The sequence below is a fragment of the Cupriavidus sp. D384 genome, from assembly GCF_001652915.1.
Taxonomy (GTDB): Bacteria; Pseudomonadota; Gammaproteobacteria; order Burkholderiales; family Burkholderiaceae; genus Cupriavidus.
Map to the genome: position 1 here is coordinate 57,063 of NZ_BBQI01000059.1, position 114,811 is coordinate 171,873.

Sequence of the window (114,811 nt, forward strand, 5' to 3'; positions counted from 1 at the left end):
GCTGCAGAACCAACCTACTACGGATCTCCTATGGCTACTCGCAGACACTTGGCGGAACGCATCCGAGAGGAACGCGAAATCCGCCAGTTTCTTCACCCCAGAACGTTCCGAAAGAAACATCAGACCCTCATATCGCTCCTCCGACAATCACCACGGCGGGTGGTCGTCCGCAGGCAACTAACCTTATTGCCGCTTCGAGAGCGGCAGGCGCGGGCAGCCAAGACTGCGGAGATCGGTCTTCCAGACGACCACCGCGCAAACGATAGGTAGTGGACTGACGATGCCTCAGCTTTTGCCTTCCCGGCTCAGACCTGGCGTCCAGCCCGGATTGAATTGCAGGTACATCTTCCCGTGCAGATTCCGAATCAGCGATGAGCGTCGGAGAAGGTGCAAGTCTGCTTGTCCACAGGATGCCCGAGCACTACCTGTTGCGTACGTGAAAACTACTTGGAGAGACTACTTGCCGCGAACAGGGAAGCGCAAATTCTCTTTTTCTAACAACAAGTTAGATCTCTTCGTGCCCGCTGCAGTATCGGTGTTTCAGCGAACTCGTATCGGCGTTTCAGCGTGTTCTTATCGGTGTTTCAGCGTGAATAACTATTGCCCCCTGTGCCCATCGCCTTGCTGGACAAGGCGATGGGCAATTTGAGGCCGATATCGGCGTTTCAGCGTGGATAAGCCATCCTATCCACTAACTTGTCCCCGCAATAATTGACCGTTCCTCATGCCAAGTCTGGCCAGCTCATGACCGCCAGCGGCGGCAACAGAAGCCGACTGCCCATCCTGGCGGACGAGTCCGAGCTTTACTTCACTGACATGGGGTGGACTAGGGAGCAATCGGAGCCCGTCTCGTTCGGGTACAACGCGCGCAGAAGGATACAGCGTGCGCACCTCGCGTAAGCAGCGATGGAACGCCTCTCGAAAGTGCGCCATCCCTTGAGCGGTAGGCGGGTAGCCTGCGCCGAACTGGAAACGCAAGGATATCCAAGGAATCAGCACCGGCCGGCGCAGGATAAACATGCGCCAGGTCAACCACAGGTAAAGGTCGATCGCCAGCGGGGACCGTAACACACGCAGCACTCGAAGATCGAATGGAACAGCATGGTCCATGCACTCGCGAAAAAAAGCTTCCGACACTATGACCTTGCTTTGCCACAGTGACCGTTCGTGCGGCCTCTTAGGATCCCAGAGCAACATGCCCTTATCGGACAGCACCAAGTTTTCGTACTCGTAGCCCTGACCGTGATGTGGCGTTACCCTGATCATTGTGCCGAACAGCTTGGTGGCCTGCCGTTTAAGTCGCGAGATATCGCCGCGCTCACCTCCGTTTGTTGATAGCCCGAGCTTGCCTGCAAATTCCGCCAGGCTTTTACCCAGGTTCAACTCGCGCGAGCGGGTCCTCTTGACCTCTCGTGTCACCCATGCCGCAATAGTTCGAGGTAACTTGCCGTAAGGCAAGCCAACGTCGGGAGCAACAATCATAGTGATGGATGCTAGGCCGTTGTCGCGCTGGAAATGCGCACCATCTACTTTCTTGTGCGGCAACGATGCCCAGATCATGGCTCGCGCCATACACCCGACCTCTTTGGCCTCCTCGGCGTCTTGGGCTTGTATCGCAATCGCCGCGGCAATTAGGCGCTCAATTTTGTTTCCCGAACGGATCTCTATCGAGTCAGCGGCAGGCTGCTGTTTAATAGTTCCCAACGGTTGGGCGAGATGGAGCACGGGCAGGTGATCCGATTGAACGTCATTCGCTGAGCGCCGCATTTGCTTGCGCAAGTGCAAGTCGTCGATCATTGGCCCGCCCCCACAATCACTTTCGCTGGGCGGCTTGCCGCACCCCCCTGTAGTCGCTGCTTGGCGACTTGTTCAGCCTTCGTGGGCCTTCCCCTACGTCGAGTCTCAACACCGCAAATAGCGGCCTGAAGAGATGTGGAACCACCGTCGACATGATCGGCCAGCCATTGCTCAACGTCCTCAGCACGCCATAGCAGCCGTTTGGTCCCAGGAAGCCGGCAGATGGGTGGAAGAGATCGCGGATTGCGCGTAGCGTCGCTACGAACGCTCGCTACGGACTTGTGGAGGCATTGCGCCAGTTGGTCGACCGTCAGAAGGACGGCCGGCGTTGCGACAGAAGACTGTCTCATTTCGATAACCCAGTAAGCCGGCTAGGGTCATCAAGTAGTTGCGCCGTTGAGCTACTCGGTGATTGACCAGGGCGACACCGGGGCCCGGCCTTGTGTGTGTGAAATCACGGTGTCGAGGCGAGCCCGCAGTGCGAACGGGGCTCTCTAGTCATCGAACCAACTGCGCAGGGCGCAGTTGGCCGGTAGTTGACCTGGGCACACCAAAGCCCGGCCTTGTGGGTGTGAAGTCACGGTGTCAGGTACAAACGCCCGCGTAGCAGGCGAGCAAAGTCTAGCAGCAGTGTTGCGCAGTGTCATGCATGTCAGTAGGTGTGGCACGTTGGTCGAATGCCACAAATCTGCCACACCGGATGTGCAAATACCCGCATCCCAAAGCAAAACAACGCACTACATCGCTAGACATAGTGCGTTGTTTTACAAGGAAAATCCTGGTGGACCGAAGGAGGATCGAACTCCCGACCTCTGCATTGCGAACGCAGCGCTCTCCCAGCTGAGCTATCGGCCCATCGCGACTGATTGTAGCCGAATCCCGAGCGGCCTTTCAATCGCATCGATCCAACACTTTGGCCTCGATTCAGGCGGCTGCCATGCCTGGATTTCCGTCCATGCCGCGCACCGTTGGCAGGTTCAGTGGGCGGGCGCTGACTTCCTTGCTGGCGCGCAGCCACTGGGCCATCACGTCCCAGATCGGGGCGCCGCCGGTCTGGCGGGCTTCCTCCGAAACGGGGGCCCAGCCGGCCACCTTGTAGGTCTTGCCGGCATCCACGGGCTGGCCGCCCAGGCGCATGTCGGTGATGCGCTTGCCGATCGGCTGGTTCGGGTCGATCGTGTATTGCAGCCCGCCCACGCGCACCATATCGCCGCCCTGCTGGTAGTACGGGTCGGGGTTGAACAGGTTGTCGGCCACGTCTTCCAGGATGGTTTTGATCGTCTCGCCGGTCATCGGCGTCACGGTGGTGTACGGGTACGTGATGGCCGTCTGGTCCATCAGCGCTTCCATCGTGATGTTCTCCCCCGGCAGCAGCGTGGTGCCCCAGCGGAAACCTGGCGAAAATGCGATCTGGGCGTCCTGCACGGCCATCAGGCCATCCAGGATCAGCTGGTCGAAGGTGCCATTGAAGTTGCCGCGCCGGTACAGCAGGCCGCGGTTCACGGCCAGCACTTCGCCGAGCTTGCTCTCGTAGGGCGCACGCACCTTCTGGATCAGCGCGTTCATCTTCGGATCGGCCGGCAGGTAGTTGGCGAAGACCGGCAGCAGCTTGTACCGGAAGTCGGTCACCTTGCCGTTGCGCACGTCGAAGTCCAGCACGCCCAGAAACTTGCCGTTCGACCCCGCATTGGTCACCAGCGTGACGCCGCCAGGGTTCTTCACCGGCACCGGCGCCGGCATGCCGTCGTGGGTATGGCCGCCCAGGATGGCATCGAGCCCGCGCACGCGCGACGCCAGCTTCAGGTCGACATCCATGCCGTTGTGCGACAGCAGTACCACCACCTTCGCACCCTTGCCGCGCACTTCTTCGATCACCTGCTGCAGGTTCTCTTCCTGGATGCCGAAGGTCCAGTCGGGCACCAGGTAACGGGGGTTGGCGATGGGCGTGTACGGGAACGCCTGGCCGATGATGGCCACCGGCACACCATTCATCTCGCGAATCACGTAAGGATCGAAGACCGGGTCGCCGAAGTCGTTGGTCTTCACGTTCTGGGCCAGGAACGACACCTTGCCCTTGAAGTCGTTGTCGACGATCTGCTTGACGCGATCCGCGCCAAGCGTCATCTCCCAGTGCGGCGTCATCACGTCGACGCCAAGCTGCAGCGCGGCATCGACCATGTCCTGCCCCCTGGTCCACAGCGCCGTGGCAGACCCTTGCCAGGTGTCGCCGCCGTCCAGCAGCAGCGCGCCGGGGCGGGTGGCCTTCATGCGCTGGATCAGCGTCGACAGATGGGCAAACCCGCCCACCTTGCCGTAGCGGCGCGCCGCTTCCGTGAAATCGAGGTATGTGAAGGCGTGCGCGGTGGCGCTGCCGGGCGCGATGCCGTACTGGCGCAGGAATGCGTCGCCCACCAGATGCGGCGGCTTGCCGGCCCACTCGGCCACGCCCAGGTTCACGTTCGGCTCGCGGAAATGCACCGGCCTCAACTGCGCGTGGCAATCGGTAAAGTGCAGCAGGTGGACGTTGCCGAAGCGCGGCACGTCATAAAGCTGCGCGGCGGCCTGGGCCGCCTGGGCGTCGCCGCCGGGGAATGTCATGCCTCCGGCACCGGCCACGGCCAGCACCTGCAGGAACTCGCGTCGGTTCATGCTGTTATCCGTTTGATCCGCAGCGCCCGGCTACGGCTTGCCGTAGCGCGCCAGCGCGGCCACGTCGTCGTCGATCATCTCGCCGACTTCCTTCTGCACCACACGCCCCTGCGCATCAAGCACGTACAGCTCGGGCAGGCCCTTGCGGGCACCGAAGGCACGGCGCAGCGCATCGGAATCCATCGCCGCCGGGAATGTATAGCCGCGCTGTTTCAGGTACGCCACGGCGTCCTGCGGCTGCTTGTCGATGCTGATGGTCAGCACCTGCAGCCTGGTGCCGCGCGTCTTGTCGTAGAGCGCCTGCAGGCGCGGATTCTGCAGCGCGCAGAACGGGCACCACGACGCCCAGAGCTCGATCACCACCGGCTTGCCCGCCCATTGCGAGGCAGGCACCGTGTGGCCGTCGAGCAGTTTTACGTCAGGCAGGTGGATGGTGTCACCCACCTCTGCGCCATGGGCGAGTGCGCCGGCCATGCCGAGCACGGCCAGCAGCCACATCGTCGCCACGCGCCGTGCCCGCATCACGCAGCCCTTACTGGTTGACCGGCGATGCCGGGTCCAGCAGCAGGGCCATCACGTCGCGGATCTGCTGTTCGGTCAGGATGCCCTTGTGGCCGAAACGCGGCATGTTCGAGCACGCGCTGTACGCGTTCGAATCCCAGATCTTGCCCCACGTGTAGCGCACCACGTCCGGCGAGTTGCCACGCAGCTTTCCGTAGTTGTAGAGCGACGGGCCGATATTGCCGAACGAGATCTCGGCCTTGGTCAGCTGGTGGCAGGCGTAGCAGTTGGCACCGTTGGGCGCGCCCACCTGGTCCGAAAACTGCATGCCGCGGCCGTTCTGGGCGATCTTCTCGCCTTCCTTCCAGTCGCCGATGAAGTTGTTGTCGGCCGGGTACTTCACCTGCTTCAGTTCCGCCGCCTCCACCTTCTTCGCCACGGCGGCCGGCACGTGCAGGCGATCCGGGTACTGGCTGCAGGCCTTCTGCGTGGCGTCCTGGTTGATCACGCCCTCGACCGTGGCCGGCCCCTTCGACGTGAACGACGATTCGATCATCTGGCGCACGTCGGCGTCGGAAACCTTCACCGGCTTGTCGGCCTTGGTGCCCTTGGCGGCGGTCTGCGCATGCGCGCCCGAGGCGGCCAGCAGCACCAGCGCGGCGGCGGCCATCGTATGGAGTGTCTTCATGTTGTTCTGCTCCGTGCTCAGCGCTTCATGTTCGGGCCGTCGTACGTGCCGCCGTTGGCGTTCTTCGCCAGGAACATCGTCAGGGCGGTGATCACGTCGGAGCCGTAGGCCGGTTCGGGGAATCGCTGCTGGCGCAGGCAGTCGTACAGGCGGTGCTGCATCGTGCGGACCTCGCCCTGCGACACGCGGTACGCCGGCCACGTGGTGTACGCAGCCTGGGCACCCTTCTGGGTCATCAGGTTCGGCAGGTCCTGCAGGCGGATGCGCTGGCCGTCCACGGCGTGGCAGGTGGCGCAGGCAAAGTCATAGGCGCCGGCACGGTAGAAGAACATCTTCTGGCCCAGGGCGTAGACGCGTTTTTCCTCGGGGTGCGTCAGCTGGACGTTCATCTTCACGCCGCGCGATTCGCCGGTCAGGAAGGCGGCCAGGCGCTCGATGTCCGACGGCTTGCCCTGCGATGCAAAGTGGTTCTTCGTGGCCTCTTCCTGCGTCAGGCCCTGCAGCGTCACGCGGCAGTACGCCAGGCGCTGCTCCAGGTCCATCACCTTGTTGGTGTCCTTGAAGTAGCGCGGCAGCTCGGCGTAGGCGCCCTTGGTCACGCCGGGGCCCTTGCCCAGGTCGCATTGCTCAAGCGACGCGTTCTTCGGGCCGGCAGGCTTCTTCCACAATTCTTCGCCGGCGGCTTCCCACAGCTCGGCGGGATTGCCTTCGGCCAGCATCTGGCGGTACTTGGCGATTTCCTCGGCGGTGTTGTCCTGCGCCAGCGCGGGGCCGGACAGCGTCGCGGTGACGGCGGCCGCCACGGCGCCCAGCGCCACCAGCGCGGGGGCCACGGTGCGGCGCAGACGGCGGATGTTGCGCACGGTAACCATTGGGGGATTCTCCTCGCCATCGCGCCGCATGGCTGGCGGACGGACGGCCTTCTTGTGCGGGTCCGGCGGCTCGTTGCCGGACGGCTTGTCAGTGAACCCGGGCGGCCCGCGACGATCCGCAGCGCCTGCCCCGATCCATCACGGCTTGATGTAGGCGTAGCCTTCGTCGAACTGCAGGCGCGCGATTTCCACCACGCCCGCCGGCACCACCTTGGCGTCCATCAGCAGGCTTTGCTCGGAAATCCGGCGCGCCGTCAGCGTGTTGCGGCAGGCGCGAAACTCCACGCCCGACGACGTCAGCGCCGCCACGGCGGCCTCGAACGTGTTGCCGCGCGCATCCTTGGCGCCTTCCACCAGGAAGTCCACGCCATAGCCGAACGCCACGACCACGATCCTGGTGTCGGGCGCGCCGTTCAGGTGGTTGCGCAGGTTCGACATGGCGCGCACGGCCTGGTCGATACCGTCAGACAGCTGGTACACGACCTTGACGCGGCCCTTGCCCGACGAAGCCGCCGGGGCCTGCTGGGCTCCGGCCTTGGCCGACAGCCCGATGGCGGCCAGGGCCGCCGTGGCACGAATGAATGCTCGACGCATGCTGCTTCTCCTTCGCCCGTATCAGGCCAGTTTCAGGCCATCAGGCGATGGTGGCTTCGTCGGTGCGCTTGTCGCCGCGGTTGTCGACCCAGGTCACCGTGACCTTGTCGCCCTTGGCGCCGCCCTTGAACTTGAAGTTCAGGAACGGGTCCTTGGACACGGCCGCGCCGAACTGCGCGTGGAACACTTCCTTGCCCTTGCACGATGCCACCACGGTCTGGATATGCCAGGCCGGAATGGTCTTGCCGGCCGAATCCTTGCGCTGGCCGGTTTCCATGTCGTGCTTCATCAGAATTTTGACGTCTACGACGCCGCCGTTTTCAGTGGCGCGAACGCGCATCGGGTCTGCCATATGCTTCTCCTGTCAGCAGTTATCTGGAAATCTGGTCTTGAACGGTGCAACGGTCCAGCGGCGTTCAGCCGCCGCAACCGCCCAGCGTGACCTTGATTTCCTTCGATGCCACGTACCACTTGCCGCCGGCCTTGACCGCGGCATGGACGACCGACGTCTGGCCCATCTTCACGCGCGTGGATACGAACGGCTCGGTGCCGGCCGGGATCGTGAAATCGGCCGCCAGCGTGTTCGGGTTCTTTTCCACCAGGATCGCGATCTGCTCGGTGTCCGGGATGTTGCTGGTCACCGCCACCGGCACCACGGCGCCGTTCTCGGCGATGTCCGGGGCGTTGAAGGTGATGGCGCTGCTCTTCTCGGTGCCGCTGCCGCCCAGGGCCTTGATCACGTCAGCGACGCTCTTGCCGTCAAAGGCGGTCTTGTTCCATTCCGCGGCCTGTGCCTCGCTGATCAGGCCAGTGGCGGCCATCAGCGACAGTACGGCGGTCATCCGCAGTACATCTCGTCGTTTTGCGTTCATCTTGCTGTGTTCCGTACTACCCGGTTTCCTGTCGACCCCTGCCGTGCCGGTGCGTCGCCGGCCCATGCATGCATTATGCGAATACGTTAAACGTGGCGGGCTGCCGGAACTGCCAGCCGCCCGCCCAGGCGAGAGCCTGGATTACTTGGCCGGTGCGCCGGCCAGAACCCACTCCACCACGGTCTTGATATCGGCGTCGCTCACGGCGGCGTTGGCCGGCATCGGCACCGGGCCCCAGACGCCCGAACCGCCGTTCTTCACCTTGGCCGACAACTTGGTCAGGGCGTCCTTGTCGCCCTTGTACTTGGCGGCCACGTCCTTGAAGGCCGGGCCAACCAGCTTCTTGTCCACCTGATGGCAGCCCATGCAGGCGTTCTTGTTGGCGATGGCCTGGGCCTTGGCGGCGTCGACGGCGGCGTGCGCGGACGCGGCGGCGGCCAGCAGCGCGGCGGCGATGACAAACTGCTTCATGTGTTGTGCTCCAAACTGTATGAGAGCCGTGGGGACGGCAAATGCCCGCGCTCGGATTGCTCCACGGCGCGGCGCGCGCTGGCCGCCGTTGGGGCGGGCTTCTCAGGAGCGCCCTGCGGTGATCGTTGAGGGCTCCCGGGCATATGCGGCCAGTCCGCTATTTTGCCTGAAGTCAAGGCGCGTATACGGATGCGACAGTGATAACCATATGCGCAAAACGGGTGGGAAATGTCGCCCTATTGCGGGTTAACCCGTGGACTGGCTGGCGTTTGCGCCACAGTTGGCCGCTATCGGCGTGCCAGTGCCCGGCCCGGCCAGAGCCGGTTGCCGAATACGTTCAGCAGCAGGCCGGCCATGACCACCACGGCGCCGGTCCATTGCGCGGCCGCCAGGTCCTCGCCCAGCAGCAGGTGGGCCGACAGCAGGCCCACCACCGGTACCAGCAGCGTCAGCGGCGCCACCTTGCTGGCCGGGTAGCGCGTCAGCAGGCGGCCCCACATCGTGTAGCCGAACAGTGTGGCGGCAAAGGCCAGGTAGGCGACAGCGAATATGGCGTTGCCCGAGACATGGGTCAGCGCATCGGCGATGCGGGCCGGCCCTTCGAACCAGAGCGACAGCAGCGCAAACGGCACGATGGGAATCAGCGCGCCCCACACCACCAGCCCCAGCAGGTCTACCGGGCCGATCTTCTTGCTGACGATATTGCCCGTGGCCCAGCACAGTGCCGCGCACAGCGTCAGCAGGAAGCCCGCCACCGTCATGCCGCCGGGGCCGTGTGCGGCGGCGCTGCCGATCAGTGCCAGCCCGCCGGCGGCAATCGCCATGCCGGCCAGGTTGTGCCAGCGCACCGGCTCGCCAAGCCACAGCGCGGCAATGGCCACGGTGAAGAACACCTGCGACTGCAGCACCAGCGACGCCAGCCCTGCCGGCATGCCCACGGCCATGGCATAGAACAGGAACGCGAACTGCCCCAGGCTGATCGACGCGCCATAGGCCACCAGCATGCGCAACGGAATGCGCGGGCGCGGAATGAAGAAGATGGCCGGGAACACCACCAGGCTGAAGCGCAGCGTGCCCAGCAGCATCGGGGGCACCCCGGACAGGCCTACCTTGATGACGACGAAATTGACACCCCAGACCACGATGATGGCGAGGGCGAGCAGACGGTCTTTGGCTTGCATGATCGTTGAGAGAAGGCCGCGTCCTGGTTGTGGCCAGACGGGGGGCATGGACGTTCGGCACGGCTAGCGTAGCAGCCTGCGCCGGCTACGCATTGCACGATCCTGCGGTTTTTGATTGTGGCTCTCGCGCCACACCGCACGGGTGGGCCCCGGCTACCCCAGCATGTCGGCCCAGATGCTGTGGGCCCAGGCCAGGCCGTACTGGCCTTCCAGCGCGCTCGGCGCCTCGGACAGCCCGCCGGACCCTGGCACCGTCAGCATCGTCCGCTCGGCGGGATCGTAGCGATGCACGCTGGCGATGTGGACGGCCTCGGTCGACGACGTAAAGCTGTAGCAGGTATTGGTATAGAGCGGCGACGGATCGGGGGCCCGTCCGGCCAGCAACTGCAGGATGGCGGCGGCGGCCACCTTGCCGTGCTGGTTTGCCATGGTGCCGGACTTGGGCATCAGCGGCGCAATCTGGACGGCATCGCCCAGCACATGTACGTCCGGCGCCACCCGCGACGCCATCGTCAGGAAATCCACCTCGCACCAGCGGCCGTTGGCCGTGGCAAGTCCGGCAGCAACCGCAATGGCGCCGGCCCGTTGCGGCGGCAGCGGGTTCACCACGTCCGCGCGCTCGTCATCCTGCACATCGAAGCGGATGGTACGGGTGGCCGGGTCGATGCCCACCGTCTCGTGCTGGGGCCGGTACTCGATCATGCCCGCATAGCGGGTCTGCCAGACCTGGCGGAACAGCGCGCCCTTCGATGTGATATCGGGATTGGCGTCGAATACCAGCACCTTGCTGCGCGGCTTGTGCTGCTTCAGGTAGTCGGCCACCAGGCACGCGCGCTCGTACGGCCCAGGCGGGCAGCGGTATGGCGCCAGCGGAATCGTGATGGCAAACGTGCCGCCGTCGCGCATGGCGGCCAGTTGCCGCCGCAGGATATCGGTCTGCGGGCCAGCCTTCCACGCATGGACGATCTGGTCGCCACCGGGCGCCGACAGCCCATCGATTGCGCCAGTCTGCATTTCCACGCCCGGCGACAGCACCAGCCGGTCATAGGGCAGCGTCGCGCCGCCGGCCAGCCGCACCGTGCGTTTGCCGAGGTCGATGGTTGTGGCCGTATCGCGCACGTGCTTCACGCCGTGGCGCCTGACCAGAGCATCGTAGGGCACGGTGATATCGGCCATCTGGCGGTATCCGGCCACCACCAGGTTCGACAGTGGGCACGAGACGAAGGCAGCGTCGGGCTCCACCAGGGTCACGTCCACGGCGCCGCGGCTCCAGGTGCGCAGGTAGCGCGCGGCGGTGGCACCGCCGTAGCCGCCGCCGATGACCACAACCTTCGCCGGGGCGGCGGCACGTGCCTGGCGCGCGGTCAGTCCGCCCAGCGCCGTCGCGGCTAGCGCCGCCTTCAGTACGGATCGTCGGTGCATCGGACTATTTCTGGTCCGCGAACCACGCGGAGATGGCGATGATCTCGGTGTCGCTGTAGCCCTTGGCGATCTGCGGCATCACGGTGCCGGGACGCTTGCCATTCTTGAAGTTGAGCATCAGCTCGACCAGCTCGGCTTGCGGGCGGCCAGCCAGCCGGGGCACCTGGCTATCGGCCGGCGGCTTGCCGTCGGGGCCATGGCAGACAGCGCACGATGACGCCTGGTTGCGCGCCTGCTCGGTGCGCGACCGCTGTACTTCGATCGTCATCTTGCCGGCGTCGGCGGGACCGGTGGTCATGGGTGCCGAGGGTGCCGAGGGTGCCGATGCAGGCGACGGCGCCGCTGCCGGCGTCTGCGCCAGCAGCGGCGCGGCACACAGCCCGGCCGCGACACCGGCCATCCAACGCAGGGAGATCGGGAGTCGCGACAGGGTTTTCATGGCACTTTCCTTAGTTAAATCAGGGGAGATTGCGTCCCGGCGGCAGCGCCACCGGCGACGACACCGGCGCGGCCACGGGGCTGGTCGTGGCACCCGAGGTGCCCATCGATGCCGGCGCATCCGACGTGACCGGCGCGTTCGGCTGGCTGCCCGGTACGGCCTGCACCGGCGCAGGCGTACCCACGGCGTCACTGCCCGCGTTGCCGTTCTGCGACGAGGCGGCCTGGTCCAGGCGTGCCCGCTCGGCCTCGCTCACGTAGTCGAACACCTTGACCACCTTCTGTACGCCACTGGCATTGCGGGCCACGTCGGTGGCCTTGTCGCCTTCAGCCGTGGTGACCACGCCCATCAGGTACACGACACTCTTCTCTGTGGTGACCTTGATCGAATTGGCCGGTACCCCGTCCGCCGTGACCAGGAAGGTTTTCACCTTGCTGGTCAGGTAGGTATCGTTGCTGCGGGTCATGAAGTCCGGCGAAGCCGTGATTTCCAGTTCGTTGACCACGTCACGCGTATTCGACAGCCCACGCACGTACTGCTCGATCTGCTGCTTGATCTGGGCATTCGCGGCTTCGCCGGTCAGCAGCACCTTGCGGTTGAACACGGTGGTGCTCACGCGCGCCTGGCTGTCGCTGTAGCGCTGGCTCAGCGTGCTATCGATCTCCACCTGCAGGCCACGGTCGATGGCCTGCGTGCCGGTCGGACGGCGATCGGTGGCCATCACCACGCCGGTGCCCACGGCGCCGGCCAGTACAGGGAAGCAACCGGCGAGCTGGGTGGCCGACACCAGCAGTGCGGCCACGGTAACGGCCGTACGGGCCAGGCGGGCGGGAGAGGTCTTCTTTTGGGTGGTCACGTTCGTCATGCGGTTCTTGGGTTCTGGGTGGATGCCGAAAGGATGCGTGAAACAGGTTGCGGTTTCAGGCTTTCGCCGTGCCTGTGGATAAGGCTGTGGAAGACGTGGCGAATCCTGTGCATAGGTTGTGGGCAGCGTTGTGGATATCCGGGGATAACTTTTTCCGTTCCAGGCTGTCGGGGCTTCATGCTTCGCCCAGCAGCGCTTCGTCGATGCCATCGCAAAGGCAGTGCAGTGTCAGCAGATGCACTTCCTGGATGCGGGCAGTGCGGTCGCTGGGCGCGCACAGGTGGATATCGAATTCGTCGAGCAGCGTGGCAATCCGGCCGCCGCCCTTGCCGGTCAGCGCCACCACGCCCATGTCGCGCTGGTGGGCGGCCTGGATGGCGGCCACCACGTTGGCCGAATCGCCAGACGTGGACAGTGCCAGCAGGATGTCGCCGGGCTGGCCCAGCGCTTCCACCTGCTTCGAGAACACCACCGAGAAGTCGTAGTCGTTGCCGATGGCGGTCAGGATCGAACTGTCGGTGGTCAGGGCGATGGCGGCCAGCCCCGGCCGCTCGCGCTCGAAGCGGCCGATCAGTTCGGCGGCAAAGTGCTGGGCGTCGGCAGCCGACCCGCCGTTGCCGCACGCCAGGATCTTGTTGCCGCTGGTCAGCGCCGTCACCATCCGCTCCACGGCGGCGTCGATATGCGGCGCCATCAGCGTCGCGGCCAGCCGCTTGGTGTCGGCACTGTCCAGGAAATGCTGCTCGATACTTTCAATACTCATGGTCTGGTGACATCTGCACTATCCCGCGCATTATGACGCAGCGCCCGCGCCACTGTTCCCCTCGGCCGACGTAAGATCGAACGCGCCGGGCATCCAGTCGATCCGGCCGGCATCCATGGCCACCACGTCCACGCGGCATGGCGGCACGCCGTCCAGCGCGGACAGGTAGTGCGCCGCCGCATGCAGCACGCGCCGCTGCTTGGCCGGCGTGATGCTCTGCGCCGCCCCGCCAAACCCGCGGTTGCGGCGCTGCCGGACCTCCACGAACACCAGCGTACCGTCGGCGGCACGCATGATCAGGTCGATCTCGCCGCCTTTGCAGCGATAATTGCGGACGACCGGCGCAAGCCCCTGCCGCTGAAGATAGGCCAGCGCGCGGTCTTCGGCCAGCGCGCCGCGTTGCGTCGTCGTGCGCACGCTGGCTTGCGTGGTGGATTTGAATGAGTGATTCAATGGAAGTTCTCAAGCATGAGTGACTGGACCCAGCTGGCCGCCGGCCAGACGTACCCTGCCGGCACGCTTTACGTGGTGGCCACGCCCATTGGCAACGTGGCCGACCTGTCGCTGCGCGCGCTGCACGTGCTCGGCCTGGCCGACGCCATCGCCTGCGAGGACACGCGCAACACCGGCCAGCTGCTGTCGCGCGTGGGGCTGCAGCGGCCGCTGGTGGCCGTCCACGAGCACAATGAACGCGAGGCCGCCGTGCGCATCGTCGAACGGCTGTCGGCCGGCGAGCGCATTGCCTATGTATCGGATGCCGGCACGCCCGGCATTTCCGACCCCGGCGCGCGGCTCGTGGAAGCCGTCCGCGAGGCCGGCCTGAACGTGGTGCCCCTGCCGGGGCCGAGCGCGGCCGTGACAGCGCTGTCCGTGGCTGGCGACATGCTCGAAGCCGGCGAAGGCCGCTTCACGTTCGTCGGATTCCTGCCCGGCAAGCCCAAGGCCCGCCAGGACGCCATTGCCGGCCTGGCGACGCTCGATCACGCATGGGTGTTCTACGAGGCCCCGCACCGCATCGCCGAAACCCTGGCCGCACTGGCAGCCGGCGTGCCCGGCACGCGCCGGCTGCTGATCGGGCGCGAACTGACCAAGCTGTTTGAAGAAACCCCGGTGCTGACGGTGGCCGAGGCGCCCGCCTGGCTGGCTGCCGAAACGACGCGCGGCAAGGGTGAATTCGTACTGGTGGTGGAAGGGGCTGGCCGCACCGAAGGCGGCGACGCCGATGCGCCCGACGCCGAGGCCCAGCGCGTGCTGAAGCTGTTGCTGGCGGAACTGCCAGCCAAGCGCGCCGCCAAGCTGGCCGCGGCCATTACCGGCGCCAGGACCGATGCGCTGTACAAGCTGGCGCTGGCGCAGCGCGCGGACGGGGCGGAAGACGGGGACGCCTGAAAGACAAAAAGGCACGATCCGGATGATCGTGCCTTTTGAGAATTTTCTTACTTGCGAGGGAAGCTGCGGGCGGGAGGACGGGAGCGCGAGAATCAGGTTCCGGCCGGTCCGCATTGCCTTACTTGTGCTTGTGCTTGACGGTGGTCTTGCCGGGCCTGGCCTTGGCCTTCGACTTCGCCGGCACCAGCGTGCTGGCGGTATCGGGCACCTCGTCGGCGCCGCTGCCGTCACCGGCTTCCATGCCACCTGCTTCCAGGTTCGGACCCAGTGCCGCCACTTCGGTGCGCGACAGCCGGCGGATTTCCACCTGCGTGGCGCCGTGGTCGACAAAGCTCAGCCGCTTGGCGGCCGCATAGGACAGGTCGAGAATCCGGTTGCCGTGGTAGGGGCCACGGTCGTTGATCCGGACCACGGCCACCTTGTTGTTGCGCAGGTTGCGCACCAGTACCCAGCTGTCGAGCGGCAGCGACGGGTGCGCCGCCGTCATGGCGCGCATGTCGAAGCGTTCGCCGTTGGCCGTCTTGCGGCCATGAAAGCCCTTGCCGTACCACGATGCCATGCCGCGCTGCTCGAACGTACCCATGTCAGCGCGCAGGCCGTCGATCGACGGTTGCGACGGGGCGTTGTCGTCCTGCCAGCCGAACAGGTTCCAGTTGCCGCGATCGTCGGCCTTCGCATTGGCGTTGGGCCGCGCGGTCTTGGCCGCTTTCGTGGAAAGCGCGCCAGTGGTGTCCGTAGCGTTGTCGGTGTCGCCGCCCGGCGGCGTCGCGCACGCAGCCAGCACCAGCGCCGATACGATGATCGCGCACTGACGCAGGAAGCGGCTGGACCCGGGCGCTGCCTCGCGCACGGACCCCGGACGGAAAAGGGGGAGACTGAACATGGCGCGCAGTCTAACACCGGTCGTTTCAAGCTAGTGCCTTGATTTTGTTACGAAATCTGTTACAACGCCGTGTAATTCCCCGCAATCCACCGCCTGGCAAGGGATTGCGCCGATTGCCGTGGCGTGAAATCCGGGTGCGCACAAAGTAACTTTCAGACGATTCTCGGGCTCGATTCAAACGTTGCACGATCTGTCGGGGTCGTCGTCGGCGGCTACAATGGACCACCCTCCGGGCGACCCTTACCCCCACGAAAGCACCTGCCAGAACTGGCTGATAGATCATAAAAATGAAAGTCATTCTGATCCCTGTGACGCCCTTCCAGCAGAACTGCTCGCTGCTGATCGATGAAGCCACGCAGCGCGCCGCCGTCTGCGATCCAGGTGGCGATCTGAGCCGCATCACCGAGGCCATCAACGAACAGGGGGTGACGCTGGAGAAGATCTTCCTGACCCATGGTCACGTGGATCACTGTGCGGGCGCCGCCGCGCTGGCGCGTCAGTACGGCGTCCCGATCGAGGGCCCGCAGGAGGACGAGCGTTTCTGGATCGAACAGCTGCCCGAGCAGACGCGCCGCTTCGGCTTTGGACAGGCGGAAGTCTTCGAGCCCGATCGCTGGCTGCAGAACGACGACACGGTCACCTTCGGCAACGAAACGCTGGAGGTCTACCACTGCCCGGGCCATACGCCGGGCCACGTGGTGTTCTTCTCCCGTGCAAACCGGCTGGCCATCGTCGGCGACGTGCTGTTTGCCGGATCGATCGGCCGTACCGACTTCCCGCGCGGCAATCATGCCGACCTGGTCCGCTCCATCCGCACGCGGCTCTGGCCGCTGGGCAACGACGTGACCTTTGTTCCCGGGCACGGCCCGGCGTCGACGTTCGGCGAGGAACGCCGCAACAACCCGTTTGTGGCCGACCACCTGATCGACGCGGCCTGACGTATGGCAAAGAAGCAGCCGCCCGACACACGCCCTGAGATCTACGTCAGTACCGACGTCGAGGCCGACGGCCCGATTCCGGGGCCGCATTCGATGCTGTCGTTCGCATCGGCCGCGATGCTGGCGGACAAGACCGTCATCGGCACGTTCTCGGCCAACCTGGAAACCCTGCCCGGCGCGGCCGGCCACCCGGTGCAGATGCAGTGGTGGAAGACCCAGCCCGATGCCTGGGCGGCCTGCCGGCGCGACCTGGAACGCCCGGAGGACGTGCTGCCACGCTACGTGGAGTGGGTAGAGAAACTGCCGGGCAAGCCGGTCTTCATCGCCTTTCCGGCCGGGTTCGATTTCACCTGGATGTTCTGGTACATGATGCGTTTTGCCGGCCGGTCGCCGTTTGGCTGGGCTGCGCTGGACATCAAGACGCTGGGCTTCGCGCTGACGGGCCGGCCGTACCGGAAGTCGGTCAAGGCCGCCTTTCCGGAACACTGGCACGATCCGTTGCCGCATACCCACGTGGCGCTGGACGACGCCCTGGAGCAAGGCGCCTTGTTCTGCAACATGCTCGCAGAACTGCGCACGCGAGAAGCGCGTCTGGCGGCGCATGCATCATCGCCTGATGCGTTGCCTGAAGAGGGTGCCAGCGAAAGCGATGCCTCACATCCATCGAGGGGTCCAGGCAAATCGGTGCGCTAGCCCACAAGCACCGGCGGCCATTGGCGGCCGGCAGTGGCGACAAGGGCACCACATTTGCGCGGCGTCTCCTATATTGGAAGCGTGCGATGGCCCGATGGGGCCACGAGAGCGGCCGTCCCCGATGCGCGGCGGCATGCCGAGGAGGTGTGACCATGCGTTTCCATCCAGATCTTCATCTCAAGGACCTGTCAGGCAGGCTGCATTGGCCGCATCGCTCCCACGCGCGCACCAACGTCGTTTCGCATTTCCATTCCTCGACGGAAGATGCCGAAGTCGCCAAGGCGCTGATCTATGTGAGCGCGGTCACCGCGATCGTGCTGCTGTTCGTACTGGCAGGCATCAGTTTCGGTCAGGAGGCCATGCACTGGCTGGGTGTTGAATAACGACGACTCGCCTGAAGCGAATCGCCAACTGACCGGCCGGCCTCCCTTGGGGAGGCCGGTTCTATTTTGTGCGCCGCAACAACGGGCGGCTCACTTCAGCAGCGGCGACACGTTCTCGGGCGGGCGGCCAATCGCGGCGCGGCGATTGCGCACGACTACCGGACGCTGCAGCAGGATGGGGTTGTCGGCCACCGCCGCCAGCAGTTCGGCGTCGGTCAGGCCCGAATCGGCCAGGTCCAGTTCCTTGTAGACGGCCTCGCCGTCGCGGATCATCTCGCGCACCGGCACGCCCAGCATCGTATGCAACTGGCGCAGCGTGGACAGCGTGGGGGGCGCCTTCAGGTATTCGACGATCTCCACCGGTTCGCCCAGGCGCTGCGCCGCCGTCTCCACCAGTGCCAGCGTTTCGCGGGACTTGGAGCAACGGGGGTTGTGGTAGATCGTGATCATGGCGGCTCCTTCTGCCTGCTTTCGGTGCGTTCGAATATCCCGCACTATACAGCCGTGCCGCGCGCACGCACCACGCTGGCGCGGTAACGTACGGGATGTGGCGGGCATGCATCGTGCATGGGCATGACCACCCGTCTTTCAGGGCCCGCCGGCACCCCGCCGGGGCTGCCCTGCACTATTCAGAGAAACCGTGTCCGCCCTGCCCGAAGCCACTGCCATTCCCGTCCGCAAGCCGTTCAGCCTGCGCGATGCCACGCCCGCCGACGTGCCCGCGATCCACGCCATCTACGCGCACCATGTGCAGCACGGCCGCGCCTCGTTCGAGGAGGTCGCGCCCACGGCCGACGACATGCGGCTGCGTTTTGCCGAGGTCTTGCGCAAGGGCCTGCCCTACATCGTGGCCGAGCGCAATGGCGAGATCCTGGGCTACGCCTATGCGTCCAGCTACCGCGCCCGCAGTGCCTACCGGTTCGCCATCGAGGACTCGATCTATATCGACCATCGCCATACCGGCGAAGGCCTGGGCCGCGCGTTGCTGGCCGAGCTGATCGCGCGCTGCGAGACCGGCCCGTGGCGCCAGATGGTGGCCGTGGTGGCGCTGACGTCCAGCGGCGAAGGGGCGGGATCGGTGGCCGTGCATGAACGGCTGGGGTTTCGCACGGTCGGCCGGCTGGAATCGGTGGGCCTCAAGCACGGCCAGTGGATCGACACCTTGCTGATGCAGCGCCCGCTCGGCGCGGGCGACGCGACGCTGCCCGACCCCGACGCGCTGCGCTAGCCGCCAGGCCACCCCTACGCCAGCAGCGCCGGCACGGCCGTGGCGCACCACGACTGCAGCTTGTCGAAGGCGCGCGCCACATGCTCGGGGCCGCGCGACGTGCTTTCCATGCGCAGGATCTCCACGCGCTTCAGCCCGATGGTTTCCAGTACATAGATCAGGTACGGGCTGAAGAAGTCGCGCTGGCTCGCGGCGTCGTCCGAGAACCGGCCCCCGCACGAGACCACGGCCAGCACCGAGCGATCGCGCAGCAGGCCCTGCTTGCCTTGCGGCGTGCGGGCGAACGTGCGGTCTGACCGGACGACGAGATCGATCCAGGTCTTCAGCGATGCCGGCACCGTGAAGTTGTGCATCGGCGAGGTGATCAGCACCATGTCGGCCGCCTGCAACTCGGCGATCAGCGTTTCCGAGAGCGCCAGCGCGGCCGGATCGGCGTCGGTGCGCCCGGCGGCCACCGCCATGTTGGCGTCGGTAAAGGCGGCGTCGATGGGGGGCAGCGGCTGGGCGGCCAGGTCGCGCTCGATCACGGTCAGTTCGCCATGGAGGGCGGCCAGTTCCGCACGCACGAGCTGACCCGCGCGGCGGCTGGTGGAGGCGTCGCCACGGGGGCTGACGTTCAGGTGAAGCAGGGTTGCCATGTTTCGCTCAGGGTGAGTCGGATCAGTCGATCGGGAAGTAGAAGCGCAGGGCCCGCGCCAGCAGGCCGTTGCGGTAGTAGAAGCGATGCCCCAGCACATTGGTGAGCGGGGTATCAAGCACAAGCTGGGTACACCCGGCCGCCTCGGTCTCGGCCTTGAGCCAGTCCATCAGCTGCCGGCCATACCCACCGCTGCGCGCGTTGGCGTCGGTGACCAGATCATCCACATACATATGGTGACCGACGATCAGGTTGTCGGCGAAGCGGTAGCCGGCCAGCGCCACCAGCCTGCCGTCGTCCCACAGGCCGGCCAGGTGGTAGCCGTCGCCGGTCTGGCGGCGCCAGCGCGTAACCAGCTCGGCGGCATCGGCCAGGTGCGGGCGCAGCTGGTGCATCAGCGGAAAGGCGTCGGCCACCTCGGCGGGCGTTTCCAGGCGGCGGATCCGGATTTGCCCGGCGATGTCTCCTGCGCCAGTCGCGCTCATGCCTGGCTCCGGCTGGCTTCGGCCGGTGGCGGCGGGAAGTGCAGCCCGACGGCGATACGGTTCCAGGCATTGATCGAGGCAATGGTCGCAGCCAGGAACACCAGTTCCTTCTCGTCGAACACGGCCTGCGCCCGGGCCAGCGCGGCATCGCGGGCCGACGGATCGGTCAGCTGCGTCAGCGCTTCGGCCCAGCCCAGCGCGGCCATTTCCCGTTCGGCATAGATCCCGGCGTCGCGCCAGCCGGCCAGCAGGTCGAACTTGCGCGGGTCGATGTCCAGCTTGCGCGCGATGTTCAGATGGAACTGCAGGCAAAAGGCACAGCCGTTGATCTGCGAGACGCGCAGCTTGACCAGTTCGGTCAGCGCCTTGTCCATGCCGGACGCGGTCACCGCCTTGCTGACGCCACCCAGCGACGCGTACACATCGGGCGCGGTCTGCGTGAAAGCCTGGAAATCCATGTCGAACTCCTTCAGGTAAGATGTCAGAGTTCGAAGATTAATGTAAGAGCACTGACATCATGGCAAAGACCCTGTCGCGCAAAGGGAAAAACGACGGCAAGAACGCAGGGAAGACTCCGGCGAAACAGGACAGCAAGGCGGCCGATGCCGTGGCGATTCCGGCACCGGGTGAAGGCAAGCGTGGCGAAAGCGGTTACCTGGCCTACCTGCTGCGGCAGGCCAGCGCGGCAAACCGGTTGCATATGGAGCGCGCGCTGGCCGATCTCGGCGTCACCCTGCCCCAGTTTTTCGTACTGACGATGCTCGGGGCTTATCCCGGCATCTCGGGCGCCGATGTCGCGCGGCTGGCGCTGCTGACGCCGCAGACCGTCAGCGTCATCATGGGCAACCTGGAGAAGATGGGGGCAATCGTGCGCCAGCCGCATCCGGTGCATGGGCGCATCCAGACCATCGCGCTGTCCGAGACCGGCAAGGCGCTGCTGGCGCAGTGCAAGGTACGCGCGAGCGAGGTCGACCGGCAGTTGCGTGCGGGGCTGACACCCGACGAGGAAGCCGTGGTGCGGCGCTGGCTGGTGAGCCTGGCCGTGCCCGGCGAAAATCTGGCCGAATAGCCACGCACGGCACGCGTCCAAAAAAATGGCCCGCCGGCAAACGCCGACGGGCCATCATCACAACAAGGGGGTGCTACAGGGTTCTGCGAGGTTGCCGAGGCCGATGGCTCAGCCCATCAGGTCGGACAGCGCCAGCGCCACCACCTTGGTGGCGCGGTTCAGGTCGTTCAGGCGCAGGTTCTCGTCGGAGTTGTGGCCGCGGGCCTCCATCAGCGTGCGCGGGCCGGCGCCGTACAGCACGGTGGGGATGCCACGGCTCGTGTAGTGGCGCGCATCCGTGTAGAGCGGCACGCCCTGCACCGGGATCTCCACGCCGAACACCGATTCCGCGCGGGTCTTCAGTGCGCCGATCAGCTTGTCCACGCCGGGCAGTTCCGACAGCGGCTCGGCCAGGATGATGCGCTCGACCTTGACCTCGATACCCGGACGGTCCTTGGCGGCCTTCTCCACCACGGCGCGCAGCTCGCCTTCGGCGTCGAAGCCGATCTCTTCCGGAATCATGCGGCGGTCCACGCGGAACGTGACCAGGTCAGGCACCACGTTGGTGTTGATGCCGCCTTTGATCAGGCCGACGTTCAGCGTGGCGGTGTCGATGCCCGGCACCTTGCTCTTGCGCGTCGCCAGCTCGGCGCGCAGGCCGTACACCGCGTGCAGGATATGCGTGGCGGCTTCGATGGCGTCGACGCCGGTGTGCGGCATGGCGGCGTGGCCCTGCTTGCCCTTGACGGTCACTTCCACATGCAGGCAGCCGTTATGCGCCGACGTGATGCCGTACGAGAAGCCGGCCGAGATTGCGTAGTCGGGCTTGGTCAGGCCTTCGTCGAGCAGGAACTTCGGGCCGATGTCGCCGCCGGTTTCCTCGTCGTACGTGAATTGCAGTTCCACGGTGCCGTTGATCTTGGCGCCCTGCTTCTCGGCTTCCTGCAGCGCCAGCACGGCGTAGGCGTAGGTAGCGAAGTCCGACTTCGACACCGCCACGCCGCGGCCGTACATGACCGGGCCGTGCTCGCTGTCGGCAATCTCGCCGCCGTACGGGTCCTTGGTCCAGCCCAGGCCCGGAGGCACCACGTCGCCGTGCGCGTTCATGGCGATGGTGGGGCCGCCGCTGCCGAACGTCTTGCGCACCAGCAGGTTCGTGGCGCTGATCATGCCGGCCGCCTTGACCAGTTCTTCAGGCACCTTGTGCGCCTCCACCTTGAAGCCCAGTCCTTCCAGCAGTTCCTTGGCGCGCTTGCCGTGGGCCTCGCAGTCGCCGGCGGGGTTGTCCGAGGGCACCTTGACCAGTTCGGCCAGGAACGCTTCCTGCTGCGGGCGGTGCTGGTCGATGTACTGGGTCAGCGTGGATTCGATGGGATTCATGTTGTCTCGTGCGGTCATCTCTGTATCTCGGAGTTTTCTGGTTGCCGGGTGGGCTTATTGAGGACGGTGGAAGTGTTCGACGAAGTCCGCGAACACGCGCGCCGCGGTCTGGGCGTCTTCGGCCGTCATGGTCTCGGTGGGATGGTGGCTGATGCCGCCGTTGCCGCAGCGAACGAACAGCATGGCCACATCGGCGATGGCGGCAATGGCCATGGCGTCATGGCCGGCACCGGAGGGCAGGTGACGCACGGGTACGTTCTGGCGCTCCACGGCGGCGGCCCATTGCGACTGCAGCCACGGCGCGCACGGCACGCTGGCCGCCTCGTGCGTCTTGCGGATCTGCACGCGCACGTTGCGGCGCGCGCAGACACGTTCGATTTCGGCCAGCACGTCGTTGACGGCGGCCTCGCGCTCGGCGTCGATGCCGGCACGGATATCAATGGAAAACGTCGCGCGGCCCGGCACCACGTTGGTGGCGCCATTGGGCACGTTGAACTGGCCCACCGTGCCAACCAGGCCCGGCTTGCCGCCGCAGCGCTTCTCGATGAACAGGCCGATCTCGGCGCCGGCCATCGCGGCGTCGCGGCGCATGTCCATCGGCACCGTGCCGGCGTGTCCGGCCAGGCCTTCGAGTTCGACGATAAAGCGCGTGGCGCCCGAGATCGCGGTGACCACGCCCACGGGCAGGCCTTCGTTCAGCAGCACCGGGCCCTGTTCGATATGCACCTCGATAAAGGCCAGCACCTTGCTGCGGTCGTGTTTGGCGGCCGGCAGCTGGGCGGCGTCGAAGCCGGCGGCGCGCATGACTTCGCGCATGGTCTTGCCGGAATCGTCGACGTTGTCGAGCACGTTGTTGTCGAACGTGCCGGCGATGGCGCGGCTGCCCAGCAGCGTGGCCTTGAAGCGCACGCCCTCTTCCTCGGCAAACCCGACCACCTCCAGCGCAAACGGAAAGCGCTTGCCCTGGCGGTTCCACTCGGCCACGCAGGCAATCGGCAGGATCACGCCCAGGTTGCCGTCGAAGCGGCCGGCGTCGCGCACGGTGTCGAAGTGCGAGCCGGTCAGCAATGCAGGGGCATTCGGTTCGGTGCCTTCGTAGCGGCCGATCACGTTGCCAGCGGCATCGCGGCGCACGGTCATGCCGGCCGCCTGCATCCACTCGGTCAGTTGCGCGGCCGCGCCGTGGTGGGCGTCGGTCAGGTACGTGCGCGTGAGCAGCCCGGGCTGGTCGGTATGAACGGCCAGGCTGTCGGCCCAGGCCATGATGCGGGTGCCGGTGTCAGCGGACAACGGCGTAGGGGTTGCTGCCATGTGCGTGTCTCTCCTGCTGGTGGTGCCTGAGCCGGTCCGGGGATGCCTGGCAAACCTGCCAGTCCGGGCGGGCGCCCGGGGCCGTGCTCTCTATTCTGTGCGATTCATAGTAGCACAGTGAATTCAAAAATTGCATACAAAAATGATATGCACTATATTGGCCTCCACGCACCGACAATCCGCCGCGGACAATCCGGTCCGGACAAGTGGATTGCGTGGATTCCGCCTCAACAGGGGGGCTTTCCGCGTGGGGCAAGGCAGGCGGGCAGTTTGGCCGCCTGCCTTTCCGGAAGGTGCATCCAGCCCGGCGTCGGCAGGCATGTGACGGCGGACACCCCTGAACCAGATCAGGGCAGGCCGATGGCAACCGATGCGCCACGGACCCGCCCGGCACGGAGACAACAATGCAGCATGCCGTACCCACGCAGCGCGCCGCTGGCCGCCTGCACACGCGCTTCACCCGTTCGTTGTTTGGCCAGGTACTGATTGCCCTGGCGCTCGGCACCCTTCTGGGGCTCGCCTTTCCCGAATTCGCAGCCAAGCTCAAGCCGCTGGGCGACGGTTTCATCAAGCTGATCAAGATGCTGATTGGGCCGGTGGTGTTCTGCGTGGTGGTGGCAGGCATCTGCGGCGCCGGCGAACTCAAGAAGGTGGGCCGCGTGGGCATCAAGGCGGTGGTCTACTTCGAAGTCGTGACGACCATCGCGCTGGCGCTGGGCATCGTGCTGGCCTATGTGTTCCAGCCGGGCACGGGCATGAACGTGAATCCGCGCAGCCTTGATATCTCGGCCATGGCGGCGTACATCGAGTCGGCCGACAAGGTAAAGAGCACCGGCATGGTGGACTTCCTGATGAAGCTGATCCCGAACACGATCATGGGCGCGTTCACCAGCGGCGACGTGCTGCAGGTGCTGGTGGTATCGGTGCTGTTCGGCTGCGCGCTGTCGATGGTGGGCGAACCGGGCAAGCCGCTGGTGCGGATGATCGACAACTTCTCGGCCACGCTGTTCAAGATGATGGGCTTCATCATCAAGCTGGCGCCGCTGGGGGTGCTGGGCGCCGTGGCGTTCACGGTGGGCAAGTACGGCATCGGGTCGCTCAAGCAGCTTGGCTTCCTGGTGATCCTGTTCTACGGCGCCGTGGCGATCTTCGTGCTGGGCGTGCTGGGGCTGATCCTGCGCCTGTGCGGCTTCTCGGTGCTGAAGCTGATCCGCTACCTGCGCGCCGAACTGCTGGTGGTGCTGGGCACGGCGTCGTCGGACAGCGTGCTGCCGCAGGTCATGAAGAAGCTCGAATACATGGGCATCAAGAAGTCGGTGGTGGGCCTGGTGATTCCCACCGGCTACTCGTTCAACCTTGACGCGTTCTCGATCTACCTGACGCTGGCGGCCGTGTTTATCGCCCAGGCGACCAATACGCCGCTGGCGCTGGGCGACCTGCTCGGCATCCTGGCCGTGGCGCTGGTCACGTCGAAGGGGGCGCACGGCATTCCGGGCTCGGCCATCGTGATCCTGGCGGCCACGCTGTCGGCCCACCCGGCCATTCCCGCCATCGGCCTGGTGCTGGTACTGTCGGTGGACTGGTTTATCGGCATCGCCCGCGCCGTCGGCAACCTGATCGGCAACTGCGTGGCGACGGTCGTGGTGGCGGCCTGGGAGCGCGATATCGACCGCGAACGCGCCCACGGCGTGCTCAACGGCACCATCCCGGTTGGCGAACTGGACGAAGGCCTGTCGGCCGTGGTGGACGACGTCCGGGAAGTCCCGGTGCCGGCGCCGCTGCCCGGGGTGGCCTCGGGGCGCTAGAATCACGCCATCCCAGTCAACGCGCAGGTCCGGCAAGAGACGCGCACACCATGCCCGAGCATATCGATCCAGACATGACCGCCGAGGCGATTGCCGACGATATCGTCGCGGCCATCGTCTCGCACCGGCTGCCGCCAGGCACCAAGCTGCGCGAGGAAGCGCTGGCCAGCGTCTACCGCGTCAGCCGTACCAAGGTGCGCGCGGCGCTGCTGATGCTGTCCAAGGACAAGGTCATCCAGATCGTGCCGGACAAGGGCGCGTTCGTCGCCAAGCCCAGCGCCGAAGAAGCGCGCGAGGTCTTTGCCGTGCGGCGCATCCTGGAAGCCGCCTTGGCGCGCGAGTTCGTGGCCCGCGCCACGCCGGCCGACTACAAGCGCATCGAGAAGCATCTGGTGGCCGAGCGCAAGTCCCTGGCCGGCAACGATGCGCAGACGCGGACGCGCCTGCTGGGCGACTTCCATATCGTGCTGGCCGAAGTGGCGGGCAACAACGTGCTGACCGAAATCATGCGCGAGCTGTCGATGCGCAGCGCGGTCATCACCATGCTGTACCAGAGCCGGCGCGATGCCACGTGTTCGTCGGACGAGCACCGTGCGTTTATCGAGGCGGCCAAGGCGGGCGACGCCGAGCGCGCCGTCGCGCTGATGGTGGAACACCTGAATCACGTCGAAAGCGCGCTGCATTTCGAGGAAGTAGCGGCCGCCGCGCGCGGCAAGGATCTGGTTGCCGCGTTGCTGGCCTGAGACAGGCTCGCCGCAGTGCAATCGGATTGATCGCCATCAAGGACGAGGACGAGGTGGGAGGCGCATCATTCCTCTCGCCATGAAGTTGCGGGGGCGCACTTCATGAGCTCTCCCCGTCCTTCGCAAGAAGGGCTGCCCGCAGACCGCAATGGCTGCGGGCTTTTTCTTTTGGGCCTTCCCGTTCCGTCTACCGGTTGTTTCGGTGCCGTCCGCCTGATTTCCTGCCCTGCCCCTCTCCCTTTCCCGTTCCTTTTCCCTGTAGCTGTCCCTGCCCTCAGGCCGACTGCCGCAGCGCGGCGTCCGTCCAGCTGCTGCCGCGTTCGGTCCAGTAGCCCGGCTTGGCGAACGCCTGCTTCAGGTGTTCGATAAAGAAGCGGATCTTGGCCGGCACTGGCCGCTGCTGCGGGTACACGGCAAGGATGTCGTAGTCGGGCAGCGCGAATTCATCGAGCACAGTGATCAGTTCGCCGCTTTCCAGTTGAGGCAGGATTTCCCACGTCGACCGCCACCCCAGCCCCAGGCTCTCACCGGTCCAGCGGTGCAGCAGTTCGCCGTCGTTGCAGTCGAGATTGCCGCTGACCCGCACTGTCACGGTCTTGCCGTTCTGCTGGAAGTACCAGCCGCGCTGCTGGCCGCCCTGCAGGTTGAACGCCAGGCAGTTGTGCTTTTCCAGGTCTTCCAGCGTATGCGGGACGCCGTGTTTGGCAAAGTAGGCCGGGGTGCCGCACACCACGCGCTTGTTGGTGGCGAGCCTGATCGCCACGAAATTCGGGTCGATGGCACCGCCGATGCGGATGCCCAGGTCATAGCCCTCGCGCACCAGGTCCACCACGCGGTCGGTCAGGTTGAACGAGATCTGGACTTCGGGATTGGCCGCCAGGAAAGCCGGCGCATGCGGCGCCACGTGCTTGCGGCCAAAGGCGGCCGGCGCCGAGACGATCAGGTGCCCGGTGGCCTTGTGCTTGCCTTCGGCGATCAGCATCTCGGCGCGGTCCAGGTCCGCCAGCGCCTTCTTGCACTGCTCCATGAACGCCGCGCCCTGCTCCGTCACCACGATGCGACGGGTGGACCGGTGCAGCAGCTTGACGCCGATGCGCGCTTCCAGCGCGTTGATGCGCCGGCCGATCATGACCGGCGTCACGTTCTGCGTCAGCGCCGCGGCGGCCATGCTGCCGTGTTCCACCACGGCGATGAATGCTTCGATTTGTTTGAGTTTGTCCATAACGCCATTTGTCTCCTGCCGTCACATTGTGAGGCATTGACGCCATGGTGCGCATCCCCGCACGGCGATGCCGTGCATCCGCCTCATGTCATGGATGGCGCTGGAGGTGGCGCCGGACAGATGCGGCCCGGCCTAGCGGCCAAGCTTTTCGCTGATCTCGGCGGCCTCGCCCAGCACGTGGGCCAGACGCCGCAGGGGCGCGCTGCATTGCAGTTGCGCGAATAGCGCCAGCGCGCCGCCGCCGACCAGCACCACGCCGTAGAGCGCCACCAGCGTCGGCCCATGGCCGGGGGCCATCACCGCCAGGCCATCGGCCAGCACGACGGCCGCCGGCGCCAGTGCCAGGACCAGCGCCACCGTGCGCGCGCCCCCTTCCCACAGCCGCGCCTGGAGCAGGACGCGGCGTTCGCGCGCGCGCAGCTGCAGCGCCGGAATCCGGCCCAGGCGCAGCAGCAGCGCATTCTCGACCGCGCTCTGGGCATCGACGCGACGGGTCAGCCAGCGCATCGGATGACGCAGTGCATCACGGCCGGCCAGCAGCCGCGCCAGCCATGCGCCGGCATAGAACACGCCGCTGACGGCCAGCAGCACGTGAAACGCCTGCGGCAGCCACGCCGGCGGCGTCTGCGCCAGCACCTGATGCCACCAGACCAGCGCCCCGCCCGCCACCAGCGTCGGTACCAGCGCCAGGACGAAGCCGGCCCACAACACCATTGCCAGCCGCCCGTCCGGCGATTTTTCGGCCGGCGCGGTCTGCAACGCTTCCATCAGTTCGTAGGTGGTCGGCAGCCGTGTGTACATGGCGGGACAAGGCAATTCCAAACCCGCTATTTTGACCCGGGCGCCGTTGCCCCCGATAGGGGAAAACCGCAGCAAATTACCCCAACCCCACGTATCGGGGGAGTGGCTTGACGCACCCTCCTTATGTATCTCCTGATGCACATTGCTCCGGCAATTGCTGCGGCATTCCTTACGGCAGGTATCGAATCAACTGATCGCCCTTCTGTTTATCCCCACCCCGCAGCGGGCATAGGATCAACGCCAGAACGAATCCCACCCATTCATTCAAGCGTTTTGGAGAGAGACATGCCGAAGATGAGAGCAGTCGACGCGGCCATCGCCGTGCTGGAAAAGGAAGGCATCACCACCGCGTTCGGCGTGCCTGGCGCCGCCATCAACCCGTTCTACTCGGCCATGCGCAAGGCCGGTTCGATCCGCCACCTGCTGGCCCGCCACGTGGAAGGCGCCTCGCACATGGCCGAGGGCTATACCCGTGCAGAGCCGGGCAATATCGGCGTCTGCGTCGGTACCTCGGGCCCCGCCGGCACCGACATGATCACGGGTCTGTACTCGGCCTGGGCCGATTCGATTCCCATCCTCTGCATCACGGGCCAGGCGCCGCGCGCCCGCCTGTACAAGGAGGATTTCCAGGCCGTCGATATCGAATCGATTGCCAAGCCCGTCACCAAGTGGGCCGTGACCGTGCGCGAGCCGGCGCTGGTGCCGCAGGTGTTCCAGCAGGCGTTCCACCTGATGCGCTCGGGTCGCCCGGGTCCGGTGCTGATCGACCTGCCGTTCGACGTGCAGGTGGCCGAGATCGAATTCGATCCGGAAACGTACCAGCCGCTGCAGCCGTACAAGCCGGCCGCCAGCCGCGCGCAGATCGAGAAGGCCATCAGCATGCTGAACCAGGCCGAGCGTCCGCTGATCGTCTGCGGTGGCGGCGTCATCAACGCCAACGCCAACGAACTGCTGGTCGAGTTTGCCGAACTGGTCAACGTGCCGGTCGTGCCGACGCTGATGGGCTGGGGCGTGCTGGCCGATGACCACCCGCTGCAGGCCGGCATGGTGGGCCTGCAGACGTCGCACCGCTACGGCAACGCCACGATGCTGGCTTCGGACTTCGTGATGGGCATCGGCAACCGCTGGGCCAACCGCCACACCGGCAGCGTCGACGTCTACACCAAGGGCCGCAAGTTCGTGCACGTGGACATCGAGCCCACGCAGATCGGCCGTGTGTTCGGCCCGGACCTGGGCATCGTCTCGGACGCCAAGGCCGCGCTGGAACTGTTCGTGGAAGTGGCCCGCGAAATGAAGATGGCCGGCCGCCTGCCGTGCCGCAAGGCCTGGGTGGCCGACGTGCAGAAGCGCCGCCGCACCATGAAGCGCAAGAGCGACTTCGACAACGTGCCGGTCAAGCCGCAGCGCGTGTACCGCGAGATGAACCAGTACTTCCCGCGCGACGTGCGCTACGTGACGACGATCGGCCTGTCGCAGATCGCCGCCGCGCAGTTCCTGTCGGTGAACCAGCCGCGCCACTGGATCAACTGCGGCCAGGCCGGCCCGCTGGGCTGGACGATTCCCGCCGCCATCGGCGTGAAGACCGCCTCGCCGGACTCGGACATCGTTGCCATCTCGGGTGACTACGACTTCCAGTTCATGATCGAGGAACTGGCCGTGGCCGCGCAGTTCAAGGTGCCGTACATCCACGTGGTGGTGAACAACTCGTACCTGGGCCTGATCCGCCAGGCGCAGCGCAACTTCGAGATGGACTACTGCGTGCAGCTGGCCTTCGACAACGTCAACGCGCCGGAACTGGAGGGCTATGGCGTGGACCACGTGAAGGTCGTGGAAGGCCTGGGCTGCAAGGCGATCCGCGTGTTCAAGCCGGAAGACATCGCCCCGGCCTTTGCCGAAGCGCGCGACCTGATGGCCGAGTTCTCGGTGCCGGTGGTTGTGGAGGTGATCCTGGAACGCGTGACCAACATCGCGATGGGCACCGAGATCGACAACATCAACGAGTTCGAGCCGATCGAAGACCTGGAAGACGCCGAAGAAGCGATCCTGGCAGAAGAAACCACCACCGCGTAAGCCTGCGGCGCAAGGCCGCAAGCACAAGCCGTTTCCGCAGTACGCCCTCCGCCCCGCTCCACCGGGGTGGTTGGGCCACCGTTTTTCCCAACACCGAGAGAGACATCACAATGCCAAAGCTCGCAGCCAACCTGACGATGCTGTTCAACGAAGTGGGTTTCCTGGACCGCTTCGAGGCCGCCGCCCGCGCCGGGTTCCGTGGCGTGGAGTTCCTGTTCCCGTACGCCTTTCACGCCGACCAGATCGCCGACCGCCTGAGCCGCTTCCAGCTGGACCTGGTGCTGCACAACCTGCCGGCCGGCAAGTGGGAAGCCGGCGAGCGCGGCATTGCCTGCCACCCGGATCGCGTGGGCGAGTTCCAGGACGGCGTGGGCGAAGCCATCAAGTACGCAAAGGTGCTGGGTGTCCGCCAACTGAACTGCCTGGTGGGCATCCTGCCGCAGAACGTCAAGCGCGAGCAGGCCACCGAGACGCTGGTCGAGAACCTGCGCTTTGCCGCCAACGCGCTGGCAAAGGAACACATCGACCTGCTGGTCGAGCCGATCAACACGTTCGACATTCCCGGCTTCTTCCTGTCGCGCACGCAGCAGGCCGTCGACCTGATCGGCCAGGTCAACGCGCCCAACCTCTACGTGCAGTACGACATCTATCACATGCAGCGCATGGAGGGCGAGATCGCCAACACGATCCGCGCCAACCTGCCGAAGATCAGGCACGTGCAGCTGGCCGACAACCCCGGCCGCAACGAACCGGGCACCGGCGAACTGAACTACCAGTACCTGTTCCGCTTCCTCGACGAGATCGGCTACCAGGGCTGGATCGGCTGCGAATACAAGCCGAAGACCACGACCGAGGCCGGCCTGGGCTGGCGCGCCGCGCACGGCATCTGAAGTACCGCTGAATTGCGCCCCTCTCCCGCCTGGCGGGAGAGGGGTTGGGGAGAGGGCAACAAGGCCCTGCTTGCCGATATTGGCAATTTGAACGGATGGCCCTCTCCCCCGCCCCTCTCACATTCATGGGAGAGGGAAGAAAACAATCTCAATCTGATCCTCTGGAGACATCAACATGGCAAACCAACGCAACGTCGGCTTTATCGGCCTGGGCATCATGGGCGCCCCGATGGCAGGTCACCTGCGCGCCGCTGGCCACACGCTGTTCGTGCATGACGTGAACCCGGCCCCGCAGGCCCTGGTCGACGCCGGCGTCACCGTCTGCACCAGCGCCGAGGAAGTGGCAAAGCGCGCCGACATCGTGATCGTCATGGTGCCGGACACCCCGCACGTGGAAGCCGTGCTGTTCGCCGAAAAGGGCATCGCCGCCGCCTACAAGGCCGCTGGCAAGGAAGCCACCTACGGCAAGATCGTGGTCGACATGAGCTCGATCTCGCCCATCGCCACCAAGGACTTTGCCGCGCGCATCAACAAGCTGGGCGCGTCGTACCTGGACGCCCCGGTGTCGGGCGGCGAAGTGGGTGCCAAGGCCGCGTCGCTGACGATCATGGTGGGCGGGCCGTCGGAAGCGTTCGACGAAGTGAAGCCGCTGTTCGACCTGATGGGCAAGAACATCACGCTGGTGGGCGGCAACGGCGACGGCCAGACCACCAAGGTGGCCAACCAGATCATCGTGGCGCTGAACATCCAGGCCGTTTCCGAAGCGCTGCTGTTCGCCTCAAAGGCTGGCGCGGACCCGGCCAAGGTGCGCCAGGCCCTGATGGGCGGCTTTGCAGCATCGCGGATTCTTGAAGTGCACGGCGAGCGCATGGTCAAGCGCACGTTCGATCCGGGCTTCCGCATCGAACTGCACCAGAAGGACCTGAACCTGGCACTGCAGGGCGCGAAGGCGCTGGGCGTGTCGCTGCCGAACACGTCGGCCGCGCAGGAACTGTTCAATGCATGCGCCGCCAATGGCTACGGCAAGCTCGACCACTCCGCACTGTGCCGCGCGATCGAGATCATGTCGAATCACGAAATCGCCAAGGCCGCGAAGTAATTGCCAGTGCAATAGCAGTATTGCGGTCGCCTTCCGTGTGAAGGCGACTGCATCGTTTTTCCCAAGATTCCTCAGGATTCGCATGTTCGCCACCGACGCCAACGCCGCCCTGCTTTCGCCACAGCGGCAGACCGACTATCGCAACCCCGCCCAGGCCCGCACGCTGCTGCGCGACCTGTTCGATACGGCAGTGGCCGCTGTAAGCGCCAGCCATTGCCTGCCGCCGCACCTGCCGCAGCCGCCAAAGGGCCGCACCGTGGTAATCGGCGCGGGCAAGGCCGCCGCTGCGATGGCACAGGCCGTGGATGCACACTGGCAAGGCGAACTGTCGGGTCTGGTGGTCACGCGCTATGACCATGGCGCCGACTGCCACCGCATCGAAGTGGTAGAGGCCGCCCACCCCGTGCCCGATGCCGCAGGCCAGCAGGCTGCGCAACGCATGGTGGAACTGGTGCAGGGCCTGACTGCCGATGACCTCGTACTTTGCTTGATTTCTGGTGGTGGCTCGGCATTGCTGGCCGCCCCTGCCCCCGGCATCACGCTGGCCGACAAGCAGGCCGTGAACAAGGCGCTGCTGCGCAGCGGTGCCAGCATTGGCGAGATGAACTGCGTGCGCAAGCATCTTTCCGCGCTCAAGGGCGGCCGCCTGGCCCTGGCCTGCGCACCGGCCCGCGTGGAAACGCTGCTGATTTCCGATATCCCCGGCGACGATCCGACGCTGATCGCCAGCGGCCCCACGCTGCCCGACGCCACCACATGCGCCGACGCGCTCGCGGTCATCGCCAAGTACGACATCGACCTGCCCGCCAACGTGCGCGCGCATCTGGAGTCTGGCGCCGGTGAAACGCCCAAGCCCGGCGATGCCCGCTTCGACGGCCACCGCAGCGTCACGCTGGCCAGCGCGCAACAGTCGCTGGAAGCCGCGGCCGCCCGCGCCCGCGAACTGGGCCTGACCGCACACATCCTGTCGGACAGCATCGAAGGCGAAGCCCGCGACGTGGCCGAAGTGCATGCCGCCATCGCCCGCCAGATCGTCGCCCACGGGCAGCCGTTCCAGAAGCCGTGCGTGATCCTGTCCGGCGGCGAGACCACGGTCACGGTGCGCGGCAACGGCCGGGGCGGCCGCAATGCCGAATTCCTGCTGTCGCTGGCCGTGGCGCTGGACGGCCTGCCCGGCGTGCACGCGATTGCCGGCGACACCGACGGCATCGATGGTTCCGAAGACAACGCCGGTGCGCTGCTGGGCCCCGACACGCTGACGCGCGCCGCCGCGCGTGGCCTGTCGGCCCGCGCCCACCTGGACAACAACGACGGGTACGGTTTCTTTGCCGGTATCGACGATCTGATCGTGACCGGCCCGACCCGTACCAACGTCAACGATTTCCGCGCGATCCTGATCGTCTGACACCGTCAGGCATCGGTCGGCACCGCAGCACAAAAAGAGGATGGAGAAGGAGACTTTCATGAGACGCCAGCGCAAAGCGAAGATCTTGGCCACCCTGGGCCCGGCCAGCTCGGACATCGCGGTGATCCGCCAGCTGTTCGACGCCGGAGCCGACGTGTTCCGCCTGAACTTCAGCCACGGCACCCACGATGACCATCGCGCCCGCTACGACGCCGTGCGCCAGGTGGAGGCCGAGACCGGCCGCCCCATCGCGATCCTGGCCGACCTGCAGGGCCCCAAGCTGCGCATCGGCACGTTTGCCGTGGGCAAGGTGGCCGTGCGCGCCGGCGACACGTTCGTGCTGGACAGCGACCCCACGCCCGGCGACGGCACGCGCGTCTACCTGCCGCACCCGGAGCTGTTCAAGGCCGCCAGCGCGGGCCAGTCGCTGCTGATCGACGATGGCAAGGTGCGCCTGAACATCGAGGCGGTGTCGAGCGGCAGCATCACCACGCGGGTGGCGAACAACGGCACGCTGTCCGACCGCAAGGGCGTGAACGTGCCCGACGCCGTGATCCCGATCCCCGCACTGACCGACAAGGACCGCAAGGACCTGGCGTTTGCGCTGGAACTGGGCGCCGACTGGATTGCGCTGTCGTTCGTGCAGCGGCCGTCGGATATCGTCGAGGCCCGCGAGATCATCGGCACGCGTGCCGGTGTGCTGTCGAAGATCGAGAAGCCGGCCGCGCTGCAGCAGCTTGACGAGATCGTGCGCGTGTCCGATGCCGTGATGGTGGCGCGTGGCGACCTGGGCGTGGAACTGCCGCCCGAGCGCGTGCCCGGCGTGCAGAAGCGCATCCTGCGCGTCTGCCGCCAGCTGGGCAAGCCGGTGGTGATCGCCACGCAGATGCTGGAATCGATGATCGATTCGCCGGTGCCCACGCGCGCCGAGGCCTCGGACGTGGCCAGCGCCATCTACGACGGCGCCGATGCGGTGATGCTGTCGGCCGAGTCGGCCAACGGCCGCCATCCGGTGCCGGCCGTGTCGATGATGGATCGCATCATTGCCGAGGTGGAGCGCGATCCGCTCTACCGCAACATGATCGACGCCCAGCACGAGGTGCCGCTTTCCACGCGCCAGGACGCAATCTGCGCCGCGCTGCGCGAAGTGACCCAGATCATCGGCGCCAAGGCCACGGTGACGTACACGTCGTCGGGGGCCACCGCGATGCGCGCCGCCCGCGAGCGGCCGTGCGCACCCATCGTCAGCATCACGCCCAACCTGGACATCGCGCGCCGGCTGGCCATCACCTGGGGGGTGCATTCCACGGTGAGCCCGGACGTGCAGAGCGTGGACGAGATGGTGGAGGCCGCGGCACGCGCCGCGCTGGTGGAGGGCTACGCCGCACCCGGTGACCAGATCACCATCGCGGCCGGCATGCCGTTCGGCCAGGGCGGCACCACCAACCTGCTGCGCGTCGCAGAGGTAGGCACGGAAGTGGCCGCGCTGGACATCAGCAGGGCGCCCGCGTCGGCCACCGTCTGAGGACCGCACGGCACATCGCGATTTCCCTTGCGCAGGACGGGCTGACCCCCTGTCCAACCCGCCGCCCGCGCCAGTCTCAGCCCGACTGGCGCGGGCGGCGCTCTTTTTGACATCGCGATACGTGCGTGCCGCCGGGGCGCAAGGCGCCGTTGCCAATGCCGTTGCTATACTCCATCGGCACAACAGAACCCCCGACGGAGCGTAACAAGATGCGTCTCGATGACGAAGCCGAAAGCCAGAATGTGGAGGACCGCCGCGGTGGAGGTGGCGGATTCGGCTTGCCGATCGGCGGCAAGTCGATCGGGATTGGCACGGTCATCATTGCGCTGGCCGCGTCGTACTTCTTTGGCATCGATCCGTCGCTGATTTTCCAGGGCGCGTCGGTGATCCAGGGCCAGCAGCAACCAGCGCCGCAATCGCAGGCGCAGCCGCACCGGCCGCCCGCCGCCGACCAGTTGTCCGTGTTCACGCGCAAGGTGCTGGGCAATACCGAGCGCACCTGGGAACACATCTTCGAAACCGACCTGAACCGCCGCTATGCGCCGCCGACGCTGGTGATGTTCACCGGCGCCACGCCCACCGCGTGCGGCACGGGGCAGTCCGCCATGGGGCCGTTCTACTGTCCGGCCGATCAGAAGGTCTATATCGACCTGTCGTTCTACAACGAACTGCGCCAGCGCTTTGGCGCCGGCGGTGACTTTGCGCAGGCCTATGTGATCGCGCACGAAGTCGGCCATCACGTACAGAACCTGCTTGGCGTATCGAACAAGGTGGACGCCGCGCGCCGCCGCATGGGCGAGGCGCAGGCCAACCAGCTTTCCGTGCGCATGGAACTGCAGGCCGACTGCCTGGCCGGTGTCTGGGCCGCCACGGCCGGCAAGCTCAACCAGCAGCTGCTGGAGCCGGGCGATATCGAACAGGGCCTCAAGGCTGCTGCCGCCATCGGCGACGACCGGCTGCAAAAGCAGTCGCAGGGCTATGTGGTGCCCGAGGCGTTCACGCACGGCACCAGCGAACAACGCGTGCGCTGGCTGCGCCAGGGCCTGACGACCGGAGACATCCGCAAGTGCGACACCTTCGCGCAGCGGCAACTCTGACGGTACTTCGGAAAAATCAGGAAAGTACTACGAGGGGAACGGCGGGGACTGCAGGCGGGGGAAAAATCACCTGCGCGACTTCAGAGAGAAGGAGGAGGTCGGTCGCGCAGGTGGGAGAGAAACCTGAAATCAGAATCGGCGGCCCGGGGGTGACTCGGAACCGCCGATTTGCGTTCTGGCGGACAGGCAGGTCATCAAACCTTGTAGCCGTACAGATCGCCGTTGCGCGAGTTGTCCAGCGCGGAGCCGGAGATCTCGCCACTGAAGCTGCGTGCGCCTTCGCCGAAGCTGTCGAACTTGCCCTGGCGGGCACCGTCCGTGTAGGTGTCGAACTTGCGTTGGCCGTCGCTGAAGAAATCGTACTTGCCGATCTTCGAGCCTTCACTGTACGTGTCGAACTTGCCTTGCCGCGCGGCATCGGCATACACGTCGAACTTGCCGACCTTCTTGGTCGTGGCGGGCGCGGCGATAGCGGCCGACGCGGCAAACGCGGCGAGCACGAGAGCGCCGCCAAGGATACGTTTGGCGTTCATCTGGGACTCCTTCAACTGATTCACAACTTTTTTATGGATACAGCTGACAACTGCCCGGACGCGCTATCTGTGTAGCGATGCGAGCACGGACTGAAGGTTAGTGGCTAGCACTTCTACGAGAAATACCGCTGCGACGAATGGTGCGTTGCTCGCCGTGAAATGCCGGGTCTGTGGATGAACGGTAGGGGTCGGCGACCGAATGGCCGCCAGGCGGGCTATTCCGCAGTACGGAACTGGGCACCTACCCTGCGGTACGCACATGGGCAGGTGACAGGCGCTGCGAGGCTTCCGGACTCGCAGCGCGCGCAAGCTGCAGAGGGGCTCAGAGCGTGTAGTGTCCGCTGGCCTCGGGCTGGAAGGCGATGCTGACGATGGTCACGCGCTGGGCGTTGCCATTGGGCAGGCGATAGTCCACGGTCTTGCCGGCGCGCGCGCCCAGCAGAGCCTGACCGATCGGCGACAGCACCGACAGGCGGCCGGCCGCCAGGTCGGCGTCGTCGGGATAAGCCAGCGTCCACTCACGCGGCGCGGCTTCGCCTTCCAGGGTGCAGACGACGCGCGAGTTCATCGTCACGACATCCTTGGGAATGGCATCGGGCGACACGATGGCTGCGCGGGCCAGCAGTTCGTCGAGCATCTCGTCAAGCTCGGCGGTGCCGGCGCGGCTGGCGATGCCCTCCAGGCGCGTCACGTCCAGTTCGGTCAGGTAGAGGGTCGGGTTCTTGGTCTTTGCCATGGCAGTGCCTCTCGCAAAAGCGGCGGCCGCGTGTCGGTACAACGATCCGGCACAGGCGGCAGCCGTTGGGAAATCGGTCGGGCCGGCGCGCACGGGCGCCGGCAGTGTTACAGCGGAAAAGCGTGGTGGCTCGGGCCCGGTTCGGCACCGGACCCTTGCTGCTCAGGAATGGGGTCGGTCAGGCCGGGAACCGGGCAGGATCAAGCGGGGCGTTGATCCGGCGGGTGGCGGTGATGGGCTGCGCCACCGTGCGCGCGCGCGCCGGTCGCATGGAGCGAACCAGGGCAAGGGCGGCGGACGGAAGGTGGCGAGACATCGTAGGGAATTTCTGAAAAAGCGTCTCTTGGACGCGAACGGCCATGCTAGCACAGCCGTCCCGACATGGCCGATGAGAAACATCCCCGCTCTCGCGGGGACTCACCGTGCGTGAACTGCCAGGCAGTTCAGTGCCGGGGATGGCTCGGGTGGCACTCGCAGCCCGCGCCTTCGGCAGCCTGCTGCAGGTTCTGGAGGATGCCGCACTCGCTGGCCGGATGCGGATTCGGGTTCTCGCAGGTGTGACGCAGGGCGCGAAGCTGGCCTTCAAGCGCCTCAAGCGACACACGTTGTGCGTGAATCTGCTCGATCTGGCGGTCCAGCAACGTGTTGATATCGTCGCAGGCCAGCGACGGATTGCGCTGGAAGTCGCGCAGCCGGCGCACATCGGCCAGGCTCATGCCCAGCGACCGGCAATGGCGCACGAAATTCAACTGCACCAGGTGGCCGTCGCCATAGCGGCGGTAGCCGTTGTCTTCTCGCTGCGGGGCATCGAGCAGCCCTTCGCGCTCGTAATACCGGATGGTTTCCACGTCGCAGCCGCTATGGCGCGACAGTTCGCCGATGCGCATGGTCAGGTCTCCGCACTGGAATCGGTGATTTATCCCTGTAGCAATTACAGGGTTCAGCACTAGTGTAGATCCGTCAGGCCGGACGTGCAGTACCCGGGCCGCGCGCATGGTCTCGCACGCGCCAGTTGGCCGGGCACAATGCCCGCACCAGCACATCGACGCCCAACTCCGGCCGGGCCGTGCCGCACATGAAGATATCCACCGCGGCGAAGCCGTACTCGGGCCAGGTGTGGATGCTGATATGCGATTCCTTGAGCAGCAGCACGCCTGTGACGCCCAGCCCGGGACCGAAATGATGGAGCCGGGCGTCCAGCGGCGTGGCGCCGGCGGCGTGCGCGGCGTCGCGCAGCGCACGCTCGACCAGCGTGGCGTCGGTCAGCAATGGCGCAGCCACCCCCTGCATGTCAAGCAGCAGGTGCTGGCCCAGCACGGGCGGACAGATCGGCTTTGGGGCGTTCATGGCGGGCTCGTCGCTTACTTGTGGCCGCCACCCGACGACCAGCCGCTGCCGCTGGAGCCACCCCAGCCGCGTGCCGACGAGCGCCCCCCCTTGCCCGACGAGGACGAATCGCCCATCGACGCCATCGTGTAGAACGTGACGCCAAACAGGATGATGACTCCGTAGACCAGGAACAGGAAACGCACGTATCAGCCTCTCTTAATCGCCATCGCCGCCGTCGCCATCCGCATCCCCGCCGACATCGCGGTCACGGCTGCGCGACTCCGGATCGGTCACGTACTGCACCACCCACAGCGGCACCCACAGCAGCAGCGTGCCCAGCATCAGCCCCGTGAAGTCTCCGTTTCCAAAAAGCGCCAGCGGCCCGTTCAGCAACCACATGACAACGGCCACGCCCCAGGCCGTATTGCGGCAATAGGCCAGATCACCGGCCGGCGCCGCGGCACGCTTGCCGTCGCGTTCGTTCTTCAGCGCGGCCAGCGCCTTGTTGCCCTTGAACCATTGCGCCAGCTGCATGCGGCTGACCATGGTCGAGCGGGTCCAGACAATCTCGGTTGGCGATGCCTCGCGTGTCAGGCGTCGCAGTGGCGGCCCGTATTCGGTCAGCCACGTGGCATCGCCAGCCTGCACGCGCCAGTTGAACGTACCGGCGGCATAGAGCACCGTGCTCTTGTAGTGGAAGCCTTTTTCGTACTTCTGCCCGGCCAGCGTCACCGCGGCCGGCTTCGAGGTATCGGGCCAGACATCGAGCACCTGCACGCGGTCCCAGCCGGCATCCTGCTCCACCAGCCAGATGAACCCGCTCTGCTCGTTGAACAGCAGGTACTCGACCCATGTCGACGCATCCTCGTCGTCATCGTCGATGCACTGGACCAGCCCCAGCACCGTATAGGGCTTGCCGTCGATCTGGCCCACCTCGCCCGGTGTCAGGCTGGTCTGCAGCGCCTCGATCTCGGCGTGCTTTTCGAGCACGATGGCCGTGGACGTGGTGCAGTCCACCTCGCTATGGCAGCTTGGGCAGACCACGAAGTTGGCCACGCCGGGGCGCCAGCTGATCGGGCTGCCGCAGTGGGGACACGACAGCGGCACGGCCTTGCCGCGATAGCGGTCGGCGGTGGCGCTGATGGCATCGGTTTCGCGCAGGAACTGGGCCTTGAGCTGCGGCAGCGTGACCATGTCGCCCGTGTAGTACGCGGGCGGGTAGCCATCGGCATAGTCGAGCGTCAGGAATTTGTCGGCGGCGCGGAAATCGGCAACCTGGGCGGTCCAGCCCGCGCCCACCTGGAACGGCAGCTCGCCCTCGCCGCCCGTGCAGCGGGCCGCGCGCACGTCGCTGGCCTCGAAGCGCAGGTTGCCGTAGTACATCGGCTCGCCGGGGCGCAGGTGCTCGAAGGCAGGTGCCCGGCCAACCGACGCCTTCCTGGCGTCCTCCGCCGGCACGCGCCGCGTGAGCATGTACTGGCCCGATGCATCGGCCAGCCAGCCGTCGCTGCCGTCGTCGAACAGCAGGTACCACTCGTTCCACAGCCCGGCGTCATAGCGCAGCTGGATGCGGCCCACCAGCGTGAAGCCCTGCTCCTGCCAGACTCCGCTGGCGTTGAGCTGCAGCGGCGTGTAGTCCTCCAGCACGGCCGACATCTTGCCGATGTCGCGCACCTGGTCGGCTTCGCGCAGCAAGGTGGTGTGGCAGTACTCGCAGACCGCCATGACCGCGGCGGACGAACGAAAGCTGACCTCCGCGCCGCAGCCCGGACAGTTGACCGTTTGCATCCGGAATCAGCCGACCAGCTTCTTCAGGATCTCCGCCTTGGCCGAATCGAATTCCACCTGCGAGATCAGGCCCTTGTCGAGCAGTTCCTTGAGCTTGCCCAGCCGTGCGGCGGGGTCGTCGGCCGCTGGTGCCGCTGGTGCTGCCGCACCGGCTGCAGCGCCCGCCGCCGCAGCCGCCGGGGTGGCACCGGCCACGCCCGGGATGCCCGCCACGCCGCCCAGCAGCCCACCGGCCATGGCCTGGCCCATCGCCGCACCGGCCGCCAGGCCCGCGCCCAGGCCGGCCACGCCGCCTTCGTTCTGCGCCGCCAGCGGGATCGAGCTGGCTACCTGGTACTGGGTGTACTTCGCCATATCGCCCATCATGCCCATCGAGATCCGTGTGTCGATGGCCTTCTGCAGTTCCTCGGGCAGCGACACGTTGGTCACCGCGAAGTTGTCCAGCGCCACGCCATAACGCGCGAACTCGGGCACCAGCTTGTCGCGGATGGCCTGCGCCATCAGCGTCTGGTTGGCCGCCATGTCCAGGAACGGAATCGACGACGCGCCCAGCGTGCTGGTCATGGTGGCGATCAGCAGGTTGCGCAGCTGTTCTTCCACCTCGTCGCGCGTGTACTCGGCGCGCGTGCCGCTGATCTCGGTATAGAACAGCTTCGGGTCGGCAATCTTGTACGAGTACAGCCCGAACGCGCGCAGCCGCACCATGCCGAAGTCCGCGTCGCGGATCGTGATCGGCTGGGCCGTGCCCCACTTGCGGCCGATCTGCAGGCGGGTGCTGAAGAAGTAGACATCCGACTTGAACGGCGATTCGAACAGCTTGTCCCAGTTCTTCAGGTACGTCAGCACCGGCAGCGTCTGGGTGGTCAGCTTGTACATGCCGGGCCCGAACACGTCGGCGATCTTGCCTTCGTTGACGAAGACCGCCATCTGCGATTCGCGCACGGTCAGGCTGCCGCCGTACTGGATCTCCATGTCCTCCATCGGGTAGCGCCAGGCCAGCACGCCGTCCGTATCCTCGGTCCACTGGAGGATGTCGATGAACTGCTTCTTGATAAATGACCCGATACTCATTTCAGCACCTCTCGAAGGGTGAATGCTTTGCCGCGCGCCCGGCAGGCGTCAGGACAGGCAGGCCGCGTTGAGCACCCCGACCGTGACCGAGATCGTGCCCATCAGGCCGCCCATGGCGATGTTGTTCGATTCGATGGCCGCGTCCATGTCCGGCAGCGCGCGCGCCAGCGCCGCGTAGACCACGGCCTGCACCACCATCGCTCCGAGCGACCACACCAGGAACATCAGGAAGGTGTCGTTGTGCTGGATGCTCGATGACAGCGTGAAGCAGAAGCCAAGCGTGCTACCGCCCAGCGACAGCGCGGCCGCCATGTTGCCCTGGCGGATCAGCGTGAACTCGTGGAACGGCGTGATCCTGGTGTAGACTCCGACGAACACGACCAGCAGCACAAGGCTTGCCAGCAGATGCTCGACGTAGGCATAGATTGGTAGCATGTTTCGGGTCGTTTCTGACGTGTGTTTGGGGTGGTCCCGCCCTGCCGATGCGATGCCGCATTAAGATTGCGGCAAAGTATATCCGCAGTCGCATTTTTCCCAATACCAGTATTTATGACATTGCCGGACGCTGTTGCGTACCGGCCCATCTCCTGCTGCACGCCGCCGCCCATGCGCGACCGTACCCTTGTCCTGTCGGTGTTGATCGTAGCCTCTTGCGGGCTTGGCTACGAACTCATTGCCGGCGCCCTGTCCAGCTATCTGCTGGGCGATTCGATCCTCCAGTTCTCTTCCATCATAGGCTGCTACCTGTTCGCCATGGGCGTGGGTTCCTGGCTGTCGCGCTATGTGAAGGACGAGGACGTGCTGTCGCGTTTTATCGACATCGAGATCCTGGTCGGCCTGCTGGGCGGCATCTCGGCGGCGCTGCTGTTCGTGGTGTTCGCCTGGCTGTCCGCCCCGTTCCGCACCGCGCTCTACGCGCTGGTGTTCGTGATCGGGTTGCTGGTGGGCATGGAGATCCCGCTGGTGATGCGCATCCTCAATGCACGCAAGGCCCAGTTCAGCGAACTGGTCAGCCGCGTGCTGACATTCGACTACCTGGGCGCGCTGGCCGTTTCGCTGGTGTTTCCGCTGGTGCTGGCGCCACGCCTGGGGCTGTCGCGCACGGGCTTCCTGTTCGGCATGCTCAACGTGGCCGTGGCGCTGTTCACGCTGCGCATCTTCCGTAGCGAGATCCAGGGCACGACGTTGCGCACGATGCGGGCCGGCGTCGTGTTCGCGCTGCTGACCGCCGGCTTTGCCGGCTCCACGCACCTGACACGCTGGGCCGAGCGCGGCATGTTTGGCGACGAGATCATCCACAGCGAGACCACGCCCTACCAGCGGCTGGTGATTACGCGCTGGAAGGACGACCTGCGGCTGTACATCAACGGCAACCTGCAGTTCTCGTCGCGCGACGAGCATCGCTATCACGAGGCGCTGGTGCATCCGGTGCTGCAGGCGCTGCCCTGGGCGCGCCGGGTGCTGGTGATCGGTGGCGGCGACGGGCTGGCGCTGCGCGAGATCCTCAAGTACCAGGGCATCGAGCACGTGACGCTGGTGGATCTGGACCCCGCCATGACCACGCTTTTCTCGCGCAGCGAGCCATTGCGCGCGCTGAACCAGGGGTCGCTGACCGACAGGCGCGTAACGGTGGTCAACGCCGATGCCGCGCAGTGGCTGGAGCAGAGCCAGGACAGCTTCGACGCGATCATCGTCGACCTGCCCGATCCGTCGAACTTCGGGCTCGGCAAGCTCTACTCGGTGCCGATGTACCGCCTGCTGTCGCGCCACCTGGCCGAGAAGGGCTACGCGGTGGTGCAGTCCACCTCGCCCTACTACGCGCCGCGCTCGTTCTGGGATATCGCCGCCACGCTGCGCGAAGCCGGCCTGCACACGTGGCCGTACCACACCTACGTGCCGTCGTTCGGCGAATGGGGCTTTATCCTGGCCGGCAAGCGCGCCGACTACACGCCGCCCGCGCGCTACGACGTGCCGCTGAAATTTCTCGATGCCGACAGCACGAAGCTGATGTTCAGCTTCCCTGCCGACATGGCGCCGCGCGAAGGCCAGGCGAACCGGCTCAACGAACAGACGCTGGTGCATGACTTCGAACGGGACTGGCGCAACGTGATCCGGTAACCGCCAACGGCCATGGATCGACGTCGCTTCCTGATTGCCGCGGCCGGCACCGCGCTGGCCGGCTGCGAGCGCATCGGCAACGATGCCGCGCACTTTCTGGCCGGGCTTGGCCTGCACGAGCCAACACCGGTGGTGTTGCGGCCCGGCATGGCCGAAGGGCACGCGCTGCGCGACGCGCACCGCTGGGCAGCGCCGGTGGGCGAGCAGCGCGTGGATGTGGCCATCCTGGGCAGTGGCGTCGGTGGCCTGTCGGCGGCCTGGCAGTTGTCGCGCGCCGGCCTGCGCAACTTCATCATGCTCGACGGCCCCGAGTTTGGCGGCAACGCGTCGGGCGGCCGCTTCGGCGATATCGGCTTTCCGCGCGGCGCGCACTACCTGCCGCTGCCTTCAGCCGAGTCCACCCACGTCCGCGAGATGCTGGCCGACGCGGGCGTGATCGAGCGCGACCCGTTCGATGCCCGGCCACGCTTCGACGAAAGCGCGCTGGTGCATGCCCCCGACGAGCGCCTGTTCTTCGACGGCACATGGCAGGACGGCCTGCTGCCCGACAGCGACGCCCACCACGGCCAGCACGCGCGCTTTCTCGCACAGGTGGACAAGCTGCGCACCGCCGTGGGCAGCGACGGCCGCAAGGTGTTCGCGATTCCGCTGGCCCAGTCGTCGCGCGACGCGGCCTGGCTGGCGCTCGACCGCCAGACCTTCCGGCAATGGCTGACCGCGCAGGGCTACACCGCGCCCACGTTGCACTGGTATGCCGACTACTGCTGCCGCGACGACTATGGCGCCGGGGCCGACATGGTCTCCGCCTGGGCCGGCCTGCACTACTTCGCCAGCCGTGGCGGGCATGCCAGCAATGCGGCCGATGGCGCCGTGCTGACCTGGCCCGACGGGCTGCACGGGCTGGTCACGCGGCTGATGGCCCGGATCGATGCGCGCATGGGCGCCGGGCGCCCGTGGCGCCGCGGCGGCATGGCGGTTCGGATCGAGCCGGACACGAACGGCGCAGGCGCAAGCGTGCTGTGTGCCGAATGGCCCGATGGCCCTGGCCGGCCGCCCAGGCTGTCGCGCATCGTGGCGCGCCGCGTGATCTGTGCCATGCCCTTGCACGTGGCTGCGCACCTGATGCCGCTGCAGCCGCTGGGGTTCGATCCGGCCATTCACCTGCAGCACCACGCGCCGTGGCTGGTCTCGACCTTCCGCCTGCGCGGCTTTCCGGAAGAACAGGCGGGCGTGCCGCTGGCGTGGGACAACGTCGTCCATGGCTCGCGCGGGCTGGGATATGTGGTTGCCACGCACCAGTGGATCCGCCAGGCGCGCCCGGCACAAACCGCGTTCACCGCATATACGCCGCTCGATGCCCAGGCCGGACTGGCCGCCGGCAGCCGCCCCGATGCCGTGCGGCGCTGGCTGGTGGAGGCATCGCCGTCCGCGCTGATGGATCTGGCCGTCGCCGACCTGCAGGCTGTCTACGGGCGCGAATTCTGGCGCCACGCCGACGCCGTGGAGATCACCGCGCGCGGCCATGCGATGGCGACGCCGGTGCCGGGTTTCCTTGCCAATGCGGGTCTGGCGGCCTTGCGCGCAGCCGACGGCCCGGTGCTGTTCGCGCACGCCGACCTGTCCGGCCTGTCGGTGTTCGAGGAAGCGGCGTGGTGGGGCACGCGTGCCGCGTTGAGAATCGTCGGATAGTCATTGGCCGGTGCATTCGGCCCCCTGCCGGCCGGCGCGCCATCCTGTAGAATCGACGCCATCGTTTCCTGTCTTGTGCGTCACCCGCCCCCGTGCATCCGCTTCGCCTCCTGTTGATGATCGTGCTGCTTGCTTTCCTGCCGCTGCAGGCCTGGGCCGGCATTGGCACGTCCACGGTGGGCCCCGACATGGTGCAGGCGCCGCATATGGCCGCCCTGGCGCAAGACAACGTGGCAGTGGCCGCCGACCAGGCTGACTTTTCCGCCACGCCAGCATCGTCCGACACTTCCAGTCCAGCCGACCAGGCAGAGCCGACGCCGCCCGGCGCCGACTTTGCCGAGCAGTTGCTGCCCGCGCCCCTGCCGCGCGTGGTGACGTCGGCCGCCCGTGGCGCCGTGCCGCGCTACGCGGCCGCTGCGCTGCCCGATCCCGACCTGCCCCTGCTGCCGCGCCCGCCGCGCGGCTGATCCCGCTTGCGCGCGGCCGACATATGCCGCGCCTACCCTTGTCGCCTGGCACGCCGGATGCGTGCCGTGCGCGCCTGCGGCCCGTCCGCGTCCTTACCTGTACTGCCCCACAACCATGAAACGTATTTTCCTGTTCCTGGCGACCAACATCGCCGTCATGCTCGTACTCAGTATCACGGCCAGCCTGCTGGGCGTGAACCGCTTCCTGACGTCCAACGGGCTGAACCTCGGCATGCTGCTGGCCTTTGCCGCGCTGATGGGCTTTGGCGGTTCGTTCATCTCGCTGCTGATGTCCAAGACCATCGCCAAGTGGTCCACCGGTGCCCAGGTCATCACCCATCCGAGCACCAGCACCGAACTCTGGCTGGTGCAAACCGTCCAGAAACTTGCCACGCGCGCTGGCCTGCCGATGCCCGAGGTAGCCATCTACGACGGCGAGCCCAACGCCTTTGCCACGGGCGCATCGAAGAACAGCTCGCTGGTGGCCGTGTCCACGGGCCTGCTGCAATCGATGTCCCACGACGAGGTGGAGGCCGTGCTGGCGCACGAAGTGGCCCACATCGCCAATGGCGACATGGTCACGCTGACGCTGATCCAGGGCGTGGTGAACACGTTCGTGATCTTCATGGCACGCGTGGTCGGCTACTTTGTCGATTCGTGGCTGCGCCGCAATGACGAGGAATCGAGCGGCCCCGGCATCGGCTACATGATCACGGTGGTGGTCTGCGAGATCGTGTTCGGCATCCTGGCCAGCATCATCGTGGCAGCGTTCTCGCGCCACCGCGAGTACCGCGCCGATGCCGGTGCGGCGGGCCTGATGGGCACGCCCGTGCCGATGGTGGGCGCCTTGCGTCGCCTGGGCGGCCTGGACGCCGACGGCCTGCCGCAAAACATGCAGGCCATGGGCATCTCGGGCGGCAAGTCGTGGATGGCGCTGTTCTCCAGCCATCCGCCGATCGAATCGCGTATCGCCGCACTGCAGAACGCCCGCTGACGCGGGTGCGGCCGGCGGCGTCGCCAGTACGGCTACGCCGCCAGCCCGTCTTCCCCTTCCGCCATCCCGTCAGACCGGAACGCAGCCCGATAGCGTTCGGGCGTGGTCTGCACATGGCGCAGGAACGCCTGCCGCATGACATCGGCGTTGCCGAACCCGGTGGCATGCGCAATCGCCTCCAGCCGGCGGTCGGTGCCTTCCAGCAGCCGCCGCACGGCTTCCACGCGTAGCCGCTCCACGTAGCGTGCTGGCGTTTCTCCTACCTGCTTGGCAAAGACCCGCGCGAAGTTGCGCGGGCTCATGGCCGCCTGTTCGGCCAGCACGCCGACCGACAGATCACGACCGAGGTTATCCGCGATCCACGTCTGCAGCGCGCGCAGCTCCGGGCTTTGCGCGGCCTGTGCGCGCAGCACGGTGGAAAACTGCGCCTGGCTGCCGGGACGGCGCAGGAACATCACCAGCTCGCGCGCCACTTCCAGCGACACCGCATGCCCGAGGTCTTCCTCGACCAGCGCCAGCGACAGGTCCATGCCAGCGGTGACGCCGGCCGAGGTGTAGAAGCGTCCTGCACGAATCCAGATCGGATCGGCATCCACGGTGAGTTCCGGGTGGCGCTGTGCCAGCCGTTCGGCGTGGCGCCAATGCGTGGTCACGCGCTGGCCGTCGAGCAGGCCGGTGCGGCACAGCGCGAAGGCACCGGTGCATACGGCACCCATGCGCCGCACGGTGCCCGCCTGCTCGCGCAGCCAGCCGACCAGCCGCGCGTCATCGGCCGCGGCGCGCGAGCCAGCGCCACCGGAGATCAGCAGCGTATCGATGGGCTGGCCGATCCGGCCGGCGATCTGGTGGTACGGCGCCTCGGCCAGCAATCGCAGCCCGCATTCGGTATGCACGATGGCATCGTCGCTGACGCTGGCCACGTGAACCTCGTACGCCGGCTGGTCGCGGCCACACAGCTTGTTCGCCGTGCTGAAGACCGCCGTCGGCCCCGTGACGTCGAGTTCCTGCGATGGATCTGGCGCGACGATCACCACGACGCGCGGCGGGTCTGGAACGAGGTGCATGATGTGTTGCGTGATGGGTGATTGGCGCGCTGGCCCTTTCCCAAGCGCGGGAGAGGGGGCGTACCGGTCAGGCCTGATTTGCCCGTGGTGTCTTCCCTCTCCCGCCTGCGGGAGAGCGGCCGGGGGGGAGGACTGGCGCTTGCGTTGCCACGATCATACTGCCGCCGCCATCGCCGCCGCCCGTTCCCGGCGCTGCCACGCCAGCGTCACGACCAGCGCAACGCCCAGCGCCGGCAGCACCGCCAGGTTCACCCCCTGCCAGCCCCAGACCGTCAGTACCTGGCCCGCCGCCAGCGTGGCGATTGCAGTCAGCACCGCCGAGGAAAACTCGCTGACCGATTGCGTGCGCGCCCGTTCGCTGGGCCGGTAGCTGCCGGCCAGCAGCGTCGTGCCACCCACCGACATGAAATTCCAGCCCATGCCCAGGCACAGCAGTGCCACATAGAACGCCGCCAGCGACGTCGAGCACAGCGCCACCACGGCAGCCATTGCGGACAGCGCGATGCCGGCCACGAGCATCACGGGATTGCCGAACCGCTGCAGCAACCATCCCGAGAAGAACGACGGCGCGTACATGCCCACCAGGTGCCATTCGATGATCTGCGCGCCCTGTGTGATGGTGTGGTGGCAGGCGATGGCCGCAATCGGCGTGGCCGTCATCACGAACATCATCACGGCGTTGCCGATGCCATTGTTGGCAAACGACGCCAGGAATACCGGCTGCCGGACAATCTCGCCCAGCGGGCGCGCGGGCCGGGTGTCCGCCGCGGCGGCGGCCAGGGCGGCCGGCGATTCGCGGTACGCCAGCATCAGCAGCATCACGGTCAGCGCGCCGAAGACCGCCACCACCGCGTAGGACCCGGCAAACGGTGTCGGCAGCATCATGTCGGCGCTCCACGCGGCGATGGCCGGGCCGCACACGGCCGCGACCACGCCCCCGGTCAGCACCACCGAGATCACACGGGGCTTTTCTGGCGCGGGCGCGGCATCGGCGGCGGCCAGCCGGTAGAAGCGGGCAAACGACTGGAACACGCCCACCAGCGCCGTGCCAACGCAGAACAGCCAGAAGTCATGCCGCCAGATGGCCGCCACCGACACCCATCCGCCCAGCATGCAGGCCACGCCGCCCAGGCAGAAGGCGAAGCGGCGTCCGAAGCGCTCGATCACGAACGGCACGCCCATGGCCGTGGCCGCGCCCGCCACGGTAATCAGCGCGAACGGCAGCGTGGCAAGCGCCTTGGCGGGCGCCAGTGTGTAGCCGACCAGCCCGGTCAGGGTCAGATCGACGGATATGGCGGACGTAAATAGCGCCTGGCACAGCGCCAGCACGCGCGCTTGCCGCATTGCAGGGGAAGCCATCGGGGTCTCCGGATTCTGGAAAAGGGATGGTTTCCAGCGTACGGGCCCGGTCAGGCGGCCGACGGACAATGTTCAGCCGAATCCTGCCAAGTGCCGGCGTCTCCCCCGGCACCCACCCGGAGTTCCGAAGTTGTCAGTTGAACACGTCCTGCCGGTAACGGCCCTGCGCCACGAGACCGGCGAACCAGTCCGACGCCGCCTCGGGGGTCATGCCGCCCTGCTCCGCGCCGATCTCGATCAGCACCTGCCGCACGGCAGGCGCCATGCGGCGGCCGTCGCCGCAGACATAGACCATCGCCCCGGCCTGCAGCTGTACCCAGACCTGCGCGCGCCGCTGCCAGAGCAGATCCTGCACATAGCGCGCCTCGCCCGGCAGCACCGAATACGCGGTGTGCACCTCGGCAACGCCCGCTTCGGACCACGCTGCGATTTCGTCGTGGAACAGCCAGTCGTGTGCGGGGTGGCGGCAGCCGAAATACAACTGCACCGGCGTGACCGGTTGCCCGGCCGCCTGCTGGGCGGCGCGTTCTTCCAGAAAGCCCCGGAACGGCGCGATGCCGGTACCGGGGCCGACCAGCAACATCGGCACCGCCGGATCGGCTGGCGGGGCGAATGGCGGATTTGGCGTGCGGATCGACGCCGACACGCGCGCGCCCGGCGGCAGCGCCTGCAGCCATGTCGAGGCCACGCCCCGAAACTGGCCGCGCCCCGACAGCGCTGGCGCCCAGACCGTGCCCACCAGCAGCGTGGCGACGCCCGGCGAGACCCGCGGCGACGACGCAATCGAATAGAAGCGCGGCCGCATCGGCACGGTGCAGGCCAGCAGTTGCGGGAGCGTCAGCGTGATGGCCGGAAAGCGGACCAGGGTGTCGAGCACGTTCAGGCGCCGCGCGGCCACCTGGGTGGCGTAGCCGGTATCGGCATCGTCGGCGGCCAGCTGCTCCAGCGACTGCCGGGTGAACGGGCAGCGCGTGGCTTGGGCCAGCGCACGCAGCGTCTGGCGCGACACCACATCCTGCAACTCGACAAAGTGCGTCAGCAGTTGCCGCAATGGCAGCGTTTCGCCAATTGGCAGCCCGCGCCCGGCACCTTGCGGGGCGGACAGCGTGACCATGGCATCGGGATCGAGGTCGAGCCGCTCGCAGAGCGCCATCACCTGCGTGGCATCGTTTTGTGGCCAGACCGCGACATGATCGCCCGTCTGATAGGTGGTCCCCGGCGGCAGTTGCAGCCGGATGTCGCGCGTCGACGTGCGCGGCGCCTCGATGGCGAAGTCCCAAAGCCCGGCGGGATCGCCAACCAGTTCGGTATTGGTCTGCACCGTGAAGGTCTGCGTGCCGGCCGGCAGCGTGTCGGCACGCATGGCATCGACGCTGCGCAACTGCACGTCCACGCTGATGCCGCCCGCGCTGGCGCCATCGGCCTGCAGCGCCTGCCACAGCTGCGCCAGCCAGCGCTCAGCCGCCTGGTCGAAGTCGGCGTTGCCATCGGCTTCGCCACGCGGCAGCAGCGGCACCCCGCCGGCGGCCGTGAAGAAGTCGAACACGCGGCGCGGGAAGGCCTGGTACGTCGCCCATTGCGAATTGCCGCAACCCAGCAGCGCCAGACGCAGGCCTTCGGCGCGGTAACCGCTGGCGCTGCCGGCATCGAGCATCGCTTCGAACCGGCGGCCCGAGTCCGGCGCGCGGCCGTTGTAGGTGGCGGCCACCACAACCAGCAGGCCCGATGTGGGCAAGGCATCCACCACATCGTCCAGATCGGCCAGCGTGGCGTCGAACCCGGCCGCCACGGCGCCGCCGTGGATCTGCTCGGCCAGTTCGCGCGCAGTGCCCAGGCTGGACGCGCACAGCACGGTCATGGACTGGCCGTTGCCCCGCACGTCGGCCTGCGCGGCGCCGGCCACCACTTCAGACACGGCAGGCACGGCAATCCGCTCGTGCGGACGCCGCCGCCGGGCGCGCAGCACGAAATTGTCGGGCTTGATCGTCAGTGTTTCCTTGAGCCGGAACTGGTAGTCGTAAGGGTCGTGGAACGCGAAGTTGCGCAGCATCAGCGCCAGCGCAAGCTTGGCCTCGGTCAGCGCGAACTGGCGGCCGATGCAGGCCCGCTCGCCATGGCCGAACGGCATGTAGGCATGCGCGGGCAGCTTCGCCTCGTTCCCGGGCAGGAAGCGGTCGATGTCGAACCGCTCTGGGTTCTCCCACACCTTCGGATCGCGATGCAGCGCCGTCAGCACCACCGAGATGCGACGGTTCTGCCGCAAGCGGTAGCGGCCGCCGATCACCACATCGTCGAACGGCGCCACGGCGAAAGCCGGCGCGGTGGGCCACAGGCGTAGTGTTTCCTTCAACACGCGGTCCAGCACGGGCAGGCGTGCCAGGTCGGCGTAGACCGGCGGGGCATCGCCGGGTAGCACGGCATCCACCTCGGCATAGGCCTGGGCCAGCACGGCCGGATTGCGCAGCAGCTCGTACAGCGTGAAGGTCAGCAGGCCGCTGGTGGTCTCGTGGCCGGCGATCAGGAACGTGATGACCTGGTTGCGGATATTGGCGTCGTCGAGCTGGCGATCCGTTTCGGGGTCGCGCGCCTCGAGCATCAGGTTCAGCAGGTCCATGCCCGGCCGGGGCGCGGCGCGGCGCTGGCGGATCACGTCGTCCACCAGGTTGCGCATATAGGCCACATCGTCGGCGAACTGCCGATGCGCGCGGCCCATGAAACGGTCCTGGATCGGCAGCCGCGTAAGCTTGCGCATGGCCTCTTCCAGCGCACCCACCATCGCCACGATAAACGGGTCCAGCTGCTCGCTGGCGAACGATTCGAAGTCGTAGCCGAAGCCGGACAGTGCGATGGTGTCGAGCGTCAGCCGCGTCATGTCGTCGGCCACGGCAATATCGGCATCGGGCCCCTTGTGGTCCCACTTGTCCACCAGCCGGTTGGCGACGCGCAGCATCACGTCGAAGTAGCCCTTCATCGCGCGCTGGCTGAACGCGGGCATCAGGATGCGATGCGCGCAGCCCCAGTTCGGCTCGTCGCTATGGGCGGTGAACAGGCCGTCGCCGGCCATGTCGCGCAGATACGACAGCGGCGGCCCGATGATCTTGCGAAAGCGCGCCGGGTCGCACACCTCGGCCACCAGCGCCACCGACGACACGAATGGCACGCGCCGGCCGGCAAAGTCGAGCTCGAAGATGCCGTCGTGATGGCGGCTGCGCGCCAGCAGATGCTGGCCGACTTCGCCGGGCGTAATCTGGAACAGGTTGCCGACGATGGGCCAGCCCGGGTCGCGCGGGATCGGTTCCAGGGCGGCGGCGGCATTGACGGATGACATGGATGGGGCTTCCCTTGTCGAGATCGGAATTGGCTGGGCAGCGCGATGCCAGAGCATGCCTGTCAATCGCCGCATTGTCCCGCCCCGCCATCGAGCGTTTGAAATATTTGTTCGAGTTCAGAGGCGGACCTCTAATCGATCACCCGCCCGCGCAGCGCCTTGATCTGGCCGCGCTGGACCTTGGCATCCAGCCGCCGCACCTTCGCCGCGCGGGTAGGCCGCGTGGCGCGCCGGATGCGCGGCGCCTGGGCCACGCTGCGCACCAGTTCGTGCAGGCGGCGGACGGCTTCCTCGCGGTTCATCTCCAGGCTGCGGTGCTGCTGTGCCTTGATGACGATCACGCCGTCGCGCGTGATCCGGTGGTCGTGCAGCGCCAGCAGCCGGTCCTTGTGATCGGCGGCCAGCGACGACGTGCGCACGTCATAGCGCAGGTGTACCGCATTGGACACCTTGTTGATGTTCTGCCCGCCCGCGCCCTGCGCGCGGATTGCAGTGATCTCGTATTCGTGGTGAGGGATGAACAGGTCGTCGGCCATGCGGCGCATCATAGCAACGCATGGCACGACGGTGTGCGCCGGATCGGATCACGGCGCCGGCTTGATGTTCTGGTTCGAGCAGAACAGGTTCTGCGGATCGTACGTCCGCTTGGCGCGCGCCAGCCGGTCGAAGTTGTGGCCGTAGGCCGCGCCGACGCGCGCGGTTTCGTCCTCGGTCATGAAATTCACATACACGCCGCCAGTGGCATAGGGCGCCGTGGCATTGAAGAAATCACGCGCCCAGCCGATGCAGGTGGCGTCCTCGTCGGTGCGGTCCCAGCGCGAATGGACATTCATCACATAGCGGGCGTCGCGATGGTGGTACGCCGTGGCGTCGGGCGCCACGCGGTTGGCGACGCCGCCCACCTGGCCGATGAAGATCTCGGCATGGGCCGACGGGCCGCGCGCTGCGAAATCGGTCATCAGGTCGATGGCCGCGTCGTCCAGGCGCGTGAAGTTGTGCGACTTCCAGTAGTTGCGCGCGCCCGGCGTCAACAGCGGATCGAACGCCTGCTGCCACGCCGCATACGGCATCTGCCCGACATGTTCGCCTATGGCCTGGCCAAACCCGCGCAACGGGTCGATCGCCTTGTCGGCCTTGGCGGGGTCGCCGTTATGAAAAACCGCCAGCACCACCACATTGGCGCCATGTGCCGACGACGGCAGGAACGGCAGCGGCGGCGCCTTGCGCAGGACAACCCAGACGTTCATGTCTTCGGGCATGGCCGATTCCGCAAAAGCACGGTACTGGCGCAGCACCGATTTGCCTTCCGCGGCCGGAAACACGATCAGCCCGGCGGTTACCAGCGGGCCCACGGCGTGCAGCCTGAACTCGAACAGCGTGACCACGCCGAAGTTGCCGCCCCCACCGCGCAGGGCCCAGAACAGTTCCGCCTCGTGGTTGGCGTCGGCCCAGCAACGCTGACCGTCGGCCGTCACCACCTCGCATCCCAGCAGGTTATCGACGGTCATGCCGTACTGGCGCGTCAGCCAGCCGAAGCCGCCGCCCAGCGTCAGCCCGGCCACGCCAGTTGTCGAGTTGATGCCCAGCGGCGTAGCCAGGCCCAGGGCCTGCGCCTCGTGGTCGAAATCGCCCAGCGTGGCGCCGGGGCTGACCCAGGCCACGTTGTCACGCGGATCGATATGGACACTTCGCAACGCCGACAGGTCGACAACCAGCCCGTCATGGCAGATGGCGCTGCCCGCAATGTTGTGGCCCCCGCCGCGTACGGCGATCGCCAGGCCATGATCGCGCGCGAAATTGACGGCCTGCATGACGTCCGCAGTGCCCGTGCACTGGACGATGACCGCGGGCCGCCGGTCGACGGTGGCATTCCAGACGGTGCGCGCGACGTCGTAGCCAGCGTCGTGCGGCAGCAGTACCTTGCCGCGCACGGCCTTGCGCAGCATGTCGATGTGGTCGGCGGCAAGCGTGGGCATGATGACCCTCCCTTCTTCGCATCCAGGATCTTCCTGGGAAAGGTTGTTCATGCAAGGCACGCGCCAGGCGCCGGGGAACGGCTTCGCTGCAACGGTTGCGGCGATGGTGTGCGTGCTTATGACCAAGCCGTCAGCACAATCTGTTGCACTCTTGAGGCGGCGGTGGAGAGACATCGGCGCGGATCGAACGAACGGGCAAGCGAGCCGGCCACCCTACCCCTTCACGCAAACCACCTGCCGCAGCGTGTGGACAACCTCCACAAGGCTGCTCTGGGCCGCCATGACGGCGTCGATGTCCTTGTATGCCATCGGAATCTCGTCGATGACGTCCGCGTCCTTGCGGCATTCGACGTGCGCAGTGGCCTTGACCTGATCCGCCACCGTATAGCGGCGCCTGGCCTCGTTACGGCTCATCGTGCGGCCAGCCCCGTGGCTGCAGGAACAGAAGCTTTCGGCGTTCCCCAGCCCGCGCACGATAAAGCTCTTCGCGCCCATCGATCCCGGGATAATGCCGAGCTGGCCCTTCTGTGCCGACACCGCGCCCTTGCGCGTCACGAAAATGTCCGCGCCGAAGTGGCGCTCCTTCTGCACATAATTGTGGTGGCAGTTCACCGCGTGCTCGTCCACGTCGAACGGCTTGCCGATGACTGCCCGTGCGGCACCGATCACGGCCGCCATCATGACTTCGCGGTTGCGACGCGCGTATTCCTGCGCCCAGCCCACAGCCTCGACGTAGTCGTCAAAGTGCTTGCTGCCCTCTTCGAAGTACGCCAGGTCGCGATCGGGCAGGTTGGCGATGTGCTGGCGCATGTCCTGCTGCGCCAGTTCGATGAACTGCGTGCCGATGGCATTGCCCACGCCCCGGGATCCGCTATGCAGCATGAACCAGACCGTGTCGCGCTCATCCAGGCAGACTTCGATGAAGTGGTTACCCGTGCCGAGCGTTCCCAGGTGGACGTGGTTGTTGGTCCGCGCCAGCTTCGGATACTTCTCGCAGATGCGTTCGAAGCCCGGCACCAGCGTTTTCCACATGTCATCCACGCGATGGGGCGCACGATCGCCCCAGGCGCCTGGGTCCCGCCTGCCCGGCGCGCGGCCATGCGGCACCGCACGCTCGATGGCGCCACGCAGCCCGTGTAGTGAATCGGGCAGGTCCGTCGCCTTGAGCGTGGTGCGTGCCGCCATCATGCCGCAGCCAATATCGACACCGACTGCAGCGGGGATGATCGCGCCCTGGGTAGGAATCACCGTGCCGATCGTAGATCCCTTGCCCAGATGTACGTCCGGCATCACGGCCAGATGGCGAAAGACGAACGGCATGCGTGCGGTGTTCTGCAGCTGGCGGCGTGCATCCTCCTCGACGGGCACGCCGACCGTCCACATCTTGACTGGCTTGCCATGGGACAGCGTCATCAGTTGGTAATCGGTCTTCTCACTCATCTTGCATCCTGTCTGTCTCTTTTCCGACGCGCCGCGCATCGATTTCCCTGTCCATTGGGCCTGAAGCCAGCCGGGCCGTTCCGCATCCGGGCCTTCCGCCCAATATCCGACTCCCCCGGGCTGGTGCTAGAACGGAAGTTCGGCGCCGACAAAATAATGGGGATGCCATGAAACGCCTGCCACTGATCCTTGCCCTCTGGACGGCCCTGCTGCTTGCCGGCTGCTACTACGGATATCCTCCCGGGCCCGTACCCGGACCCACCAGCTACGACCGCTCGTTCTACGCCGCTGCCGACGCGATGCGCGACCAGGGCGTGGCAGTCCAGACGCAGGAACCGACAACCGGCAATATCACCGGCTACTACGGCAGTACCCCCGTAGCGGCAATGATCCGCCAGCAGGCTGACGGCAGCGTGCGCGTGGAATTCCAGGCAGCGGATTCGCGCGATCCGGGGCTGGTCAACCGGATCACGCAGAGCTATCAACGGCGGATGGGTCGGTAACGCAAATCGGCCGTCGCGAACGCATCGCAACGGCCGATTTTCCCGCACTGTATATCCCTCCCCATGTGGGACTTTTTCAGGCATCCGAATTTTCGTAATATGGCGGATTCGCAGTTGCCATACATGGCTTTGCCCAGGTACTCAAAGAAAGTGCCCGGGATAAAAAAAGAAATATGAAATCCGGTCATTCAGTCGAAGAATTCTCCGCCTCCCCCCTGTTTCCGTGCCGCATCACGGCGCCGCATAACCTCCATCCCAGCCACTGAGGACATTTCCATCCGGCCAGCGCCGGATAGGTAATGCCCTTTGCGCGCGCGGTTTCATACCAGCGCGAATGTGCCGTTATTTCAGTCAGGCGACTGGCATGACGGGGCGTTTGCTCGCGGGCGACTCCCATGTGCAGCCGTTGCCGCCCACCAATCGTTCTTCAAATGTCAGTCCAAGTATTGTCAAATCAACCGGCCAGACTCGCCGGACAACGGGACCACCTCTGGGCGCTGGATTATCGGCCCGACATCGATGGAATGCGCGCACTGGCCATTCTCGCGGTGGTGGGTTTCCACGCATTCCCGGGCCTGATTCCCGGCGGTTTCGCTGGCGTGGATATTTTCTTCGTCATCTCCGGGTACCTGATTACGCGCCATGTTCTCAAGGACATCGAGGATGGGCGCTACAGCACCGCCAGGTTCTATGCCAGGCGCGTCAAACGCATTTTCCCCGCGCTGATTTCGGTACTGCTTGCATCGGCCGCACTGGGCTGGATCATTCTGACCCCGGAGGAATACGAGTCGCTCGGGCGGCATATGATCGCAGGCGGCGGTTTCTTCGCCAACATCCAGAACTGGAAGGAAGCCGGATATTTCGACCGCGCTGCCGACACCAAGCCGCTGCTGCACCTGTGGTCGCTGGGCGTCGAGGAACAGTTCTACATTGTCTGGCCACTGATCCTGGCAGCGCTGTCGCGCAAACGCGGCTGGCTGGGCAGGGGCATGCTGGCGCTGATCGGGCTGTCATTCGCCTTCAGCATCGTGACCGTGTATCGAGACGCCGCGGCGGATTTCTATTCCCCGCTCACCCGGTTCTGGGAACTGGCCCTTGGCGCGCTGCTGGCCCATGTCACGCTGCGCCAGCCAGCATTCGCCGCCGCGCATCGGCGCTTGCTGGGCTGGATTGGCTCGGCGCTTATCCTGGCAGCCATCGTCGGCCTGCGGCCGGCGTTCGCTTTCCCGGGCGCCTGGGCGCTCCTGCCCACCGCCGGCGCGGCACTGCTGATCCTGGGCGGCACCAGGGCAACGTTCAACCGGTGCATCCTGGCGGCGCCGCCGCTTGTCTGGATCGGCCTGATCAGCTATCCGCTCTACCTCTGGCATTGGCCGCTGTTTGCGCTGGCGCGCATCCTGCGCGGCGAGACGCCGACCGCAGAGGCGAGACTGTGGGCCATCGCCGCCAGTGTTGTGCTGGCCTGGGCGACGTACCGGTTTATCGAGCGGCCGATCAGGAATACCCGGGGACTGTCCGCGAAATGGGTAATCCGCGGGCTGTGCTTAGCGATGGCGGCGATTATCGCGATTGGCGTGGTCATCAAGAAGAAGGACGGTTTCCCGGGACGTCTGGACGGCATGGTAAACGGTGACCTGAAAACCCTGACCTTCGGGCTGGAATACGGTCACTATCGCAATGGATGCGGTGTCTCCGACGAGCACGCGAAGCATCTGGCCTTTTGCCTGACCAGCGGACAAGGCGCGCCCGATTTTGCAGTGCTGGGCGACAGCAAGGCGCAGGCGCTGTTTTTTGGGCTGACCGACGGACTGGCGCCGGATGACACCGGGGTATTGATGGGCTCGTTTGTCGCACCCGGCGCCGGCGAGTCCTTGGCCGGGAACAAGCGCGCTGCCATCGATGCGGCCCTTCAATCCGCGCTGGAGTCTCCGTCGATCAAGCTGATCATCTGGGCCGTGGCGCTGCGGCATACCTTCCCCGCGGATGGTGAGGGTTATGTGCGCGGAAATCCGTCGATCGACGCGCCGCTGTTGGCCTACAGCGAAGCGATACGGAAGGCGGAAGCTGCCGGCAAGCGGGTGATATTCGTGATCGATAATCCGACGCTACCCGACCCGAGAAACTGCGTTTCGGGCGGATTGACGTCGAGCCCGCTGATCAACCAGGTTTTCTGGCGGCATCAGAATCCGCGCTGCAGCGCCAGCTACGCCGAATACGTGGCGGGAACGGCCCCGTACCGCCATTTCGTGACCGAGCTCGAACGCCTGAATCCCGGTCTTTTCGTCTACGACCCGACGCCGCTGCTCTGCGATATCAGGAAAGATCGCTGCAATATCATGCAGGGCGGCAATTTCCTTTACAGCTACTCGGACCACCTCTCCTATTACGCCAGCTCCATGATTGCTAGGGATCTGGCCCCCGAAATCCGGAAACGGATCGCCGGCCCGGCGCCGATGGCAGCGCGATAGGAGAAGGCGCGTCGGCTAACCGCAAGCGGCAAGGGACTCTCGGCCTGGAAAAGAGGCGAGCAGACCTGGCCGGCACCGGTCCTGAACCGTGGCGTACGGCGAGGTACAGCGGGATATCAAAGCGGGAAAAATTCTTGGCGCGCCCGGCTGGGATCGAACCAGCAACCCCTGCCTTCGGAGGGCAGTACTCTATCCATTGAGCTACGGGCGCGATGTGAGCTGCATTGACAACAGCGAGTGCCGTCGTCGGAAAGTCGCATAGGATACCCGACTTGTCGGTGCCCGTCCATGCGGGATGCGCCGGGGGCTGCGAAACCCGGGTTTTCACAGGTCTCTGAGCCGTCGCTTTTGGCCCCGTGGGCCGGGTCTTGGGTCTATAATCGGCAGCTATTTGCGTCGTACCAGAGACGTAGCGGGGCAGGAGACGGCCCCGGACGCGAAGACCGACAGATTCATCCCCGAAGACAGGGCCAGACAAGCAAGCCGCCCCCACGTGCTGTGCAATAGGTTTCCCGCAAAATCGAGAGTTCTGTATGAGTGACGTCCATCAAAACGACCACCACGAGTCGCCAATCAAGACCCCTAAGCAGCTTATCGCTGTTGTGATCGCCGCCTTTCTGGTGCCGATTATCGTCATCATCCTGCTGGTCAATTTTGTCGGACATGGCACCCGCGAGGGCGCCGGCTCCACCCAGAGCGTGGAAGCGGTGAACGGCCGTATCGCGCCGGTAGCGTCACTCGAGATCAAGGACCCCAATGCCCCGCGCGTCTTCAAGACGGGCGAGCAGGTCTACAAGGAAGTTTGCGCCGCGTGTCACGCCACGGGCGCGGCTGGTGCGCCGAAGTACGGCACGGCTGGCGACTGGACGGCCCGTATCGGCCAGGGCTTTGACGGCCTGCTGAAGGCGGTGCTGAACGGCAAGGGTGCCATGCCCGCCCGGGCCGGCACGTCGCCGGACGATCTCAGCGACTACGAGCTGGCACGCGCCGTGGTCTACATGGCCGATGCCGGCGGCGCCAAGTTCCCCGAGCCGGCTGCCCCGGCCCAGGGCGCCACCGCCCAGGCGGCGGCTTCGGCCCCGGAGGCGCCCGCAGCACCGGCAGCAGCACCAGCACCCGCCGCAGCGGCGGCTCCCGCCCCGGCAGCCGCTGCACCGGCCGCACCGGCTGCTGCGCCGGCCGCGGCATCGGCGGACACCGGCAAGAAGGTCTACGAGCAGGTTTGCGCCGCATGCCACGCAGCTGGCGTGGCCGGTGCGCCGAAGTTTGGCGACAAGGCAGCCTGGGCTCCGCGCCTCAAGGAAGGCATGGACGTGGTTCACAACTACGCGCTCAAGGGCAAGGGTGTGATGCCGCCCAAGGGTGGCTACGCCGGCCCGGATGCAGACGTGATCGCCGCATCGGACTACATGGCCAACGCAGCGAAGTAAGCGTCGAAGGAAGTCCAGGCCGAGGCCCGATACCAGGCCTTGGCCCAGCAAAAAGCCCGCGAGACATTCGCGGGCTTTTTCGTTTCTGGCAAATCTGCGACGCTAGACCACGCGCGAATAGCGCACCAGCGGTATCACCTTGGCGTCGTTTGCGGCGTTCGGCGCCGGTTGCGGGCGCGCGGCATCGTCGCGCAGGTAGCGGTCGAACACCATCGCCACGCGGCGTACCAGCAGACGGCCCAGTTCGGTGATATCGATGCGGTCGGGGGTTCGGCGTACCAGGTGATCGACGGCCAGCCTGTCCAGATCGGCCAGTTCGACCCCGAAGGTAGCGGCGAAGTCGATGCCGTGCGTCTGTTCCACCTCGGCAATATCGAGCGTGCCATTGCACATCAGCGCGCCGATGATGGCCTTGCGCAGATGATCGTCTGCGGACATCTCGAAGCCGCGCACCACCGGCAGGCGCCCGGCGTCGATGGCCGCGTAGTAATCGTCCGTGGTGCGAGCGTTCTGCACATAGTGCCCGGCCACGGCGCCGATGGCCGATACCCCCAGCCCGATCTGGTCATAGCCGGCGTGCGTGGCATAGCCCTGGAAATTGCGTTGCAGCCGGCCTTCGCGCTGGGCCACTGCGAGGTCGTCGTCGGGCAGCGCAAAGTGATCCATGCCGATGTAGACATAGCCGGCGGCGGTCAGGCGTTCGATGGTCGACACCAGGATATCGAGCTTCTCGGCGGCTGGCGGCAGTGTTGCGGCATCGATACGGCGTTGCGGCTTGAACACGTGCGGCAGGTGCGCGTAGCTGTAGACCGACAGCCGGTTCGGCCGCAGTTCCAGCACCTTTTCGATGGTCTTGCCAAAACGCGCAGTCGTCTGGTGCGGCAGGCCGTAGATCAGGTCGACGCTGACCGACTGGAAGCCCAGGCGGCGCGCCGCCAGCACCACGGCACGCGTTTCTTCATAGGACTGCACCCGGTGCACGGCTTCCTGCACCTCGGGGTCGAAATCCTGCACGCCCAGGCTGATCCGGTTGAAGCCCAGTTCGGCCAGCAGGTCCATTCGCTCGTCCGTCACGCGGCGCGGATCGATCTCGATCGAATGCTCGCCCTCGGGCAGCAGCTCGAAATGCTCGTGCAGCGCTGCCATCACACGGCGCATTTCATCGGGATCGAGGAAGGTCGGCGTGCCGCCGCCCCAGTGCGACTGCATCACGGCGCGCCGTTCGCCCAGGCGTCCGGCGACCATGGCCATCTCGCGCGACAGGTAATCCACGTATTGCGCGCTGCGGCCGTGGTCCTTGGTGATGATCTTGTTGCAGCCGCAGTAGTAGCAGATGTTCTCGCAGAACGGGATATGGAGATACAGCGACACCGGGGCCGGCGAATCGGCGCGGCAGGCTTGCAGCGCGGTCTGGTAGCCGGCATCGCCGACTTCGTTGTGGAAGCGGTCGGCCGTGGGATACGAGGTATAGCGGGGGCCGTTGCCGTCGATGCGGCCGGCCAGGCTGCGGAAATCGGCAAGCGCGCGGCGGTCGAAAGCCGTGCCGGCGACGTCTGGAATGGGGGCGGACATGCGGAGACTCGATTTGTGGGCGGAATGACGATCGATCCTATGCCTGGCCCGATGCAACAACCTTGATGCGCATCAAGATCACGGCAACCCTACACCTGCCAGCCCTGCCAACGGGGGGCCTCAAGTCTGGTGAAAGTCACGGAAACGTCATGAAGGGCCGATAGTCTCGGGCCCGGCTCTCGAAGTCCCGCCCGTATCCGCTTTCCGAAGCACATCCCGTCCCACTTGATCTTTCCACTGCCATGCGCCCAGCCTCGCCGCAGTCGACCCTCGCGTGTCTGCCCGCTTCCCCGGGCCGCCGCCGCGCCTTGCAGATGCTTGGCGCCGTGACTTCCGCCGCCGTGCTGCCCGCGTTTGCGCAGCCCGCCGGCCAGTTGCTGCGCCGCCAGCTTGTGGTGGGCCATCTGGTGGACCGCATCGGCCCGCAGGCCGATCAGGCGCGCGATTATCTGGCGGGTGCAAAGGTGATGTTCGATGCCTTCAATGCGTCGCCGGCCAGCAACGGCGGTTTGCGCATCGTCCATGTGGTGCGCGACGCCGACGCGTCGAACCCGCGCGCGGCTGTCGCACAGGCCGTGGCGCTGGCCGACAATGAACGCGCGGAGGTACTGTTCGGGCCCGGTGACAGCCTGCTGCCCACGCTGGCAGGCTCTGCCGACCTGACGCGGCGTGGGGTGCAGATCGTGGCGCCGCTGTCGGGGTTGACCATGACGGCCGACAACGTGTGGTTCACGCGCGCCGACTACCAGGCGGAGCTTGACGCCGCCGTGCATCAGTTGCGCAGCTACGGGCTGTCGGGCATCGCGCTGGCCGTGTCACCCGACTTTGCGGCGGGCACGCTTGGCGTTGGCACGCCATGGCTGGCCCGTCTGGAAAAGGACATCTCGACGCGCGCGGTGGCACTGGCCGGCAACTTCGACGACAGCGCAAAGCGCATTGCCGCCGCCCGGCCCGGCGCCGTGATCGTGGCAGGCGACACGCTGGCCTATGGCAGCCTGGGCCGCGCGCTGGCAGCGCAGAACTGGTATGGCTTCCTGGTGGGACTCTCGGCGGTCAGCCCGTCATCGGCGCGCGAAATCCTGGGTGCCAACTACGCGGGCGGCATGGTCGTGACGCAGATTGCCCCGGGACCGCAGGAGTCGACGCTGCGTGTGGTGAAGGAGCACGTGGCCCGCATGAAGCAGTATCTCGACGAGCCGCCCTCACCCGCCACGCTGGCCGGCTATATCGGCGCGGCCTGGCTGGCGCGCTCGGCTGCGGGCATGAAGGGATCGGGCACGGCCGAATTGCGGCGTGCCCTGCAGGCCCGTATCGACGTGGGCGACTTCACGCTGGACTTTACGCGCGGGCTGCGCGGCTCGCAGTACGTGCAGCTGGCCCCGATTGGCAAGAGCGGCCTGCCACAGCGCGCCTGAGCCCGGGCGTCAGTACCTGCCGCAGCGCCGGCGTCAGGCGCGCGGCAGCGTGATGCTGACGCGCAGACCGCCTTCGACGCGATTGGTCAGCTTCAGGTCACCGCCGTGGCGTGCCACGATATCCGCGGCAATCGACAGGCCCATGCCCACGCCGCCGGTGGCGCGGCTGCGCGACGATTCCACGCGATAGAACGGCTCCAGCACGCGCGGCAGTTCGGCCGGCGGGATGCCGGGACCGTTGTCGCAAACATCGATCGATACGCGCTCGGGGCTGTCGGTCAGGATGATGTGCGCGGCGCCGCCATAGCGATGCGCGTTTTCCACGAGGTTGACCACGGCGCGACGCAGCTCGGTCGGATAGGCCAGCAGCGGTGCCGCCTCTCCAGACAGGCGCACGTCCTGGCCGATTTCCTGGGCATCGTCGACCACGGCCTGCAGCAGGGCCAGCACGTCCACGCGCTGGCGCGGGCCGGTGCCGTCGTCGCGCTCGCGCAGGTAATAGAGCGTGGCATCGATCAGGCCATTCATCTCGGCCAGATCCTGGCGCAGGCGATAGCGCACGTCGTTGTCCTCGATACGTTCGATGCGCAGGCTCATGCGCGTCAGCGGCGTGCGCAGGTCGTGCGATACCGCTGCCAGAAAGCGCGACTGCTGCGCCAGCTGGGTGCGGATGCGCTGCTGCATCAGGTTCAGTGCGTGGGTGGCATCGCGGGCTTCGGCGGGGCCGGTGTCCTCGTCCAGCGGCGGGGCATGCACGTCCTGCGCCAGGCGGTTTGCGCCGCTGGCCAGTTGCTGCACCGGCCGCGCCAGCAGGCGGGCCCCCACCCATGACGCGATCAGGATGGCCGCAAGCTGGAAGATCAGGCCCAGGTGCGGCGGCCAGATGCCACGGATATGGAACCCCTTCGGCGGTCCCGGCGGACGGCCGAAGGGCGGGCGCTCGCCGAAGGCCTCGGGGCGCAGCGGCGGGCCATCGAAATCGAACGGCTCATTGCCTCGCATGCCGGGCGGCGGGCCAGGTGGCCGGTCGGACATGAAGACACCTTCGAGCGGATGCGGGGGCGGCCCGTTGGGCAGCAGCTGGCCCGCTGCCGCGGCATCGGAAGCCGCGCGGCGCATGCGTTCCATGTAGCGTTCCGATCCGGGGCGCGGAAACACGCTCTCGATCACGGTCACGCCCAGCACGTGCACGGCCAGCATGATGGCGGTCATCACAAAGAACAACCGCATGAACATCGAGTTGAACCGGCGGCGTCGGGCCGGTTCCGCGGCGCGCGCTTCGGGCCGCATCGCCGAAGCGCCGCCGGCGGATGGCGGGATCGCAGCAGCCATGCCTTCAGTGCTCCACGTTGCCGGTGAAGACGTATCCCTCGCCACGCACGGTGCGGATCAGCGACGAATCGCGCGGGTCGTCGCGCAGCTTCTGGCGCAGCCGCGATACCAGCAGGTCGATACTGCGGTCGAAGACGTCCAGGTCGCGCCCGCGTGCATTGTTGATCAGCATCTCGCGGTCGAGCACCCGGTTCGGATTCTCGATGAAGGTCAGCAGCAGCCGGAATTCTGCGTTGGACAGTGGCACCACTGTCTCCTCGGCATCGACCAGTTGACGCAGCGTGGCATTCAGGCGCCAGCAGCCAAAGCGCATCTCGTGCCCCGCCGTGGCCGGCGTCGTGCGTCGCACCTCGCCGCGACTGCGCCGCAGCACGGTGTGGATGCGGGCCACCAGCTCGCGCATTTCGAACGGCTTGGTCACGTAGTCGTCCGCACCCACCTCCAGGCCCACCACGCGGTCGGCCAGCTCGGCACGGGCGGTCAGCATGATCACGGGCAGGTTGCTCTGCTCGCGGATCTCGCGGCAGAGCGTCAGGCCGTTCTCGCCGGGCAGCGAAAGGTCCAGGATCACCAGATCGTATTCCTGCCGGCCCATTGCCGCGCGCATTGCCGCGCCGCCTTCCGCGCCCGCCGCCTCCATGCCGAACGTGGCCAGGTATTCGGCCAGCATGGAACGGATCTGGGGATCGTCATCGACGATCAGCAGACGAATGGGCAGGTTGGGCGACAGGTCCATGGGGAAAAAGTGAGAAATACGCGGGACATCCGAGCGGCCAATGTACCAGCCGGGAGATTACAGGCGATGCCCGCTTTGTATCAATTTTGATACGTGCAGCGAGGCGCACAAGACCGGTGGGCAGGGCACTTTTGCAGAGCTGGCGCCGTGCAAGGACCCGGGCAGAAAAATACGCCCCCGGTGCTGCCGCATCCGGGAGCGTTCAACAGGGAAGAAGCCGGGCTCGCATGCGCCCAGCCACACCGCAGCCGAAGGGCGGGCGCGGTGCGTCGCAGGAACGTCCGAGAGACGTTTCCACGCGCCGCCAATCCTAGTGAGCGCGTGCCCATGTGTCTTGTCAGCCTTGTATCAAGTCAGCCTGGGGCAGGCTTGTTGAGCAAGGCTTTCAGGCCGGCGAGCCGGTCCTTCGGACTCATCGCCGGGGTGGTGTCCTGCGGCGCCGGGGCTTCCTCGAGCTTCATCTCGGCGATGAAGCGCGACGGTTCGACCGAATAGGTTTCGCGTGCCCGCTTGCGCTTCTTGCACCAGCTGATCTGCAGGCTGCGCTGGGCACGCGTGATGCCCACATACATCAGGCGGCGTTCTTCCTCGATCTTCTCGTCGCCCAGGTCCTCGTCCTCGCGCGAGTGCGGCAGGATGCCCTCTTCCACGCCCACCAGGAACACGTGCGGATATTCGAGCCCCTTCGACGCGTGCAGCGTCGACAGCCGCACGGCATCCGGGTCTTCCTCGCGGCCTTCGAGCATGCTCATCAGCGCCACGGTCTGGGTCAGTTCGAGCAGGTTCTTGCCTTCGTTGCCAAAACCGTCGGCCGTGTCGAAGCCGGTGGCCTCGCCCTCGCCTTCGGCCTCGGGACGGGTGCCCTTGCGCTTGAGCCAGTCCAGGAATTCGAGCGTGTTGGTCCAGCGCGACTGCGCCTGCCGTTCGTCGAAGGTGTCGTACAGGTAGGCCTCGTAGTGGATGCCTTCCATCAGGTCGTCCAGCACCACGGTGGCGGGGTCGTTCGCCGCGCGATCGGCCAGGCGCACCATCGATTCGCAGAACGTACGCAGCGGCTCCAGCTGGCGTGGCTGCAGCTTGGCCTCGATGCCACCCATCATCGCCGCCTCGAACAGCGACACCTTGGCCTGGCCCGCAAACGTGCCCAGCGCCTCGAGCGTGGTGTTGCCCACCCCGCGGCGCGGCGTGGTGATGGCGCGGATAAACGCGGGGTCGTCGTCGGGGTTGGCGATCAGGCGCAGGTACGCGCAGATGTCCTTGATCTCGGCCTTGTCGAAAAAGCTCTGCCCGCCCGACAGCACATACGGAATGCGCTCGCGGCGCAGGATCTGTTCGAACAGCCGCGCCTGGTGGTTGCCGCGATAGAGAATGGCGTAATCGCGAAATTGTGCGCGGCGCTCGAACTTGTGCGCGGACAGGCGGAACACCACCGACTCTGCCTCGTGCTCCTCGTCGTTCATCGGGTGGATCGCGATCGGATCGCCCATGCCGTGTTCCGACCACAGCTTCTTGTCGAACAGCTTCGGATTGTTGGCGATCACCGCGTTGGCCGCTTCGAGGATGCGCACCGTGGAGCGGTAGTTCTGCTCCAGCTTGACCACCTTGAGGTCCGGAAAATCGGTCTGCAGCAGCCGCAGGTTGTCCAGCGTGGCGCCGCGCCAGCCGTAGATGGCCTGGTCGTCGTCGCCCACCGCCGTAAATGCCGGCGCGCGCAGGTGCGAGCCGCCCGCCAGCAGCTTCAGCAGCTGGTACTGGCACGCGTTGGTGTCCTGGTATTCGTCGACCAGGAAATAGCGCAGGCGGTTCTGCCATTTCAGGCGCACGGCCTCGTCGCGTGCGAACAGTTCGGCGGGCAGCCGGATCAGGTCGTCGAAGTCCACTGCCTGGTAGGCATTCAGCGTGGCCACGTAGTTGCGGTAGACCATCGCGGCCTGGTGTTCGTCGGCATCGGCGGCCTGCGCGAGTGCCGTCTCGGGATCGACCATGCCGTTCTTCCACAGCGAGATCGTGCCCTGCACGCTGCGGATCAGCTTCTTGTCGGTCGTACCGAGCTGCTCCTGGATCAGGCCGAAGCAGTCGTCCGAATCCATGATCGAGAATTGTGGCTTCAACCCGACATGTTCGGCTTCCATGCGCAAGATTTGCACGCCCAGCGAGTGAAACGTACAAACCGTCAGCTGCTTGAGTGGAATGCGCTTCCCTTCGCGCGTGGTCTTGCCTTCCATCAGCTTGCCGATGCGCTCCTGCATCTCTTTCGCCGCCTTGTTCGTGAACGTGACGGCCGCAATGTGACGTGGCTCGAACCCCTTGTCCTCGATCAGGTGGGCGATTTTCTGCGTGATCACGCGCGTCTTGCCCGAGCCGGCGCCCGCCAGCACAAGGCAGGGGCCGTCCAGGTAGCGAACCGCTTCGGATTGCGCGGCATTGAGTCCGTGAGTCATGAGGCAGGGGGAACGTGGCAGGCGGGATGGCTCAACGCGCACCTGAGGGGCTGCGCGCCAAAGGCGTCGATGTTAACACGCGCCTCAGGCCCGCAAGGGCGTGTCAGGCGGCGTCCGACAAGAGGCGTTTCAGGCTGGTAACAATCGTAAGGCAGCGGATCCCGGGGCATGGAGCTTGCCTCCTATCGGGCAGGACCGCACGGGTCTTGCGCGTGGCGCGACCGGTTCGGGACAGATCTACAAATCGGAAACGATGATCTCGATGACAACAAAGGAGCCAATCATGAAGACGCTTCGCACCCTTTCGAAAGTTGCCCTGATCGGCGTGACGCTGGTGGGTTTTGCCGGCTGCGCGGACATGACCCCGAAGCAGCGGAACACGGCCATCGGCGCGGGCGCCGGTGCGCTTGGCGGCGCCGTACTGACCGACGGCAGTGCGCTGGGTACGCTGGGCGGTGCGGCTGTGGGCGGTGTGGTCGGTAATGTCGTGACGAAGGACCGCCGCTAACCGGCCGGCAAACTGGTTCCAAATCCCGGGGGCGTGGCCGGTGGCCGGCGTCAGGCTTGCGTTTGACAAAGGCAGACCGGTCCCGTACATTCTCGCGCATCCGGCCGGGAGAGCGCGCAGCGACTGCGCCGCCGAAGGGGAACTACCCAAAAACTCTCAGGCACCATGGACCGACCGGATCGGCATGCAACATGCACACGATGCATGCCGCACTCTGGAGAGCGACATCCGCCACTGCCCTGACGCAGGGTGAGCATGTCCACCGAAGGGGCGCACGGAGCGGCGGCACGCCGAAGCTTCGTAATCTCTCAGGTATCGAGGACAGAGGGGTCATCCGCCGCAGCGGATTGGACGCACATTGGTGCGCCGATCGTTGCGGCGGATGACCCTTTTTTCGTTTTCGAACCGCCCCCGAGGATTTCCATGACGCTCCAGGCCACGCCCCTCAACGCTATCCACCGCGCCCTTGGCGCCCGCATGGTCGACTTTGGCGGCTGGGACATGCCGGTCAACTACGGGTCGCAGATCGAGGAACACAACGCAGTGCGTGCCGATGCCGGCATGTTCGACGTGTCGCACATGTGCGTGGTCGACCTGCACGGCGCCCAGACGCGCGCCTTCCTGCGCGGCCTGCTGGCCAACAACGTCGACAAGCTGCAGACGCCGGGCAAGGCGTTGTATTCCTGCATGCTCGATGACAAGGGCGGCGTCATCGACGACCTGATCGTCTACTTCTTTGCCGAGGACTATTTCCGCCTGGTGGTGAACGCCAGCACGGCCATCGGCGACATCGAATGGATCCAGTCGCGCAACGCGGCCACCGGCAGCGGCGTGACGATTACGCCGCGTCGTGGCGACGTTGCGCCGGCCAGCGCCGGCAAGCTGGCCATCGTGGCCGTGCAGGGCCCCAACGCGCGCGCCAAGGTCTACCAGGCTTTCCCGTCCACCCAGCCCGCCGACGCCCTCAAGCCGTTCAACGCACTCGTCGTCCAGGACCCCGAAATGGGCGAGCTGATGATTGCCCGCACCGGGTACACCGGCGAAGACGGCTTCGAACTGGTGGTGCCGGCCGAGAACGTTGCCGGCATCTGGGAAAAACTGTCCGCGGCGGGCGTGCGCCCGGCTGGCCTGGGCGCGCGCGACACGCTGCGCCTGGAAGCCGGCATGAACCTGTACGGCCAGGACATGGACATCAACACATCGCCGCTCGACGCCGGCCTGGCCTGGACGGTGGACCTGCAAAGCGAGCGCGACTTCACCGGCAAGCAGGCCCTGGTGGCCGGCGGCCAGAAACAGACCTTCGCGGGCCTGATCCTGCGCGACAAGGGCGGCGTGCTGCGTGCGCACCAGAAGGTGATCACCGCCGCCGGCAATGGCGAAATCACCAGCGGCACGTTCAGCCCGAGCCTGCAGTTGTCGATCGCGTTTGCCCGCCTGCCCAAGGACGTGGCGCCCGGCACCGACGTCCAGGTCGAGATTCGTGACCGCAAACTGACCGCGACTGTGGTTAAACTGCCGTTTGTGCGTAATGGCAAGGCACTCGTGAGCTGAGGCATCGCCCGGCTTCACATCAAACGGTCGCCCCTCCACCCGTCCGCTCGAGCCCAACCTGCTGCGGACCTGGGTGAATGAAACAAGAAACAAACTGTATTGACGGAGAACCTCATGAACTTCCCCGCTGACCTGAAGTACACCGAATCGCACGAGTGGGTGCGCGTCGAAGCCGACGGCACGCTGACGATCGGCATTACCGACCACGCACAGGATGCCCTGGGCGACATCGTCTTCCTGGAACTGCCCGAAGTCGGCAAGTCGGTTGGTGCCGGCGACGCCCTGGCCGTGGTCGAGTCCGTCAAGGCGGCCTCCGACATCTACGCCCCGGTGGCTGGCGAAGTGATCGCCGTCAACGACGCCGCCTCGGCATCGCCGGAATCGGTCAACGCCAACGCCTTCGACGCCTGGCTGTTCAAGCTGAAGCCGGCCAACGCCGACGACGTGAACGGCCTGATGAACGCCGACGCCTACAAGGCCAGCGTCGGCGCCTGATCGCGCTGACTGTTTGATGCCGCGCGCGGCGGCCAGGCTGACCACCTGCCCGCCGCCCGCTCCCCGAGATTCCTTGCCATGAACGCCCCGTTTCCCATGAATGCCGCCGCCCAAGGTACACGGCCCACGCTGGCCGAACTGGAGGCGCGCGACGCCTTCGCCGCCCGCCATATCGGCCCCGACAGCGCCGAACAGCAACACATGCTCAAGGTGCTGGGCTTCGACAGCCGCGCCGCGCTGATCGACGCCGTGGTGCCCGCCGCCATCCGCCGCCGCGATGGCATGGCGCTGGGCGAGTTCACCGCGCCGCTGACCGAGGAAGCCGCGCTGGCCCGCCTGCGCGGCCTGGCCTCCAAGAACCGCGTGCTGAAGAGCTTCATCGGACAGGGCTACTACAACACGCTCACCCCGGGCGTGGTGCTGCGCAACATCTTCGAAAACCCCGCCTGGTACACCGCCTACACGCCGTACCAGCCGGAAATCTCGCAGGGCCGCCTGGAAGCGATGCTGAACTTCCAGCAGATGATCACGGACCTGACGGGCCTGGACATCGCCAACGCGTCGATGCTGGACGAAGGCACGGCGGCCGCCGAGGCCATGACGCTGCTGCAGCGCGTGCACAAGCATGCGTCGAACACGTTCTACGTGGCCGACGACGTCCTGCCGCAGACGCTGGAAGTGGTACGCACGCGCGCGCTGCCGCTGGGCATCGAGGTGAAGGTCGGCCCCGCCGCCGATGCCGCGCAGTCGCATGCCTTTGGCGTGCTGCTGCAATACCCGGGGGTGAATGGCGATGTGGCCGACTACCGCGCCATCGCCGAAGCCGTGCATGCGGCAGGTGGCCGCGTGGTGGCCGCCGCCGACCTGCTGGCGCTGACGCTGATCGCCGCACCGGGCGAATGGGGTGCCGACGTGGCCGTGGGCAATACACAGCGCTTTGGCGTGCCGCTTGGTTTCGGCGGTCCGCACGCGGGCTACATGGCCGTCAAGGATGAATTCAAGCGTTCGATGCCGGGCCGCCTGGTCGGCGTCACGATCGACGCGCAGGGCAACAAGGCCTATCGCCTGGCACTGCAGACGCGCGAGCAGCATATCCGCCGCGAGAAGGCCACGTCGAACATCTGCACCGCGCAGGTGCTGCTGGCCGTGATGGCGTCGATGTACGCGGTCTACCACGGCCCGCAGGGCCTGAAGCGCATTGCGCAACGCGTGCACCGCCTGACCGCCACGCTGGCCGCCGGCCTGAGGGCGCTGGGCCTGGCCCCGGTCAACGAGACGTTCTTCGACACCCTGACGCTGGAAACCGGCTTCAACACCGAGGCGTTCCACGCCACGGCCACCCAGCGCGGCATCAACCTGCGCCACGCCGGCGCATCGCACATCGGCATCTCGCTGGACGAAACCGCGTCGCGCGACGACGTGGTCACGCTGTGGGAAATCTTCGCGCACGGCAAGCCGGTACCCGACTTCGACAAGATCGAGGCGTCGGTGGGCGACGGCTTCCCGGCCAAGGTGGCGCGCCAGAGCGCCTACCTGACGCATCCGGTGTTCAACACGCATCACGCCGAACACGAGATGCTGCGCTACCTGCGTTCGCTGGCCGACAAGGACCTGGCGCTGGACCGCACCATGATCCCGCTGGGCTCCTGCACGATGAAGCTCAACGCCACCAGCGAGATGATTCCGGTGACGTGGCCCGAGTTCAGCAACATCCACCCGTTCGCGCCGCTGGACCAGACCGTCGGCTATCGCGAAATGATCGACCAGCTGGAAGCGATGCTGTGCGCCGCCACCGGCTACGCCGCGGTGAGCCTGCAGCCGAACGCCGGCTCGCAGGGCGAGTACGCGGGCCTGCTGATCATCCACGCGTACCACGCCAGCCGCGGCGAAAGCCATCGTGACATCTGCCTGATCCCGTCGTCGGCACACGGCACCAACCCGGCGTCGGCCCAGATGGCCGGCATGAAGGTGGTGGTGGTGGCCTGCGACGACAACGGCAACGTCGACCTGGACGACCTGGCGAAGAAGGCCGAGCAGCACAGCAAGAACCTGGCCGCGATCATGATCACGTACCCGTCCACGCATGGCGTGTTCGAGCAGGGCGTGCAGCAGATCTGCGACATCGTTCACAAGCATGGCGGCCAGGTCTATGTCGACGGCGCCAACATGAACGCGATGGTGGGCGTGGCCGCACCGGGCCAGTTCGGTGGCGACGTGTCGCACCTGAACCTGCACAAGACGTTCTGCATTCCGCACGGCGGTGGCGGCCCGGGCGTGGGTCCGGTGGCAGTGGGCGCGCATCTGGCCGACTTCCTGCCGAACCAGGACAGCGTCGGCTATCGTCGCGACGACAACGGCATCGGCGGCATCTCGGCCGCGCCGTTCGGCTCGGCCAGCATCCTGCCGATTTCGTGGATGTATATCGCGATGATGGGCTCGGCCGGGCTGACCGCCGCCACCGAGAATGCGATCCTGACCGCCAACTACGTGGCGCGCCGCCTGTCGCCGCACTTCCCGGTGCTGTACACGGGCCAGCACGGCCTGGTGGCACACGAGTGCATCCTGGACGTGCGCCCGCTGCAGAAGACCACGGGCATCTCCAACGAGGACGTGGCCAAGCGCCTGATGGACTATGGCTTCCACGCCCCGACCATGAGCTTCCCGGTACCGGGCACGCTGATGATCGAGCCGACCGAGAGCGAATCGCTGCACGAACTCGACCGCTTCATCGACGCCATGATCGCCATCCGTGGCGAGATCGCGCGGGTGGAAGACGGCAGCTTCGACCGCGAGGACAACCCGCTCAAGCACGCCCCGCACACCGCCGCCGTGGTGGTGGGTAACGAGTGGAACCGCAAGTACACGCGCGAGGAAGCCGCGTACCCGGTGGCATCGCTGCGCACGCAGAAGTACTGGCCGCCGGTTGGCCGTGCCGACAACGTGTACGGCGACCGCAACCTGTTCTGCTCGTGCGTGCCGATGAGCGAGTACGCCGACGAGTGAGTGCCCGGCCCGTCAGGCGGCGTCCGATACACGCGGATGCCGCCAACGGGCTATGCTCGGGAAAGCGGGCGCCGGCGTCCGGCGCCGCCCTTGAGCGGAGGCCTCATTCATGTGGAATCTCAGCGCGCCCTGGTGGGAATTCGTCCTGCGCGGACTGATCGTCTATGGCGCAATTCTGGTGCTGATGCGCATTTCGGGGCGGCGGCAGATCGGGCAGCTCACGCCGTTCGACCTGGTTCTGCTGCTGATCATCTCGAATGCGGTGCAGAACGCGATGAACGCCGGCGACAACTCGGTGCTGGCCGGCCTGATTCTGGCGGCCACGTTGTTCGCGGCCGACTCGCTGCTTGGGTATGTGACGTGGCGCAGCCGGCCGGTGGAGATGCTTGTCGACGGCCGCCCGCAGATCGTGATTCACCAGGGCGAGGTCTTTGAGGAAGTCATGCGCCGCGAACGCATCAGCACGCACGAACTGCACAAGGTCTTGCGCCGCAATGGCTGCGCCCGCGTGGAAGACGTGCATTTCGCGATTCTCGAGACGGACGGCTCCATCAGCGTGAAGATGAAGGAGCACGCCCCCGACGCTTCCGATTCCGCCGTGCCCGGCGCACTATGGCGTCATCCGGGGCGTTCCGATCAGGACAAGCCGGCCTAGCGGCCAATGGTCCACGGACTTCATGGGCCCGCACCGGTAACAACTGGAGTTCAGCCGTGGCAGTCAGCGTCTTCGATCTCTTCAAGGTGGGCATTGGCCCGTCGAGCTCCCACACCGTGGGCCCGATGCGGGCGGCCCTGATGTTCGCGCATGGCCTGGAACGCGACGGCCTGCTGCCTCGGGTAGCCAGCGTGCGCGTGGAGCTGTACGGATCGCTTGGCGCCACTGGCAAGGGTCACGGTACCGACAAGGGCGTGATCCTGGGCTTGATGGGCGAATCCCCCGACACGGTCGACCCCGACGCGATCGACAGCAGGCTGGCGGCGCTGCGTGCCAGCAAGCAGCTGCCGCTGCTGGGTCAGCACACGGTACCGTTCGTGGAACGCGAGCACATCGTGTTCTATCGGCGCGAGGCCATGGCCGAGCATCCGAATGGCATGAAATTCCACGCCTACGATGCCGATGGCGCATCGCTGCGCGAAGCCCGCTATCTGTCGGTAGGCGGCGGCTTCGTTGTCACCGCCGGCGCGCCCAATACCCAGGTGCTGGCCGCCGGCAAGCAGTTGCCGCATCCGTTCCGCACGGGGCGGGCGATGCTCGACATGGCCCATGCCAGCGGCAAGTCGATTGCCCGGCTCATGCTCGAAAACGAGCTGACATGGCGCCCGGAGAACGAGGTCACCGACGGTCTGTTGCATATCTGGGACGTGATGCAGCAGTGCGTGGCGCGCGGCTGCCGGACTGACGGCGAGCTGCCTGGGCCGTTCAAGGTCAAGCGGCGTGCGCCGGAACTCTATCGACACCTGACATTACGTGCCGAGCGAACGCTCTCCGACCCGCTGTCCGTCATGGACTGGGTCAATCTCTATGCAATCGCCGTCAACGAGGAGAACGCCGCCGGCGGCCGCGTGGTCACGGCGCCGACCAATGGCGCGGCCGGCATCATTCCCGCCGTGCTGCACTACTACGACCGCTTCGTGCCCGGCGCCAACGCCCAGGGCGTGGTCGACTTCCTGCTGACCGCCGGGGCCATCGGCCTGCTCTACAAGCTCAACGCATCGATCTCCGGCGCCGAGGTGGGCTGCCAGGGCGAAGTCGGCGTGGCCTGCTCGATGGCGGCCGGGGCGCTGGCCGCGGTGCTGGGTGGCACGCCGGAACAGGTGGAAAACGCGGCCGAGATCGGCATGGAGCACAACCTGGGCCTGACCTGCGATCCGGTGGGCGGCCTCGTGCAGATTCCGTGCATCGAGCGCAATGCCATGGCATCGGTGAAGGCGGTCAACGCGGCACGCATGGCCTTGCGCGGCGACGGCACGCATTATGTGTCGCTGGACTCGGTCATCAAGACGATGCGCGAGACCGGCGCCGACATGAAGACCAAGTACAAGGAAACCGCGCGCGGCGGGCTGGCCGTCAATATCGTCGAGTGCTGATGCGGTGGATTCCGGTTGCCGGCGCGCGCCGGCGACGTATCATGGAAGCACTTCCGGTTTGCCAGAAAAAGACTGCCATGCAGACCTTTCACCAGCTGTTCGACGAAACATCGTCCACTTTCACCTACCTGCTGATCGACGCCGACACGCACGAGGCCGTGCTGATCGACCCCGTCGATCGCCAGTACGCGCGCGATCTTGCGCTGCTGGAGCAGACAGGCGCCAGGCTTGTCTGGGTGGTGGAAACCCACGCGCACGCCGACCACATCACGTCGGCCGGCCACCTAGCCCAGCTGACGGGCGCCAGTACGGCGGCGCCCTCGGGCTGCGACATCAAGCCTGCGCTGAAACAACTGATCGATGGGGATACGATTCCGTTCGGTCGCCAGGTGCTGCGCGCGATCCACACGCCCGGCCATACCGCCGGCAGCATGAGCTATCTGTGGGAGGAGTCATCGCCCGAGGGCGCGACCCGGCGCATCTTCACCGGCGACGCGCTGCTGATCGACGGCTGTGGCCGCACCGATTTCCAGTCGGGCGACGCCGGCACGCTGTTCGACAGCCTGACGCAGAAGCTTTTCCGCCTGCCCGACGACACGCGCGTCTTTCCCGCGCACGACTACAAGGGCCGCACCGAATCGACGATCGGCCACGAGCGCGCCACCAACAGCCGGGTGGCCGGCCGCACACGCGACGAGTTCATCGTGATGATGCGCAGCCTGAACCTGCCACGGCCCAAGCTGATCGACATCGCCGTCCCGGCCAACCAGCAGCTTGGGCTGGCGACCGGCCGCGACGGGGAGAGCGTGCCGCACGGCATCTAGGGCGGGCCGCTTTCGGCACGCCTGCCCGCCGCCGCCCTGCGTCAGCCCGGGCGGCGCTTCAGGATTCCCACAACTCGCAAGTGCGGCGCACCGTGTCGCGCAAGCTGTGCGCCTCGTCGTTCACCGTACGTACCAGGCGTGCGTCGGTGTCGCGTGCCGCCGCCTGGGCGCGGATATTTGCCAAGGCCTGGAGCGACCCCAGCGCCTCGGCGTGCGGCTCCAGCGCATCGCAGATCGACAGGATATGGTCCGCGATCGGCATCCGCGTGAGTTCGTTCGGATGCACATACTCGCCTTCCAGGCCGAAACGGCAAGCCTGGAAGCGGTTGAACGTGTACACCAGGTAGTCGTCTTCCTGCGGCATGAACGGCCGCGACAGCAACAGGTAGCGCGCCAGCGCCTGGATATAGGCGGCAATATCGCAGGCGCGCTGCACGGTCAGCGGGGTGTCCATCACGCGCACTTCGATCGTGCCGAACTCCGGCTTGGGACGGATATCCCAGTAGAAGTCCTTCATGCTCTCGATCACGCCGGTGGCGCGCATCTTGTCGAAATACGCCCTGAAGCCGTCCCAGGTCAGCACATGTGGGGCGCGGCCGCTCATCGGAAACGCCGCCACCGAATTCAGGCGCGCCGACGCAAAGCCGGTATCCACGCCCTGCACGTAAGGCGAAGACGCGGCCAGCGCAATAAAGTGCGGCACGTAGCGCCCGATGGCGTGAAGCAGGAACAGCGATTCGTCCGCGCTCGGGCAGCCGATGTGGACGTGCTGGCCAAACACGGTGAACTGCTTCGCCAGGTAGCCGTAGAGCTCGGAAATGTACTGGTAGCGCGGCGAGTTCGAAATCGTGCGCTCCGACCAGACCTGGAACGGATGCGTACCGCCGCCGCAGATGCCAAGGTTCAGCCCGCGCGACGCATTGACCATCAGGTCACGCATCACGGTCAGCTCCTCCAGCGCCTGCGCGTAGTTGCGGCAGATGCCCGTGCTGATCTCGATCATCGACGGGCTGATTTCCGGCTTGATATCGCCAGCGTGCTGCGCGCCTTTCAGCGCGCGGAGCAGGTCTGGCGCAAACGGCGCCAGGTCATAGTCGTGCCGGTTGACAAGCTGCAGCTCCAGCTCGACGCCAAAGGTCAGGGCATCGGAATGCTTGAACGGTTCGAGCGACATCAGCGCCCTCCTCCATGGTCACGCGACTCGCCGGCGTAGCGCAGCGCCCATGCCGCGATGATCGGGGCAAGCAACTGCTCGATTGCGAGCGCGCACAGGATGATCGATGCGAGCGGCGCCCCTGTGCCCGGGTACAGGCGGGCAACGTCGCTCATCAAAAGATAAGCCAGCCCGGACATCGGCGCCAGCGCAAGCCCCAGCGCCGCGCACTGGCGCAGGCTCAGCCCCGAGAACGATCCCAGCGATACCACGCCGGCCAGCTTGGCAATGTGACGGAAGACCACCAGCGCCACGGCCAGCGATCCGCCCACCACCCAGTCCTTGGCGGTCAGCGGCAGACCCAGCGACACCACCATCACGATGATCAGCAGGCTGCCCGCACTGCCGAAGTGCGTGGGCCACACATGCGGCTGGCGGTCCTGGTGCTTGAACACCACGCCGGCCAGCATCAGTGTCAGCGGCATCGACAGTTTCAGCACCCGGGTCAGCGCCAGCGTGAACAGCACCAGCCCCACCAGCACCAGGAAGCTGTAGTGATCGTCGGCGGACATCCGCGCATAGATGGCATGGCCGAACTTGCCCACCACCCATGCCAGCAGACACGATCCCACCAGCAGGTACAGCGGATGCAGCAGCGCCGCGCCGATGTTGCCGTATTCGGAATGAAGCCAGCCGGTAGCCACCTGTACGATGGCCGCGGCGTAGATCGAATTGAGCGCGGACATTGCCATCAGACGCTCGGTCACCTGCCCGTCGGCGCGCAGTTCGTTCTTCAACTGCAGCACGATCGTGGGCGAGGTGCTGACCGCGATACCGCCGGCCAGGATCGCCACTCCTGGCGATGCCCCCATCCACTGCAGCACCGTGGACACCAGGCCCCAGGTCAGCAGGCTTTCGGCGGCACTCGTGATCAGCAGCCACGGGTTGGCGCGCAGCCATGACAACGACAGCCGGTGACCCAGCTCGAACAGCGCCAGGGCCAGCGCCATGTCGATCAGCACGCGGGTCTGCGCGATCATGTTGTCGTCGACGATGCTGCGCCCGAGCATGCCGGCGAACAGCCCTACCACCGCGTAGCCGACGATACGCGGACAGCCCAGCCAGCGGCGGCAGACTTCACCAGCCAGGCCCGCGCCCACCAGCGCAAGGCCTACCCAGAAGAGTCCGCCCGGCGCCAGCGGCAGCGAGGGAAATAGTTGGCTCAATCCGTTCATGCGCGACATGGTAACGGAAGGACACGTCAGGAAATGTAAGTGCTTGTCCGACACTTTCCCGAACATGCCGACAACTATCGCCTTCTCCAACGAAAAAGCGCCATCGTCTCCGATAGCGCTTTTGTAGGACTTGCAAAATCAGAATTGTCTCGCGTGCGGTGGCTCACATTCTCCGGCTGGGCGATCAAATGCCCCAGAGCTTCCACTTGGGCCGTGTGGCCTTCAGTGCCGTTTCCACCTTGGCGTACAAGCCACGTGTTCCGCCCTTTTCAGCGTCAAGCACGCGCGCGCGCTCGAACCATCCCAACGCCGTTTCTCGTTGGCCCATGCCCAGGGCGGCCTGGACGGCGGCCAGCCAGGTCTGCGCGTCCCAGTCGTCGCGTGCGGCAAAGGCGATCTGGAAGTCGGTCAGCGCCTCGGGATGACGCTCAAGGTCCACCAGGAGCCTGGCGCGCTGCACCCGCGCGGGCGCCTGCTGCCGCGCATCGCCCTCGCCCAGCTGCACGGCCTGCTCCAGCAGCGGCATGGCTCGCTCGTGATCACCAAGGTCGCGCCAGATCTGGCCGAACCGGCCCGACACCCAGGCGTCGTCGATCAGCAGCGAGCGCCGTTGCAGTGCCTCAAGTTCGGCGATGGCATCGGCCTTGTCGTGCTCGTCCATCGACCCCATGCCGGTCTGCAGCAGCGTGCCGTAGTGGGCACGTGCATGGGCCATCGCATGGGCGCCTTCGGTGCGGGCCTCTACAGGCAGCGCATCGAGCCGGGCATCCATATGCGCCAGCGCGGCGCTGGCCGATTCGGTGGCCTCGCGCCCGCCGATCGCCGCCCAGGCCGCCACCAGGCGGCTGAAGGCCCAGCTGACATCCGCCGGATTGCGCTCCACCGGATAGCGGTTCAGCACCTCGCCCGCCATATCCACCACCTGCTGGTGCTGGCCCGCCGATGCATAGGCGTCGAGCAGGTCGATCCAGTGATCGATAAAGTCGCTGGCCGCCATGCCCTTGCGGTGCAGCGCAACCTTCTCTTCCAGGTTGGTGGCACCGGCCGGCAGCGTGCGCGCCATCAGGCGGCACAGCAGCGAATAGAGATGGGGGTCAGCGTTGCCGCCGTGGCCCTGCGCATCGCCTTCGCCGGTCTCGAAATACGTTTCGAGGCAGGACAGCCCCTTGCGGCACATGGCTTCCAGCATCGGCTTGAGCGCCGTCTGCGAGGCGGGAACCTCATCGAGGAAGCTGCCCAGCGCGGTGGCCGCATGGAAGTACAGCGCGCCGTCGTCGGCATCGGCCGTGACGGCAAAGCCGGTCCATGCCGGTTGCGCAGGCGCGCTGGCACCGGCGGCCACATTGGCCTGGTGGCGCCAGGTCAGCGCGCGCACCTGGGCCAGCGGATCGGGGCGCTGACGCAGATAGGTTTCCAGATCGTCGAGCGCAGCGGCGGGTTCGGAACCCAGCCGCAGCGGTGCGCGCAGGCGCCGTGCCTCGGCGTGATCGGGCTGTTCGGCCAGCACGCGCCCGGCCTGGGCGGCCGCCAGTGCGTCGCCTTGCGCAGGCGTCAGGTCGAGCAGTTCCGGGGAATCGAGCGCGATGCGCCCCAGGCAGATGCGCAGCAGCGGCTCGCCGAGCAGTTCGGCGGCATCGCTGCGTGCCACGTAATCCTGCACCAGCGGCAGGATGTCGCCGGCACCCAGGTCGGGGGCACGGTACAGCAGGTCGTGCCAGTAACGGCCCGCCAGCGCAAAGTCGTTCAGCCGGAACGCGACAAAGCCCGCATAGAAGTGCGCGGCCCACTCGCCGGTGGCCAGCCCGTTGCGGCGTGCCGCCTCGTGCAGCCAGGGCTGCGCCTCGGTGTCACGCCCATCGCGCATCAGCAAGGTGCCATACATATGGACCAGCGCGCCACGCGACGCCCAGCGGTGCATCGGCGCCAGCGGCAACTCGGGCAGACGCGCCATGGCGTCGTCCAGCGCAGCCAGCGCGGCAGCCACATCGCCACGGTCAGACTGGATCTGCGCGCGCAACGCGGCGTAATCCACTACTTCGGGGTGTGCCTCCCACAGCTGGTCGGCAATCTGCAGCGCCTCGTCATGGCGCCCGGCATTGGCCAGCGCGATCGCGTGCTCGTAACGGACATCCTGCACGGCCCGCTCCTTCAGAATTCGGCAAAAGCGGAATTATGCGCCATTGGCGTGACTCGCTTGGAAGAGAACAGGGGCGGAAAGGGGTCTGATTTGGGTTGACGGGGGCGGGGACCGGGGTCTTCCAGGCAGAACAGACCCATGCCCATGGGCAGACACCATAAAAAACGCCACCACGGGCCAGGCCCGGGTGGCGTCAGTGCTACCAGTTCAGAACACGCCGTCCGTAGGAAAGCCGTCCGGCGTGCTGAAGTACTACAGGAAATGCATCAAAGCTGTGGCAATCGAGGCGATTACTTGCCGCCGACCGTTTCCAGCACGGTCCACTTGCCGCCCTGGACCTTGTAGACGGTGATACCGCCGTCCTTCAGGTCGCCGCGTGCGTCGTAGGCCAGGGTCTTGGTGGTCACGCCCTGCATGTTCGTGGCGGCCAGCACCGGCAGGTAGCGCGCCGGATCGGCCGAGCCGGCCTTGATCATGGCGTTCATCATCGCCGTGGCGCCGTCATAGGCGTACGGCGAGTACGTCTGGACCTTCGAGCCGAAGCGCTTCTCGTACTTCTTCTCGTAGGCGTTGCCGCCCGGCATCTGTTCCAGCGGCAGGCCGGCCAGCGACACCACGGTGCCTTCGGCAGCCGGGCCGGCCAGCTTCAGGAAGTTGTCGGTCTTGGACATTTCGCCCGACACGATCGGTGCCTTCATGCCCAGTTCCTTGACCTGCTTGGCCATCGGGGCCGATTGGGTCTCGGCGCCGCCGTAGAAGATCACGTCCGGGTTGCTGCGCTTGATGTTGGTCAGCACGGCCTTGAAGTCCACGGCCTTGTCGTTCGTGAACTCGCGGCGCACGATCTTGCCGCCGGCGGCCTTGGCGGCCTTCTCGAACTCGTCGGCCAGGCCCTGCCCGTAGGCGGTGCGGTCGTCGACGATGGCGATGTTCTTGGCGCCCAGCTTCTTCACCACGAAGGCACCGATCACCGAACCCTGCTGGGTGTCGGACGTCATCATGCGGAACGTGGTCTTGAAGCCCTGGCGGGTGTATTCAGGCGCCGTCGCCATGGCGATCTGCGGAATGCCGGCGCGGTTGTAGACCATCGACGCGGGAATGCTGGTACCCGAATTGAAGTGGCCGAGCATGCCCTGGATGCCGGCGTCCACCAGCTTCTGGGCCACCACCGAACCGGTTTTCGGGTCGGCCTGGTCGTCTTCGGAGATCAGGACAAACTTGACTTCCTTGCCACCGATCTTCGGCTTGGTGGCGTTCATGTCGTCGATGGCCAGGACGATGCCGTTCTGCATGTCCTTGCCGTACTGTGCCTGGCCGCCGGTCAGCGGGCCGGCGTAGCCCAGCTTGATTTCCTGTGCCTGGGCGAAAGCGGCCGAGGCAGCGGTCAGGCCAGCAACGGCCATGGCAACGGTCATGGCCGTCTTGCGGAATGTCGAGCTCATCAGTTCTCCTTGGGTCCCATAGGGTGCCATATGGTGCCGGTGTCGGCATATTTGCGGATCGGCGTTGGCAGCACCGTTCCGTTCCTGGGTTGCGCGGCAGGGTCGGGATCGCCGGCCCCCGCCACACACTTTGCTGACAATCCGCAGTGGCCCGTGGCCTCAGCCGATCGTCATCAGACTTGCATTGCCGCCCGCCGCCGCCGTGTTGACGGACAGCGAACGCTCGATCAACAAACGCTCCAGCGCGATATTCGGTTCACCCTGGGCCAGGCCCTGCACGCCGACGATCGGGCCGGGGCGCGTGGCCGCCTGTTCGCAGACCGTGCGCAGCTGGTCGGAATCACCGTGGTGCAGCACGGCATCGAAGCCGATGTCCGTGCCCAGCCAGTCGGAAACCACGCGGACGCGCGATTGTACTGCGGCAGGCAGGCGCGCCAACAGCGCCTTTGCAACAGGTGTGTCAGTCCACAACGCTTCGGAACCCACGGCCAGCACGGCCGCCAGTTGCAGCGCCAGATCGGATTCCTGCTGGGCCAGGCACAGCACGCGCTCGCGCGGCAGCAGCGAGTACGTATTGCGCTCGCCCGTGGGGCCGGGCAGCGTCACCGACAGGCCCGAAGCCGAAGCGGCCGCCAGGCGGTCGCAGGCGGCGGCCAGTTCCGGCTGTGCCGACTGCGCCCACGCCTTCAGCGCGGACAGTTCGGGCGATGCCGGCGCGTCTGCGGCGCCGCCGTTGACATCCGATGCACGCACGACATTGGCCACCGCATCCTGCGGGCAGACCGACAGCAGGCGATGCAGGTACAACGGGCCGCCCGCCTTCGGGCCGGTGCCTGACAGGCCTTCGCCGCCAAACGGCTGCACGCCCACCACTGCACCCACGATATTGCGGTTCACGTAGAGGTTGCCAACATGCGCGCGATCAACGATATGCGCGATGGTTTCGTCGATCCGCGTGTGGATGCCCAGCGTCAACCCGTAGCCGGTGCCATTGATCTGGCCGATCATTGTGTCCAGCGCGGCGCGCGGGTAGCGCACCACATGCAGCACCGGGCCAAACACCTCGCGCTTCAGTTCCTCGATCGAATCCAGTTCGATCAGCGTCGGCGGCACGAACGTGCCGTTGCGGCAGGCCGCCGATTGCGCGGCGCCCGGATCGGCCTGGTGCACGCGGCGGCCCTTGGCACGCATGGCCTCGATATGGCGCACGATATTGCCGCGCGCCTCGTCGTCGATCACCGGGCCCACGTCGGTCGACAGGCGATCCGGGTTGCCCAGCGTCAACTCGCCCATCGCGCCCTTGAGCATTTCCAGGATGCGGTCGGCCACGTCTTCCTGCAGGCACAGCACGCGCAGCGCCGAGCAGCGCTGTCCGGCGGAATCGAACGCCGAGTTCACGACGTCGCCCACCACCTGTTCGGCCAGCGCCGACGAGTCGACGATCATCGCGTTCTGGCCGCCGGTTTCGGCGATCAGCGGGATCGGACGCCCGGCGGCGTCCAGGCGGCCCGCCACGTTACGCTGCAGCAGGCGTGCCACTTCGGTCGATCCGGTGAACATCACCCCCTTCACGCGGGCATCGCCCACCAGCGCGGCACCCACCGTTTCGCCACGGCCGGGCAGCAGTTGCACGGCCCCGGCCGGCACGCCGGCATCGCGCAGCAGGCGCACGGCAGCGGCGGCGATCAGCGGGGTCTGTTCGGCCGGCTTTGCCAGCACTGGATTGCCGGCGGCCAGCGCGGCGGCAACCTGGCCGGTGAAGATCGCCAGCGGGAAATTCCACGGGCTGATACAGACCACGGGACCCAGCGGGCGGTGCGTGTCGTTCGAGAACGTCTCGCGCACCTGCACGGCGTAGTAGCGCAGGAAGTCGACGGCCTCGCGCACTTCGGCGATGGCGTTCGAGAACGTCTTGCCAGCCTCGCGCATGATGATGCCCATCAGCGACTGCATCTGGGCTTCCATCAGGTCGGCGGCACGCTCCAGCGCGGCGGCGCGCACCTCGGGCGGCGTGGCCTGCCAGATCGGCGCCACATTGACGGCAGCCGTCAGCGCCGCTTCGATCTCGGCCGGCGTGGCTTCGCTCACATGGCCCACCACGTCGCGGTGGTCGGCCGGGTTCAGCACCGGTTCCGTCCTGGCATCGGCACGGTCCACATCGGCGCCCAGCAGCGGGTCGGCGCGCAGCACATCGCTGGTACCCGCCAGCAGCGCGGACGACAGCGACGCCAGGCGGTGCTCGTTCGACAGGTCGATACCGGCCGAATTGGCGCGCGAGTCGCCATACAGCGTGCGCGGTTGCGGAATGCGCGGGTGCGGCAGGCCCATCGTGCCTTCCGTCTTGTGCATCTGCTCGACCACGGCCACCGGGTCGGCCACCAGTTCGTCGAGCGGAATCGTTTCATCGGCGATCCGGTTCACGAACGACGTGTTGGCGCCGTTTTCCAGCAGGCGGCGCACCAGGTACGCCAGCAGCGTCTCGTGCGTACCCACCGGGGCGTAGATGCGGCACGGCCGGCCAAACTTGCCGTCGGCCTTGGCGCCCACCACCTGGTCGTACAGCGGCTCGCCCATGCCATGCAGGCACTGGAACTCGTACTGGCCGGGGTAGTAGTTCTGCCCGGCGATCTGGTAGATGGCCGACAGCGTGTGCGCGTTGTGCGTGGCGAACTGCGGGTAGATCGCGTCCGGCACCGACAGCAGCTTGCGCGCGCAGGCCACGTACGACACGTCGGTATAGACCTTGCGCGTGTAGACCGGATAGCCCTCCAGGCCGTCCACCTGGCCGCGCTTGATTTCGCTGTCCCAGTAGGCGCCCTTGACCAGGCGGATCATCAGGCGATGGCGGCTGCGGCGCGCCAGGTCGATCAGGTAGTCGATCACGAACGGGCAGCGCTTCTGGTAGCCCTGCACCACGAAGCCGATGCCGTTCCAGCCGGCCAGTTCGGGCTCGAAGCACAGGCGTTCGAGCAGGTCGAGCGAGATTTCCAGGCGGTCGGCTTCCTCGGCGTCGATATTGATGCCGATGTCGTACTGGCGGGCCAGCATCGTCAGGCTCTTCAGGCGGCCGTACAGCTCCGAGATTACGCGCTCGTGCTGGGCGCGGCTGTAGCGCGGGTGCAGCGCCGACAGCTTGATCGAGATACCCGGGCCTTCATAGATGCCACGGCCGCGCGAGGCCTGGCCGATGGCGTGGATGGCCTGCTCGTACGATGCCAGGTAGCGCTGGGCATCGGCCTCGGTCATGGCCGCTTCGCCAAGCATGTCATACGAATAACGGAAGCCTTCGGCTTCGTACTTGCGCGCGTTGGCCAGCGCTTCGGAAATGGTCTCGCCGGTGACGAACTGCTCGCCCATCAGGCGCATCGCCATGTCCACGCCCTTGCGGATCAGCGGCTCGCCGCCCTTGCCGATAATGCGCGTCAGCGCCTTCGACAGGCCGGCTTCGGTGTGCGTTGCCACCAGGCGGCCGGTCAGCAGCAGGCCCCAGGTAGCGGCATTGACGAACAGCGACGGGCTCTGGCCCAGGTGCGACTGCCAGTTGGCGCCGCTGATCTTGTCGCGGATCAGCGCGTCGCGCGTGGCCTTGTCGGGGATGCGCAGCAGGGCTTCGGCCAGGCACATCAGCGCCACGCCTTCCTGCGACGACAGCGAGAATTCCTGGATCAGGCCCTGCACCAGGCCTTCGCGGCCCGTGCCCACCTTCTGCTCGCGCAGCTTCTGCGCCAGCGCCTTGGCCATCTTGATGGCGGCATCGGCCTGGGCCTGCGGCAGACGGGCCTGCTCCAGCAGCACCGGCACGCATTCGGTTTCGGGGCGGCGGTAGGCCGAGGTAATGGCGGCGCGCAGCACCGACTGCGGCTGGATGCTCTGGGCAAATTCCAGGAACGGCTGCGGCATGGCGTCGCCGTGCGCAGTATCGCCCGCATCTGTGCCATCGCCGTCGGCCAGCCCGGCCGAACCGGCCTCGTGCGGCAGATGACCGCGCTCCACCTGCTCCAGATACGTAAAGATCGCCTGTTTGATCAGCCAGTGCGGCGTGCGGTCGATCGATTGGGCAACACGTTTGAGGCGTTCGCGCGAAGCATCATCAAGCTTGACGCCAAGGGTGGTGGTGGCCATGCGGGCAGTTCTCCAGCGGATCTCGGTAAGACGATTGGCAGTGCCGGCAATACGCGCAAGCGTACCGGCCAGACTACCGGGCTGGCGCGATCTTACTCTCGGAGATTTACTAGGTGCAACCTAGTGCAACCACTTAGTTCTACCGCCCCGAAAAGGTTGCACTAACGCAACATTTCCACTCGCCGGGACAGGCCCTCAGATTCGCAGCGGATCGATTTCCAACTGCCAGCGCACCCCCTTCACACGCGTGCCGACTTCATCGAAAGTCGGCACCCACTCACTCACAAAGCGCTGCAAGACGGGACGGGAGTCCGCCTCCACCAGCATCTGGGCGCGTTCCTTGTTGAACAACCGGACCATCGACATCGGCACCGGGTCGTGCAGTTGCACCTTTGGCGCCATCGCGCAGGCATCGGCCTGTTCGCGGGCCGCCTGCAAAAACGCCAGCGCCCGTTCCAGCTGACCGTGCTCGGCGGTAATCAGCACCTGGTAGGCAAACGGGGGCAACCCGGCCTGCCGCCGCTCGCGCAACTGGCTGGCGGCGAATCCATCATAGTCATGGCGCGCCAGCGCCTGCAATGCGGGGGCATCCGGGTACCGAGTCTGAATCATGACTTCGCCGCCCAACCCTGCCCTGCCCGCCCGACCCGACACCTGCATCAGCGATGCAAACAGGTGCTCGGCGGCCCGGAAATCGTGGCTGAACATCGCGGCGTCGGGATGGACGATGCCGACCAGCGTCACGCGCTGGAAGTCGTGCCCCTTGGCCACCATCTGCGTGCCCACCAGGATATCGACCTCGCCTGCATGGACTTCGTCGAACATCGCCTGGGCACTGCCCTTGCGCCGCGTGGAGTCGGCGTCGATACGGGCGATGCGGGCTTGTGGAAAGCGCGCGGCCAATGCTTCCTCGATCCGCTGTGTGCCGCGTCCAAGTGGCGCAATATCCACGTTGCCGCAGTCGGGACAATGATGAGGTACCGGTGATTCCAGACCGCAGTGGTGGCAGCGCAAGCGCCGCTCTGGGCGATGCAGCACCAGGTACGCCGAGCATCGTGGACAGCCCGAAAGCCAGCCGCAGCTGTCGCAGGCCAGCACCGGTGCATAGCCTCGCCGGTTCAGGAACAGCAGGCTCTGCTGGCCGCGGTCCAGCCGCTGCTGGATGGCATCGAGTAGCGGCACCGACAAGCCTTCATACAGCGCGCGCTGCCGCTGCCGCTCGTGATTGAGGTCGATCAGCCGCACGACCGGCAAGGCCGCATCGGTCTGCGCGCGCTCGCGCAGCACCAGCTTGCGGTACGCGCCCTGCTCCGCCCGATACCAGGTCTCCATCGACGGCGTTGCCGAACCCAGCACCACGGGGATCCCCAGCTGGTTGGCACGCCAGACGGCCAGATCGCGTGCCGAGTACCGCAAGCCTTCCTGCTGTTTGTAGGACGTATCGTGCTCTTCGTCGACCACGATCAGGCTCAGGTGCGGCAGCGACGCCATCACCGCCATGCGCGTACCCAGTACGATGCGGGCCTCGCCGCGATGGGCCGCCAGCCATTGCAGGCTGCGCTCCTGGTCGGCCAGGCCGCTGTGGAGCACGGCCAGCGGCAGATGCGGAAAGCGTTCGGCAATGCGCGATTGCAGTTGCGGCGTGAGATTGATCTCAGGCACCAGCATCAGCATCTGGGCCCTGGGATTGGCAGCCAGCCGCTGGGCCATGGCATGGAGATAGACCTCGGTCTTGCCGCTGCCGGTCACCCCATGCAGCAGGAAGGCGGCATACCCTTCTACGGCAGCGATGGCATCCACCGCCAGTTGCTGCTCCGCATGCAGGGTGGGCGCGACGGACGCCTCGCGGGTCGTATCCGTTTCCAGCAGCGGCCGATCGGCATGCATGCATTCGAGCCAGCCGGCGGCCGTCCATTCATCCAGCCGGGCCGGTGCCGCCGTGCAGAGTTCGCGGGCATCGGCCAGGCGTACCCAGTCCTGCGCGTCGATCAGGGCGTCCGCCAGCGCGCGAACGGTGCGCGCGCGGGGCGGGGCAGCCTGGCGCAGTGCTTCGGCCTGGCCGGGGCGTACCCGGTACTGCGTGGTGCGCGCGCGCTGTCCGAGGCGTTCCCAGGTTTCTGACTCCCGCAGCGATGGCGGCAGCGCTGGCAGCATCACTTCGCCAAGCCGGCGATGGTAGTAGCGAGCGGCAAAGCGGCTCAATGCCAACCATTGGGTGCTCAACGGCGGCATCCAGCCAATTCGCTCCACGACGGGACGGAGCTTGTCCTCCGGCACGTCAGAGTTATCCACAAGCGCAACCGCCACACCGACCACCTGGCGCTTGCCAAAGGGCACCACCACCAGTTCGCCAGGCGTCACGCCGTCATCGGCCAGATAGTCGAAACAGTCGTCGGCCGGGGTGTCCAGGGCGACGCGAACAATGCGCGGGGAAGATGCCTGTGGGAAGGACGCCACAGGTTGCAAGGCGGGGCCAGCTTGATCCGCATCGGGCATGCGCGAGGTCATGCGCAGACCCCTGCTTGGTGCAGCCCGGTTGCGCTGTCGTTGTGCATGCGCGAGGAGCAGAGGACGGGGGCGAGTGTCTGTGTGCGGCGCAACATCAACTTAAAGTAAAACTTCAAATGTGACCCTAAGTCGATGATCCACGGATGGTTTTCCACCCCTTCAATCGGCCCTGTGGATAACTTTGTTGAAAAGTCGCACCAACTTCCCGGCAAGGCGCTTGGCACAAGGCTTTCATCGACCTTGCACCCACCATTGCAGAACATTCAAAGCCTTATGAATCAAGGACTTGCAAAGACCCCCCAACTGAGTTAAGGGGTAACCCGCTCGTGCAGTGCCGCAAACCTATCGGTGTGCATAAGTCAAGCCTTGAGAACAAGCGCCTGGCACCTTTTTGGCGAAATATCGTTAAATAGTTTACTTGACAGGACGCGCGCAGCGCCTGCCGCAGCACTGCGCGGCAAATACCCATCACATCGCTGCGTCGCGGGGTAACCGCCCAGGTCAGGCTGCAGGTGCAACCCTGGCGCTGCGCAGCTTGCGGCTGTGGCTGTGCACTTCGTCCACCAGCACCGAAACGTTTTCCGGCGGCGTGAACTGCGAGATGCCATGTCCAAGGTTGAAGACATGGCCATCGCTGCCGCCACCTGCCGCGTAGCTATCGAGCACACCGCGCACCTGCTCGCGGATTGCCGATTCCGACGCAAACAGCACCGTGGGATCAATATTGCCCTGGAGCGCGACCTTGCCCTCGGTGCGGCGGCGCGCCTGGGCCAGGTTGACCGTCCAGTCCAGCCCGATTGCATCGGGTTCGATGGCAGCGATCTGCTCCAGCCAGATACCGCCGCCCTTCGTGAACACAATCACCGGAATCTGCTGGCCGTCGTGCTCGCGCTTCAGGCCCTGCAGCACCCGTCGCATATAGGCGAGCGAGAACGTCTGGTACATGCCGTCGGCCAGCGCGCCGCCCCAGGTGTCGAACACCATCACGGCCTGCGCGCCTGCCTCGATCTGGGCATTCAGATAGGCGGAGACGGCTTGCGCGTTGATCTCCAGGATCCGGTGCATCAGGTCGGGCCGGGCGTACATCATTGCCTTGACGGTGCGGAAGTCGTCCGAACCACCGCCTTCGACCATATAGCAGGCCAGCGTCCACGGGCTGCCCGAAAACCCGATCAGCGGCACGCGTTGGGCGCCATCCTGCACCAGCGCGCGACGGATCTCGCTGACCGCGTCGAATACGTATTGCAGGGACGACATGTCCGGCACGGCCAGCTTTGCCACGTCGGCTTCGGTGCGCAGCGGATGGGCAAAGCGCGGGCCCTCGCCCTGCGCAAACGACAGACCCAGGCCCATCGCGTCGGGCACCGTCAGGATGTCCGAGAACAGGATCGCGGCATCGAGCGGATAGCGGTCGAGCGGCTGCAGCGTGACTTCCGTGGCATACGCCGGGTTCTTCGCCAGCCCCAGGAAGCTGCCCGCGCGAGCGCGCGTGGCGTTGTACTCGGGCAGGTAGCGGCCGGCCTGACGCATCAGCCAGAGCGGCGTGTATTCGGTGGGTTGCCGGCGCAGCGCGCGCAGGAAGGTGTCGTTCTGCAGTACGGTCATGGTCATCCTCGTAAGACCGCCATTCTACGGGAACGCCGCTGCGTGCAGCCGCCCCGGCAGATGATGGCCGTCATATCCGCGCCAGCTTCCGGCGCGCGTCCGTCAGATTTCGTCGAACGCGGCGACAAAGGCCTGGGCCGCGCGACGCATCCATTCGCGCGCACGTGGGGCGTCGGGCTGCAGCCGGGCGAATCCATGGGTCATGCCGCTGGCCTCGATCGTGACGACGGGCGCATCGTGGCGCACAAGGAAATCGGCGTAGGCCAGGCCGTCGTCGCGCAGCACGTCATTGGATGCCACGATGACCACACTGGCAGGCGGAAGATGGCGCGGCGGGGTCGCCATCAGGTTGATGCGCGGGTCGGTATGCGCGGCGCCGAGCGCCAGGGCATCGGCTCCGATGTACTGGGTCCAGAACCACGCCATTTCGTCACGCGTCAGGCCCGGGCCATCGGCGAAGGCGCGGTAGCTCTCGGTTGTCAGCACAGGCGCGGCCACCGGATAGATCAGCAGCTGGGCGTTGACCACGTGGCGGCCGGCCTCGTCGTTGAGATGCCGTGCGGCGACGGCAGCCAGATGGCCGCCTGCGCTGTCGCCCGCGACGGCAAGGAATTCGGGCGCGAATCCAAGTTCTTCACGCGCGTTGGCGAGCCGACGCACTGCCGCAATGGCATCGTCGCAAGGTGTCGGGAATGCATGCTCAGGCGCAAGCCGGTAGTCGACGCTGGCGACTGCGCAGCCAGTATCGGCCGCCAGCAAGGCCGCCACGGTATGGTGGGTGACCGGCGATCCGACAACCCAGCCGCCGCCGTGGAAATAGACGACCAGCCGCGGGTGGTCGACGTCGACCGGTCGGAATAGCCGAACGGCCAGAGATGCGCCCTCCACCGGCAGTTCAAGATCCGTGACCGCCAGGCCTTCGGGGTCGGGCAACTGCGAGCGCGCAGCCACATCCACAAATCGCGCGCGACGCTCGACGGCGCTCTGCGCAACGGGTTGGCCGGCATACGCTTCCGCCATCTGGCGGTAATAGGCTTGCAGCTGGGGATCAATGGCCATGGCTGGGAATTCTGGCGGAATGACGAACGTCCGCCAGTGTAGCGCCTGTGATGCGCGTGCCGGGACTCTTTGACTGCGTCGAAATGTGCCCTTGGAACCGTTTCCAATCGTAACGCTGAATGCGCCAGCGAACACACTTTCCGGGGCCACATTTCGGACATCCCACGAAAGTGGGGAAGGTATTAAGCGCTAGCCGAAAAAACGTAATGCATTCAGTACACTACGGGGGCAATGTCTTAACATTTTTGATTAGGTGAATCGCTACGTGGCGTAGTGAAAACGCTTTCAAAAACGAACAAAAGTGTCCAAAAAGCCGGATTCCTGCCGCCCGGGCTTTCATCTTCTTGCAAAAGGATACATTTTGTTACTGCCATCGCCAGAAGTTTCCCCCACAATGCATTGACAGACCAGCGCTTGGTGTGAGGCACCCCCGCCGCTAAAGCCTTGAAAAATAAGGGGTGTGGAAGAAAGCCTGAGCAGTTCCCGATTTATCCGGACCAGCCGATTGAAATCGACTGATCCGGACTACCAGGAAGACCGGTAGCGCGTGGCTTGAGATTCCGATAACTGGAAACTCGCCAATGATGCGGACAAGAAGTTCCGCTGCGCTTGTAAGTGAATCCTGGACCGAACCCGTTCCTTCGAATTGACCCCTCGAAGGGATTTTCCCGTCCGCGCGGAGCCTCCCCGGCCCGCGCGCTTTTTTTTGTGGTCCAGGCAACGAAATATAGCGTCCGGAAGAAAAAAAGGCAGCCTGATCGGCTGCCTTTTTCATTTGCCACGCCGAAAAACAACAGCGTGGCGTCTGCAGGTAATGCTTACTTCTTACGGCGCAGACGGGCGATTGCAGCCAGTTGCGCAGCGGCCACGGCCAGCTCGCTTTGGGCGCGAGCCAGATCCAGATCGCTGCTCTGGTTCTGCATCAGTTCCTCTGCGGCGCGCTTGGCTTCCTGCGCCTTGGCTTCGTCCAGGTCGCTGCCGCGGATGGCGGTGTCGGCCAGAACGGTCACGTGCTGAGGCTGCACTTCGAGAATACCGCCAGCAACGAACACGAATTCCTCGCTGCCGTCTTCCTTCTCGATGCGCACCGCACCCGGCTGGATGCGGGTGATCAGCGGCGTGTGGCCCGGCAGAATGCCCAGCTCACCCGTCTCGCCCGGCAGCGCCACGAACTTCGCCTGACCGGAGAAGATCGACGCTTCGGCGCTGACGACGTCTACAAGAATGGTTGCCATATAAGATCCTTTCTCCAGAAAGCGTTGGCTTCCCGCAAATCAGGAAGCACGATCTTCGCCTTCGCGCCGATTGCGGCCGCGTGCCGGGGCACGGCAGCCACGCTCTGGCGCCAAGGCGAAAGACGCCGCTTACTGAAGCTTCTTGGCCTTCTCGAAAGCTTCGTCGATCGAACCGACCATGTAGAAGGCCTGTTCCGGCAGGTGATCGCACTCGCCATCCACCAGCATCTTGAAACCACGGATGGTTTCCTTCAGCGGCACGTACTTGCCCGGCGAACCCGTGAACACTTCGGCCACGTGGAACGGCTGCGACAGGAAACGCTGGATCTTACGAGCGCGCGACACGGCCAGCTTGTCTTCCGGCGACAGTTCGTCCATGCCCAGAATCGCGATGATGTCGCGCAGTTCCTTGTAGCGCTGCAGGGTCTGCTGAACGCGGCGGGCCACTTCGTAGTGTTCCGTGCCCACGACTTGCGGATCCAGCTGGCGCGAGGTCGAATCGAGCGGATCGACGGCGGGGTAGATACCCAGCGCGGCGATGTCACGCGACAGCACGACGGTCGAGTCCAGGTGCAGGAAGGTGGTAGCCGGCGACGGGTCGGTCAAGTCATCGGCAGGCACGTACACGGCCTGGATCGACGTGATCGAGCCAGTCTTGGTCGACGTAATACGCTCCTGCAGCTTGCCCATTTCTTCAGCCAGCGTCGGCTGGTAGCCCACGGCGGAAGGCATACGGCCCAGCAGTGCCGACACTTCGGTACCGGCCAGCGTGTAGCGGTAGATGTTGTCGACGAAGAACAGGATGTCACGGCCTTCGTCACGGAAGCGCTCGGCCATCGTCAGGCCGGTCAGCGCCACGCGCAGACGGTTGCCCGGCGGCTCGTTCATCTGGCCGAACACCATGGCCACCTTGTCGAGCACGTTCGAGTCCTTCATTTCGTGGTAGAAGTCGTTCCCTTCACGGGTACGCTCGCCCACGCCGGCAAACACCGACAGACCGCTGTGCTGCTTGGCGATGTTGTTGATGAGCTCCATCATGTTCACGGTCTTGCCGACGCCGGCGCCACCGAACAGGCCCACCTTGCCGCCCTTTGCGAACGGGCACACCAGGTCGATCACCTTGATGCCGGTTTCCAGCAGGTCAACCGAGGGCGACAGTTCGTCGAACTTCGGTGCCTTCTGGTGAATCGCGCGCTTTTCGTCAGCGGCGATCGGGCCGGCTTCGTCGATCGGGCGACCCAGCACGTCCATGATGCGGCCCAGCGTACCGTGGCCAACCGGCACGGAGATGGGGGCGCCGGTGCTCTTCACCGACATGCCACGGCGCAGGCCGTCCGACGAGCCCAGGGCAATGGTACGCACCACGCCGTCACCGAGCTGTTGCTGCACTTCGAAGGTCAGACCCTTCTCGGCAAACGACTTGTCGTTGCCCTCTTCGAGCACGAGTGCGTCGTACACCTTCGGCATTGCGTCGCGCGGGAACTCGATGTCCACCACGGCGCCAATGCACTGCACAATATTTCCGATACTCATTTCGTATCTCCGATAGCTTGAATTCTTGACGCCTTAGACCGCAGCTGCGCCGCTGACGATTTCCGACAGTTCCTTCGTGATCGCTGCCTGGCGGGTCTTGTTGTAGACCAGCTGCAGTTCGCCAATCACGTTCTTGGCATTGTCGGAAGCCGCCTTCATGGCCACCATGCGCGCGGATTGCTCCGACGCCATGTTCTCGGCCACGGCCTGGTACACCAGCGCTTCGACGTAGCGGACGAGCAGCTCTTCCACAACCGTCTGGGCGTCGGGCTCGTAGATGTAATCCCACGAGTAGGCGCGCTTTTCATCTTCGGTCTGGCTCAGCTTGTCTGCGGCCAGCGGCAGCAGTTGCTCGACCATCGGCTCCTGCTTCATCGTGTTGATGAACTTGGTATAAGCCAGGTACACCGCGTCGACTTCGCCGTTGGTAAAGGCATCCAGCTGGACCTTGATCGCGCCGATCAGCTTTTCCAGATGCGGGGTGTCACCGAGGTGCACCACGTTCGAGACCACCTTGGCGCCAATGCGACCCAGGAACTGCATGCCCTTGGTGCCGATGGCGGTCGCTTGCACGTCCACGCCACGGTTCTGCAGGGTCTTCAGTTCATTGGTCACGGCTCGCAGCACGTTGGTATTCATGCCGCCGCACAGACCCTTGTCGGTCGTCACCACGATCATGCCGACGCGCTTTACATCGCGCTCCACCATGAACGGGTGCTTGAACTCGGGGTTGGCGGTGGCCAGGTGCGCTGCGATATTGCGCACTTTTTCAGCGTAGGGACGGGCGTTGCGCATCCGTTCCTGCGCCTTGCGCATCTTGGACGCGGCGACCATTTCCATCGCCTTGGTGATCTTTCGCGTGTTCTGCACGCTCTTGATCTTGGTTCGAATCTCTTTCGTTCCGGCCATATCTTTCCTCTCCATTCGTGCCGCGCCGCATGCCTTGCGGCAGCTACGGCGCGGTCCGTGGAATCACGCGGTTAGAACGCGGCGGACTTCCTGAAATCCTCGATCGCTGCACGCAGGGCGGCTTCGTCGTCCTTCGACAGATCCTTGGTATCTTCGATGCGGTTGACGAGGTCGGCGAACTTGGTCTTCAGATGGTCGTGCAGGCCCTTTTCGAACGGCAGGATGTCCTTCACGTCGACGTTGTCGAGGAAGCCATTGTTCGCGGCATACAGCGACGCGGCCAGTTGCCACACCTGCAGCGGCTGGTATTGCGGCTGCTTCAGCAGTTCCGTCACGCGGCGGCCGCGCTCCAGCTGCTTGCGGGTGGCATCGTCCAGGTCCGAGGCGAACTGCGCGAACGCAGCCAGTTCACGGTACTGGGCCAGGTCGGTACGGATACCGCCGGACAGCTTCTTGATGACCTTGGTCTGAGCGGCACCACCCACGCGCGACACCGAAATACCGGCGTTGATAGCGGGACGGATACCGGCGTTGAACAGGTCGGTTTCCAGGAAGATCTGACCGTCGGTAATCGAGATCACGTTGGTCGGCACGAACGCGGACACATCGCCGGCCTGCGTTTCGATCACGGGCAGCGCGGTCAGCGAACCGGTCTTGCCGGTGACGGCGCCGTTCGTGAACTTGGCCACGTAGTCTTCGTTCACGCGGGCTGCACGCTCCAGCAGGCGCGAGTGCAGGTAGAACACGTCACCCGGGTAGGCTTCACGGCCCGGCGGGCGGCGCAGCAGCAGCGACACCTGGCGGTAGGCCCAGGCTTGCTTGGTCAGATCGTCATAAACGATCAGCGCGTCTTCGCCGCGGTCGCGGAAGTACTCGCCCATCGTGCAGCCGGCGTAGGCAGCCAGGTACTGCATGGCGGCCGAGTCCGAAGCCGATGCGGCCACGACGATCGTGTATTCCATGGCGCCGTGCTCTTCGAGCTTGCGCACCACGTTCGAGATCGTCGAAGCCTTCTGGCCGATTGCCACGTACACGCAGAAGACGCCCTTGCCCTTCTGGTTGATGATGGCATCGACGGCCACGGCGGTCTTGCCGGTCTGGCGGTCGCCAATGATCAGCTCGCGCTGGCCACGGCCGATCGGCACCATGGCGTCGATCGACTTCAGGCCGGTCTGCACCGGCTGGCTCACCGACTGACGTGCGATCACGCCCGGAGCCACCTTCTCGATCACGTCCGTTTCCTTGGCGTTGATCGGACCCTTGCCGTCGATCGGCTGACCCAGCGTGTTGACCACGCGGCCCAGCAGTTCCTTGCCAACCGGCACTTCCAGAATGCGGCCGGTGCACTTGACCGTATCGCCTTCCGAAATGTGTTCGTAATCGCCCAGCACCACGGCACCCACCGAGTCACGCTCGAGGTTCAGTGCCAGGCCAAACGTGTTACCCGGGAATTCCAGCATCTCGCCCTGCATCACGCCGGACAGGCCATGCACGCGGCAGATACCATCGGTCACGGAAATCACCGTGCCGGTGTTGCGCACTTCAGCGTCGGCGCCAAGACCCGAGATGCGGGACTTGATCAGCTCGCTGATTTCTGAGGGGTTCAGTTGCATCACAATGCTCCTAATTCTTCAATCCGTCGGCCGTTGCGGTCAGGCGGTCAGCGTGGCTTGCATGGCAGCCAGGCGCGCGCGCACGGAGGTGTCGAGCACTTCGTCGCCGACCTTGACGCTCACGCCGCCAATCAGCGACGGGTCCACCGCCACCTTTGCGTACAGCTTGCGACCGAACTTGCGTTCGAGTACGGCGACCAGTTCCTTCGTCTGCGAATCGTCCAGCGGGTAAGCGCTGATGATCTCGACGTCGGACGAACCCTCGCGGGCATTCTTGAGCGCATGGAACTGTTCGGCGACTTCCGGCAGCACCGTCAGGCGGTTGTTTTCCACCAGCAGGTTGACGAAGCGACGCGCTTCATCGTTCACCGGGCTCTTCAGCACCGACAGGAACACTTCCTGGAGCTTTTCGCCCGGGACGTTCGGATCGGTGGCGAGCGCCTGCATGTCGGGGTTGGCGGCAACCTGCCCCATCTCCGACACCAGCTCGGACCATGCACCCAGGTTGCCTGCACCGGCTTCGCTCGCGACGCGGAACAGCGCCTCGGCGTAGGGACGGGCAATGGTTGCGGTTTCAGCCATGATTAGAGCTCAGCCTTGAGTTGATTGAGCAGGTCTGCATGCACCTGCGCGTTCACTTCACGCTTGAGGATCTGCTCTGCACCCTTCACGGCAAGCACGGCGACCTGGTCGCGCAGCGTTTCGCGGGCGCGGGTCACTTGCTGCTCTGCCTCGGCCTTGGCCTGGGCGATGATGCGTGCGGCTTCTGCCTGGGCGTTCTGCTTGATCTCGTCAGCGGCAACCTGGGCGCGCTTTTCAGCGTCGGCCACACGTTGTGCGCCTTCGGTGCGGGCTTCGGCCATGGCCTGGTCCACACGCTTGTTGGCGAGTTCAAGCTCCGCCTTGCCCTTTTCGGCAGCGGCGAGGCCATCGGCGATCTTCTTTGCGCGTTCGTCGAGCGCCTTCACCAGCGGCGGCCAAATAAATTTGGCAACAACCCACCACAGGATGAAGAACACGACCATCTGCGCAAAAAACGTTGCGTTCAGATTCATGGTGTGTTCCTTTCGGTAATCAAACTACAGATAAATGCACAAGGGCGGCCAGGCCATCGGACTGAGGCCTGCGCCGCCCGTCAGCATCATGCAGACCGAAAAGACTTACTGAATGACCGACAGCAGCGGGTTGGCGAAGGCGAACAGCATTGCAACACCCACACCGATCAGGAATGCAGCGTCGATCAGGCCAGCCAGCAGGAACATCTTGGTTTGCAGCGGGTTCATCAGCTCGGGCTGACGTGCGCAGGCTTCGATGTACTTGCCACCCATCAGGGCGATACCCAGGCAGGCGCCGATAGCGCCCAGACCGATGATGATGCCGATACCGATTGCGGTCAGACCCTGGATGTTGGCGAGATATGCTTGCATGATGACTCCTTTAATTTAGAGAGACTTAGAACCAAAAAACCAAAAAACGAAGAACCGGGAAATCAGTGGTGATCGTGAGCCTGGCCGATGTACACCAGCGTCAGCATCATGAAAATGAATGCCTGGAGCAGCACGATCAGGATGTGGAAGATGGCCCATACGGTACCGGCAACCACGTGTCCGACGAAGCCCAGGGCCGACAGGTCGGCGCTGAACGTCCAGATGGAACCCAGCAGGGCGATCAGCAGGAACACCAGTTCGCCGGCGTACATGTTGCCGAACAACCGCATGCCCAGCGACACAGCCTTGGCCAGGAATTCGATGATGTTCAGGATCAGGTTGAACGGGGCCAGGTACCACTTGGCGCCGAACGGTGCGGAGAACAGCTCGTGCATGAAGCCGCCTGCGCCCTTGATCTTGAAGCTGTAGTAGATCATCAGCACCAGAACCGAGCACGACATGCCCAGCGTGCCGTTCAGGTCGGCCGTGGCCACTGCGCGGTGGTGCGGAAGGTGGATGTGGAAGATGCCCAGCACGTTGTTCAGGCCGGTAACCCAGTCCACGGGGATCAGGTCGATCGCGTTCATCATGGTGATCCAGCAGAACACCATCAGGGCCAGCGGAGCGATCCACGAGCGGTCGCCGTGGATGATGCCCTTGGCCTGGTCGTCGACCATCTCGACGATCATTTCCACGAAGGCCTGGAAGCGGCCCGGCACGCCGGCCGTGACCCGGCGGGCGGCGACATACAGGAACAGCACGGCGATGACGCCGCACAGCACCGACCAGAACACGGTGTCGTAGTTGAGGACACTGAAATCGACGACGGAATGCTGCTTGCCGCCGACCGAATTAAAGTTCTGCAGGTGTTCGGCGATATAGCCTGAGGGTGTGAGCGTGTGCCCAGCGCCTTGGGTAGCTTCAGCTGACATGTCGAAACGATCGGTATATTGCGAAATCTTTGTTTCCGGCAACCGCTTGGGCAGTTACCCGGTATGCGTCTTGCTTTGGCCTTCGGTCACGTGACCGGTCACCGCCTGGGCAAGCCCGCGCTATTGTTCTGGGCAAAACCTTACTCACGCAGCGCTTCACGGATGTGACGCCCTGCGCGTAAAACCACTTGATATTCCGGATGGGTGCCTCATCTGAGACCGAACCCCACGCCGTGGCCCTGCTTCATGCATTGCCAAGGGCGACGGGATTCGCGTATCTCCGCTTAGCGGATCGCGAGCGCCACCCAATAAGTCTTGAGCGCCAACAGGAACGTGACCAGCATCGGCACCCAGCGCAGATCGCGGTACAGCACGATCACCAGCACCAGCAGTGCCATCGTGCCGAAGACCTTGATTGCCTCGCCGGCCACCAGGCCGCCGACCGACGGCTGCTTGCGCGACATATACAGACGCAGCGCAAAGAAGCCGCTGGGGACGAAACACGCCATGCCGCCGAAGAAGGCCGACCAGCCCGACGGTGCATGCTCATGCGCGAACACCGCCCAGGCGACAGCCGACAGCAGCGTCACGACGACCTGCGCCAGCACGACCTTGCCCGGTGTCATGCGCGACGGGCGCAACGCGCGCTCGCCAAGCAGCGTCACCGCTTCGGCATGCGACAGCGGATCGACAGCTTCATCTTCGCGCGCGGCGCTATCATCCCAGTCATCACGCCAATCATCATCTCGACGATTGTCGCGGGATGCCGTGCCGACTTGCGATATTTCCTGCTGACGGTCTCGTACCACCACCTGCCTAGCCTCGTTCCAGGCCGGAACTTTTTGCGTCCGGCCAGAATTCAAACCGCACGATTCTATTAGCAATCAGCAACACGAGTCAATCTGCTTTCAGTTAGCTTGCAGCGAATTTCGCACAACGGTTGCTATCACGCATTCATGATGGATGGTGCGAAATTGCGCGGCAATGATGCGTAACGTAATTGGATTGCGCACGCTGGCGCGTGCATGATGGCTAATCGGCCATCGTTGGCGCCCATTAGGGCGTGCATTCCGAAAGGTCGGTCCCGGTGCGTCGTGCGGTTATCGCGCAGATTCATGCCACGGCGCGGTGCATGGACTTCGGGCTGTCGCGCGGTGTCGACAGCCCGGCAATATCCTCGGTAAAACGATTGCCGTATACCGCGTAAACGTATACGGAATCCGACCGGGACTGGCGTCAGGCGTTGGCAGCCGGCTCGCGCAGGCGGGTCAGCACGCCATCGAGCGCGTCGTTGGTGCTGAAGTGGATGGTCAGCTGGCCTTTGCCCCGTGCGCCCAGCTTGATCTGCACGGCCAGCCCCAGCGTGTCGGACAGTTCCTCTTCGAGCCGCGCCACATCGCGCGTACCGTTGCCCTGCTTCTGCTTGAGCGACTTCAGGTCGAACGGCTTCAGCGTCGACGCGACGAGCTTCTCGGTTTCGCGTACCGATAGCCGCTTGTTCACGATCTGGTTGGCCAGCGTGATCTGGTTGGCGCCATCCACGGCCAGCAGCGCGCGCGCGTGTCCCATGTCGAGATCGCCCGCCATCAGCATGGTCTGCACCGGCGATGCCAGGTTCAGCAGGCGCAGCAGGTTCGAAACCGCGCTGCGCGAACGGCCGACCGATTCGGCCGCCTGCTCGTGCGTGAAACTGAATTCGCGGATCAGGCGCATGATGCCCTGCGCCTCTTCCAGCGGATTCAGGTCTTCGCGCTGGATATTCTCGATCAGCGCCATCGCGGCGGCGGCCTCGTCGGGCACGTCCTTGACCAGGACCGGCACCTTGTCGAGCCCTGCCAGCTTCGACGCGCGGAAGCGACGTTCGCCAGCGATGATTTCGTAGCGATCCGGCTCCGCCACGCGGCGCACCAGGATCGGCTGCATCAGCCCCTGCGCACGGATGCTCGCCGCCAGTTCCTGCAGCGCGCCCTCGTCCATGCGGGTACGCGGCTGGTACTTGCCGGGCTGGAGCTGATTGACGCCCAGCACCGACGGTGCGCCATCCTGCTTTGCGGTTTCGACAATCTCGGCCGGCCCGCCGAGCAGTGCTTCCAGCCCCCGGCCCAGACCCTTCTTCTTAGCGGTCACCATGCTCGCCACCCTTCCCTGTCTGTTCGTGCCGCTCAACCGAGCTGGCGTACGCGCGCGATCATCTCCGCGCCGAAATCAAGATACGCTTTGGCGCCCTTCGAGGACGCATCGAAGGCCACGCCCGGCATGCCATATGACGGTGCCTCGGCCAGCCGCACATTGCGCGGGATCACGGTCTTGAATACCTTCTCCGCGAAGTGGGCCTCCAGTTGCGCCGATACCTGCTGCTGCAGCGTCACGCGCGGGTCGAACATCACGCGCAGCAAGCCGATCACCTTCAGGTCGCGATTCAGGTTGGCATGCACCTGCTTGATCGTGTTGACCAGGTCGGACAGCCCTTCGAGCGCGAAATACTCGCACTGCATCGGCACGATCACGCCATGCGCGGCGCACAGGCCGTTCAGCGTGAGCAGCGACAGCGACGGCGGGCAGTCGATCAGCACGAAGTCATACTGGTCGTCCACCTCGGCCAGCGCCTGCTTGAGGCGCCGCTCGCGCTGGTCCAGTTCCACCAGTTCCACTTCGGCACCGGCCAGTTCGCGGTTGGCCGGCAGCACGTCGTAGCGGCCCGACTCCGATCGCCGGGTTGCCTGCTGTACCGATGCCAGCCCCACCAGCACCTGGTACACGCTGTGTTCCAGCGACTGCTTGTCGATGCCCGAGCCCATCGAGGCATTGCCCTGGGGGTCCAGGTCGACCAGCAGCACACGCTGCTCCTGCGCGGCCAGACCGGCGGCCAGATTCACCGTGGTGGTGGTCTTGCCGACGCCGCCCTTCTGGTTTGCGATCACAAATACCTTGGCCATATGCGCTTGCAGCTCCCTGTGTGTGTCATTCATATTCATGCGACGAATAACACTTCCCAAATTCAAACCTGCGGATTCAACGCCGCGATAACACTACGAGATGCCGTTCTGCGTCCAGCTCGGGGACGACGATTTTCGGCACCGATTCCACTTGCCACGTCTGCATCATGCCGGCGGCTTCCATCCGGTCGATCTCGGCCTGTGGATAAACACCCTTCATCGCCAGCAGCTTGCCGCCCGGCGCCAGCAGGTGGCCGGACAGGTTCACGAAGTCCGTCAGCTCGGCAAATGCGCGCGACGTAATGACGGCATAGCCATTGGCATCTTCGATCTTCTCCACCGGCCCCCAATGCGCGGCCGCGTTGGTCAGATGCAGTTGCGCACGGCACTGCGTCAGAAACGCAGTCTTCTTCTGCACGATATCGACCATCAGCACCGACACATCCGGACGGGCGATGGCCAGGGGCATGCCCGGCATGCCGCCACCCGAGCCAACGTCGAGCACCCGCCCCCGCGCAGCATCGGGTACGGCCGTGCTGCGGGCAGCCTCCGCCAGCGCGGGGACTGCCGCCAGCGAATCGAGCATGTGGTGGGTCAGCATCTCGTCGGGATGACGGATGGCAGTTAGGTTGTAGACGCTGTTCCATTTGCGGAGCAGCGTCAGGTACGCGAACAGCGTCTCGATCTGTGCGGGGGCCAGTGCCAGGCCGATGGCGGCAAGCCCGGCTTCCAGGCGTTGGCGTTGAGCAGCCTCGTCAACCACGGTGTATCGGTAGCCGCCCACTCAGGCAGCCTCCTGGCCGTCGCCGGCCTTTCCGTTCGTCTGCGCCGTGCGCCCCATGCCCTTCTTCTTCAGATGCACCAGCAACAGTGAGATCGCCGCTGGCGTGACGCCCGAAATCCGCGAAGCCTGGCCCAGCGTTTCCGGACGGTGCTGGTTCAGCTTCTGGCTGACTTCGAACCCAAGGCCACGGACTTCGGTGTAGTCGAAGTCCAGCGGCAGCCTGGTGGCTTCATTGGCGCCCAGCTTGTCCACCTCGGCCGCCTGACGGGCGATGTAGCCATGGTATTTGATGCCGATCTCGATCTGCTCGCGGATCTGTTCGGCCAGCATGGCATCGTCAGCGAGCGGCGTTTCCGGTGCATAACGGCCATCCTGCAGGGCCACCAGTGCTTCGTAGCGGACTTCCGGGCGGCGCAGCAGATCAGCCAGCGAGTACTCCCGCTCGATGGCCTTGCCCAGCAGCGCTACGGCATCAACTTCGGGCAGCAGCGTCGGGTTGACCCACGTCGACTTCAGGCGCTCTGTTTCACGTGAAACAGCGTCGCGCTTGCGGTTGAAGGCATCCCAGCGTGCGTCATCCACCACGCCCAGTTCGCGACCGGCTTCGGTCAGACGCATGTCGGCATTATCTTCGCGCAGGCTCAGGCGGAACTCGGCGCGGCTTGTGAACATGCGGTACGGCTCAGTCACACCACGCGTAATCAGGTCGTCCACGAGTACGCCCAGATACGCCTGGTCGCGACGCGGCGTCCAGGCATCGCGCTCGCGCACGAAGCATCCGGCATTGATACCGGCCAGCAGCCCCTGAGCGGCGGCTTCTTCGTAGCCGGTCGTACCGTTGATCTGGCCGGCAAAGAACAGGCCCTGAATCGCCTTGCTTTCCAGCGACGCCTTCAGGCCTCGCGGATCAAAGTAGTCGTATTCGATGGCGTAGCCCGGGCGCAGGATATGTGCGTTCTCCATGCCCCGGATCGAATGCACCAGATCCAGCTGCACATCGAATGGCAGGCTCGTCGAAATGCCGTTCGGGTAGAACTCGTTGGTCGTCAGCCCTTCCGGCTCAAGGAAAATCTGATGGCTTTCCTTGCCCGAAAAACGATGAATCTTGTCCTCGATGCTCGGGCAATAGCGCGGCCCTACCCCCTCGATCACGCCTGTGTACATCGGCGACCGGTCGAGACCGCTGCGGATAATGTCGTGGGTACGGCTATTGGTATGGGTGATCCAGCACGGCAGTTGCTGCGGGTGCTGGTCCGGGCGGCCGAGGAACGAGAACACCGGTACCGGGTCCAGGTCGCCGGGCTGCTCTTCCATGACCGAGAAATCGATGGTCCGACCATCGATCCGGGGCGGCGTACCGGTCTTCAGGCGGCCCTGCGGCAGCTTCAGTTCCTTCAGGCGAGCCGACAGCGACACCGCAGCCGGGTCACCGGCACGCCCGCCCGTGTAGTTGTCCAGGCCCACGTGGATCTTGCCATCGAGGAAGGTACCGGCGGTCAACACCACCGCACGGGCGCGGAAGTCGATTCCCGCCTGGGTACGGGCACCCACCACGCGGTCGCCCTCCACCATCAGGTCGTCCACGGCCTGCTGGAACAGCATCAGGTTGGGCTGATTCTCCAGGCGCGTGCGGATGGCCTTGCGGTACAGCACGCGGTCAGCCTGGGCACGCGTGGCGCGCACGGCCGGACCCTTGCTGGAATTGAGGATCCGGAACTGGATGCCGGCTTCGTCGGTGGCGGCTGCCATCGCGCCGCCCATGGCGTCCACTTCCTTGACCAGATGCCCCTTGCCAATGCCGCCAATCGACGGATTGCAGCTCATCTGGCCCAACGTCTCGATGTTGTGCGTGAGCAGCAGCGTCTGGCAGCCCATGCGCGCGGCGGCGAGGGCAGCTTCGGTGCCGGCGTGACCACCGCCGACGACAATGACGTCGAATTCTTTCGGGTAAAGCATGGGACACCTCCTCCGGGAGGCTGGGCGGGAAAAATCGGGATGACGAATTATAGCGGCAATCGTTTGGCGGACTCTGCCCACGGCCATGTTTCACGTGAAACATGGCGTGAACGGTACTCTGCGGATGACCAAAGTGTGTTTCACGTGAAACACTCGCGCGAGGGCAAGGCCAAAAGAAAAGGCCCCGCTTGCACGGGGCCCTTCCCTACCGCCACTGTTTCACGTGAAACATGGTTCAGAGCTGGCTGCGAATATATCCGGCGATGGTTTCCGACAACGATGCCAGATCACGCTGCAGCGTCGCGAACCCTGCATTTGGCGCCTTGGTCGCCTCGTCCATATACAACGGGCGCCGGATTTCGATCTGCAGGCTGTTGCGCCTCTCCGCCGGCCTTCCGATCTGGGCGATCAACTGCACGCCCTTGTACGGATCATTGCGGGACACCGTGTAGCCCATCGACTTCAATTCCCGCTCCACCAGATCCACGATGCCCGGCTCGCAGGTCGTGCCGTCCCGGTCGCCCAGTACAAAGTCCGCCAGCGGGTGCGGGCTGTTGATCTTGAGCCGCTCATAGGCATTGTTCGGCATCGAGTGCAGGTTCAGATGCCAAAGCGCGCCGAATTGCCGGTATGCGGACTCCACGGCTTCGGACAGCGCGGCATGGTACGGCCGGTAGTAACGTCCGATGCGGTTCTGGACCTCTGCCACCGAGAGCTGCCGGTCGTAGATCGGCGTGGCCGCATCCACCTTCCGCCAGATCAGGCCATAGCCGAGGCGCGTTTTCTCGCCCGGCGACAGCGGCGTGGGCCATGGCGCATCCAGCAGTTCCGGGTCCAGGTCCTCGAGCATCCGGTTGGGATCGATGTAGACACGCGGAAACGTCGCGCCAATCAGCGTGCCGCCGACCTTGGGGATGGCTCCCCACAGCGTGTCGATATGGGTATCTTCGCCGCCACGCAGCCGCGCCAGCGGCACGGCAGCCAGGAAATCGGCCGGATAGTGGACGCCGCTATGCGGCGAATCGCAGACCAGCGGCAGCGCCAGCCCTTCCGGCAGGGCCAGCGTAAACGGGCCGCCCGGCGCATCGCCCTGTACCGCCTGGTAAGGTGTGTCGAATATCGCCATGGCTCAATCCAGCTTGATGTTGGCGGCCTTGGCGACACGCGCGTAGCGTGCCATGGCCTGCTGGATCTGCGCCTTGAACTGGTCCGGCGTGGTCGGCACCAGCGTGCCGCCAGACTCCTCGATCTTGCGCTTGAACTCGGGATTCAGCATCGCCTTGTGGATGGCAGCGTTCAGCTTGTCGACGATGGGCTGGGGCGTACCCGCCGGCGCAACGATACCGAACCAGCCGCCATCGCCCATATCCTTGTAGCCAAGCTCGGCGTACGTGGGCACGTTCGGCAGTTGCGGCGAGCGTTGTGCGCCCAGCAGGGCCAGCGCGCGCAGCCGGCCGGCCTTTACGTGCGGCAGCGTGGTCGACAGATTGTCAGTGATCGCATTCACCTGCCCCGCCAGCGCGTCGTTCAGCGCCAGGCCCGCGCCCTTGTACGGCACGTGCAGCAGGTCGATCTTGGCCAGCATCATGAAGTTTTCGATGTTTGCGTGACCTAACGATCCGGCGCCGGGCGACGCAAACGTGTACTTGCCAGGATTGGCCTTGGCGAGTGCCACAAACTCCTGCATGTTCTTGGCGGGTACGCTCGGATGCACGGCAAAGACGCTGGGGACGGCCGCCACATTGGTCACCGGCGCAAAGTCCTTGATCGGGTCGTAGCCCAGCTTGGGGTATACGGCCGGGTTGGAGCCATGCGTGCTGACCGTCGCCATCCCGATGGTGTAGCCGTCGGGTACCGACCGCGCAACCTGTTCCATGCCGATCGAGCCGCCCGCCCCACCCTTGTTGTCGACCACGATGGTCTGGCCCAGCTCGCGCCCCGCGTACTCGGCCACCAGCCGCGCCGACAGATCGGTAGTCCCCCCCGCAGCAAATGGCACGACCAGACGGATCGGCTTGTTGGGATAGTTGGATTGTGCTGCCGCCGGCATCGCAACGCCGCCAAAAACGGCGGCTACGGCTGTGGACAACATTGTGGAAAACATCAGCCGACGACGCGTGGCGCAGGCAGGCAGGGCTCGGTTCATGACGTAAAACTCCTCGTATTTTCGTTCTCGAATCGGGGTACCGAGCTGGGGAGTTTCGGCAGTTTACCGGCCCTGCACAAACGACTATATTGCACGCTTCCATTACCAAAGCTCATTCTCAAGTCACCATGCGTATACGCTCACCGTCGATGTCCGAGCTTCACGCATTTGTGACGGCGGCCCGGCTTGGCAGTTTTACCCGAGCGGCAGAAACGCTGTGCGTGACACAGGGTGCCATCAGCCGCGCCATCTCCCGGCTGGAGTCCCATTTCGGCCAGCCCCTGATCCACCGCAATGCCCACAAACTCACGCTGACCGAGGCTGGACGCCAATTTCTGGACGCTATTACCGGCCCGCTTGCCGCCATCGAGAGCGCCAGTGCGGCCATGCTGGGCGAGGATCGCCAGCATCACCTGACCCTGTCCGCCGTGCCCACGCTCGCCAGCGTCTGGCTGGTGCCCCGCCTGCCCGACTTCCACCGCAAGCATCCCGACATCCGGCTCGATTTCGTCCCCTATCGTCGTGACGAAGACTTTTCTGGCGCAAAACCCGATGCGGCGATCCTCACCGGCGAAGCCAGCCACTGGCCCCACCTGCAGGTCGACTACGTCATCGGCCGCGAAATGGTGCCGGTTTGCCACCCCGCCCGGGCCCATGCACGGCAGGCTGCCAATCTGTGGAAAAGTCCGTCAGACCTGATGGGTGAGCCGCTGCTTTTCCACACAACTGCCCCCAGGAACTGGGAGAACTGGTTGCGGGCCACGGGCGTACCCAACGCTGCGCCCGCGCTTGCCCGCGGATTTGACCAGGTGTCGATTCTGCTGGAGGCCGTGAAGGCCGATATGGGCGTCGCCGTTTTGCAGCGATGCCTTGTCAGAGATGCCTTGCAGGCCGGTCAGGTGGTGGCGCCGTTCGATCTTCCGGTCACGCTGAACCGGGGATATTTCCTCTGTGCGCCACGTGAAAAAAGCGAACATCGGGCCCTGGCAGTGTTCCGGGAATGGCTGCTTTCGGCTGCGGCGATAGATATCATCGAGCTAGTTCGCCAATAGTTATCCACACTGTGGATAGTTTTGTGAACAACATCGGTTTTGCGAATAAAAACGGCGCCAAATCAGGCACCGTTATTTTCCAAATAGATGTATACGTACCCAAAGACGTGCCGTGGCCGTATCCCCGGGTCACCCTAGGCTGCTTTCTTCGCCAGCCCCAGATACGTCTCGATGACCTTCGGATTGCTGGCGAGCGCGGCGGCCTCGCCCTCCATCGCCATGTCGCCAGTTTCGACCACATAGCCATAGTCGGCCACTTGCAGCGCCGCGCGGGCGTTCTGCTCGATCAGCAGCGTCGCCACGCCGGTCTGGCGCAGGTTGCTGATGATGTGGAAGATCTCCTTCACGATCAGCGGCGCCAGGCCCAGGCTTGGTTCGTCCAGCATCAGCAGTTGCGGCTTGGCCATCAGCGCCCGGCCCACGGCCAGCATCTGCCGTTCGCCACCGGACAGCGTGCCGGCCTCCTGCTTTGCGCGTTCCCTGAGGCGCGGAAACAGGTCATAGACCACGTCCATCTGATCGAGGTAGTTCCGCTCGCCCGCACGCTTGCGCCGGAAGGCGCCCAGCAGCAGGTTGTCCTCGACGGTCATGGTTGCAAACAACTCGCGCTTCTCGGGCACCAGGCACATGCCGCGTGCCACCCGCCCCTCCACGGGGATACCGGCCATGTCGTGGCCCAGGTAGCGCACCGTACCGGTGGACGATCCACTGACCGGCAGCGCCCCCATGATCGCGTTGAGCATGGTCGACTTGCCGGCGCCGTTCGGCCCGATCACCGTGACGATCTTGCCGGCCTGGACCTGCAGATTGGCGCCGTGCACGGCCTCCACCTTGCCGTAGCGCACGTGCAGGTCCTTCACCTCCAGAATCAGACTCATCTCATTTCCTCACTCGACGCCGCCGAGATAGGCCTCCAGCACGGCCGGATTCTTCTGCACGTCTTCCGGCACGCCTTCGGCGATGCGCGTTCCGAACTCCATCACCACCAGGCGATCGGTCAGGTTCATCACGAAGTCCATGTCGTGCTCCACCAGCAGCACGCTCATGCCCTCGCCCTTCAGCTTGCGCAGCAGTTCGGCCAGCGCCTGCTTTTCCTTGTAGCGCAGGCCGGCGGCAGGCTCGTCAAGCAGCAGCAGCGCGGGATCGCAGCAAAGCGCGCGCGCAATCTCCAGAATGCGTTGCTGGCCCAATGCCAGGCTGCCCGCTTCCATATACATGCAGTCGGCCAGGCCCACGCGTTCCAGCTGGCGCCTGGCCTCGAACAGCAGCTTCTGCTCCTCGGCGCGGTTCATGCGCAGGATTGCCGCCGATACGCCACCCTGTGCGCGGAAATCGCCGCGCAGGTGCGCGCCGATGGCAACGTTCTCAAGCACCGTCATCGTGGACAGCAGATGCACATGCTGGAAGGTACGCCCCACACCGCGCTTGACGATCTCGCGCGATGGCAGCCCCGAGATCACCTCGCCCCGATAGCGCACCTCGCCACGCGTGAGCGGCAGCACACCGGTCACCAGATTGAACGTGGTGGATTTGCCCGCACCGTTCGGGCCGATCAGGCCGATGATCTCGCCCGCGCGCACCTGGAAGCTCACGTCGTTCACCGCCACCAGGCCGCCGAACTGCTTGCGCGCCGCGCGCACATCGAGGATCAGCTCGCCCGCCCCGGGCTTCTGCCGTACCGTCAGTGCTTCTGCATGATCGGGCGCCACGACGGGCGGGCCCGATGGCATCAGCCTGCGCAGGAACGGCCAGATGCCGTCTCGGGCGTATTGCAGCAGCAGCACCAGCAGCACGCCAAAGACAATGATCTCGAAGTTGCCCGTGCTGCCAAGCAGCCGGGGCAGCAGGCCTTGCAGCACGTCCTTGAGGATCGTGAGGATGCCCGCGCCGAGCACGGCGCCCCAGACATGCCCCACGCCCCCCACCACGGCCATGAACAGGTACTCGATGCCGTAGTTGAGCCCGAACGGCGTCGGGTTCACGGCCCGCTGCAGGTGCGCGTACAGGAAACCCGATACGCACGCCAGGATCGCCGCCACCACGAAGATCACCACCTTCATCCACGCGGTGTTCACGCCCATCGCCTCGGCCATCGTGCCGCCGCCCTTGAGCGCGCGAATCGCACGGCCCGGGCGCGAATTGAGCAGGTTCTGCATCGCCACCACGGCCAGCAGCACCACGGCCCAGATCAGATAGAACATCGAACGGCCCGACTGCAGCTCGATGCCCATGAACGACAGCACCGGAATACCGTTCAGGCCATCGTATTTGCCCAGAAATTCGAGGTTGCCGAACAGGAAGAACAGCGACAGTCCCCAGGCAATCGTCGCCAGCGGCAGATAGTGGCCCGACATGCGCATCGTAATCAGGCCAATGACGTACGCAGACGCAATCGTGATGACCAGCCCCACGATCAGCCCCAGCCATGGCGACAGCCCGAACTGCGTGGTCAGGTACGCCGTGCTGTACGCGCCCAGCCCCACGAACGCGGCCTGTCCGAAAGAGGTCATGCCGCCCACACCGGTCAGCAACACCAGGCCGATAGCCACGATGCTGTAGAGCCCGATGTAGTTACCAAGCGTGATCCAGAACTCCGGCGTCGGCAGCACCGGCAACAGCGCCAGCACGACGGCAAAGCCCAGCGCCAGCACCCGGTTGCGCATGACACCGCGCAGGTGATTTGCGTGGCGCGATTGCGGCCTGCCCTGCGAATTCCCGTTCTGCGACTCCACGTTCTTCTCCAGCGGCTTGTCGGTCAGCATCGTCATGGCTTACTCCTCTTCCTCGACGTGCTTGCTCGTCAGCGAACGCCACAGCAGCACCGGAATGATCAGCGTGAAGACGATGACCTCCTTGAAGGCACTGGCCCAGAACGATGAATACGATTCGAGCAGCCCCACCAGCAGCGCACCGAGCGCCGCCACCGGGTAACTCGCCAGCCCGCCGACGATGGCGCCCACGAAGCCCTTGAGCCCCACCAGGAAGCCCGACTCGTAATAGATCGTTGTCAGCGGCGCGATCAGGATGCCGCACAGCGCGCCCATCGCGGCGGCCAGGGTGAACGACAGGCGGCCGGCCTGCGTCGTACCGATGCCTACCAGCCGTGCGCCCAGGCGGTTCACGGCAGTGGCGCGCAATGCCTTGCCCTGCAGCGTGCGCTCGAAATAGAAGTACAGCGCGGCGATCAGCACGCCGGACACCACCACCACCCACAGGCTCTGTCCCGACACGCTAAGGCTGCCCACCTCGAAGCGCGCATCCGAAAACGGATTCGTGCGCGAGCCTTCGGCGCCGAACATCACCAGCCCCAGCCCCACCAGCGCGAAATGCACGCCCACCGACACGATCAGCAGCACCAGGGTGCTGGCCTCGGCCAGCGGCTGATAGGCCAGCCGATAGAGCATCGGCCCGAGCGGGATCACGATCAGCAGCGTCAGCGCGATCTGCACCAGCATCGGCAGCGGCTCGCCGCCATACTGCTGCACCAGGACATGCACGGCCCCCGGGAACAGCAGGTACTTGCCCGCCAGGATCAGGACCCGGCGCGGCGCGGTCAGCCGCAGCTCGGGGCTGCGCAATACCGCCACCCCATCGTAGAGGAACGTCAGCACGCCCATGGCCAGCAGCAGCCATGTGGTTTGCGGTGCATGGCCCGCCTGCATGGCGGCCAGCGTCAGCGCGCCGTAGGCCACGAACTCGCCCTGGGGGATGAAGATGACGCGCGTCACCGAGAACACCAGCACCAGTGCCAGTGCCAGCAGCGCGTAGATGGCGCCGGAGGTAATGCCGTCCTGCGCCAGAATGGCCGCAATCGATAGATCCATTGTCTGCCCGTGTAATGTGCGCGCGTGCTTGGCGCCTGTGCCTGCCGCTACCGCAGCTTCAGCTTAGAGACTCCGCCGCGCAATGCCTAGAGGGTGGCGGGAAATCACGGGGGCAAAAAAAGGGCGCATGGTCTGCCATGCGCCCTGCGTTGCTACGTTGCCCAGCGTGTGACCCCTGCCAGCCGGTCGTCTGCCGGCTTACTTCTGCAGCTTCCACTTGCCATCGACGATCTGCACCATCACGCGCGCGCGCTGGTCCATGCCGAGGTGGTCGGTGGGGCTCATGTTGATGATGCCGTGCGATACCGGCAGGTTCTTCGTCTGCTCCAGCGCATCGCGCAGGGCCTTGCGGAACTCCCTGGTGCCGGGCTGGCCCTTCTTGAGCGCCTCGGGAATTGCGTTCTGCAGCAGCAGGCCAGCATCCCAGGCATGGCCGCCGAAGGTCGACACCTGTCCGCCAAACGCCTTCTCGTAGGCAGTCTTGTAGGTCATGGCCGGTTTCTTCACCGCATTGCTGTCAGGCAGCTGCTCGGCCACCAGCAGCGGGCCGGCCGGCAGGAACGTGCCTTCGCAATCCTTGCCGCATACGCGCAGGAAGTCGGGGTTGGCCACGCCGTGCGTCTGGTAGATCTTGCCCTTGTAGCCGCGCTCCTTGAGCGCCTTGGCCGGCAGCGCGGCCGGTGTACCCGAACCCGCGATCAGCACGGCGTCCGGGTTGGTGCCCATCATCTTCAGCACCTGGCCCGTCACCGAGTTGTCGGTACGGGCAAAGCGCTCGTTGGCCACCACCTTGATCTTGCGCATTTCCGCCACCTTGGCGAATTCCTGCGCCCAGCTGTCGCCATAGGCATCCGCGAAGCCGATGAACGCCACCGTCTTCACGTTGTTGCTGGTCATGTGCTCGGCCAGGGCCGTTGCCATGTGCGAGTCGTTCTGCGGCGTCTTGAAGATCCAGGCGCGCTTGCTGTCCATCGGTTCGATGATGCGGGCCGAGGCGGCCATCGAGATCATCGGCGTTTCGCTTTCAGCCGCCACGTCCACCATCGCCAGCGAATTGGGCGTGACGGTGGAGCCCACCACCACATCCACCTTGTCTTCGCTGATCAGCTTGCGCGTGTTCTTGACCGCCGTGGTCGTGTCGGTGGCATCGTCGAGCACGATGTACTCGATCTTCTTGCCGGCGATTTCCTTGGGCAGCAGCGTGAAGGTGTTCTTCTCGGGGATGCCGAGCGAGGCGGCCGGCCCGGTGGCCGAAACCGTGACCCCAACCTTCACCTGGGCGCTGACCGCGCCCGAGAACAGACTGGCGGCGGCAAGTGCCAGCAAGCTGGCGCGCTTGAACGTCATGGCTTGTCTCCTTCGATTCCAAAAACGGAAAAAGGCATCCGCCGGCTTCCGGCCGACGGATGCCTTCAGTTTTTTTGTGGCCCACTCTGGCAGGCTCTTTGGCAGATGCAACGCTGGCATCCGATCTCAGCCGGGAACATCGAAGTTCGTCCCGTTTTCCCGTCCTGCGCCATTACCCCCGGATTGCGCAGTTGCATTCCCCGACCGCTCGGTCGGGAATGCGAATCGAGTCTAACACAGCGATGTGATACGAAAAGGCCGGATTAACCCGCAGCGGCACAGGCGCAACAGTCGAGGGTTTCCGTTGTCCGGCGGCCCTTTCAGGTGTCTCGCCGGCCCATCGCGGCTTAGCGCAGGAACGCGTCGTAGGCGGTCTTCAGGATCAGCGCGCTGACCACCGCGATGAACACCTTGCGCACGAAGCGGCTGCCGTGGCGCAGCGCCAGCTTGCTGCCCACCTGGCTGCCGGCCACGTTGGCCAGGGCCATCACGATGCCAAGTTGCCACCAGACATGGCCCTTTGCCGAAAGCAGCAGCAGCGCGGCCAGGTTGGTAGCCAGGTTGACGATCTTGGCCGAAGCCGACGCGTGCAGGAAGTCGTAGCCGAACACGCGCACGAACACAATCATCAGGAAGCTGCCCGTACCGGGCCCGAACACGCCGTCATAGAACCCGATCGCGGCGCCGGCAAGCAGTGCCGCCAGCCGTTCGCGGCCGCCCGACAGCGTCGGCGCATGCTCGGTGCCCAGATCCTTCTTCACCACCGTGTAGACCAGCAGCACCAGCAGCACGAAAGGCAGCGCCTTGCGCAGCGGTTCGGCCGGAATCATCGTCAGTGTCCACGCACCTGCCATCGAGAACAGGAAGGCTGCCAGCATCGCGGGACCCGTGGCGCCCCAGTAGATCCGCACCCTGCGCGCAAACCGGAAGGCGGCGTTCGATGTTCCGGCCAGCGACGCCACCTTGGTCGTGCCGATCAGCGTGGCCGGCGACATATTGGGATAGGTCGAGAACAGCGCCGGCACCTGCACAAGGCCGCCTCCGCCCGCCACAGCGTCGATCATGCCGGCCAGAAAGGCGGCCGCGGCCAGAAATGCAAACTCCATGGTTGAACAGTCCGAGCAGTCGAAAGAGTAAGGGGACGGAGAGGATCGAAGGGATCGAAGGAATCGAACGAATCGAAAGAGGCGGGACAGGCGGCACCAGGCGGGCGACGAGGGCATCCCGCCCGCCAGGGTCATCAGCCCAGCCGTTTTGGCGTCGGGATCAGGCTGCGCAGCCACAGGCCATCGGCATCGCGCTGGAAGCCCTGCGGTGCCCTTTCGCCGTCGGCCACCAGCCCCGGCGCCAGGCGGATATGGCGGATGCCATGGGCACGGCACCAGTCGGCCAACGTCTGGCAGGTGGCGTCGAGCCAGCCCGCGGCATCGGTGGCCGGCGGCCACCACTCGG

102 protein-coding genes, 2 tRNA genes and 2 riboswitches (1 of these 106 running past the window's edge) are annotated in these 114,811 nt (G+C 65.6%); of the genes, 30 read left to right on the forward strand and 74 right to left on the reverse strand.

Translation table 11 applies throughout. The annotated features are described in order from the left end of the window. Positions 1–684: 684 nt before the first annotated feature. The 16 genes from A9J21_RS14290 to A9J21_RS14365 form a co-directional block, all read right to left on the reverse strand. The gene (locus tag A9J21_RS14290; protein WP_066736661.1) at positions 685–1,797 is read right to left on the reverse strand and encodes a replication protein RepA; all 1,113 of its coding nucleotides are present in this window, start codon (positions 1,795–1,797) and stop codon (positions 685–687) included. 779 nt (positions 1,798–2,576) lie between these two features. Next, positions 2,577–2,652 (reverse strand) — tRNA-Ala (locus A9J21_RS14295). 69 nt (positions 2,653–2,721) lie between these two features. After that, complete coding sequence (gene soxB / locus A9J21_RS14300) at positions 2,722–4,446, reverse strand: thiosulfohydrolase SoxB (protein ID WP_066736663.1); 1,725 nt, start codon at positions 4,444–4,446, stop codon at positions 2,722–2,724. Between the two features lie 30 nt (positions 4,447–4,476). Continuing rightward, the gene (locus A9J21_RS14305) at positions 4,477–4,968 is read right to left on the reverse strand and encodes a TlpA disulfide reductase family protein (RefSeq protein WP_066736665.1); all 492 of its coding nucleotides are present in this window, start codon (positions 4,966–4,968) and stop codon (positions 4,477–4,479) included. Positions 4,969–4,978: 10 nt separating this feature from the next. After that, complete coding sequence (gene soxX / locus A9J21_RS14310) at positions 4,979–5,635, reverse strand: sulfur oxidation c-type cytochrome SoxX (RefSeq protein WP_066736667.1); 657 nt, start codon at positions 5,633–5,635, stop codon at positions 4,979–4,981. Positions 5,636–5,652: 17 nt separating this feature from the next. Further along, a complete protein-coding gene (gene soxA / locus A9J21_RS14315) occupies positions 5,653–6,507 on the reverse strand; it encodes a sulfur oxidation c-type cytochrome SoxA (RefSeq protein ID WP_066736669.1) in 855 nt (284 codons plus the stop codon). A 138-nt stretch (positions 6,508–6,645) separates the two neighbouring features. After that, positions 6,646–7,101, reverse strand: coding sequence for a DsrE family protein (locus A9J21_RS14320; protein ID WP_066736671.1), 456 nt, complete (start codon positions 7,099–7,101; stop codon positions 6,646–6,648). Between the two features lie 40 nt (positions 7,102–7,141). Continuing rightward, on the reverse strand, positions 7,142–7,453 hold the full coding sequence (gene soxZ, locus A9J21_RS14325; RefSeq protein WP_066736673.1) for a thiosulfate oxidation carrier complex protein SoxZ: 312 nt from the start codon (positions 7,451–7,453) through the stop codon (positions 7,142–7,144). A 64-nt stretch (positions 7,454–7,517) separates the two neighbouring features. Next, positions 7,518–7,973 (reverse strand): thiosulfate oxidation carrier protein SoxY, encoded by a 456-nt coding sequence (soxY, locus tag A9J21_RS14330; RefSeq protein WP_066736675.1) that lies wholly within the window; start codon positions 7,971–7,973, stop codon positions 7,518–7,520. A 141-nt stretch (positions 7,974–8,114) separates the two neighbouring features. Continuing rightward, positions 8,115–8,444, reverse strand: coding sequence for a c-type cytochrome (locus A9J21_RS14335; RefSeq protein ID WP_066736677.1), 330 nt, complete (start codon positions 8,442–8,444; stop codon positions 8,115–8,117). 287 nt (positions 8,445–8,731) lie between these two features. Next, complete coding sequence (locus A9J21_RS14340) at positions 8,732–9,625, reverse strand: EamA family transporter (protein WP_066736679.1); 894 nt, start codon at positions 9,623–9,625, stop codon at positions 8,732–8,734. 153 nt (positions 9,626–9,778) lie between these two features. Continuing rightward, on the reverse strand, positions 9,779–11,047 hold the full coding sequence (locus A9J21_RS14345) for an NAD(P)/FAD-dependent oxidoreductase (RefSeq protein WP_066736681.1): 1,269 nt from the start codon (positions 11,045–11,047) through the stop codon (positions 9,779–9,781). 4 nt (positions 11,048–11,051) lie between these two features. Beyond that, a complete protein-coding gene (locus A9J21_RS14350) occupies positions 11,052–11,486 on the reverse strand; it encodes a c-type cytochrome (RefSeq protein WP_066736684.1) in 435 nt (144 codons plus the stop codon). A 19-nt stretch (positions 11,487–11,505) separates the two neighbouring features. Then, positions 11,506–12,351, reverse strand: a complete 846-nt coding sequence (locus A9J21_RS14355) for a BON domain-containing protein (protein ID WP_066736686.1) — start codon at positions 12,349–12,351, stop codon at positions 11,506–11,508. 175 nt (positions 12,352–12,526) lie between these two features. Next, on the reverse strand, positions 12,527–13,114 hold the full coding sequence (locus tag A9J21_RS14360; protein WP_066736688.1) for a phosphoheptose isomerase: 588 nt from the start codon (positions 13,112–13,114) through the stop codon (positions 12,527–12,529). A gap of 30 nt (positions 13,115–13,144) precedes the next feature. Then, positions 13,145–13,567, reverse strand: coding sequence for a YraN family protein (locus tag A9J21_RS14365; RefSeq protein WP_066736690.1), 423 nt, complete (start codon positions 13,565–13,567; stop codon positions 13,145–13,147). 15 nt (positions 13,568–13,582) lie between these two features. On the opposite strand from A9J21_RS14365, the gene rsmI reads away from it, so the two are divergent. Continuing rightward, complete coding sequence (gene rsmI / locus A9J21_RS14370; RefSeq protein WP_066736692.1) at positions 13,583–14,503, forward strand: 16S rRNA (cytidine(1402)-2'-O)-methyltransferase; 921 nt, start codon at positions 13,583–13,585, stop codon at positions 14,501–14,503. 118 nt (positions 14,504–14,621) lie between these two features. Here the strand turns inward: rsmI and A9J21_RS14375 are convergent, their stop codons facing one another. Continuing rightward, positions 14,622–15,386, reverse strand: coding sequence for a septal ring lytic transglycosylase RlpA family protein (locus tag A9J21_RS14375; RefSeq protein WP_197497506.1), 765 nt, complete (start codon positions 15,384–15,386; stop codon positions 14,622–14,624). Positions 15,387–15,673: 287 nt separating this feature from the next. Here A9J21_RS14375 and A9J21_RS14380 point away from each other — a divergent pair, with 287 nt between their 5' ends. The 3 genes from A9J21_RS14380 (at position 15,674) to A9J21_RS14390 (ending at position 17,400) form a co-directional block, all read left to right on the forward strand. After that, positions 15,674–16,324, forward strand: a complete 651-nt coding sequence (locus A9J21_RS14380; RefSeq protein ID WP_066736694.1) for an MBL fold metallo-hydrolase — start codon at positions 15,674–15,676, stop codon at positions 16,322–16,324. 3 nt (positions 16,325–16,327) lie between these two features. After that, positions 16,328–17,017 (forward strand): exonuclease, encoded by a 690-nt coding sequence (locus tag A9J21_RS14385; RefSeq protein WP_066736698.1) that lies wholly within the window; start codon positions 16,328–16,330, stop codon positions 17,015–17,017. A 152-nt stretch (positions 17,018–17,169) separates the two neighbouring features. Further along, entirely contained in the window at positions 17,170–17,400 is a 231-nt protein-coding gene (locus A9J21_RS14390; RefSeq protein WP_066736699.1) for a hypothetical protein, read from the forward strand. Positions 17,401–17,490: 90 nt separating this feature from the next. On the opposite strand, the gene arsC is transcribed toward A9J21_RS14390, so the two are convergent. Beyond that, positions 17,491–17,850 carry an arsenate reductase (glutaredoxin) gene (arsC, locus tag A9J21_RS14395; RefSeq protein WP_066736700.1) on the reverse strand — a complete coding sequence of 120 codons (360 nt, stop codon included), beginning with the start codon at positions 17,848–17,850 and terminating at the stop codon, positions 17,491–17,493. 190 nt (positions 17,851–18,040) lie between these two features. Between arsC and A9J21_RS14400 the strand changes: the two genes are divergently transcribed. Then, positions 18,041–18,628 carry a GNAT family N-acetyltransferase gene (locus A9J21_RS14400; protein WP_066736702.1) on the forward strand — a complete coding sequence of 196 codons (588 nt, stop codon included), beginning with the start codon at positions 18,041–18,043 and terminating at the stop codon, positions 18,626–18,628. Positions 18,629–18,642: 14 nt separating this feature from the next. Here A9J21_RS14400 and A9J21_RS14405 read toward each other — a convergent pair whose 3' ends face one another. The 3 genes from A9J21_RS14405 to A9J21_RS14415 are packed head-to-tail and all read right to left on the reverse strand — an operon-like array spanning position 18,643 to position 20,208. Continuing rightward, the gene (locus A9J21_RS14405) at positions 18,643–19,266 is read right to left on the reverse strand and encodes an FMN-dependent NADH-azoreductase (protein ID WP_066736703.1); all 624 of its coding nucleotides are present in this window, start codon (positions 19,264–19,266) and stop codon (positions 18,643–18,645) included. A 22-nt stretch (positions 19,267–19,288) separates the two neighbouring features. Continuing rightward, complete coding sequence (locus A9J21_RS14410; RefSeq protein WP_066736705.1) at positions 19,289–19,750, reverse strand: GNAT family N-acetyltransferase; 462 nt, start codon at positions 19,748–19,750, stop codon at positions 19,289–19,291. After that, positions 19,747–20,208 (reverse strand): carboxymuconolactone decarboxylase family protein, encoded by a 462-nt coding sequence (locus tag A9J21_RS14415; RefSeq protein WP_066736707.1) that lies wholly within the window; start codon positions 20,206–20,208, stop codon positions 19,747–19,749. Before A9J21_RS14415 ends, A9J21_RS14410 begins: the two co-directional genes overlap by 4 nt. A gap of 59 nt (positions 20,209–20,267) precedes the next feature. Here A9J21_RS14415 and A9J21_RS14420 point away from each other — a divergent pair, with 59 nt between their 5' ends. Then, positions 20,268–20,819 carry a MarR family winged helix-turn-helix transcriptional regulator gene (locus A9J21_RS14420; RefSeq protein ID WP_066736708.1) on the forward strand — a complete coding sequence of 184 codons (552 nt, stop codon included), beginning with the start codon at positions 20,268–20,270 and terminating at the stop codon, positions 20,817–20,819. Between the two features lie 108 nt (positions 20,820–20,927). On the opposite strand, the gene A9J21_RS14425 is transcribed toward A9J21_RS14420, so the two are convergent. After that, complete coding sequence (locus A9J21_RS14425; protein ID WP_066736709.1) at positions 20,928–22,196, reverse strand: M20/M25/M40 family metallo-hydrolase; 1,269 nt, start codon at positions 22,194–22,196, stop codon at positions 20,928–20,930. A gap of 36 nt (positions 22,197–22,232) precedes the next feature. Then, positions 22,233–23,489, reverse strand: coding sequence for an allantoate amidohydrolase (locus A9J21_RS14430; protein WP_066736710.1), 1,257 nt, complete (start codon positions 23,487–23,489; stop codon positions 22,233–22,235). A gap of 404 nt (positions 23,490–23,893) precedes the next feature. Between A9J21_RS14430 and A9J21_RS14435 the strand changes: the two genes are divergently transcribed. Then, a complete protein-coding gene (locus A9J21_RS14435; protein ID WP_066736712.1) occupies positions 23,894–25,294 on the forward strand; it encodes a C4-dicarboxylate transporter DctA in 1,401 nt (466 codons plus the stop codon). A gap of 50 nt (positions 25,295–25,344) precedes the next feature. Beyond that, positions 25,345–26,037, forward strand: coding sequence for a GntR family transcriptional regulator (locus tag A9J21_RS14440; protein ID WP_066736714.1), 693 nt, complete (start codon positions 25,345–25,347; stop codon positions 26,035–26,037). A 274-nt stretch (positions 26,038–26,311) separates the two neighbouring features. On the opposite strand, the gene A9J21_RS14445 is transcribed toward A9J21_RS14440, so the two are convergent. Together A9J21_RS14445 and A9J21_RS14450 are read right to left on the reverse strand one after the other, a co-directional pair. Beyond that, positions 26,312–27,259 (reverse strand): LysR family transcriptional regulator, encoded by a 948-nt coding sequence (locus A9J21_RS14445; RefSeq protein WP_066736716.1) that lies wholly within the window; start codon positions 27,257–27,259, stop codon positions 26,312–26,314. Between the two features lie 132 nt (positions 27,260–27,391). Further along, entirely contained in the window at positions 27,392–28,060 is a 669-nt protein-coding gene (locus tag A9J21_RS14450; RefSeq protein ID WP_066736718.1) for a hypothetical protein, read from the reverse strand. Positions 28,061–28,345: 285 nt separating this feature from the next. Between A9J21_RS14450 and gcl the strand changes: the two genes are divergently transcribed. From gcl to A9J21_RS14480, 6 genes are all read left to right on the forward strand, one after another. Then, positions 28,346–30,130, forward strand: a complete 1,785-nt coding sequence (gcl, locus tag A9J21_RS14455) for a glyoxylate carboligase (RefSeq protein ID WP_066736720.1) — start codon at positions 28,346–28,348, stop codon at positions 30,128–30,130. A 110-nt stretch (positions 30,131–30,240) separates the two neighbouring features. Further along, positions 30,241–31,020 carry a hydroxypyruvate isomerase gene (gene hyi, locus A9J21_RS14460; RefSeq protein WP_066736722.1) on the forward strand — a complete coding sequence of 260 codons (780 nt, stop codon included), beginning with the start codon at positions 30,241–30,243 and terminating at the stop codon, positions 31,018–31,020. Positions 31,021–31,195: 175 nt separating this feature from the next. Next, a complete protein-coding gene (glxR, locus tag A9J21_RS14465) occupies positions 31,196–32,119 on the forward strand; it encodes a 2-hydroxy-3-oxopropionate reductase (RefSeq protein ID WP_066736726.1) in 924 nt (307 codons plus the stop codon). Positions 32,120–32,201: 82 nt separating this feature from the next. Beyond that, positions 32,202–33,524, forward strand: coding sequence for a glycerate kinase (locus A9J21_RS14470; protein WP_066736727.1), 1,323 nt, complete (start codon positions 32,202–32,204; stop codon positions 33,522–33,524). 58 nt (positions 33,525–33,582) lie between these two features. Next, the gene (gene pyk, locus A9J21_RS14475) at positions 33,583–35,049 is read left to right on the forward strand and encodes a pyruvate kinase (RefSeq protein WP_066736858.1); all 1,467 of its coding nucleotides are present in this window, start codon (positions 33,583–33,585) and stop codon (positions 35,047–35,049) included. Between the two features lie 209 nt (positions 35,050–35,258). After that, on the forward strand, positions 35,259–36,146 hold the full coding sequence (locus A9J21_RS14480; RefSeq protein ID WP_066736729.1) for a neutral zinc metallopeptidase: 888 nt from the start codon (positions 35,259–35,261) through the stop codon (positions 36,144–36,146). 194 nt (positions 36,147–36,340) lie between these two features. Here A9J21_RS14480 and A9J21_RS14485 read toward each other — a convergent pair whose 3' ends face one another. The 8 genes from A9J21_RS14485 to A9J21_RS14520 all read right to left on the reverse strand — a co-directional run bounded on the left by A9J21_RS14485 (position 36,341) and on the right by A9J21_RS14520 (position 42,038). After that, positions 36,341–36,679, reverse strand: a complete 339-nt coding sequence (locus A9J21_RS14485; RefSeq protein ID WP_066736734.1) for a hypothetical protein — start codon at positions 36,677–36,679, stop codon at positions 36,341–36,343. A gap of 322 nt (positions 36,680–37,001) precedes the next feature. After that, positions 37,002–37,415 carry a nucleoside diphosphate kinase regulator gene (rnk, locus tag A9J21_RS14490; RefSeq protein ID WP_066736736.1) on the reverse strand — a complete coding sequence of 138 codons (414 nt, stop codon included), beginning with the start codon at positions 37,413–37,415 and terminating at the stop codon, positions 37,002–37,004. 443 nt (positions 37,416–37,858) lie between these two features. Continuing rightward, positions 37,859–38,302, reverse strand: coding sequence for a Cd(II)/Pb(II)-responsive transcriptional regulator (locus A9J21_RS14500; RefSeq protein ID WP_066736740.1), 444 nt, complete (start codon positions 38,300–38,302; stop codon positions 37,859–37,861). Between the two features lie 73 nt (positions 38,303–38,375). Beyond that, on the reverse strand, positions 38,376–38,762 hold the full coding sequence (speD, locus tag A9J21_RS14505; RefSeq protein WP_066736742.1) for an adenosylmethionine decarboxylase: 387 nt from the start codon (positions 38,760–38,762) through the stop codon (positions 38,376–38,378). 14 nt (positions 38,763–38,776) lie between these two features. Continuing rightward, on the reverse strand, positions 38,777–38,947 hold the full coding sequence (locus A9J21_RS31965) for a hypothetical protein (RefSeq protein WP_197497507.1): 171 nt from the start codon (positions 38,945–38,947) through the stop codon (positions 38,777–38,779). Positions 38,948–38,960: 13 nt separating this feature from the next. Further along, positions 38,961–40,532 (reverse strand): DUF4178 domain-containing protein, encoded by a 1,572-nt coding sequence (locus A9J21_RS14510; protein ID WP_082926427.1) that lies wholly within the window; start codon positions 40,530–40,532, stop codon positions 38,961–38,963. A gap of 6 nt (positions 40,533–40,538) precedes the next feature. Continuing rightward, positions 40,539–41,603 (reverse strand): SPFH domain-containing protein, encoded by a 1,065-nt coding sequence (locus A9J21_RS14515; RefSeq protein ID WP_066736744.1) that lies wholly within the window; start codon positions 41,601–41,603, stop codon positions 40,539–40,541. Between the two features lie 48 nt (positions 41,604–41,651). Further along, positions 41,652–42,038 (reverse strand): DUF350 domain-containing protein, encoded by a 387-nt coding sequence (locus A9J21_RS14520; RefSeq protein ID WP_066736746.1) that lies wholly within the window; start codon positions 42,036–42,038, stop codon positions 41,652–41,654. A gap of 171 nt (positions 42,039–42,209) precedes the next feature. On the opposite strand from A9J21_RS14520, the gene A9J21_RS14525 reads away from it, so the two are divergent. The 4 genes from A9J21_RS14525 (at position 42,210) to htpX (ending at position 46,871) form a co-directional block, all read left to right on the forward strand. After that, positions 42,210–43,721, forward strand: a complete 1,512-nt coding sequence (locus A9J21_RS14525; protein WP_066736748.1) for a polyamine aminopropyltransferase — start codon at positions 42,210–42,212, stop codon at positions 43,719–43,721. A 12-nt stretch (positions 43,722–43,733) separates the two neighbouring features. After that, positions 43,734–45,410 carry an NAD(P)/FAD-dependent oxidoreductase gene (locus A9J21_RS14530; RefSeq protein WP_066736750.1) on the forward strand — a complete coding sequence of 559 codons (1,677 nt, stop codon included), beginning with the start codon at positions 43,734–43,736 and terminating at the stop codon, positions 45,408–45,410. A 116-nt stretch (positions 45,411–45,526) separates the two neighbouring features. Further along, positions 45,527–45,877 carry a hypothetical protein gene (locus A9J21_RS14535; RefSeq protein ID WP_066736751.1) on the forward strand — a complete coding sequence of 117 codons (351 nt, stop codon included), beginning with the start codon at positions 45,527–45,529 and terminating at the stop codon, positions 45,875–45,877. Positions 45,878–45,992: 115 nt separating this feature from the next. Continuing rightward, positions 45,993–46,871 (forward strand): protease HtpX, encoded by an 879-nt coding sequence (htpX, locus tag A9J21_RS14540; protein ID WP_066736752.1) that lies wholly within the window; start codon positions 45,993–45,995, stop codon positions 46,869–46,871. A gap of 32 nt (positions 46,872–46,903) precedes the next feature. Here the strand turns inward: htpX and A9J21_RS14545 are convergent, their stop codons facing one another. The 6 genes from A9J21_RS14545 to A9J21_RS14570 form a co-directional block, all read right to left on the reverse strand. After that, a complete protein-coding gene (locus tag A9J21_RS14545) occupies positions 46,904–47,935 on the reverse strand; it encodes a GlxA family transcriptional regulator (protein WP_066736762.1) in 1,032 nt (343 codons plus the stop codon). Between the two features lie 153 nt (positions 47,936–48,088). Beyond that, on the reverse strand, positions 48,089–49,294 hold the full coding sequence (locus A9J21_RS14550) for an MFS transporter (protein ID WP_066736764.1): 1,206 nt from the start codon (positions 49,292–49,294) through the stop codon (positions 48,089–48,091). A 133-nt stretch (positions 49,295–49,427) separates the two neighbouring features. Then, positions 49,428–52,622: a bifunctional cytochrome P450/NADPH--P450 reductase gene (locus A9J21_RS14555; protein ID WP_066736765.1), complete on the reverse strand. Its 3,195-nt coding sequence runs from the start codon at positions 52,620–52,622 to the stop codon at positions 49,428–49,430. A gap of 131 nt (positions 52,623–52,753) precedes the next feature. Continuing rightward, a complete protein-coding gene (gene arfB, locus A9J21_RS14560; RefSeq protein WP_066736860.1) occupies positions 52,754–53,158 on the reverse strand; it encodes an alternative ribosome rescue aminoacyl-tRNA hydrolase ArfB in 405 nt (134 codons plus the stop codon). 48 nt (positions 53,159–53,206) lie between these two features. Then, on the reverse strand, positions 53,207–54,598 hold the full coding sequence (locus tag A9J21_RS14565; RefSeq protein ID WP_066736767.1) for an FAD-binding oxidoreductase: 1,392 nt from the start codon (positions 54,596–54,598) through the stop codon (positions 53,207–53,209). A gap of 213 nt (positions 54,599–54,811) precedes the next feature. Beyond that, a complete protein-coding gene (locus A9J21_RS14570; RefSeq protein WP_197497508.1) occupies positions 54,812–56,038 on the reverse strand; it encodes an RtcB family protein in 1,227 nt (408 codons plus the stop codon). A gap of 167 nt (positions 56,039–56,205) precedes the next feature. Between A9J21_RS14570 and A9J21_RS14575 the strand changes: the two genes are divergently transcribed. After that, the gene (locus A9J21_RS14575; RefSeq protein WP_066736769.1) at positions 56,206–56,541 is read left to right on the forward strand and encodes a hypothetical protein; all 336 of its coding nucleotides are present in this window, start codon (positions 56,206–56,208) and stop codon (positions 56,539–56,541) included. Positions 56,542–56,972: 431 nt separating this feature from the next. Then, a complete protein-coding gene (locus A9J21_RS14580; RefSeq protein ID WP_197497509.1) occupies positions 56,973–59,009 on the forward strand; it encodes an acyltransferase family protein in 2,037 nt (678 codons plus the stop codon). A 135-nt stretch (positions 59,010–59,144) separates the two neighbouring features. Here A9J21_RS14580 and A9J21_RS14585 read toward each other — a convergent pair. After that, a tRNA-Arg gene (locus tag A9J21_RS14585) sits at positions 59,145–59,220 on the reverse strand. A 322-nt stretch (positions 59,221–59,542) separates the two neighbouring features. Here A9J21_RS14585 and A9J21_RS14590 point away from each other — a divergent pair. Beyond that, positions 59,543–60,439, forward strand: a complete 897-nt coding sequence (locus tag A9J21_RS14590) for a cytochrome c5 family protein (protein ID WP_066736773.1) — start codon at positions 59,543–59,545, stop codon at positions 60,437–60,439. A 102-nt stretch (positions 60,440–60,541) separates the two neighbouring features. Here the strand turns inward: A9J21_RS14590 and hemN are convergent, their stop codons facing one another. Next, positions 60,542–62,011, reverse strand: a complete 1,470-nt coding sequence (gene hemN / locus A9J21_RS14595) for an oxygen-independent coproporphyrinogen III oxidase (RefSeq protein ID WP_066736775.1) — start codon at positions 62,009–62,011, stop codon at positions 60,542–60,544. A gap of 242 nt (positions 62,012–62,253) precedes the next feature. On the opposite strand from hemN, the gene A9J21_RS14600 reads away from it, so the two are divergent. Next, positions 62,254–63,426, forward strand: a complete 1,173-nt coding sequence (locus tag A9J21_RS14600) for an ABC transporter substrate-binding protein (protein WP_066736779.1) — start codon at positions 62,254–62,256, stop codon at positions 63,424–63,426. A gap of 33 nt (positions 63,427–63,459) precedes the next feature. Here A9J21_RS14600 and A9J21_RS14605 read toward each other — a convergent pair whose 3' ends face one another. From A9J21_RS14605 to A9J21_RS14615, 3 genes are all read right to left on the reverse strand, one after another. Further along, positions 63,460–64,758 carry an ATP-binding protein gene (locus A9J21_RS14605; RefSeq protein ID WP_066736780.1) on the reverse strand — a complete coding sequence of 433 codons (1,299 nt, stop codon included), beginning with the start codon at positions 64,756–64,758 and terminating at the stop codon, positions 63,460–63,462. A 4-nt stretch (positions 64,759–64,762) separates the two neighbouring features. Beyond that, a complete protein-coding gene (locus A9J21_RS14610) occupies positions 64,763–65,494 on the reverse strand; it encodes a response regulator (RefSeq protein ID WP_066736782.1) in 732 nt (243 codons plus the stop codon). A gap of 353 nt (positions 65,495–65,847) precedes the next feature. Next, positions 65,848–67,935, reverse strand: a complete 2,088-nt coding sequence (locus tag A9J21_RS14615; protein WP_066736783.1) for a UvrD-helicase domain-containing protein — start codon at positions 67,933–67,935, stop codon at positions 65,848–65,850. 283 nt (positions 67,936–68,218) lie between these two features. Between A9J21_RS14615 and A9J21_RS14620 the strand changes: the two genes are divergently transcribed. From A9J21_RS14620 to A9J21_RS14650, 7 genes are all read left to right on the forward strand, one after another. Beyond that, positions 68,219–68,443 carry a glycine zipper 2TM domain-containing protein gene (locus tag A9J21_RS14620; protein WP_066736784.1) on the forward strand — a complete coding sequence of 75 codons (225 nt, stop codon included), beginning with the start codon at positions 68,219–68,221 and terminating at the stop codon, positions 68,441–68,443. A gap of 95 nt (positions 68,444–68,538) precedes the next feature. Then, a riboswitch (glycine riboswitch) is annotated at positions 68,539–68,626 on the forward strand. Positions 68,627–68,647: 21 nt separating this feature from the next. Then, positions 68,648–68,778, forward strand: a riboswitch (glycine riboswitch). 88 nt (positions 68,779–68,866) lie between these two features. Continuing rightward, the gene (gene gcvT, locus A9J21_RS14625; RefSeq protein WP_066736790.1) at positions 68,867–69,994 is read left to right on the forward strand and encodes a glycine cleavage system aminomethyltransferase GcvT; all 1,128 of its coding nucleotides are present in this window, start codon (positions 68,867–68,869) and stop codon (positions 69,992–69,994) included. 114 nt (positions 69,995–70,108) lie between these two features. Further along, positions 70,109–70,489: a glycine cleavage system protein GcvH gene (gene gcvH / locus A9J21_RS14630; protein WP_066736792.1), complete on the forward strand. Its 381-nt coding sequence runs from the start codon at positions 70,109–70,111 to the stop codon at positions 70,487–70,489. 78 nt (positions 70,490–70,567) lie between these two features. Continuing rightward, complete coding sequence (gcvP, locus tag A9J21_RS14635) at positions 70,568–73,492, forward strand: aminomethyl-transferring glycine dehydrogenase (protein ID WP_066736794.1); 2,925 nt, start codon at positions 70,568–70,570, stop codon at positions 73,490–73,492. Between the two features lie 109 nt (positions 73,493–73,601). Beyond that, a complete protein-coding gene (locus A9J21_RS14640) occupies positions 73,602–74,147 on the forward strand; it encodes a DUF421 domain-containing protein (protein ID WP_066736795.1) in 546 nt (181 codons plus the stop codon). A 56-nt stretch (positions 74,148–74,203) separates the two neighbouring features. Continuing rightward, positions 74,204–75,580 (forward strand): L-serine ammonia-lyase, encoded by a 1,377-nt coding sequence (locus A9J21_RS14645; protein WP_066736796.1) that lies wholly within the window; start codon positions 74,204–74,206, stop codon positions 75,578–75,580. Between the two features lie 77 nt (positions 75,581–75,657). Further along, a complete protein-coding gene (locus tag A9J21_RS14650; protein WP_066736797.1) occupies positions 75,658–76,404 on the forward strand; it encodes an MBL fold metallo-hydrolase in 747 nt (248 codons plus the stop codon). A 58-nt stretch (positions 76,405–76,462) separates the two neighbouring features. Here A9J21_RS14650 and A9J21_RS14655 read toward each other — a convergent pair whose 3' ends face one another. From A9J21_RS14655 to A9J21_RS14765, 24 genes are all read right to left on the reverse strand, one after another. Continuing rightward, positions 76,463–77,578: a YbdK family carboxylate-amine ligase gene (locus tag A9J21_RS14655; RefSeq protein WP_066736799.1), complete on the reverse strand. Its 1,116-nt coding sequence runs from the start codon at positions 77,576–77,578 to the stop codon at positions 76,463–76,465. Then, a complete protein-coding gene (locus tag A9J21_RS14660) occupies positions 77,578–78,792 on the reverse strand; it encodes a cation:proton antiporter (RefSeq protein ID WP_082926431.1) in 1,215 nt (404 codons plus the stop codon). Before A9J21_RS14660 ends, A9J21_RS14655 begins: the two co-directional genes overlap by 1 nt. A gap of 184 nt (positions 78,793–78,976) precedes the next feature. Continuing rightward, entirely contained in the window at positions 78,977–80,929 is a 1,953-nt protein-coding gene (locus A9J21_RS14665; protein WP_066736801.1) for a hypothetical protein, read from the reverse strand. 290 nt (positions 80,930–81,219) lie between these two features. Further along, a complete protein-coding gene (locus tag A9J21_RS14670) occupies positions 81,220–82,371 on the reverse strand; it encodes a branched-chain amino acid ABC transporter substrate-binding protein (RefSeq protein ID WP_066736802.1) in 1,152 nt (383 codons plus the stop codon). Positions 82,372–82,530: 159 nt separating this feature from the next. Continuing rightward, positions 82,531–86,493 (reverse strand): trifunctional transcriptional regulator/proline dehydrogenase/L-glutamate gamma-semialdehyde dehydrogenase, encoded by a 3,963-nt coding sequence (putA, locus tag A9J21_RS14675; protein WP_066736803.1) that lies wholly within the window; start codon positions 86,491–86,493, stop codon positions 82,531–82,533. A 195-nt stretch (positions 86,494–86,688) separates the two neighbouring features. Continuing rightward, a complete protein-coding gene (locus A9J21_RS14680; protein WP_066736804.1) occupies positions 86,689–89,001 on the reverse strand; it encodes a primosomal protein N' in 2,313 nt (770 codons plus the stop codon). A 501-nt stretch (positions 89,002–89,502) separates the two neighbouring features. Next, complete coding sequence (gene hemE / locus A9J21_RS14685) at positions 89,503–90,606, reverse strand: uroporphyrinogen decarboxylase (RefSeq protein ID WP_066736865.1); 1,104 nt, start codon at positions 90,604–90,606, stop codon at positions 89,503–89,505. Between the two features lie 102 nt (positions 90,607–90,708). After that, positions 90,709–91,665, reverse strand: coding sequence for an alpha/beta hydrolase (locus A9J21_RS14690; protein ID WP_066736805.1), 957 nt, complete (start codon positions 91,663–91,665; stop codon positions 90,709–90,711). Positions 91,666–92,101: 436 nt separating this feature from the next. After that, positions 92,102–92,440, reverse strand: a complete 339-nt coding sequence (locus A9J21_RS31565; RefSeq protein ID WP_156545894.1) for a hypothetical protein — start codon at positions 92,438–92,440, stop codon at positions 92,102–92,104. A gap of 43 nt (positions 92,441–92,483) precedes the next feature. Further along, positions 92,484–92,900: a F0F1 ATP synthase subunit epsilon gene (locus A9J21_RS14695; protein ID WP_066736807.1), complete on the reverse strand. Its 417-nt coding sequence runs from the start codon at positions 92,898–92,900 to the stop codon at positions 92,484–92,486. A 129-nt stretch (positions 92,901–93,029) separates the two neighbouring features. Beyond that, positions 93,030–94,433, reverse strand: a complete 1,404-nt coding sequence (atpD, locus tag A9J21_RS14700; RefSeq protein ID WP_029051300.1) for a F0F1 ATP synthase subunit beta — start codon at positions 94,431–94,433, stop codon at positions 93,030–93,032. A 33-nt stretch (positions 94,434–94,466) separates the two neighbouring features. Then, entirely contained in the window at positions 94,467–95,342 is an 876-nt protein-coding gene (gene atpG, locus A9J21_RS14705) for a F0F1 ATP synthase subunit gamma (RefSeq protein ID WP_066736808.1), read from the reverse strand. A gap of 71 nt (positions 95,343–95,413) precedes the next feature. Continuing rightward, positions 95,414–96,955 carry a F0F1 ATP synthase subunit alpha gene (gene atpA / locus A9J21_RS14710; protein ID WP_029051302.1) on the reverse strand — a complete coding sequence of 514 codons (1,542 nt, stop codon included), beginning with the start codon at positions 96,953–96,955 and terminating at the stop codon, positions 95,414–95,416. 39 nt (positions 96,956–96,994) lie between these two features. Beyond that, complete coding sequence (locus tag A9J21_RS14715; RefSeq protein ID WP_066736809.1) at positions 96,995–97,537, reverse strand: F0F1 ATP synthase subunit delta; 543 nt, start codon at positions 97,535–97,537, stop codon at positions 96,995–96,997. 2 nt (positions 97,538–97,539) lie between these two features. Continuing rightward, positions 97,540–98,010 (reverse strand): F0F1 ATP synthase subunit B, encoded by a 471-nt coding sequence (locus tag A9J21_RS14720; protein WP_066736810.1) that lies wholly within the window; start codon positions 98,008–98,010, stop codon positions 97,540–97,542. 105 nt (positions 98,011–98,115) lie between these two features. Next, complete coding sequence (atpE, locus tag A9J21_RS14725; RefSeq protein WP_008650162.1) at positions 98,116–98,382, reverse strand: F0F1 ATP synthase subunit C; 267 nt, start codon at positions 98,380–98,382, stop codon at positions 98,116–98,118. Positions 98,383–98,444: 62 nt separating this feature from the next. Then, positions 98,445–99,314, reverse strand: coding sequence for a F0F1 ATP synthase subunit A (gene atpB, locus A9J21_RS14730; RefSeq protein WP_066736812.1), 870 nt, complete (start codon positions 99,312–99,314; stop codon positions 98,445–98,447). A gap of 284 nt (positions 99,315–99,598) precedes the next feature. Then, positions 99,599–100,126 carry an ATP synthase subunit I gene (locus tag A9J21_RS14735; RefSeq protein WP_066736814.1) on the reverse strand — a complete coding sequence of 176 codons (528 nt, stop codon included), beginning with the start codon at positions 100,124–100,126 and terminating at the stop codon, positions 99,599–99,601. A 424-nt stretch (positions 100,127–100,550) separates the two neighbouring features. Then, entirely contained in the window at positions 100,551–101,444 is an 894-nt protein-coding gene (locus A9J21_RS14740; protein ID WP_066736815.1) for a ParB/RepB/Spo0J family partition protein, read from the reverse strand. Between the two features lie 32 nt (positions 101,445–101,476). Continuing rightward, entirely contained in the window at positions 101,477–102,250 is a 774-nt protein-coding gene (locus tag A9J21_RS14745) for a ParA family protein (RefSeq protein WP_066736867.1), read from the reverse strand. Between the two features lie 76 nt (positions 102,251–102,326). Beyond that, positions 102,327–103,034 carry a 16S rRNA (guanine(527)-N(7))-methyltransferase RsmG gene (gene rsmG, locus A9J21_RS14750; protein WP_066736818.1) on the reverse strand — a complete coding sequence of 236 codons (708 nt, stop codon included), beginning with the start codon at positions 103,032–103,034 and terminating at the stop codon, positions 102,327–102,329. Further along, positions 103,035–104,990: a tRNA uridine-5-carboxymethylaminomethyl(34) synthesis enzyme MnmG gene (mnmG, locus tag A9J21_RS14755; RefSeq protein ID WP_066736823.1), complete on the reverse strand. Its 1,956-nt coding sequence runs from the start codon at positions 104,988–104,990 to the stop codon at positions 103,035–103,037. A 235-nt stretch (positions 104,991–105,225) separates the two neighbouring features. Further along, positions 105,226–106,116, reverse strand: a complete 891-nt coding sequence (locus A9J21_RS14760) for an N-formylglutamate amidohydrolase (protein ID WP_066736825.1) — start codon at positions 106,114–106,116, stop codon at positions 105,226–105,228. A gap of 3 nt (positions 106,117–106,119) precedes the next feature. Then, positions 106,120–107,136, reverse strand: a complete 1,017-nt coding sequence (locus tag A9J21_RS14765; RefSeq protein ID WP_066736826.1) for a tripartite tricarboxylate transporter substrate binding protein BugE — start codon at positions 107,134–107,136, stop codon at positions 106,120–106,122. A 128-nt stretch (positions 107,137–107,264) separates the two neighbouring features. On the opposite strand from A9J21_RS14765, the gene A9J21_RS14770 reads away from it, so the two are divergent. Continuing rightward, the gene (locus tag A9J21_RS14770) at positions 107,265–108,188 is read left to right on the forward strand and encodes a LysR substrate-binding domain-containing protein (RefSeq protein WP_066736828.1); all 924 of its coding nucleotides are present in this window, start codon (positions 107,265–107,267) and stop codon (positions 108,186–108,188) included. A gap of 134 nt (positions 108,189–108,322) precedes the next feature. Here A9J21_RS14770 and A9J21_RS14775 read toward each other — a convergent pair whose 3' ends face one another. The 6 genes from A9J21_RS14775 to A9J21_RS14800 form a co-directional block, all read right to left on the reverse strand. Beyond that, a complete protein-coding gene (locus A9J21_RS14775; RefSeq protein ID WP_066736830.1) occupies positions 108,323–109,066 on the reverse strand; it encodes an ABC transporter ATP-binding protein in 744 nt (247 codons plus the stop codon). A gap of 9 nt (positions 109,067–109,075) precedes the next feature. Further along, the gene (locus A9J21_RS14780) at positions 109,076–110,851 is read right to left on the reverse strand and encodes an ABC transporter permease subunit (protein WP_066736869.1); all 1,776 of its coding nucleotides are present in this window, start codon (positions 110,849–110,851) and stop codon (positions 109,076–109,078) included. A gap of 108 nt (positions 110,852–110,959) precedes the next feature. Next, positions 110,960–112,012, reverse strand: a complete 1,053-nt coding sequence (locus A9J21_RS14785; protein WP_066736832.1) for a branched-chain amino acid ABC transporter permease — start codon at positions 112,010–112,012, stop codon at positions 110,960–110,962. A gap of 198 nt (positions 112,013–112,210) precedes the next feature. Beyond that, positions 112,211–113,359 carry an ABC transporter substrate-binding protein gene (locus tag A9J21_RS14790; RefSeq protein ID WP_066736834.1) on the reverse strand — a complete coding sequence of 383 codons (1,149 nt, stop codon included), beginning with the start codon at positions 113,357–113,359 and terminating at the stop codon, positions 112,211–112,213. A 347-nt stretch (positions 113,360–113,706) separates the two neighbouring features. After that, positions 113,707–114,465 (reverse strand): TSUP family transporter, encoded by a 759-nt coding sequence (locus A9J21_RS14795; RefSeq protein ID WP_066736835.1) that lies wholly within the window; start codon positions 114,463–114,465, stop codon positions 113,707–113,709. Between the two features lie 134 nt (positions 114,466–114,599). Further along, a protein-coding gene (locus tag A9J21_RS14800) for a hypothetical protein (RefSeq protein WP_231906928.1) crosses the window boundary here: on the reverse strand, positions 114,600–114,811 show its final stretch. It continues 325 nt past the right edge of the window; the window shows 212 of its 537 coding nt (coding positions 326–537); the start codon falls outside the window, past its right edge; it ends in the stop codon at positions 114,600–114,602.

Excerpts from the sequence above, each read along its gene's own strand:
- soxB (WP_066736663.1), bottom strand. The coding sequence starts at position 4,446 with ATGAACCGACGCGAGTTCCTGCAGGTGCTGGCCGTGGCCGGTGCCGGA.
- A9J21_RS31565 (WP_156545894.1), bottom strand. The coding sequence starts at position 92,440 with ATGAAAAAGGCAGCCGATCAGGCTGCCTTTTTTTCTTCCGGACGCTAT.
- A9J21_RS14435 (WP_066736712.1), top strand. The coding sequence starts at position 23,894 with ATGCAGCATGCCGTACCCACGCAGCGCGCCGCTGGCCGCCTGCACACG.
- speD (WP_066736742.1), bottom strand. The coding sequence starts at position 38,762 with ATGAACGCCCCAAAGCCGATCTGTCCGCCCGTGCTGGGCCAGCACCTG.
- soxZ (WP_066736673.1), bottom strand. The coding sequence starts at position 7,453 with ATGGCAGACCCGATGCGCGTTCGCGCCACTGAAAACGGCGGCGTCGTA.
- A9J21_RS14525 (WP_066736748.1), top strand. The coding sequence starts at position 42,210 with ATGCGCGACCGTACCCTTGTCCTGTCGGTGTTGATCGTAGCCTCTTGC.
- atpB (WP_066736812.1), bottom strand. The coding sequence starts at position 99,314 with ATGTCAGCTGAAGCTACCCAAGGCGCTGGGCACACGCTCACACCCTCA.
- rnk (WP_066736736.1), bottom strand. The coding sequence starts at position 37,415 with ATGGCAAAGACCAAGAACCCGACCCTCTACCTGACCGAACTGGACGTG.
- A9J21_RS14680 (WP_066736804.1), bottom strand. The coding sequence starts at position 89,001 with ATGACCTCGCGCATGCCCGATGCGGATCAAGCTGGCCCCGCCTTGCAA.
- A9J21_RS14420 (WP_066736708.1), top strand. The coding sequence starts at position 20,268 with ATGGCAAAGACCCTGTCGCGCAAAGGGAAAAACGACGGCAAGAACGCA.
- A9J21_RS14530 (WP_066736750.1), top strand. The coding sequence starts at position 43,734 with ATGGATCGACGTCGCTTCCTGATTGCCGCGGCCGGCACCGCGCTGGCC.
- A9J21_RS14640 (WP_066736795.1), top strand. The coding sequence starts at position 73,602 with ATGTGGAATCTCAGCGCGCCCTGGTGGGAATTCGTCCTGCGCGGACTG.
- A9J21_RS14655 (WP_066736799.1), bottom strand. The coding sequence starts at position 77,578 with ATGTCGCTCGAACCGTTCAAGCATTCCGATGCCCTGACCTTTGGCGTC.
- A9J21_RS14355 (WP_066736686.1), bottom strand. The coding sequence starts at position 12,351 with ATGACGAACGTGACCACCCAAAAGAAGACCTCTCCCGCCCGCCTGGCC.
- A9J21_RS14340 (WP_066736679.1), bottom strand. The coding sequence starts at position 9,625 with ATGCAAGCCAAAGACCGTCTGCTCGCCCTCGCCATCATCGTGGTCTGG.
- A9J21_RS14555 (WP_066736765.1), bottom strand. The coding sequence starts at position 52,622 with ATGTCATCCGTCAATGCCGCCGCCGCCCTGGAACCGATCCCGCGCGAC.
- A9J21_RS14320 (WP_066736671.1), bottom strand. The coding sequence starts at position 7,101 with ATGCGTCGAGCATTCATTCGTGCCACGGCGGCCCTGGCCGCCATCGGG.
- A9J21_RS14290 (WP_066736661.1), bottom strand. The coding sequence starts at position 1,797 with ATGATCGACGACTTGCACTTGCGCAAGCAAATGCGGCGCTCAGCGAAT.
- A9J21_RS14450 (WP_066736718.1), bottom strand. The coding sequence starts at position 28,060 with ATGTACACACGGCTGCCGACCACCTACGAACTGATGGAAGCGTTGCAG.
- A9J21_RS14480 (WP_066736729.1), top strand. The coding sequence starts at position 35,259 with ATGCGTCTCGATGACGAAGCCGAAAGCCAGAATGTGGAGGACCGCCGC.
- A9J21_RS14620 (WP_066736784.1), top strand. The coding sequence starts at position 68,219 with ATGAAGACGCTTCGCACCCTTTCGAAAGTTGCCCTGATCGGCGTGACG.
- A9J21_RS14485 (WP_066736734.1), bottom strand. The coding sequence starts at position 36,679 with ATGAACGCCAAACGTATCCTTGGCGGCGCTCTCGTGCTCGCCGCGTTT.
- htpX (WP_066736752.1), top strand. The coding sequence starts at position 45,993 with ATGAAACGTATTTTCCTGTTCCTGGCGACCAACATCGCCGTCATGCTC.
- A9J21_RS14440 (WP_066736714.1), top strand. The coding sequence starts at position 25,345 with ATGCCCGAGCATATCGATCCAGACATGACCGCCGAGGCGATTGCCGAC.
- A9J21_RS14510 (WP_082926427.1), bottom strand. The coding sequence starts at position 40,532 with ATGCAAACGGTCAACTGTCCGGGCTGCGGCGCGGAGGTCAGCTTTCGT.
- A9J21_RS14765 (WP_066736826.1), bottom strand. The coding sequence starts at position 107,136 with ATGAACCGAGCCCTGCCTGCCTGCGCCACGCGTCGTCGGCTGATGTTT.
- A9J21_RS14660 (WP_082926431.1), bottom strand. The coding sequence starts at position 78,792 with ATGAACGGATTGAGCCAACTATTTCCCTCGCTGCCGCTGGCGCCGGGC.
- A9J21_RS14615 (WP_066736783.1), bottom strand. The coding sequence starts at position 67,935 with ATGACTCACGGACTCAATGCCGCGCAATCCGAAGCGGTTCGCTACCTG.
- A9J21_RS14605 (WP_066736780.1), bottom strand. The coding sequence starts at position 64,758 with ATGGCTGCTGCGATCCCGCCATCCGCCGGCGGCGCTTCGGCGATGCGG.
- A9J21_RS14385 (WP_066736698.1), top strand. The coding sequence starts at position 16,328 with ATGGCAAAGAAGCAGCCGCCCGACACACGCCCTGAGATCTACGTCAGT.
- A9J21_RS14790 (WP_066736834.1), bottom strand. The coding sequence starts at position 113,359 with ATGACGTTCAAGCGCGCCAGCTTGCTGGCACTTGCCGCCGCCAGTCTG.
- A9J21_RS14580 (WP_197497509.1), top strand. The coding sequence starts at position 56,973 with ATGTCAGTCCAAGTATTGTCAAATCAACCGGCCAGACTCGCCGGACAA.
- glxR (WP_066736726.1), top strand. The coding sequence starts at position 31,196 with ATGGCAAACCAACGCAACGTCGGCTTTATCGGCCTGGGCATCATGGGC.
- gcvT (WP_066736790.1), top strand. The coding sequence starts at position 68,867 with ATGACGCTCCAGGCCACGCCCCTCAACGCTATCCACCGCGCCCTTGGC.
- gcvH (WP_066736792.1), top strand. The coding sequence starts at position 70,109 with ATGAACTTCCCCGCTGACCTGAAGTACACCGAATCGCACGAGTGGGTG.
- A9J21_RS14430 (WP_066736710.1), bottom strand. The coding sequence starts at position 23,489 with ATGGCAGCAACCCCTACGCCGTTGTCCGCTGACACCGGCACCCGCATC.
- atpA (WP_029051302.1), bottom strand. The coding sequence starts at position 96,955 with ATGCAACTGAACCCCTCAGAAATCAGCGAGCTGATCAAGTCCCGCATC.
- A9J21_RS14350 (WP_066736684.1), bottom strand. The coding sequence starts at position 11,486 with ATGAAAACCCTGTCGCGACTCCCGATCTCCCTGCGTTGGATGGCCGGT.
- A9J21_RS14610 (WP_066736782.1), bottom strand. The coding sequence starts at position 65,494 with ATGGACCTGTCGCCCAACCTGCCCATTCGTCTGCTGATCGTCGATGAC.
- putA (WP_066736803.1), bottom strand. The coding sequence starts at position 86,493 with ATGGCCACCACCACCCTTGGCGTCAAGCTTGATGATGCTTCGCGCGAA.
- A9J21_RS14565 (WP_066736767.1), bottom strand. The coding sequence starts at position 54,598 with ATGCCCACGCTTGCCGCCGACCACATCGACATGCTGCGCAAGGCCGTG.
- A9J21_RS14535 (WP_066736751.1), top strand. The coding sequence starts at position 45,527 with ATGATCGTGCTGCTTGCTTTCCTGCCGCTGCAGGCCTGGGCCGGCATT.
- A9J21_RS14545 (WP_066736762.1), bottom strand. The coding sequence starts at position 47,935 with ATGCACCTCGTTCCAGACCCGCCGCGCGTCGTGGTGATCGTCGCGCCA.
- A9J21_RS14780 (WP_066736869.1), bottom strand. The coding sequence starts at position 110,851 with ATGCGCAACCGGGTGCTGGCGCTGGGCTTTGCCGTCGTGCTGGCGCTG.
- A9J21_RS14590 (WP_066736773.1), top strand. The coding sequence starts at position 59,543 with ATGAGTGACGTCCATCAAAACGACCACCACGAGTCGCCAATCAAGACC.
- soxY (WP_066736675.1), bottom strand. The coding sequence starts at position 7,973 with ATGAACGCAAAACGACGAGATGTACTGCGGATGACCGCCGTACTGTCG.
- pyk (WP_066736858.1), top strand. The coding sequence starts at position 33,583 with ATGAGACGCCAGCGCAAAGCGAAGATCTTGGCCACCCTGGGCCCGGCC.
- A9J21_RS14390 (WP_066736699.1), top strand. The coding sequence starts at position 17,170 with ATGCGTTTCCATCCAGATCTTCATCTCAAGGACCTGTCAGGCAGGCTG.
- hemN (WP_066736775.1), bottom strand. The coding sequence starts at position 62,011 with ATGTCCGCCCCCATTCCAGACGTCGCCGGCACGGCTTTCGACCGCCGC.
- A9J21_RS14425 (WP_066736709.1), bottom strand. The coding sequence starts at position 22,196 with ATGACCGCACGAGACAACATGAATCCCATCGAATCCACGCTGACCCAG.
- A9J21_RS14720 (WP_066736810.1), bottom strand. The coding sequence starts at position 98,010 with ATGAATCTGAACGCAACGTTTTTTGCGCAGATGGTCGTGTTCTTCATC.
- soxA (WP_066736669.1), bottom strand. The coding sequence starts at position 6,507 with ATGGTTACCGTGCGCAACATCCGCCGTCTGCGCCGCACCGTGGCCCCC.
- A9J21_RS14745 (WP_066736867.1), bottom strand. The coding sequence starts at position 102,250 with ATGGCCAAGGTATTTGTGATCGCAAACCAGAAGGGCGGCGTCGGCAAG.
- A9J21_RS14795 (WP_066736835.1), bottom strand. The coding sequence starts at position 114,465 with ATGGAGTTTGCATTTCTGGCCGCGGCCGCCTTTCTGGCCGGCATGATC.
- A9J21_RS14650 (WP_066736797.1), top strand. The coding sequence starts at position 75,658 with ATGCAGACCTTTCACCAGCTGTTCGACGAAACATCGTCCACTTTCACC.
- atpG (WP_066736808.1), bottom strand. The coding sequence starts at position 95,342 with ATGGCCGGAACGAAAGAGATTCGAACCAAGATCAAGAGCGTGCAGAAC.
- gcl (WP_066736720.1), top strand. The coding sequence starts at position 28,346 with ATGCCGAAGATGAGAGCAGTCGACGCGGCCATCGCCGTGCTGGAAAAG.
- A9J21_RS14690 (WP_066736805.1), bottom strand. The coding sequence starts at position 91,665 with ATGGCCATTGATCCCCAGCTGCAAGCCTATTACCGCCAGATGGCGGAA.
- A9J21_RS14360 (WP_066736688.1), bottom strand. The coding sequence starts at position 13,114 with ATGAGTATTGAAAGTATCGAGCAGCATTTCCTGGACAGTGCCGACACC.
- A9J21_RS14570 (WP_197497508.1), bottom strand. The coding sequence starts at position 56,038 with ATGAGTGAGAAGACCGATTACCAACTGATGACGCTGTCCCATGGCAAG.
- A9J21_RS14375 (WP_197497506.1), bottom strand. The coding sequence starts at position 15,386 with ATGTTCAGTCTCCCCCTTTTCCGTCCGGGGTCCGTGCGCGAGGCAGCG.
- A9J21_RS14695 (WP_066736807.1), bottom strand. The coding sequence starts at position 92,900 with ATGGCAACCATTCTTGTAGACGTCGTCAGCGCCGAAGCGTCGATCTTC.
- A9J21_RS14500 (WP_066736740.1), bottom strand. The coding sequence starts at position 38,302 with ATGCGCATCGGCGAACTGTCGCGCCATAGCGGCTGCGACGTGGAAACC.
- A9J21_RS14305 (WP_066736665.1), bottom strand. The coding sequence starts at position 4,968 with ATGCGGGCACGGCGCGTGGCGACGATGTGGCTGCTGGCCGTGCTCGGC.
- A9J21_RS14775 (WP_066736830.1), bottom strand. The coding sequence starts at position 109,066 with ATGAGTCTGATTCTGGAGGTGAAGGACCTGCACGTGCGCTACGGCAAG.
- A9J21_RS14520 (WP_066736746.1), bottom strand. The coding sequence starts at position 42,038 with ATGCTACCAATCTATGCCTACGTCGAGCATCTGCTGGCAAGCCTTGTG.
- arsC (WP_066736700.1), bottom strand. The coding sequence starts at position 17,850 with ATGATCACGATCTACCACAACCCCCGTTGCTCCAAGTCCCGCGAAACG.
- A9J21_RS14715 (WP_066736809.1), bottom strand. The coding sequence starts at position 97,537 with ATGGCTGAAACCGCAACCATTGCCCGTCCCTACGCCGAGGCGCTGTTC.
- A9J21_RS14445 (WP_066736716.1), bottom strand. The coding sequence starts at position 27,259 with ATGGACAAACTCAAACAAATCGAAGCATTCATCGCCGTGGTGGAACAC.
- A9J21_RS14670 (WP_066736802.1), bottom strand. The coding sequence starts at position 82,371 with ATGAGCTCGACATTCCGCAAGACGGCCATGACCGTTGCCATGGCCGTT.
- A9J21_RS14575 (WP_066736769.1), top strand. The coding sequence starts at position 56,206 with ATGAAACGCCTGCCACTGATCCTTGCCCTCTGGACGGCCCTGCTGCTT.
- atpD (WP_029051300.1), bottom strand. The coding sequence starts at position 94,433 with ATGAGTATCGGAAATATTGTGCAGTGCATTGGCGCCGTGGTGGACATC.
- atpE (WP_008650162.1), bottom strand. The coding sequence starts at position 98,382 with ATGCAAGCATATCTCGCCAACATCCAGGGTCTGACCGCAATCGGTATC.
- A9J21_RS14345 (WP_066736681.1), bottom strand. The coding sequence starts at position 11,047 with ATGCACCGACGATCCGTACTGAAGGCGGCGCTAGCCGCGACGGCGCTG.
- A9J21_RS14470 (WP_066736727.1), top strand. The coding sequence starts at position 32,202 with ATGTTCGCCACCGACGCCAACGCCGCCCTGCTTTCGCCACAGCGGCAG.
- A9J21_RS14415 (WP_066736707.1), bottom strand. The coding sequence starts at position 20,208 with ATGGATTTCCAGGCTTTCACGCAGACCGCGCCCGATGTGTACGCGTCG.
- A9J21_RS14785 (WP_066736832.1), bottom strand. The coding sequence starts at position 112,012 with ATGGATCTATCGATTGCGGCCATTCTGGCGCAGGACGGCATTACCTCC.
- A9J21_RS14740 (WP_066736815.1), bottom strand. The coding sequence starts at position 101,444 with ATGGTGACCGCTAAGAAGAAGGGTCTGGGCCGGGGGCTGGAAGCACTG.
- hemE (WP_066736865.1), bottom strand. The coding sequence starts at position 90,606 with ATGACCGTACTGCAGAACGACACCTTCCTGCGCGCGCTGCGCCGGCAA.
- gcvP (WP_066736794.1), top strand. The coding sequence starts at position 70,568 with ATGAACGCCCCGTTTCCCATGAATGCCGCCGCCCAAGGTACACGGCCC.
- soxX (WP_066736667.1), bottom strand. The coding sequence starts at position 5,635 with ATGAAGACACTCCATACGATGGCCGCCGCCGCGCTGGTGCTGCTGGCC.
- hyi (WP_066736722.1), top strand. The coding sequence starts at position 30,241 with ATGCCAAAGCTCGCAGCCAACCTGACGATGCTGTTCAACGAAGTGGGT.
- A9J21_RS14335 (WP_066736677.1), bottom strand. The coding sequence starts at position 8,444 with ATGAAGCAGTTTGTCATCGCCGCCGCGCTGCTGGCCGCCGCCGCGTCC.
- A9J21_RS14600 (WP_066736779.1), top strand. The coding sequence starts at position 62,254 with ATGCGCCCAGCCTCGCCGCAGTCGACCCTCGCGTGTCTGCCCGCTTCC.
- A9J21_RS14410 (WP_066736705.1), bottom strand. The coding sequence starts at position 19,750 with ATGAGCGCGACTGGCGCAGGAGACATCGCCGGGCAAATCCGGATCCGC.
- A9J21_RS14770 (WP_066736828.1), top strand. The coding sequence starts at position 107,265 with ATGCGTATACGCTCACCGTCGATGTCCGAGCTTCACGCATTTGTGACG.
- A9J21_RS14760 (WP_066736825.1), bottom strand. The coding sequence starts at position 106,116 with ATGGCGATATTCGACACACCTTACCAGGCGGTACAGGGCGATGCGCCG.
- mnmG (WP_066736823.1), bottom strand. The coding sequence starts at position 104,990 with ATGCTTTACCCGAAAGAATTCGACGTCATTGTCGTCGGCGGTGGTCAC.
- A9J21_RS14550 (WP_066736764.1), bottom strand. The coding sequence starts at position 49,294 with ATGGCTTCCCCTGCAATGCGGCAAGCGCGCGTGCTGGCGCTGTGCCAG.
- arfB (WP_066736860.1), bottom strand. The coding sequence starts at position 53,158 with ATGGCCGACGACCTGTTCATCCCTCACCACGAATACGAGATCACTGCA.
- A9J21_RS14380 (WP_066736694.1), top strand. The coding sequence starts at position 15,674 with ATGAAAGTCATTCTGATCCCTGTGACGCCCTTCCAGCAGAACTGCTCG.
- A9J21_RS14515 (WP_066736744.1), bottom strand. The coding sequence starts at position 41,603 with ATGAGTATCGGGTCATTTATCAAGAAGCAGTTCATCGACATCCTCCAG.
- A9J21_RS14405 (WP_066736703.1), bottom strand. The coding sequence starts at position 19,266 with ATGGCAACCCTGCTTCACCTGAACGTCAGCCCCCGTGGCGACGCCTCC.
- rsmI (WP_066736692.1), top strand. The coding sequence starts at position 13,583 with ATGAGTGACTGGACCCAGCTGGCCGCCGGCCAGACGTACCCTGCCGGC.